The sequence below is a fragment of the Botrimarina sp. genome, assembly GCF_040219535.1.
Taxonomy (GTDB): domain Bacteria; phylum Planctomycetota; class Planctomycetia; order Pirellulales; family Lacipirellulaceae; genus Botrimarina.
Window position 1 is genome coordinate 56,268 of sequence record NZ_JAVJSH010000029.1, and the last position, 115,343, is coordinate 171,610.

Below are 115,343 nucleotides of genomic sequence, written 5' to 3' on the forward strand. Positions count from 1 at the left end.
AGGGCTTCAACCTCCGACGACTCCTTGATCACACCGAGCCCGTCGCGGAGCCACCCCACCACCGCCCCGCCGGTGAAGATGCTCCCTTCCAGCGCGTACTCTGTCTTATCGGCGATGCGGCACGCGATGGTCGTCAGCAAGCGGTTGCGAGACGGGCAAGCCTCCTCCCCCGTGTTCATCAACGCGAAGCAACCGGTGCCGTAGGTGTTCTTTACGAGCCCCGGCGCGAAGCAAGCCTGGCCGAACAAGGCCGCTTGCTGGTCGCCCGCCATCCCCGCGATGGGGAGGCCGCGGAGTGGCGAGTCGATAGCGACTTCGCCGCACACGCCGCTCGACGGGACGATCTCGGGCAGCACCTCACGCGGCACGCCGAAGCACTCGAGCAGCTCCTCGTCCCACTGCCCAGAATGGATGTCCATCAGGAGCGTGCGCGACGCGTTCGTGGCGTCGGTCACGTGGCGCCGGCCGCCGGTGAGTCGGTAGACCAGCCAGGCGTCGATCGTGCCGGCGGCGAGCCGCCCCGCCGCGGCCGACTCGCGCGCGTCGGCCGTGTTGTCGAGGAGCCACGCGAGCTTCGTCCCGGCGAAGTACGGATCGAAGATCAGGCCGGTCTTTTCGGTCAGCCAGCCCTCGCGGCCCTCCGCCCGGAGGCGGTCGCACTCGCGGGCCGTCCGCCGGTCTTGCCAAACAATCGCCCGGCCCACCGGCTCGCCAGACGCCCGATCCCAGAGGACAACGGTCTCGCGCTGGTTGGCGATCCCGATTGCGGTGATATCGCGCCCCGCGTCGGCGGCGCTGGCCAGCGCCTCTTCGGCGACGGCGAGCTGGGTCCGCCAGATCTCGTCGGCGTCGTGCTCGACCCAGCCGGAACGTGGGTAGTGTTGCTTAAACTCCCGTTGGGCAACGTCAGCGACCTCGCCTTGCTCGTCGAACACGATCGCGCGCGAGGAGGTCGTGCCTTGGTCGAGCGCCAATAGATGAGGCATCGCCTTTGCCTGTTGATCCAGCAAAACAACGGCAGCAGAAGTGCCTCCCTATTCGAGCAACCGGCCCAGATGGGAGCAACCGGCCGACCCCGAGGCGGCCCTTGCGGCGCCGCCCGGCTGGCGGCAAGTCACTCGACGACCGGCGAGAAATCCAGTTCGCCGTCGAAGGCGGGCGCGGCCTGCCGTGTTTCGCGCGGCGGCGTCGCCGGGACCGGCTCGGCCGGCGCGTCGGCCGAACCGAAGGCAGGACCGCGCGGCTTCGGCAAGCCGGCCCCGCCCGCCCGGCTTGAGAGGATGAGCTCGTCGGCCAGATCGGTTCGCCCGGAGCTGCCCGGCTCGATCATCTCGCTCTCGACGACCGGCATCGGCCGCGCAGTGCTGATCGGTGGGTTCCGGCACGCGACGTTGCAGCCCGCGCACCGCGAGCACGGATGGCTGGCGCGCCAGAACAGGATCTCGTCGAGGCAGCTCCTCGCGCCGACGAAGATCCGGTCGCCGGGTTGCAGCTGGTAATTGGTCGTCGTGTTGCCCATCTGGACGATCGCGCGGTAGCAGACCGGCAGCGTCACGCGGCAATCGCACGGGTCGGTGGGGCGGGCCAGAAGGATCTCGCACGGGTCGGCGTTGTCAGCAAGGCCCCCGGCGCTGACGATCGCGTCGAGCACCGTCTCCGAACCGGTGAGGGGGTAGGAGCCTGGCGCGTTGACCTCGCCGAGCACATAGAATTTGTGCACCGGCTCGAGAAGCCTGACGTTGATTGCGATGCCGTCACAGCCCTGGGGCAATTGGCCGAGTTCGGCGGCGGCGGGTGGCTGGTCGTCGTTGAACCGCTGGCACGCGTCGCGTTGCCGCAGCAGTTGCAGGGCGATCTGCTGCTCGATCAGCGACTCGGCCTGCTCGAGCGTCCGACCGGCCACCACGATGCGCCCGTATGCTCCCAGGTCGAGGGTGCCATCGGCTAGCACCGCTTGGTCGGTTGGCAGCCGGAGGTCGCGCTCAACGTTCAGCGGCTCGAGCAGCACCACGTCGCCCGGTTGCAACGCGTGGGCGGGGAGAACGGTCTTCGCGTTCTCGCGCGGAATCCCCCGGGGGATACGCGACGCCTCGAGCACCTGCTTCGACTCGGTCGTCAGCCGTTCGCCGGATGGGTAGAGCGACAGACCGAGCGAGCTGCACCCGGTGCAAGCAAGCGTAACGAGGGTGACGCAGCTCAACCCCCGATCGATCCGTCCGATCATCTTGCTCACCTTTTAGGAGGAATCCCTTCCTTTGAGCCGATCGGCCAGCAGCGTCGGTAGCGAGCAACCCAAAACGCGGGGCTGTCGCGGGCCGCGCTACCCTCAGGGTCCGGCGAGCTTGCTAGCACTGCCGCCGCTGCCGTCATTCGATTCCATCCCCGGCGCCGACGGCGGCGCCAGCTAGTATCACACGCTGCCCTTCCCGAAGGAGAAATCTCGCGACCTCCTCGCGAAACGTCTCGATCGTTTGGGGCCGCACGACAGGGTTCTCGACCGTGCCGGTCACCGCCACGACCAACGTCCGATCTCGCAGCAACTCGGTAACACTCAGCACGGCTGAAGCCGGCAAGAGCACACGGATCGCGTTCTCTTGCGCCAGCTGGGCGAAGTTGTTGGCGATGTCGCGGTAGTCTCCTGTCGCAACCAACGCCGTCAGGTCCAGCCGGCCGCTCGTGAGATAGACGTTTCCGTCCGCCCTGACCAGAGCGTTGTCGGCGCCGAGCCAGAACTCGTCGACGACAACCACGCCACGGCGGACGGCGCCGCGCGCGCGGCCGACGTCGAACTGCTCGGTCGCGAGCGAAACAGGCCCCAACAGCCGAGACACCCCGACCATCCCTGGGATCGCGGCGCCGCGCGTGTCGCTGAGCTCGAGGTCGTACCGACCGGCCAAGTCGGCGACCCCACGCACCGACTTGCCCCCGAGGGCCAGCCGCCCCGAGACCTCCCCGCTGGCGAGGGGGCTGGGTTGCCCGAGATCGCTCGTCAGGCGGAAAAAGTCCACCCGCCGCACGTCCCACTCGCTAGCCACGTCGAAGCCGCCCCGCCGCCCGGACGCTACCGACAGGTCGCCTTTCACTTGGCCACCGACCACCGACGAGCTGATCGTCGGCAAGCGGACGTCCCACCGCAGCGACGCGGGTTCGAGATTCGCGAAAAACGCGCTGTGGCCGTCGCCGACGCGGACGCCGTACGCCGCCAACCCGGTTCCGGTCATCGCGCCGCGCGCCCGCAAAGCCGTCCAGTCGCCGCTGACGCTGGCTGTCCCCGAGACCTTGCCGGCGAGACTCTCGGCCGGCTCGCCGATGAACCACAAGCCCCGGGCGAGGGCGATGCGCGTCGCGCTCAGGCGCAGGTCGACCCGCGGGTCGAGCCGCCCGCGCGCACCGGTCAGGTTTACCCGGCCATTCAGCCGGAAAGACCCGCCCGAGTAATCGCCTGTCAACGACCGCACGACCAGGTCGCCGTTCCGCGCCGTCGCTTCGATGGCGACGCCCCGCGCCAGCAACTCTCTGCCGTACCGCACGTTCGCCAGGTCGATCAGGATGCTCGCCTCGGCGCCGGACCACCCGCCGGCCGCCTCGGGGTTCGGGTTCAACGACAATCGGCCGCTGGCCTCGCCGGTGAGCCCAGCGTCGCGGCCGATCGTCGACCGGAGCAGCGGCGCGAGGGACACGCCGTCCAGTTCGAGGCGGGCCGGCGTCAGCCTTCGTTGAAGATCGGACCAACGGTCGCCGGCCTGCGGCGTCGCGATGGTTCGTACGTCGACCGAGCCGCCGAAGACCTCGCCGCTCGCTTGCAACGAAAGAGAGTCGTCGGTGGACGCGACCTCCACGCTAAAGTCGCCGACGAGCGCCTCCCCAAGGCGGATGTCCGAGGCGCTCAGCTTGGCGGTCCCGCGGTGGGCGCTGGGGGCGGAGAGCTTGGCGATCGGCACACGCCAGTCGATGTCGCCGGCGAAGGTAGCGGACGCGACCGCTGGGTAGCCCTCGACCACGGCGACGCGCACCTCTGGCCGCACGCCCTCCAGTTCGAGGTCGGCGGTCAGTTCGCCGTTCTCGTCGCGCGGCAGGTTGGCTTGCCCGGAGACCCGCCCGCCGAAGACCGCCGCCGAGAGCGAATTCAGCTCGAAGCGTTCCTCCGTGAGCCGGTAGTCCGAAGTGATTTCTCGCAGCATGAAGCTAGAGGGCAGCTCCTCGGCGTCGCGCTTCGGCGTGAGTGCGAAGCTATCGGGCGTGAAACGCAATCGGTGCTCCAGCATCCCCAGCTCGACGCCCGCCACACGCAACGACGGCGACGCCACCGCCCCGTCGACCTCCCACCGCGAGCCTTCTAGTGTGTCCGCGAATTCGCCCGACGCGCGGACGCGGAAGTCGAGTTTCCCCTGAGCGATGGGCCGGCCGAAGCCGACGTCGCGATCCGTCGCTAGCGCGACAGCCTCGGCCAACGGCAGGTCGTCGCCGACCAGGTCGAGAGAGAACGGCCCCCTGCCGGTAAGGGGAACGTCAACCCGGCCGTTCAGCCGGATGCTCGGTTGCTGACGCCCGGCCGAACCGGCCGCGAGGTCGAGCGCGTCGACGGTCAGCCGCCCGTCGCGGATCGCTAGACCCTTCAACTCCACGTCGGCGGCCGGCAATCCGGCGACCCGCACGCCCCGCCAATCGAGCGCGCCCGACAGGCCGTAGGTCTCGATGTGGCGGATTGCCTCCAGCGGTGCGCGGAAGCTGACGTTGCCCGAGGCCCGCCCCCCCTCGCGCACGAGGCCGACCCGGTCCGACGCGACTTGGGCTGCCAGCTCGACGAACGGCTGGAGCGGCAAATCGCTCACTCTCAGTTGGGCCGTCACATCGCCTCGGGGCGACAGCTCGACCGAGCCCTCCCCCGCGATCGCCCCCGCGGGGACAGCGCCGCTGGTCTGTCCGATCGCGGCGGTGAGCCGGCTGAGCGTCGCTACGCCGTCGCGGTACTCGACTTCGGTCCGAAGATCGCGGATCTCCGTATCGTCGATCGACAGCCGCGGGCTCGTCAGCTCGCCGTCGAACCGATACGCGGCCGCCTCTCTTAGCGCGTTCCAGGGAATCCCGATCTCGAACCGCGCGGTGACCTGTCCCCGGGCGTCGACGCCCGGGTCCAGGCCGATCGAGCGCAGCCTGCTAAGGAGCTTGCCGACATCGACGTCTTCGAAGTCCCAGTCGGTCGTCCAATAGCGGCGCTTGGCATTGTTCTGTTGCTGCGCGTCCTCCGCCTCGTCGGCCGCCACGGCGCCCGGCGCCGCCAACAGGCAACCGACAAAAAGGCCTGCCCGGGCGAGGCTTCTGGTGAGACGATTCGCGGCGGATTCGGCGTGGTGTGGTTGCCCAGACATTGGGGAGGCTACGAAGAAGGGATAGAACGCCAAGCAGGCGCCCCCGGCGAATCGCAAGCGTCATGCCGCCCCGCCGGAATCGACCATGCTCCTGCCACTCGGCGAATAAAAGGCGGTCGCTTCCGCAAGCAGCACGCAAGCCGCTGCCTGGGCTCCCGCGAGTCAGTCCGACGACGCACACGCGCCCCGGGCCGACCGAGGTCCTCGTAATGCCGGAAGAGTCAATCCTAGTCCGCCGCGAGGTTGACTTCAGGAAAACCGCCGGCGCCACATCAGAGTCAGGCCTTCTGCAAGCGACCACGCGAAAGCCTACGGCCACCCAGTTTTGAGGTAGGCGACCGCGTTTGGCGAGTCCGTGGGCGAGAGGCCACGCGGACTCGATCGGTTGCTCGTCGACCGGGTTGTCGGCTTTTTTAAGGCGACTCCGTCTCGCCCAGATGGGATCGCACGCCCGGTTCGCGCGCTGAATGGATGCTAGCGACATCCTGGCACGGGGTGTGCTCTCTTCATCTACCGAATTGACGAACAGCTCGACTCAAACCAAGGAGATAAAGCCATGCGCCGCTTGTTCAGCGCTCTTACCTCGATCTTCCGAGTCTTCTCGCGCGGACGCCGCCGTTCGCACACAACCCACACGCGACGTCGCAGCGTCATCTGATGACCGCCGGACTTGATTGCTCAGACGCGACGGGCCGCTATCCCTCTAGGGACAGCGGCCCGACGTGATTTCTTTTCCCGCATCACGCACGGCGGCTAGCACGGCATGAGGATTCGTCGCCGCTTCGGGCGGTCACGCTTGCTCGAGCGTGAACACCGTCACCTCGGGACGCACGCCGAAGCGGATCCTCCGCTTGTACCCCAGCCCGCGGTTGACGTAGAGATCGCGGCCATCGGCCAAGTGGATGTGGCCCTCACAATACCGCCGGTTTCGCACGGGCAGGACCGGCGCGCCGACGAAAGGAAACTGGCACTGCCCGCCGTGCGTGTGGCCAGCAAGGATCCAACCGCGGAAATCGCCCCAGTCGCTCCGGTCGGCCACGTCCGGGTTGTGCGCCAGATAGACGGCCGGGCGAGACGCCTCGACGCCTAGAAGAGAACTTCCGACTCGGCACTCGTTGCCCCATAGGTCGCCGCAGCCGGCGAACTGCAGCCCGTCGATCTCGACCGAATCGTTGCGCAACAGCCGCACGCCCAGTGAGTCGAGCGTGTCGGCCAGCCGATTTGCGTAACCGATGTTGCCGAACGTCTCGCCGTAGTCGTGGTTGCCCAGAACCGCGACGGTCGGCACGTCGGCGATCGGACCCTCTCGGAGCGTGCGCGCGGTGAGGTCGGCCTGCACGCCCCCCAAGCAGGTCATGAAGTCGCCGGTGATCGCCAAGTAGTCTGGTTGCAGGCTTGCCAATCGGCGGAGAGTCCGGCGGAGATAGTTGTTGTCAACGATCGGTCCCACATGCAGATCGCTGATCTGCACGAGCCGTTTGCCGACCAGGTGCATCGGCAGCCCCTCGAAACGCATCGCGTGGCGCCGGACCGCCACCCAATGCGGCTCGATCCACCACGCGTAGCCGCCTGTCCCGACAGCGGCGGCCGCGCCCGCCCCGACCGCGCAACGCAGCCAGCGCCGCCGGCTCATCTGCGGAACCTGGCGCAGCTGATTGTCGGCTGAGTCGCTAGACATTGCGGGGGACTGGTAGCAAGGAGGCGGGCAGGCATGAGGGGGGGGCGGGAGCTGCTACAAGACGGGGAAGCCGCTAACGGCCTCGCGGGATCGGTCGAGCTTTCCTGCCGGCAGCGTCGATCGGGCCCGCCGCGCGGTCGCGGGGACGGGGCCGAAACCCTAGAATGCGGTCGCGAGTTTGCAAGAAGGTTGTCGCTCAAATAGGCCGAAGTCGGATGCAACACGGTCGTACTTCCCGCACCGTCCCGCCAGGGACGACCGCACGCCGCCGTTCCGCGGCAAGAGCCGCGTGGGTGGCCGTGCTCGCTGGGTTGGTCGTAGGCTGCCCGGCAGAAGTTCCTTACGAGGCGCCAGAAGAAAGCGCGGCAATCGAGGACACCTCTGTTCCCGCCGCTGCCCCGCCGACGCGGGACCCAGCCGCGCAGCGGACCGACGAGTCGCCCGACGGCGCCGATGCCGCGGCGAGCCCCGCCCCCGGGCCCACCGGCGCGGCGCCGTGGCAATCAGCCGACAGCGACGAAGCCCCGCCCGACGAAGCGCGGGACCTGTTCAGCCTGGCCGAAGGGGCGTCGACCGAACCCGAGGGCGAAGAAGCCTCCGCGAGCGCCCCGTCCGACGCTCCCGCCGCCGCCGATGACGACGACGGCTTCGGCGCTTTCCTCGACCGCGAGTACGCCAACCTGCCGACGAGCAACCGCCAGAACGGGCAGCGCAGCAACGCCCCGCCCGCAGACGGCGAACCCGGCTCGCCAGCCCCGTCGCCGACCCCCGACGCTGCCGCTGCGACCGACGCGGCGCCCCGTTCGGCCTACGGGCCGCCGAGCGACTCGCCGGACCCTGAGGAACCAATGGCCCTCGCGGATGGAGGGACCGCCCAAACGCCCGAGGACCAACCGCCAGCGAGCAACGCCGGCTCAAAGCTCCCTTGGGACGAGGGACCGCTCGAGGCCGCCGATCAAGCGACGAGTGAGTCGAAGTTGCCCGACTGGATGACCGCCGACGCACCCCCGGAGCCAACAAACGGCGACCCCACCGACCTCCCTGCCGACGGCGGCCCCGAGGCCGAAGCGACGGCGGGAAGCACGCCTGCGGCCGATGACGCGTCGCTAGCCGAGCTGCCTTCCGGGGCGCCGGAACTTCCGGACGATTTCGGAGAACCCGCGGGAGGGGCGCCTGCCAGCGATTCACCGCCGGCCGAGCCGGACCAAACAGATCTCCCCGGCGCCGCGCCGGCTGAGCCGCGTGTCGCTTCCGCGGGACCGACGCCCGGCGCGCCGCGAGGCTCCTCGACCCAGGCGGCCGAGCCGCTACCGGCCGTCCCGGTGCTGCCGTTCAACACGCGGCACCTGGCGTGGTTGCTCGGGTCGAAACTCGGCCTCATCGAGTTGGCCGCGCTCGATGGGGGAAACCCCGAGGACGTCGCGGCGTGGTCGGCGGATGTCGAGCGTTTGGCGAAAGAACTCGGCGTCGCGCCCCCGGCCGGGGCCCCTTCCGAGGGAGCGGCCGCTGAGCGTGTCGCCGGTCTGATCCAGGCGGCCGGGAAGACGGGCGCCGAATTGGCGCGCGAGCGCGGCGTCGATCACGCGGCGCTGTTCGAGATCGCGGTGAAGAGCAACGCCCTGCTCGCGATAGCGGAGCGGCGCCCGGACCTCGCGGCGCCCGTCGCCGACGCGATCCGCGACGCTGCCGACAGGGCTCGGCTGCCCGGCTATGTGTGGCGCGACGCGGTCCAGGCGCTTGCCGGCCAGCCAACGCCGGAGCAAGCGACCGACGCGGTGATGAAGCTGCACCGCCAGGTGGAGTCGTACCTGCGTTGACGATTCCCAGCACGGATGCGCCCGACCCTCCCCCCGCCGACCCAAAGCGGGTGCTGTTGCGAGCCGCGGCAGCCGCGGTGGTCCTCTGGTTGGCCCAGCCGCCGGTAGGTTGGCAGCCGCTCGCTTGGCTGTCGCTCGCCATCTGGGCCGACTTGGCCGCGTCGCCACGCCGGTGGGGACGCACAGCTTACGCCGCCGTGTGGCTGGCGGGCGTCCTCTACTGGCTGCTCGCCGTGTGGTGGGTCACGCTGCCCCACCCGCTGACGAAGTTCGGCTGGCCCATCTTGGCGATGTATCTCGGGCTCTACACGGCCGCTCCGGTCGTGGTGGCGCGGGCGGCTTATCGCCGCTGGCGAGCGCCCGTCTGGATCGCTCTGCCGATCGCCTGGACCGGATTCGAGCTTGTCCAAGCCAGGTTGTTCACCGGCTTCCTGATGGGCGCTGTCAGCCACTCCCAGTCCGAGCAAGGCTGGCTCAGATCGATAGCGGCCTACACGGGCGCTTACGGTGTGACGTTTTGTGTTGTCATCGTCGGGAGCCTGTTGGCCGCTGCGGTGCGTGCGCGAGGGGCCAAGCAACTCGTCACCCGTTGGGCGGGCGTGCTGGCAGCGGCCGCGTGCGTCGCGGCGGCGGGGTGGGCGGCCCGATCATCCTTGCCGCTGCGCCAAGGCTCCGACGACCCGCCCACCGTCGCGCTCATCCAAGGCGACTCGCGTGCGGTGTGGGACGCCGACCCGGCAGAGAAGAACCGGCGGATTATGGACCGGCAGACTGCATTGACCCTCGAAGCGATCAGCCAAGCCGCCGCGGGCGTCGACTTAGTCGTGTGGCCGGAATCGATGTTCCGCCCCCCGATCGTCACCTACGGAGGAGCGTTCGAGCCCGGCGGGAGCGCCGAGCCAGACGAAATCGCAGCCGTCGCCAACACGCGTGTCTGGCTTCAATCGCTCGCCGAGCGAGCGGGCGGCGCGTGGCTGCTAATGGGGGCCGACCGCTTTGAGCAGGGGGGCGATCGGCCTTCGGTCTACAACAGCGTCGTGCTCGTGGGGCCCGATGGTCGTCTCACGGCCTCGTACGACAAGAACCACCTCGTGCCATTTGGCGAGTACATCCCGCTGGCCAGCGGCTTGCCGGCTCTCTACTACCTGACGCCTATCTCGGGCGGGTTGTCGAGCGGCGATGGCCCGGTTGGGATGACGCTCGAACACGGCGACGGCGAGACTTTCGCTCTGTGCCCAACGATCTGCTACGAAACCGTCGTGCCGCACGTCGTGCGCAGCCACGTAGCGTACCTAACTCGCCAAGAGCAGCGCCCGGACGCGTTGGTCAACGTGACGAACGATGCGTGGTTCTGGGGGTCGAGCGAATTGCCGATGCACCTGGCATGCGGGCAATTCCGTGCGGTAGAGAACGGCCTGCCGATGCTCGTCGCCGCCAACGGCGGACTCTCTGCGGTCGTCGACGCGACCGGCGCTGTCGTGGCCGTAACCGAACCGATGACCGAGGCCGTCATCGTCCACAGCGTGCCGCCGTCGACCCGGCAGCCGACCCTCTACAGCCGGTGGGGCGACTGGTTCGCTGGGGGATGCCTTGGGCTCACGACCTTGGCGGCTGTCGGCGTGCTTGCGAGCCGGCGTGGAGCGACACGGCGCCAGCGCCCCCGGGCCGCGAGCGAAGCCGAACCAACCGCTTAACGCCGGCGCCGCGGATAAAAGTGCGAGTAGTACCCGAAGGTCGTCGTGTGGCCTGTCGCCATCATCTGGTCCGACCCCTGGGGGTTGTAGTCGGGCCGCGCCGAGATCTGCTGCACCCGCTGGTTGAGCTGGTACGTCTGCCGAGACACGTTGTCGTTGAACGCCTGCTGCTCCAGCCGCGGTCGCACCAGCGTGTTGTAGTTGTCGAACGACGCCGCCCCGGTCAGGTTGGTGTCGAACAGCCGCAGGTAGGGGCTCACCGTTGGCGGGCGGGTGATGTTGGTGAACGGCTTGGAATCGCTGATAGCCGTTGGGCCGAAGGTCGAAACGCCACCCGACCGAAACGCGCCCGTCCCGCTAGAAACCGACGTGTTCTGAACCTGGAAGTTTCGGACCCCGTCGCTGGCGGCCTGCGAGCGCGTGGAGTTCAAGTTCTGAGTGATCACGCGGTCGACAGACGGCGGCGCCAGACGCTGCCGCATGTTTTGCAGCATCCGGTCCGACGCGGTCAGCGATGACTGCGGCTGGGCCGAGGCGAACCCGGCGCCCAGGCTCACGAGGAAGGCCATCATCGTCGCGTACGCGATCGTTCGCCGGATAGCCATCACAACTTCCTCCCCGTTCGATCGTCGTATCGACCAAGCCGTACCAACATGCCCCCCCCGCCAGCAGGGGGAGCGCACCGCGGCGGCGGCGCTGGCCGGCAATCCTAGTATACGTCTGCAAACCGCTTGCCGTTCGGACCTATCAGCCTCCTTCGGCCCGGGCACGGCCGCGGCGAGACCCGTAGTCGAGCCGATCACCCGGTCGGCACGACCGGCACGACCGGCGCCCGAGTAAGCGGCCACCGCGGGGATTCATCGCAACGCGGCTTCGCTGGTCGGCCGCACGAGCGTCCGCCCGACATGCCGGCCGCTGAGGATCCGTGCGACCGCGTCAGGCAGCTCGTCGAGCGTGACCGTGTCGACGAGCTCCTGGGGCAGGTCGACCCGCCAGGGACCGGACAGCCGACGCCAGACCTCTAGCCTCGGCTCGCGTGGACACTTCGCCGAATCGACTCCCGCCAGCGTGACTCCACGCAGGATGAAGGGATACACGGTCAACGGCAGTTCGGCGCCGGCCACCAAGCCGCACGCGGCGACCACCCCGCGGTGGCGGATGCTGCGGACCAGGGTCGCCAGCGGCGCGCCGCCGACGGTGTCGACAGCGGCCGCCCACCGTTCGCTCAGCAGCGGCGCGTCGGACTCCCCCTCGAGGACGTCGCGACCGACGACCTCCGCCGCTCCCAGCCCCCGCAGCGTGTCGGCCTGCGCTGGCTTGCCGGTCACCGCGACCACGCGGTACCCCAACTTGGCCAGGATTGCCACCGCGTACACGCCAACCCCGCCCGTCGCCCCGGTTACCAGCACGTCACCCCGGCCGGGTTCGACACACCGCTGCACGGCCATGACGCACTGCGCGGCCGTGAACCCCGCCGTGCCGTACGCCATGGCCTGAGCCGGGGACAAACGGTCCTTGATCGAGACCGGCCAATCGGCCGGGACTCGCACCAACCCGCTGTACCCCCCCCAACGCGCTGCGCCCAGGTCGTAACCGGTAACGAGGACCGGGTCGTCAGGCGCGAAACTTGCAGAATCACTTTCGAGGACCCGACCCGCGCAGTCGATGCCCGGCACGTGCGGGAAACGGTTCACGACGCCGGGATGGCCCTGGCAAGCCAGGGCGTCCTTGTAGTTCAGAGAAGAGCACTCCACCTCGATCAGGACCGATGGTCCATCGACCGGCGGCAGGTCATCGGTGGTGAGTTCCCTGACGCCCCCCCCGTTGGCGGCGTCCGACTTGTCAGTGGCCTTATCGACGACCCACGCGGCGAAGGATTTGCTCACTCTGTCTCGCTCCTGCCGGGACCCGGCCGAGGACGGTTGGTCTTTCGGACCGCTAGCACTGGCCTAGCAGCGTAATTCAAGAAACTGGTCTTCCCTACACGCGTGATGCAACGCAACAACTAAGTCGTGCGGAGCACGCGCTCGCAGCAAGGGCTCCGCCCCTCTTCTCTTGTCTTCCGGAACAAGGCACGTATCGATGGTAAACAAGCATCTCATCCACCAAGCGGAGCATCGGCTCGGCGCCAGCTCGCACCTCTTCTTGCGCCACGTCGAGTGCCGCTTGGAGGACGACGCCCTCTGCCTCACGGGCAAGGTGCCGAGCTTCTACCTGAAGCAGACTGCCCAGAGCCTCGTCCAGTCGGTCGATGGCGTCGAGCGGGTGGTCAACCGGCTCGAGGTCGTCAACCCGTACGGCGTCAGCAGCGAGCCGGCGGCAACCGCAACGGCCTGAGCGCCGAATGCCCGTCGCGCGCGATCTGTCTCTGCGCAGGCCAGGCGCTCGGCCCCGGCGACCGCTTGGGCCGTCGGAGCGCTCACTCCTGCTTCAGCTCGATCGGCAGTTGGTCAATCTTCGCCGCGAGAATGAAGTCGTTTTCTGACAGGCCGCCGATCGCGTGGGTCCAGAGCTCGACCGACACCTTGCGGAAGCTTTCCAGGTGGAGGTCCGGGTGGTGGCCGTCCTCCTCAGCCACTTCGGCGCACCGCCGAAAGAACGCGATGCCCGCCATGAAGTTCTTGACGGTCCACTCCTTCCGGATCCGCTTGCCGTCGTCGGTCAGTCGCCAGCCCTCGAGCCGCGCCAGTTGATCGCGGGCTTGGTCGATCGGGCAGGGATCGACCCCTCCCTCGCAAGGCTTGCACTTCTTCTGGACCAGTTGCTCGGCGCTTTCGGCTGCCATAGGGGCGGCTCCTGATGATCTGAAGGCATGGGTACGCGAGTTTATACGCGAGTTTACAGGACCAACCCCGTCGCCGGTTGTCCCGACCTCCCGACACCGCAGAGATCGTTCTCGTGCGGGAGTCCGAGGACAAGGCGTGATTGAGCAAAGAAAACTGAGCAAATTTGGGTTTTTCGACCCCAACACGGTGACAAATGGGTGGCGCCGAACTCTCCGCTGATTTCAACGCTGTGTCGCAGTAAGTGCTTTTAAGGAATCATCTTGCGGCAACAGGAAACAGTTTCGTCGGCTGCTGGGAGGCCGTTTTGCGAATATTGCGTGGAAGTCAGAAGCGTGCATCTTCGGAGCGACGAGCCACTGAAGCCGCCCTTGCCGACCACGCCCGCCGATGTCGATCGCCAGAACCCACAGAGCGCAGATTTCTGTGCTCGTTGGCCTGAGGCATCAGCTGGATTCCGAGGCGTTCGCCGCCCGGATCAGCCGCGAGGCCGGCTACACGGCCGAAGCGGCGTCTGATACCATGCATTCGGGCGCCCCGGAGATGCACGTCGCGGTGTACGACGTCCGCCTGCTCGACCGGTGTGGCGGCTACCACGCCGAGATGTTCGGCGCCAACACCCTGGTGCTTGTCGACCCAACCGACCCGCGACAGTCCACCGCCGGCTGCGCCTGTTGCCGGAAGTTCTCACGATCCTCCGCTTGGCCGCGGCTGCTGGACACCCTCGCTTCGGTCGCGGGGCGCACACCCGGCTGTGTCGTTTCGCACGACGGGGCCCTGAAGTCCCTCACCCGCCGCGAGATCGATGTGCTCCGCCTGGTGGGGCTCGGCAAGACCGTCAACCAATGCGCCGAGGAACTCGGGGTCGCCAGGAGCACCATCGGCAACCACAAGTACCGCCTGATGCGGAAGCTGGGCGTCTCGACGTCGCTCGAACTGCTCAGGATCGCGGTCCGTAACGGCCTGGTGGACTTCGAGTAGCGAGCGCTTCGGGCGCTGTCGGCCTGGGCTTGCAGCGCGCGTCGGGTTAGCTTGAAGGGAGTCGGTACGGCCGGCTCAGCCGCCCGCCCGCCAGCACCACGGCGCCCGCGAAGTTGACGATGCCCAAATACGTTGTCCGTTACGGATCGATGCGCCACCTGGGCGTGTTCACGTGCCGTGCGCGCGATCGCTACGCTCGCGGGCAGCGGGTCATCGCCCGAACCGGGCGGGGCCAGGAACTGGGGGAAGTGCTCGTCGAAGCCACCGACCACGTGGTCTCCCAGATGGGCGAGGACCACCGCACGGGCCAGATCCTGCGTCTGGAGTCGGCCGAAGACGCCGTCGAAATCCGTCGGCTGCACGCCCAAGAAGAAAGCGAACTGGCCACGTGCGAACGCCGCGTCGGCGAGCTAGGCCTCGACATGCAGCTCGTGCAGGTCGAGCGCCTGTACGGCGGCGAACGGGTGATCATTTACTACCTGGCGGAGCAGCGGGTCGATTTCCGCGAGCTGGTCAAGGTCCTCGCCCGTGACCTGCAGACCCGCGTGGAGATGCGTCAGATCGGCGTGCGCGACGAGGCCAAGCTGCTTGCCGACTACGGCGACTGCGGCAAGCCGGTGTGCTGCAACACCCACCTCAGCGAGATGCCGCCGGTCTCGATGAAGATGGCCAAGCTCCAAAAGGCCACCCTCGACCCCACGAAGATTTCGGGGCGTTGCGGGCGGCTGAAGTGTTGCTTGCGCTACGAGTACGACACCTACAACGAGCTACAGAAGTCGCTGCCCAAGGTCGGCTACGAGGTGCTCACCCGCGACGGCAAGGGGCGGGTCTTGTCGCAAGAGATCCTCACCGGTGAGCTGCTCGTGCAGACGGAGGATAACCGCCGAGTGGTGATCCGGTCGGACGACGTGGTCTCGGTCCTCGGCAAGGCCCCCAAGCCCAAGAAGCCGCCGCGCAGCGCCGACGCCGACGACCAGAAGCCAACCGGCAAGCGACCCAAGGGCCAACCGGGCGACGGCCGGGGCAAGCGTCGGGGACGCGACGAGCCGCCTCGCCGCGACCGCCGCGGCGGCGCCGACGGACGCGCCGCCGACCCCCCGCCCGGGTCGGCGCCCGGCGGCGACGACGCCCCGCCCAGCGGCGAGAGCCCGCCGGCTGCGGGCGAAGAACCCTGAGACAATCTCTGCTGGTCGGTCCCCGAGAAGGCCGCGGGCGGATACACTCTCGTTAGTGTAGCCGCCGGCGGGTGGCTGCTCGCCACGGCCCGCCGTGAACTGGATACCGCCCCGCCCTTCGAGCCCGCCGAGCCGACACGTGAGCGTCATGCTCGATCCGAAGCACCCCCTCGCCGAGTTGCTTCGCCGCGACCGCCGGTACGATTTCGATGCGTACGTCTTCGTTTTCGACGCCCTGCGATACGGCCAAGAAAAGCTGGGCCTGGGGGCGGCGATCGAGACCGACGAGCCGCTCGACCCCGACGTGCCCGAAGACGAGGAAGAGCGTCACGTCACGGGGCCCGAGCTGTGCCGCGCGATCCAGAGCTACGCGATCCGACAGTACGGACTGCTCGCCCGCAGCGTGCTCGCCCACTGGGGCGTGCGGACGACCGGCGACTTCGGCGAGATCGTCTTCAACCTGATCGACATCGGCCAGATGAGGAAGACCGACAACGACCGCCGCGAAGACTTCAACGACGTGTATGATTTCGGGGAAGCGTTCGCCGGACGCGAGGTTTTCTCGGCCACGCACGTCTCGTGTGACGACGCCGACGACGCATGACCGACGCCCCGCCCGTCGCCGCCCCCCCGGCGCCGCCGGCCGCCGGACGTTGGCAGGCGCCGACCGCGCTCGCCGCTTGGGCCCTCTGGAACACCGTACTGGCTTGGATCGCCCTCGCCGGCTGATCGGCCTCCCCGAACACCCGCCGATCGGCGGACACCACCCAAGGAGAAGAGAATGCGCGGCACGCTCGCCCTCCCCCTCGCGGTCGCCCTCGCGGCGACGCCGGTCTCCGGCCAGGCTTCGACCGGCGCCCCGGAGGTCTCGGAACTCGTGTCCGACGCGGTCGGCTACCTGAAAACCTCACAGACCGACGAGGGCGCTTTCAGCCCGCAGCTCGGCCCGGCGATCACCGGGCTAGTGGCGACAGGCCTCCTGCGGCACGGCCGCTCGATGAGCGACCCGCTCGTTTCCGATGCGGTCGACTACGTGCTCGGCTTTGTACAGCCCGACGGCGGCGTCTACTCTCCCGGCTCGACCCACCGCAATTACGAGACCTGCATCGCCGTGCAAATGCTGCGCGAAGCGGCCGAAGCCCCCGGCGCGAAGAGCGACTACAAAGAAGTGCTCGCTGGCGCCGACGCGTTCCTCCGCGGCCTGCAGTGGGACGCCGAAGAGGGGCACGACATCTCGAGCCTCAACTACGGCGGCGCCGGCTACGGCGGCCACAGCCGGCCCGACCTGTCGAACACGTCGTTCCTGATCGACGCGTTGCACTCCCTCGGCGCCGGCCCCGACGACCCGGCGATCCAGAAAGCGCTGGTCTTCGTCAGCCGCACGCAGAACCTCGAGTCGGAACACAACGCGACCCCGTTCGCCGCCAAGGTCAACGACGGCGGCTTCTACTACACGCCCGCCGCGGGCGGCACGAGCCAAGCCGGCGAAACCGCGGGCGGCGGCCTGCGCAGCTACGGCTCGATGACCTACGCGGGGCTCAAGAGCATGATCTACGCCGGCGTGGGGCCGGACGACCCGCGCGTCGAGGCCGCCTACAACTGGATCCGCCGCCACTACACGCTGAACGAGAACCCCGGCATGGGGTCGTCGGGGCTGTACTACTACTACCACACGTTCGCCAAGGCGCTGGACGCCATCGGCGAGCCGGTCATCACCGAGGCCGACGGCAGTCGGCACGACTGGCGCGCCGAGCTCGTGCGCACGCTCGCCGACGCGCAGCAAGAGTCCGGCGCGTGGGTCAACTCGAACGAGCGCTGGCTCGAGTCCGATCCCAACCTTTCGACCGCCTACGCGTTGCTGGCCCTGTCGTATTGCGACGAGGCCGAGCCGGCGCGGGCCCAGTCGCAGCGCTGAGCGGCGAGGGACCCTCTCACGCGGCGTCGAGCGAGGGGCCGATCCCCTCGCCGAAGTAGTACTTCCGCGCCTCGGGGTGTGAGAGGACCTCGCTCGGGCGGCCGTGGCAGAGCACGCGTCCGGCGCGGACGACGTAGCTGCGGTCGGTGATCTCGAGGGTCTCACGGACCTGGTGGTCGGTGATCAGGATCGAGATCCCGGCCTCCCGCAGGTCGCGGACGATCTGCTGGATGCTGTCGATGGTGACCGGGTCGATGCCGGTGAAGGGCTCGTCGAGCAGGATGATCTTCGGATTCGACACCAGGCACCGCGCGATCTCCAGCCGCCGCCGCTCGCCGCCCGACAGGCTCATCGCCTTGCTCCGCTTGAGCTTCGTGATGCCGAATTGCTCGAGCAGCTCGTCGGCGCGGCGGCGCCGCGTGCGGCGGTCCACGCCGAGCATCTCCATCACCGCCAGCAGGTTGTCCTGCACCGACAGCTTGCGGAACACGCTCGACTCCTGCGCCAGATAGCCCATCCCCCCTTCGCTGCTGCGGCGGTGCAGGGGCCACTTTGTGACGTCCTTCTCGGCGAGCGTGACCGCGCCGCCGTCCGGTTCGACCAGGCCGCAGGTCATCCGGAAGCTGGTCGTCTTGCCCGCGCCGTTCGGGCCGAGCAGGCCCACGATCTCGCCCGGGTGGACCTCGAACGACACGCCGTCGACGACGCGTCGGCGGCCGTAACTCTTGACAAGGCCCTCGGCAGCTAGCAATGACATCGCGCGCTTCCTTGCGGCGGGTGGGTTGTGTTTGGCGTGGTGCAGGGTTCGGTGGTTCGCTCCGAGGGCCGACGCCTCCGGCTCCGGTTCTCGGTCGCTCAAACGATCGGATTCCCCCGAAGCCTGAGGCCCGAAGCCCATCCCTCAAGTCTCAAGCCTCATCACCTAACAAGCCGCATGTCCTCGAAGTTGGGCCACACGGGGATCATCCGGTTGGTGAACGGCAAGCTATACCACGCGTGCGGCCAGTAGACCCAGATCGCCTTTCCGACGAGCTGCTTGCTCTCCAGGTAGGGGCCGCCGGGCCGCCCCCCGCCGCCGGGGCCGTTGCCGCCGGCCCAGAGCCGTGCGTCGAGGCTAAAGCCGCTGTTGTCTCCCATGACGAAGAGCTGGCCGTCGCGCACGTCGAAGTCGACGCGCCGCCGCTCGGCAAGCGCGGGCCACAGGTCGGGCTCTTCGGGCAACGCTAGCAGGGCCGGGCCGTAGTCGCGCCGCCCCTGGTCGGCGAACGCGTCGGTCGGGATGTCGGTCGTGAGTGGCGCCGGCTCATCCCACCGCGTGGCGATGTAGTAGCCGTCGCGCGACACCGTCAGCCGATCGACCCGCACCGCCACGCCGCTGGCGCCCACGCCGGCCGGCGCGAGGTCGCCGGGGTCGGACTCGCTGGTGCGGGGCGCGGTGGCCGGGCCGCTCGCGGAACGCTGGTACTCGGCTTCGAGGATCAGGGCGCCGTCGAGCCACAGCCGCAGCTGGTTGTCGACGTTCGCCAGCCGCACCGTGTGCCGGCCGCTGCCGCGGACGCCGCCGACGGCTTCGGCCAAGGTCTGCCGGTCGTCCGACTCGAAAGCCGACCGCCACAGCTCCACCCCGCCCGAGGCGACATCCAGAGTCGCGCCGAAGTGGTCGCCCGCCTCCACGAGGTCGAACGACACGCGTCCATCGCCCGACTCAATCTCGAACTCGGCCTCCAAGATCAGGTCGCCCACCCAGTGCGGGCCGATGCGGCCGATGTCTCGCTCGTCGATCGGCTCGAGGCTCACCCGCTGCAACCGGGCCGCCTGGGCGAGCTTCAGCTGCGTGTTGTACGGCGTGTGGTCGGTGACCAGTTGCGGCTGGGCGAACCGAGCAAGGTCCGGCGCCGCGTCCTCGGTGACCGCTTGCCACACCGGCTCGCCGGGCGGGGTGTGGTAGTAGCGGAGCCACTCGGTCGCTTCGGACGAGGCGTCGATCCGGAACACCGGCCGGTAAACCGTCGCGCCGTGGGAGCCGACCGGATCGCCGAGTTCGGCCCGCCAAGCGTCGCCGCGCCACGGCAAGGGCCAACCCGCGTCGATCAGCTCTTTCGGCTCGTGGTGGGTGTCGTGCACCAGCTGGCTCATCGCCAGCAGCACGTCGGCCGGCTTGCGCGCGATCTGGAACTCCGCGTCCGGCGCGTCGAGGGGGCGCGTCCAGAGGTCGCCGTCGAACACACGCAGCTCTTCGCCCGGCAGCCCCACGACCCGCTTGATGTAGTTGGTCTCCGAGTCGCCGGGGTACTTGAACACGGCCACGTCCCACCGCTGGGGGTCGCCGAACGAGTACGCGTACTTGCTGACCAGCAGCCGGTCGCCGCTGTAGTCGGCTTCCTGTTCGCCCTCGCCCTCTCGGGAGGGAGGCAACTCGCCCATGCCGGTGTCGTCGACCACCATCACGTAGCGGCACTGCGGGCACTGCCCGCCGATGCAACGCAGCCCGTCGAGGTGCAGTTGGGCCTGCCGCGGTGTGATGCGGCCGATCTGGACCTCTTGCTGTAGCTGCGGCAGCGCCGATTCGGTGTCGTCGCTCGAGTTGATCCGGAATCGCGTGCCGCACTGCACGCAGAACACGTCCTTGTGCCGCCCCATCAGCGTGGGCGCCATCGAGCCGGTTGGGATGACGAACATCTCCGCGACGAACGTGCGGATCAAGAACGCCAGCACGAACGCCACGACCAGGGCGTCGACCGTCTCGCGCCCGCCGCGGCGGCTCCGCTGCGCGGGCGATGCTTCCGCGGTCTTTGCCTCGGCGGGCGTCGGCACGCGGTCGGGCTCCGTCGGCGGTACGGGGCGGTTCTTGTTCTTTTTGGCCATCGCGGCGGCGGGCTGGAGGGCGCGGTCGGGAGGGCCGAGCGTAACGGCTACCCGTGGGGCCGGGTAAGGGCGGCTGACTTGCTACGCGGCGGCGAGCTAGTCGTTCGCGGAGTCGTCGCTCCCCGGCTCGATTACCACGCCGACCACGAGCCGCTCCGGCAACCCCGCGGCGTGGCCCCAGTTGCGGCTGTCCACCGAAGCCCTCTGGTTGTCGCCAACCACGAAGTACTCGCCCTCACCGAGGCGCCAAGCCGGGTTGCCCATCGCCCCGTAGTAGACGCGCCGTTCGACGCCCGGGTTCCGCGGCTGGGCCGGATGGCCGTCGACCCAAACGTCGCCCGCCCGCAGCGCGACCCGCTCGCCCGGCAGGCCGACGACTCGCTTCACCAAGAGCCGCCGCGGGTCCTCCGGCGACCGGATGACGACCACGTCCCACCGGCGGGGCGTGGCCCACCGCCGCACGAGCACGCGCTGGCCCTCGACCAGCACCGGCGCCATCGATCCGCCCGACACCACGACCGGCTGCAGCCACCCCAGCGCGACGAACGTCTGCCCGGCCAGCGCCAGCGCGACGGTCAACACGGCGGCGGCAAGAGCGCGGCGGAACATCTCAGAGTAACGGTAACGATCGACGGGCCGTCCAATCCCAATCAAATGACCAATGACCAAGCCCCACCAACGACCAATGGAGCGACGTGGCCGGCCAACATTGGTCATTGGAGGCTTGGGGCCCCCGTGTGCGGTGCTACTCCCCGTACCCCTCCGGGTGGCTTGAGTGCCACCGCCAGGCGCTGGCGACCGTGTCGTTGATGTCGAGCCGCCTGGCGCGCCAACCGAGCAGGCGCTCGGCGCCGGACGGGTCGGCGACCAGCTCCGGCGGGTCCCCCTCGCGTCGCGGGCCCTCGACGACCTTGATCGGTTTGCCGGTCGCCCGCTCGCACGCGGCGATCACCTCGCGCACGCTCGAACCCACGCCGGTTCCGAGGTTGCACTTGATGTTGGTAGGTCCGTCGTCGTCGGCGAGCTTCTCGATCGCCGCGAGGTGCGCGTCGGCCAGGTCGTCGACGTGGACATAGTCCCGGATGCACGACCCGTCGGGCGTCGGGTAGTCGGTCCCGAAGATGGTCACGTGGTCGCGCTTGCCGAGCGCCACGCCGAGCACCAGCGGGATCAGGTGGGTCTCGGGGTCGTGGTCCTCGCCGATCGAGCCGTCCTCCGCCGCGCCGGCCGCGTTGAAGTACCGCAGCGCCGCGTAGCGTAGGCCGTACGCGTGCGCGTAGTCCGCCAGCGCGTGCTCGATCGCCAGCTTCGTGAACCCGTACGGGTTGATCGGCGACTGGGGGTGGTCCTCGGGGATCGGGACCTCGGCCGGCACGCCATAGGTGGCGCACGTGCTGCTGAACACGATGGTGCGCGTCTGGGCCTCGCGCATCGCGTCGAGCAGGCTGAGCGTGCCGACCACGTTGTTGCGGTAGTACTTGGCCGGGTCGGTGACCGACTCGCCCACGTACGCGTACGCGGCGAAGTGCATCACGGCTTCGATGCCGTTCTCCTTGAGCAGCTTGACGACGGCCGGCGTGTCGCCGATCTCGCCCCGCACGAAGCGCTCCTCCGGCGCGGCGGCCCGGTGGCCGTACGCCAGGTTGTCGAGCACCCAAACGTCGTGCCCGCCGGCCACGAGGCGCTTCACCGCGTGCGAACCGACATACCCGGCGCCGCCGGTGACAAGGATCTTCATGGGAGGCTGCGGGCTGTGGGCCTTGGGCTGGAGGGAAGGAGGTTAGCCCGGTCCTCGTGTGGCGGCAACGCTGTGAGTCGTTCAGCTCGACGCGGCGCCTTTTCTGGGTGAGTCCCTTTGTGCTCGTCAGCAGAAGCTGAGCCGCGACCCTCAGGGAGCGACCGGCAGATATCGAAGCAATTCGGTCGCTCCGTAACCGTCGCGGCTCTCCGGTCGACCGTGACGCGCCTTCGCCCTTGGTCCTCGAGCGCCCGTCCTAGATCGCCAAATCGCGCCACACGACTTGTCCGCCGTCGACGCCCCAGTCGGCGTCGAAGTAGCCGGCCGCGCGCACGTCGCGGTCGGACGACGGCCCGAAGGGCTCGAGCGCCCCCGGCCCGAACAGCAGGTAGTCCGGGTACTCCACGCCCGACCAGAAGTAGCGGAGCCGCGTGGTAAGCCGCATGCCCGTCGGTCCAGACCCGCCGATCACTCCGACCGACGCGGTGCGGCTGCCGACGCGCGGCCGGACGGCGAGCACCGCGAGCGCGTCGCCCGACTCGGGGCGCTCGCCGAGCCAAGCCTCGCCCGCCGCGACACGCACGGCTTGCGATCGTCGGACGAAGGCCTCTTGCCGGAGCACGGGCCAAGCGGCGTTTGTTTCGGCGTTGCCGTAGAGGACCACCGAGCGGTCCGCGTCCGCGCCGGGGCCCCGCAGCGACTCCATCAGCAGCGTGTCGGGGGTGACCTCGAGTCGCCCCGCACCCCGGTAGAGGAATTGATGGGCGTCGTAGCGGGCTTTGGCCGCGGCCCAACGCGACGCGTCGTCTTCCCCCAGCGTGCCGTAGGCCAGGATCGGCCGCTCGCGGAACACCGACTTGAAGCCGCCGGTGCGGCTGGGTTCCTTGAACAGCCGGGCGAAGCGGCTCCTGGCCCGCGACACGTCCGGCACCCGCCGCCACGTTCCCTCGCTGTCCTTCGCGAGCGCGTACGCCATCCCTTCGCGGCCGGGCTGGAGCTTCATCGGAGGGCCGCCGTCAAGGCGCAGCGTGACGGGCCCCGACCGGCCAAACGCTTCGAGCGACAGCCGCAGCCGGCCGGCGTTCTCGGTCACCCCGGTCACTTCGCGGCGGGCCAGGTCGCGCTCGATCCGCACGCTGGCGGCCTCGCCTTGCGGACGGGCCGAGAGGACCGTCACCCAGCCGAGCGACGAGCTGGCGCCGACATCCGGCGTGGCGAACTCGATCGTGTCCAGCGCGTCGTAGTCGGGTCGTCGGCGAGCGACGAGCCAGTCGAGCTGGGCGCTGCGCCAGTCCGGCGGTAAGTCACTCGCCGCGGCGGCGTCCGCGGCGCGCTCCCGGTACGCGAAGTCGCGGTGGAACTCGCCCAGCCGCTCGCGTAGCAGCCGGCTCTCGTAGACACCCACGCCCGACTCACCAGTGAACACGAGCGACACGCCGAGCCCCGCGAGGTTCTCGATAACGCGGAGGGGGTCGCTCGATTTCCGCTCTCGGTCGAGCGTCGCAACGACGGCCGGCGCCGCGTCGGCGGCCGTGGCCGAACGGCCCTGGGTCGTGAAGCTGATCCACGGGTCGACCATGCCGACCGACGCGAACAGATCGGGCCGGAGCGTCGCTAAGCGGAGGGCTCCGTGCCCCCCCATGCCGCTGCCCGCCACCGACACACGATTAGCGTCGATCGCCGCGCCGGTCTCTTGCCGACGCCCGACGAAGTCCTCGAGCGCCTCGATCGCGTCCAAACGACTCCAGTCTTCCCAGTCGAAGGCCCAGCGACCCCGGCCGTACGGCGCGACGAGCCAAGCCTCGGGGTGCGCCTGGTAGGCTTCGAGCGCTTCGACGTGGTCGTCCCCTGCGTCGTGCAGCACGAGGACAACCGCGTCGGCCTCGCCGTCACCCGGCGGGAGGACCCGGTATGGCTGGACCGAGCCGTCGATGTCGCTGACGAACGTGTGGGTTTGCGGCGCCGATCGCCCAGTCACCGCTACTTCGAGCGAGGCCGAGGCGATCGTTTCGCCGGCCGAGGAGACCAGCTCGATCGACAAACCCAGCTCCTCGCCGGCGGTGAGCGGCTGGGTCGGAACGGGCGCCGTCACCGTGATCGGCGTCACCAGCAGCGGCTCGATCCGGCGGAGTGGGGTCACGACCGGGTCCGACCCGCCCAGCGACACCCGGACTTGGCAGCCCCCCAGCGCAGCTGTCGATGCGTTCGCCACCGGCACGCTCAGCACGATCGCGGGAGGCTGGCCGGCCGGCTGGGGCGGTCGGGGGCTTTCGTCCGCGTCCGGCGCGACGAGTGTGGGCAACGTGGCTTGCTCGGCGAGCAATGCGACCGGCGTGTCGACCGGAACGAGCCGCGGGCTGGCGGCCGGGTTCGCCAAGTGGGCCAGCAGCCAATTCTTGCCCTCGCGCACCTCCGTCGGCGGGCGGAGCGTGCCGAGGCCGTAGGGGTCGCCCGGCAGCCACTCGCCGTTGAGGCAAACCGCGGCCACGCCCGGCGCCTCGAGCAGCATGACGCCATCGGCGGGCGAATCGAATTCGGCGTAGGCGTACCCGCCTGCCAGGTCGACGCTCCGCCGCCCGTTCTCCTCGCGCCAGACCGCCTCGCCGCCGTCGGCGGCGGCGATCTTGTCGCCCGCCCGGGGCGCCTGCCAGCGGCCGGTAGCGATCGCGACTTCGATCGCGTCGACGTGCAGCGGCCCCCGCCGGTACGCGCCCACACGCGGCGCGACGAGCCACCCGCCCGGCTCGATAGCCTGAGTGATCGTCGGCCGGGGTCGAGCGGTTTGCTCGCCGGTTCGAGCCGCGGGCGTGCCTTCTGAGGTAGCCGGGGCGTTCTCGTTCGCGCCTCGATCGTCGCTGGCTGGTTCGCTGGCCTCGGGCCCGTCGGCAGGTTGCTCGCTTTGCTCGCTAGCGGGCGGCGGAACGGCCTGGTCGCCCGGCGGCTGGTCGGCTTCCACTTGCGCCGGGGCGACGCTAGCCGCCAGCGTCAGGACGCTCAACAGCGCCGGGGCGATCAGCGGCCGTAGGTGTGTCGAGAACAACGGTTTGCTCGGTTCTGACGGTCGGGCGTCGACGGGGAAGCGCGCAATCATACGACCCGCCCAGAGGCATAGCGAATTGCGGCGTGCGCGCACGAAAAAACCGCTGCGGCTTAGCCGGCAGCGGTTTTCGTGAGCGCTTGGGTGTCTGGTGCGACCAGCGTGTCGCCGCGACCGGTCCAGATCAGTCGCGGGGCCGGACCGCGCCGGTCAGGCCGCTGTAGTCGACTCGGTCCTCTTCGTGCCACAGCGGGAAGCCGCGACGCACACGCTCGGCGAGGATCTCAAGCTTCTCGGGAGAGCCGGCGGGCGCAGCGGTCGGGTTGAATTCTTCGTCCTCGTGGCGCGGCACGAAATCTTCGTCGTGGCCGTACTTGAGGATCGCTTCGAAGACGTTTTCGAGGGAAGGGTCGGGCATGGGTTAGGTCCTTGCGGTTGTTCACGCCGCGCGGCGCAATCGTTCGACGCCACTGGCTCTACGCGTTGACCCGACGCAGGCTGGCTTGGTTCGGGTCGGCGTGGATGTCGAAGCGGACGCGTCCTCGGCGGCTTAGGTCGATGCCCGCCGGAGCCCCACACAGGGCGTCGGCGGATAGAACTCAGTAAACAAAGGACACTTCCTTGCGTCGTGGTTGCCCGCTCTACCACAAGCGGGGCCGTTGTCTGTTCCTAGCTTCACGGCGTCGCACAGCGTCCGCAGCATGCGGCCGTGTGGACCAATCCTCTGGATGCTCGCCCTGCCGCGGCACGGGGCCGGGCTGCGTTGGCGAATGGGGGGTGCTATGGGGGAAGGTGCTCTGGCCGCCCCCGCAGCGTCTTGCGTCGAGGTCTTGCGTCGAGGCTCGTCGTTAACGGGCGCACGCCGCTTGGCTCATCTAGTTGCTGACGTCAGCTATCTCAGCGGGGCGGGTCGTAGCTGGGGTGGATCGCGGTGGGTCTGCAGGACGAAGGGGGACGCGTCGCTTTGCTGCCTCCACTCCCCATCGCCGCTGTCTCGTGGCGCTTCTGTCTCGTGGCGCCTCGGCTCCGTGTACGAGCTCTGTGTCACGAATGGTCGTTACGTAGGGTCGAGCCGGTATGCCATCGGCCCCTCGAGCGCGACGACGGCAATCCGTTTACGCCGGTTCGAGGTCGGAGGATTATCGCAGTGAGCGCTTGAAAGTCAACTTTTTTATGGGCGTCAACCCGGGGGGTGGCGCCCTTTTTGGCGGCCGGCTGGCAAGGGGCGCCGGTTGGGCGAGCGGCGCCGCGGCTGCTAGCGAGGTCGCCCCCCGTCGGACGTCCTCGGTCCGCCGCCCGCCGATCAGGGAGCGAGGAGCCGCTCTACGGCGAGCTGCACGCCGCCCGGGGCCGCCGCCAGCCAAGCACACGAAGCCGCTAGCAACCCGACGCCGCCGGCCAGCAGAGCGATCCCCAGCGTGGTTGGCGCAGCGGGATTTCGCTGCATCGCCCGGTTCAGAGAGACCGCCAAGCGGCGCCAACCGGCGAGGTCTTGGCTGGCCGTGTTGGCGACGATCGACACCGTCCTCGTCCAACGCAACGCGTCCAGGTGCAGCTGCACCCCAAGCCCCGGCAAGGAGAGGCTGTCGCCCGCCCAACGCGACGCCGGGTCGAGTTGCGGCGCGGTCGTGGCGAGCGCCGAACGCAGCTGCTCGGCCGTCGTGTTGTAAACCACCAAGCTGGGGCGACCTAGGAGCGCCGTCAGCACGATCGTCAGCCAGTAGAGCGCCAGCAAGAAGACCCACACCCACTCGCCCAGCTCGGCGGTCGCCGCCTCGGGTCGGAACAGCGCCAACGGGCCGACAAACGCCACCCCGGTGAGCCCCAGGCCGAGCACGACCAAGTCGTTGGCGCCGTTCACCACGAGCGGCCGGCCCGAGCGACAGATTCCGCCCAACAGCAACAAGTAGGCCGCGAACGGGACGGCCGCGATCGCAAACGAAAGCGGGTCCATCGTTCACACGCCACGGCTGAGCGGGCGGCTGCTTTCTTCGCCAGTGGCCTGGTCGTCCGATCGACGGCGCTCCGTGGCCAACGCCCGCAGCAACTCGGCTTGTTCCGCCAGCCGCCGGCGCTGTTCGCGCCGCGCCCAAGCCAGCGAGGCCCAAGCGTCGCCGAGTCCGAGCAAGAGGATCAGCCCCGCCAGCAGCACCATCACGCCGGTATAAGTGATCACCCAAGCCGGCTCGCGGGGGGTCAGCGGCCAGAGGGCGAACATCACGCCAACCAGACCTATCGCCGCATTAGCGGTTTGCCGCCGCCACTGGCGGCCGACCGCCAACCGAGAGGGAGCGCCGTCTTGCCGGCTGCGTCCCCAGGCCCGGCGTTGGGCGTCGAGTAGCACGCCCGACAGCGCCATCAAGAAGAACGAGAGCAGTGCGGTAGCGGGCATACGCGTCGGCCGCGGGGCGAAGGGGCTCGCATGAGGTAGACCCTCATCATAGAGCACGCCGCCGGTAGCGTCTCGTGGTCCGCCGCTCGCCGCGGGTCATCGCGGGGAGCGGGACGACCCGGTCGCTGCGGCCGATCTAGCTCACTGAGGCTGGGCCGCCGCGGTGGGCTTCACCTGGATCCGCAAGACCACCAGCCGACGCTGCGGCTCGCCCGGCTGAGCCGCCGCCTGAGCCCGGAGCTTGGCGAGCGCCTCGGGAGTAAGGTTCAGCCGCAGTCGCACCCCGCGGATCGTTCCGGCGGCTTGGGCCGCTCCGGGCGTGGCTGCCGAGGGTGGCGTAGCCGACTGGGCGACGCTCTGCGTGCCGGGCCTGTCTGGGGCGGGCCTGTCTGAAGCGGGCCTGTCTGGAGCGGAGCCCTGATCGGCGCCCACCCGATAGACCTCGCCCGGTTGCTCGTCCGTCAGCTCCTGCAGCATCTCGGCCAGCTCGGCTTCGTTGGCGTCGACATAGAACAGCTGTTCCTCGCCCTCGACGAGCGCCTCGTCGTCCAGGGGCGTCGAGGACGGGTCCACCGGCTCGACGAGACCCTTCTCGCTGACCGCGCGGAGTTCGCCCGGCAGTATCGCCGGACGCGCCGCGAGCCGTTGCTGCAGCCGACGCAGCGTCTGCGGGGTCGCTTCGTAGTTGACCACCTGAACGCCGGTCGCCTGACGCATCGCTTGGAGCGCTTGCTCGTACTGCTGCTGCGCGAGGTACCGCCGGTGTTGCTGCTCGGCAAGGCGCTGTTGCTGGGTGGCTTGCGGGCCACCCTGGGCCACGGCCCCAGCTCCCGACGGGCGATCGGGCCGGCCGTAGAAGCCGATCAACACGGTCGCCGCGATCGCGACGCCGGCCCAAGCCCACTTGCTCATCGATCCGCCGAACGGCAGGCCGAACTCCCCTTCGGGCTCGAGGGGGCGTGGTTCTACTGGCTCGGCCGCCGGGGCAGCTCCGCCGGCGGCCTGCCGCCGCAACGCCTCGGCGAGGACCGCGGAGCGCATGTCGCCGCCGATGGCTGGCTGGGGCGATTGCCGCACCACCTGGCTCACGCCGCGGAGCTCGGCAGCGAGCCGCGCCGCCGATGGCTCTTCAGCGAACAAGCGCTCAACCTCGGCCGCTTCCTCGGCGGTCAGTTCGCCGTCGATATAGGCGCTGATCCACTCGCCCTGCTCGTCGGGCGGGATCTTCGATGCTTTGTGCGAGGCCGGGTTCATAACGGTTTACCTGCTTGGATCGAGCCGCTGGCCGGGCCGGCGGCTCGGAATCGTCCTTGGCTGACAGTTTAGTCGCGGTTGAATCGCCTTGCGTTCCGTCGAATGACGCCAAAATTCCGCCCCAGTCCTTGCGGCTTTGGCGGCAATTGATTAGCAGCCGCCGGAGCCTTCGCCCTCCTCGCCCAGCACGCCCTCCAGCCGTTCCCGCAACTGGGCCCGAGCGCGGAACAGCCGGCTGCGGACGGTGCCGATCGGCGCGTCGATCACTTCGGCGATTTGCTGGTAGTCCATGTCCTCGAATTCGCGGAGCACCAGCACCTGCCGGTGGTCTTCGGCCAACTCTTCGATGGCCGCGTGCAACAACCGCGCCCGCTCGTCGAGGTGCGCGCCGTGGGTCGGCGAATCGCCCTCGGCGACCGGCTCTACTCCGCCGGCCTCTTGGACCACCGAGAGCGAGACCTTCGGCCGTTTCTTGCGGCTCTTGCTCACGGCTTGGTTGAACGCGATCCGGTAGATCCACGTGTAGAAGCGGGCCGACCGCTGGAACGACGACAGCTTCAGGTAGGCCTGGACGAACGCCTCTTGGGCCACGTCCTCGGCCTCCTCGGCCGAGCCGGTCATCCGTGTCAGCGAAGCCCGCAGGCGGTCTTGATACCGCCCTACCAGCTCGCCGTAGGCGGACGTGTCTCCCGACAGGGTGCGGTCGATGAGCCGGTCGTCGGTCGCCTCGCCAGCCGTGTCGCCCGCCGCGGCCGACCGCGGCGAGGCCGGCTCGCGCGCGTCGGAGTCGGCTTCGCCGCGGCCGAGGCCCGAGAACGGCGAGACAGCGGACAGCAGCAAGCTCGACACCGGCGGTTCGTCCTGCGGGGTGGGGTTCTTCGGCTCGCCGTGTTCCGCGTGCTCCGCCTCGCCGGGGCCGGGCGATTCAGGTGGGCCGGGGGGTGCGGGGTCGCGAGCGGCGGGTGGGCGATAGTCAGACAAGCGCGCCCCGGCGACAGGAGGATGGGGCTACCCGAGTACCGACGCGGCCCAACCGCCGCGCGTTCCCACGCCCCAAAGTGTGTTTCCGCGACGGCGGAAGTAACCGTTTATGTGAGAGCAACTTACGGCTTTTTCGGCCAAGCCGTCACCTGGAATCCTTGGACCCCGGCGCCGGTGTGTCAAACTGGCGGGCCTATCGATCGCCACCTCTGCAGGCCGCTCAATCGTTATGGCCCACCCCGAGTCGCTCCGCTGGCTCGCCGAATCGCTCGCCGGGCTCGAAGAGGCCGGCCTCCGCCGCTGGCGGCGGATCGGCTCAGGCTTGCCGCCCGGCGCGGTCGACTTCGGATCGAACGACTACCTCGACTTGGCCGCCGATCCCCGACTGGCCGCCCGCGCCGCGGAGGCGGCACGGCGCTACGGCTGGGGGGCCGGCGCGAGCCCGGTCGTGTCCGGCCGCAGCGAAGCGCATGCCGACCTCGAGGCCTCGATCGCTCGCTTCGAGGGCGCCGAGGCCGCCATCCTGTTCCCGTCGGGCTTCGCGGCCAACGCCGGCGTGGTCCCCGCGCTGGTCGGCGAGGGCGACGCCCTCTACTCCGATGCGAAGAATCACGCCAGCCTGATCGACGGCTGCCGGCTCGCCCGGGCCGAGCGCCGCGTGTACCCACACGCCGACACGCAGCGCCTGGCGGCGATGCTGCGAGCCGACGCGGGCCGTTTCCGCCGGCGGCTGATCGTCACCGACGGGCTGTTCAGCATGGACGGCGACTTCGCCCCCCTCGCTGAGCTTGGCGATCTGGCCCAACGGCACGGGGCGATGTTGCTCGTCGACGAGGCGCACGCCACCGGCGTGTGGGGCGCCCGGGGCCGTGGCTCGGTCGAGCGAGCCGCCGCCGACGCGCCCGAACTGCCCTCCCAGGTCGCTGTGCGGATCGGCACCCTCAGCAAGGCCCTTGGCTGCGCCGGAGGATTCGTCGCCGGCAGCGCCGAGCTGATCGACTGGCTGGCGAATCGGGCGCGGACGTATGTTTTCAGCACCTCGCCGCCGCCGGCCGCCGCGGCGGCGGCGTCCGAAGCGATCCGGATTGCCCAGTCCGAGCCCGAGCAGCGCGGACGTGTGATCGCGTCCGCTGCGTGGCTGCGCGACGAGCTCGCCGCACGAGGCTGGTCGACCGGCCGGTCGGTGAGCCAAATCGTGCCGGTCGTGGTGGGCGAGCCGGACGACACGATGCGGCTAGCCGCTCGCCTCGCCGACGCTGGGCTCTACGTACCGGCGATCCGTCCGCCCACCGTTCCCGTAGGAGAATCGCTGATCCGGGTCAGCGTGTCGGCGCGGCACACCCCGGAGGACCTGCAGCGCCTGGTCGATGCGTTGGGCGATCCGCCCGCCGCGGCGGCCGGCGGCGGGGCCGGTTAGCGCGATTCTAAGTGCTTTGCGAAGCGCTGCTTACGCAGCTCGCTCGGGCGCTGCGATTCGTTGACCGCGCTGATTCGGGTGTTTAGGCTTGGCGGAGGTCCCCTGCTTTGCCCAAGCCTCCCGTGTTTGGCGACTGCCGGGTCGACCGGCCTGGCTGCGTCGCCCCCCGCCGGCGCCAGCCGCCCGCCCACAGCCGGTCCGCCACCAGCGTTCGTGTCACCTTCTAAAGCGACGGTTGTAACGCCTTGATCGTTCCTATCCTGCTTGGCGTGATCACGCTGGCCGCCCTGGTGTTGGCGTTCCTGGCGTCGAAGTACTGGCACTGGGCGCACGTGCTGACGCTCGTTGCGTTTTACTTCGCCACAGTCGGCTTCCTGTTCCTCGCCGCGCAAACGCTCAGCCTGCGGCTCGAGTGGCAACAGAAGTACACGTCGACCAACGAGCAGCTCGAGGAGCAAGTCGAACTCAGCCAAGCGCTCAGCCGGGGCTCCGAGGAGCCGGGCATCGCGAACCGCTTGGCGGCAGCCGGCGTGAATCTGCCCGAGGGCGCCGATGGGGTTCGGGGGATCACCCGGGCACGCCACCTGGTGACGCTCAAGAACCGTGCCCGCGGCCGCGTGTGGCGCGACGCCAGGCCGATCGGCGTCGTCCCCGAGACCCAGATGGTGCAGGTCGACTTCTCGATCCGCCAGCCCGAGCCCTCGCCCGACCAGGCGCCAATCGATGGCGAGCCGGCGGCCCCCGCCGGCCCGCCCCCGGCGCTGGGCATGGAGGTCGGGTCGATCGTCTACGTGTTCGAGCAAGGCCCGCTCCAAGGCGCCGGCGACAACCCGCCGAACCAGTTCCTGGGCGAATTCCGCGTGGACGCCGTCGAAGGCCGCCAAGCCCAGCTCCAGCCGCTCGACCAATTCGAGCTCGACCCGCAGGCGCAGCAGCGCTACCTCAACAGCCAGGGCCCCTGGATCATTTACCAGTCGATGCCAGCCGACGACCGCTCGCTGTTTGCCGGCATGAACGAGGAGCAGCTGCGGGCGTTGCTCCCCGAGTCGACGGTCCAGGAGTACATCCGCGACAACACCCCCTCCACGCCCGACGACCCGCCCGAGCGGCTGGTCGGTGTCGACGCCGATGGCAATCTGCTCCCACCGGATCAGATCGACCAAGCCGCCCGGACCATCTACCGCCGGCAGCTGCGGGACTACGCGTTCTTGCTCGACGACCTGGAAAAAGAACGCGCCCAGCTGGTCGCCCGCGAGCAAGCGATCACCGAGGACCTAGCGAAGCTGGCGATCGCCCAGCAGGGCGCCGAGAAGATCCGGCAGTACCGCACCGCGGAGCGAGACAAGTGGCGGTCCGACTTGGCGGCGGTCGAGCGCGAGCTAGCGGCGATCCAGAAACTGGTCACGCAGCTGCAGCAACAGGCTCAAAACGCCAAGCAGCTTCTCGCTACAACGCTCCAAAGCAACGCCCGCTTGGCCGCGGTCAAGGCGGAGCGGTCCGGCGTGCTCACGCCGGTCGGGCCGGGGGCGCTGGACATCGACGCTCTGTAGCGGCCTTTGGCCGCTGGCTTCAGGCTTCAGGGTTGGCGTAACGCAGCTCCTTCCCGAAGCCCGAGGCCTGAAGCCCCCTGAGAGGTCTGCTCTCGCCCTTCCTTTCGGAGCGCGCCTAGGATAGATGCGTACCAGAGGCCGCCGCTGCCGACACGGCGGGGCCACGATGACGATTCTGCCGGGCGAACGATGGGCCTCTACGATCGCGACTACGGACGGAGCTACGACACCGGCAGCGGGTGGCGCGACGGCGGCTCGCCCGGCGGGCTGACGCTGCCCGCGTCGGCCAACGGCCGGCTGCTGCTGCTGTTGGTGCTCGTGTACGTCGCGCAGTGGGTCTTCGGGCGTTCGTTCACCTCCGCGTTGGTGTTGCCCGCCGATTGGGTCTACGCGCCGTGGCGCGTTTACGGCTTGGTCACCTACGGATTCCTCCACAACCCGAACGACATCACGCACCTGCTGTTCAACGGCTTGGCGCTCTTCTTCTTCGGGCGTTCGATCGAAGCGCGGGTCGGCGGCCGAGAGTACGCCACGTTCTTTGTGGCGGCGGTCGCGTTTGCGGGGCTGGTGTGGAGCCTCGTTGAGCTTGGGGTCGGCTTCGAGCGCGGTCTCGTCCCCGAGTTGCTGGGCGCCTCTGGCGGGATCGCGGCCGTGCTGCTGCTGTTCGCGCTGTGGTACCCGAACGTGCAGGTCTACCTGATGGGGATCTTGCCGGTGCCGGCTTGGCTGATGGCTGTGTTGTTCTTGGGGTTCGACATCCAGAACGCTCTGCAACGCTCGGGGAACGTCGCCTACACGGCCCACCTCGGCGGCGCCCTGTTTGGCTTCCTCTACTTCAAATTCGGCTGGCGGCTCAGCGGCTTCCTGCCCGGGGGCGCCGGCCATAAGGGGACCGACTTCGACTTGAAATCGCTCTTCAAACGCAAGCCGAAGCTCCGTGTGCACCGCGACGACGAGGAGTCGCCCACCACCTCGACCGACGACCGCGTCGACCAGATCCTCCGAAAGATCCAGCAGCAGGGCCAAGCGAGCCTGACCGCCGAAGAACGCCGGTTCCTCGAGCGCGCCAGCCGGCGCTACCAACAGCGGCGCGAGTGACGCCCGCCGCGCCGGTCGTGGCGGATCCGAGGGCGGCATAGGACGGGCCCCCGAGGTCGAGCCGCCGGGGCGGGCCTGTTTCTCGGTTCCGCGGGCGTCCGACGCTCGCCGCCCGTGGGCGAACCGGCGCCGATTCGGTTAGAATCCTTCGCCCTACCTCCCCCAGCTCCCCTTGCCCCCCTGGAGCGCAGCAATGGATTCCCCCCGCGCGGTCGCCGTCACCGGGTCGAGCGGCCTTGTCGGAAGCGCTCTGTGCGACGCGTTCGCTACCGACGGGGTGCGCGTGCTCCGGCTGGTCCGCAGCCGCTCGGCCGCCGACGGGACCGACGCCGTCTTCTGGAAGCCCTCCTCCGGCGAGATCGACGCGGCCGCCTTGGAGGGCGTCGACCTGGTGTTCCACCTGGGCGGGAAGGGCATCGCCGACGACCGCTGGACGCCGGCCGTCAAGGACCTGATCCGCTCGAGCCGCGTCGACAGCACGCGGCTGCTGGCCCAGACGCTCGCCGGCTTGAGCGACAAGCCGCGCACGCTCGTGACCGCCTCGGCGATCGGCTACTACGGCGACCGCGGCGACACGCCGCTCGACGAATCGGCCTCGCCCGGCCGCGGCTTTTTGGCCCGGACCTGCGTCGACTGGGAGGACGCCGGCGCCCCCGCCTGGGAAGCGGGCCTGCGCGTCGTGCAGACGCGGATCGGCATGGTCCTCAGCAAGCGCGGCGGCGCGCTGGCCAAGATGCTCCCCGTTTTCCGCAAGGGGATGGGGGCGGTGCTGGGCAGCGGCGACCAGGTCGTCAGCTGGATCGCGCTGCCCGACCTGATCCGCGTGCTCCGCTTCGTCGGCGACGTCGAGTCGATCAACGGCGCGGTGAACGCGGTCGCGCCCGGAGCGGTCACCAATCGAGAATTCACCAAGAAGCTCGGCGAGAAGCTCGGCAAGCCGACCTTCCTTCCCGCGCCGACCTTCGCGTTAAAAATGGCGATGGGCGAGATGGCCGAGGAGGTGCTGCTGTCGAGCGCCCGAGTCGTGCCGCGGAAGCTCAGCGAGGCGGGGTTCGATTTCGAATGCCCCACGCTCGGCGTGGCCCTCGACAGGGTGCTGGGCCAGGGGGGGTGAGGGCCGAAGGCCCTTTGTGCCGCGCCGGCCGATCGGTATGCTTAAAAGGCTCTCTAACGGCTTATCCGGAATAGCTTTGCGTCGATTGACGCCCGCCCCCCAAGCGACGGCGCCCGCCGCCCCGATCCCTAAATTTTAAGCCCCACCCGCGAACCCTCACGCCCGACGAAGCGATGCACTCACAAGTCGTAGTCCTAGGCGGCGGTCCCGGTGGCTACGCCGCCGCGTTCCTCGCCGCCGACCTCGGCTTGGAGGTCGCCATCGTCGAGGCCGATCCGCGCCTCGGCGGCACCTGCCTGCTGCGGGGCTGCATCCCGAGCAAGGCGCTGCTGCACACCGCGAAGGTCATCTCCGAGGCCCAAGACTTGGCCGAGTGGGGCGTCGAGTTCCAGCCGCCGAAGATCGACGTCGACAAGGTCCGCGGCCGCAAGGACGAGATCATCGCCACCCTGTCCGGCGGCCTCGGCAAGCTGGCCGACGCACGCAAGGTCAAGAAGATCCACGCGCGGGGCGTGTTCGTCGACTCCGGCACGCTGAACCTCGAGCCCGTCGAGGGAGGCGCCTCCACCTTCGGCGACGAGCGGCTCACTTTCGACCACTGCATCCTCGCGACCGGCAGCGTGCCGGCGATGCCGAAGTTCCTGGATATCGGCTCGCCGCGTGTGGTGTCGTCCAACGGCGCGCTGGCGATGCCGGACATCCCGGAGTCGCTGCTGGTCGTGGGCGGGGGCTACATCGGCCTCGAGATGGGCACCGTGTACTCCGAGCTGGGCTCGAAGGTGACCGTCGTCGAGCTGTCCGACGGCCTCCTGCCCGGCGCCGACCGCGACCTCGTCCGCCCCCTCGCCAAGCGGATCAAGGAGCGCTTCGCCGGCGTGCTGCTGAGCCACAAGGTGACCGGCCTGAAGGACGTCGGCGAGAAGGTCGAGGTCTCGATCGAGGGGCCCGAGCTGACCGACACCGTCAAGTTTGACCGCGTGCTCGTGGCGATCGGCCGCTGGCCCGTCTCGAAGGGCTTCGGCCTCGAGAACACGAAGGTCACCGTGAACGAGCGCGGCTTCGTCGAGACCGACGAGCAGCAACGCACCAGCGACCCGAAGATCTTCGCCATCGGCGACGTCGCCGGCGACCCGATGCTCGCCCACAAAGCGGCCGCCGAAGGGCGCGTCGCCGCGGAGGTGATCGCCGGGCAGCCATCCGCTTTCGACGCGCGGGCCATCCCAGCGGTGGTGTTCACCGACCCGGAGATCGCCTGGGCCGGCCTCACCGCCGAGGAGGCCAAGCGCGACGGCATCAAGGTCGACATCGCGACCTACCCGTGGCAGGCGTCCGGCAGGGCCCTGGCGAACGGCCGCACCGACGGGCTCACCAAGTGGCTCGTCGACCCCGAGACCGAGCGGGTGCTGGGCTGCGGCATCGTCGGCTACGGCGCGGGGGAGCTGATCGCCGAGGCGGTCCTCGCCATCGAGATGGGCTGCAACGTGCACGACATCGCCAGCTCGATCCACCCACACCCGACCCTCAGCGAAACGGTCGCTTTCGCCAGCGAGGTGCAACTGGGCACGGCGACCGAGATCTACAAACCCAAACGCAAGTAGAAGAAGTTCACCGCCGAGGCGCGGAGGACGCGAAGCACGCCGAGACAGACGAATCAACCTCCGCGCTCTGCGCGTCTCCGCGGTGAATCGAACCAGGTAGCCGATCTATGGCCAGCGCCGATACGAAGATCCCCGCGTCGCCGATCCCGAACGACGTCGACCCGGCCGAAACGAACGAGTGGCTCGAGTCGCTCGACTACGTGCTGGAGAGCCGCGGCCCCGAGCGTGTGAGCCAGCTGCTCGCCACGCTCGAAGCGACCGCCGTGCGCAACGGCGTCGAGCTGCCGTTCACGGCCACCACGCCGTACGTGAACACGATCCCCCGCACCGAGCAGCCCGCCTACCCGGGCGACCGGGAGCTCGAGCGGCGCATCAAGTCGTACGTGCGCTGGAACGCGATGGCGATGGTCACCCGCGCCAACCGCGACCCGGCCTCCCCCGGCGGGCACATCAGCACGTTCGCCAGCTCGGCCACGCTGTATGAAGTCGCGTTGAACCACTTTATCAAGGGCCGCGGCGAAGACGGCTTCTCCGGCGACCAGGTCTACTACCAAGGCCACGCCGCGCCGGGCATGTACAGCCGCGCGTTCCTCGAGGGGCGGCTCACCGAGCAGAACCTCGTGAACTTCCGCCGCGAGATGGGCGAGGGCGGGGGCCTCTCGAGCTACCCCCACCCGTGGCTGATGCCCAACTTCTGGGAGTTCCCCACGGTGTCGATGGGACTCGCGCCGATCATGTCGATCTATCAGGCGCGGTTTAACGAGTACCTGACCGACCGCGGCATCAAGGACTGCCGCGGCAAGCACGTGTGGGCGTTCATCGGCGACGGCGAGTGCGACGAGCCGGAAACCCTCGGCGCGATCACGCTCGCTTCGCGCGAGCACCTCGAGAACCTGATCTTCGTCATCAACTGCAACCTGCAGCGGCTCGACGGGCCGGTCCGCGGCAACGGCAAGATCATCCAGGAGCTCGAGGGCACGTTCCGCGGTGCGGGCTGGAACGTGATCAAGGTCATCTGGGGCGGCGACTGGGACCCGCTGATCGAGTCGGACCACGACGGCCTGCTCGCGCGGCGGATGATGGAGGTTGTCGACGGCGAGTACCAGAAGTACACCGTGGCCGGCGGCGACTACATCCGCAGCAAGTTCTTCGGCAAGTACCCCGAGCTCGCCGAGCGGGTGAAGAACCTGGCCGACAAGAAGCTCGAGAAGATGAAGCGCGGCGGGCACGACCCCGAGAAGGTCTACGCGGCCTACCACCGCGCGGTCGCCGAGAAGAACGGCAAGCCGACGGTCGTCATCGCCAAGACGATCAAGGGCTACGGCCTCGGCGAGGCCGGCGAGGGTCGGAACATGACCCACAACAACAAGAAGCTCAACGAGGAAGAGCTGCGCGAGTTCCGCACCCGGTTCGGCATCCCGATCTCCGACGAGCGTGTCGCCGAGGCGCCCTTCTACCGGCCGCCGAAGGACAGCCCGGAGATGAAGTACCTCCGCGAACGCCGCGAGCAGCTCGGCGGCTTCGTCCCCTCGCGGCGCGCCTCGCAAGAGAAGCTCGAGGTCCCCACGCTCGCCGAATACAAGAAGACGCTCGACAAGCTCGTCAGCAGCGGGCCCGGCAAAGAGATGTCGACCACGATGGGCTTCGTCCGGTTGCTCGGCGACCTCTTGCGTGACAAGAAGATCGGCAAGCGGATCGTGCCGATCGTGCCCGACGAGTCGCGCACGTTCGGCATGGAGGGCCTCTTCCGGCAGGTCGGCATCTACGCGCACGCGGGCCAGCTGTACGAGCCGGTCGACGCGGACCAGCTCGCCTACTACAAGGAGGCCAAGGACGGCCAACTGCTCGAAGAGGGCATCACCGAAGCGGGCTCGATGAGCAGCTTCAACGCGGCCGGCACCGCGTACAGCTCGCACGGCGTGCCGATGATTCCGATGTACATCTACTACTCGATGTTCGGGTTCCAGCGGATCGGCGACCTCATCTGGGCCGCCGCCGACATGCGCGCGAAGGGCTTCCTGCTCGGCGGCACCGCGGGCCGCACCACCCTCAACGGCGAGGGCCTGCAGCACCAGGACGGCCACTCGCTCGTCAACGCGATCGCGTTCCCGACCGTCCGCGCGTACGACCCGGCTTACAGCTACGAGACCGCGACGATCATCTTCCACGGCCTGCAGAAGATGTACGTGGAGAACGAGACCTGCATCTACTACCTGATGCTGGAAAACGAAAACGTCATGATGCCGGAGATGCCCGAGGGACCGGACGGCGGTCCTTGTGAGAAGACTAAGGAGGGCATCGTCCGCGGCATGTACAAGGTCCGGAGCGTGCAGGCCGAGGATCGGCAACACCACGTGCAGCTGTTCGGCTCCGGCTCGATCTTGCACAGCGTGCTGGAAGCGCAGCAGATCCTCGCCGAGCGGTACGGCGTGTCGTCCGACGCGTGGAGCGTCACCAGCTACAACGAGCTCCGCCGCGACGCTCAGGAGACCGAACGCTGGAACATGCTCAACCCGACCGCCGAGCCGAAAAAGTCCTACTTCCAGCAGCAGATGGAAGGGACCGAGGGGCCGATCATCGCCGCCAGCGACTACATCCGCGCCCTCAGCGAGCAGCTCGTCCCCTGGGCCCCCAACGGCATGTTCTGCCTCGGGACCGACGGCATGGGCCGCAGCGAGAGCCGAGAGAACCTCCGCCGCCACTTCGAGGTCGACGCGGCGAGCGTCACGATCGCCACGCTCTGGCAACTCAGCAAGCAAGGCAAGGTCGACCGCGGCGCCGTCGACCAGGCGATCAACGACCTAGACTACAACCGCGAAAAGGTCTCGCCGCTTTACGCGTAGCAAGACAGGACCAACAGGCCCACGAATCGAGCGAATCGTCTCGAATCTCGTCGGCAATCATTCGCTCTGATCCGATCGATTCGTGGGCTCTTCGTCGGGCGCCACCAGCCAGCCATGCCTACCGAAATTAAGCTCCCCAGCCTCGGCGAGAACATCGAGTCGGGCGACATCCTTGCGATCCTCGTCGCCGAGGGGGACACGGTCTCTGCCGACCAGGACCTCCTCGAGATCGAGACCGACAAGGCCACCGTGCCCGTCCCCAGCCCACAAGCGGGGAAGATCACCAAGGTGCTCGTGTCCGAAGGCGACACCGTGCCGGTCGGCGCGGCGATCTTCGAGATCGAGGCCGAGGAGGGCGCCGCTACGCCGGAGCCGCCCCAACCGGCCGAAGGTGAGCCGAAACAGGATCAGCCCCAGCAAGAGGAGTCCAAGCAAGGGGAGCCCAAGCAGCCCGAGCCGCAGGCGCCCGAGGCCACGCAGCCGGCCGACGAGTACGCCCCCGACGGCGACGCGCCGGCCGAGGACATGGCCGACGGCATCGCGCAGCCCAAGGCCGACGCGGGCCCCACCGCGGCGACCTCCGCCCCGCCGGCGAAGAAGCAGCCCGATCCCCAGCCCGCGGCGAAGTCCGCGCCGGCCAGCCTCCCCGCGACCGACAAGCCGGGCGACGGCTACGCGGCCGCGGCCGCCAGCCCCTCGGTCCGGCGGCTCGCGCGGGAGCTTGGCGTCGACCTCCGCCGGGTTCACGCGTCGGGCTCCGGGGGCCGGGTCACCGAGGAAGACGTGCAGGCTCACGTGCGCCAGTCGCAGGCGCAGCAGCGTGCGGCGGCTGGCCCGTCGAGCGCGCCGGGCCTCGCCAGCAGCGACGAGGGGGGCGCCACGCGCCGCGAGCGGATGTCGCGCATGCGGCAGACCATCGCCAAGAACATGGTCGCCAGCTACACGACGATCCCGCAGCTCACCAACTTCGACGACGTCGACGTCACCGAGCTGGAGGCCATGCGCCAGGCCAGCAAGGAAGACTACGCCGCCCAGGGGCTGAAGCTCACCCAGATGCCGTTCCTCGTCAAGGCGATCGCCGGCGCTCTGAAGATGCACCCGATCGTCAACGCGTCGGTCGACATGGAGGCCGGCGAGGTCATCTACAAGGAGTACGTGAACATCGGCGTCGCCGTGGACACCGACCGCGGCCTCACGGTGCCCGTCATCCGCAACGCCGACCGGCTCAGCATCTCGCAGATCACGCGCGAGATGGACCGCCTCGTCGACCGCGCCCGCGACGGCTCGATCACCATCGAAGAGATGCGGGGCGGCACGTTCACGATCAGCAACATGGGCGCGGTGGGGGGCACGTACTCCACTCCGATCATCAACCCGCCTGAGGTGGCGATCCTGCTGGTCGGCCGCAGCCGCATGCTGCCGACCGTGATTGGGAAGGGCAAGGAAGCGACCATCGAGCCCCGCCTGGTGATGCCGCTGTCGCTCACGTACGACCACCGCGTGGTCGACGGCGCCGACGCGGCCCGCTTCGTCAACGACGTCAAGCGTCTGCTGGCCGCCCCCGGCCGCCTGCTCCTCGCGCCGTGAGGAAAGGAAGGAACACCGACAAACACGGATGAGGGATTGGCGGCCGCTGGCGGGTCGGACAGGCTTTGCTTTGGCGTGGTTACTCGTGATCGGGTACGATCTCGCAATTCCTCTGCGTTAATCGGCGTTCATCCGTGGTTCCCCCGAGGCGGCGATGGGCGAAGCGAGCGCGGTCGATCTGTTCGACGGGTGGCGGGCCACGTTCGAGCCAGCGGGCCAGTGGCTGTCCGTGCGGCTGCACCCGCCGGGCGGCACGGGCCAGTACAAGCTGGCCGAGCTGCTCTGGGACGAGGTCCGCCGCCGCGGAGCGACGCAGGTGCTCGTCGAGATGGACGACGTCGCGTTCCTCGCGTCGGCCGTGATGGGCGAGCTGGTGCGGCTGCACAAGCGGCTCGCGGTCGCCGGCGGCCGGATGCGGCTGTGCGGCCTGCGGGAGCACCCCCGCGAAGCGCTGCACGTCGCGCGGCTCGACGAAGTCATCCCGACCTACGCCACCCGGGGCGAGGCGCTCGCCTGATCGTCGCCCCCCCCACGGTCCTCCCGGCCCAGAGCGTCATGCCCGCGTCGATCCTCGCCAACGAGCACGTGCTGGCCGTGCCCGACTTGGCCCGTTCGGTCGCGTTCTACACCCAAAGACTCGGCTTTGAGGTCGCGTGGTCCGACGCGCCGAAGGACTTCTCCAATGGATGGTGCGCCGTAGCGCGCGACGATTGCGTCGTGCGGCTGGGCCACTGCCCCGACGCGGCGCCGCCGGCCGAGTTGGGCGACCACGGCTACTTCGCGTACTGGCTCGTGGACGACGCGTCCGCCCTCCACGACGCGTGGTCCGCCGCGGGCGTCCCGATGCTCTTCCCGCCCCGCGACGAGCCGTGGGGCCGCCGCGAGTTCGCTATCCGCACTGCCGACGGCCACCGGATCATGATCGGCCAAGCGATCGACCCGCCCGCGGCCTGAGGCGCCGATTACCGCTGATTTCTGGCCCCGGGTTGGTCGATCCGAGGGGGGTGAGCGTATAGAGAGCCAGTCCGCTCCCCCGCCTGCCGCCGCTATGATCCAAGCCGCCGAATTGCAATCGACCGCCCCCAGCGGGCCCGCGCGGCGCCGCGAGCTGGTCGTGATGACCCACGGCATCGCGTCGACCCGGTTCTTCCTCACGCCGCTCGCCACGCGCCTGGTGCGGGCGGGCTACGCCGTGCGGCTGCACGGGTACCCATCGCTGTGGTGGAGCAACCGGGATTTCGGCAGGTCGTTCGCCGCGCTCTTGCGTCGGCTCGGGCCGAAATACGAGAAGGTCCACCTGGTCGTTCACAGCATGGGCGGGATCGTCGCCCGGTGCGCACTGAAGGAGGAGCTGCCGGACAATTTCGGCCGGGTGGTGCAGATCGCCCCGCCGAACCGCGGCTCGCACGTAGCGACCCGCTTGGCGGTGGACAGCCCGTCGGCCGCGTGGAACCACCTGGTCGTCCGGCCGCACCGCTTCGTCGCGCCCACGCTGCAGGAGCTGACCGACCTGCCGGACAGCTTCGTCAATTGCCTCGGTCCACCGCCGCCGGGCGTGGAGATCGGCGTGATCGCGGCGAGCCACGACAACGTGCTCCACCCCGGGCAGACGCACCTCGACGGCCAGGCCGACCACGTGACCGTCAGCGGCTGGCACACCGGGATCCTCTGGAAGCGCGAGACGGCTGACATGGTCGTGCGCTTCCTCCGCGACGGCGGCTTCGGAGACCCTTTGAAGTCCGAACCGGCCTGCGCGCCGACCACTATTCTGCAGCCCGCCGCATCTGGCCGGTCATGAACGTGACCCACTCGCCGCCCTCGCCCTGGGCCTCCGAGCGGGACTCGATGTGGTCGCCGTCGACGAAGCGGTACGAGTCGCGGTAGAGGGTCGTCTCGCCGCCGCCCATCAGGTTCGGCCCGGTGGTGTTGAGCGTCAGCGTCTGGGAGGCCTCGTCGTAGTCGCCCTCGTACACCCACAGGTGGTCGAGCATCGTGTCGACCCACGTGCCGACGTACTTCGACTTGTTCGAGTCGTAGCCGATCGTCTGCAGGCCGGTCACCTTGGTCGGGCCGTCGTGCATCCGCATCCGGTTCACGACCCACCGCTCGCCGAGCGGCTGGGAAGAGACCGTGCCGCGGCTCTCCACCGGCGCGGCGCCGGGCTCCATCACGCACTCGCTCTGGACGACCCACTCGCCGACGAAACGCTGCAGCAGCTCGTGCTCGGGCGCCGGCTCGGCGAAGTCGGGCCCGTGCTGCGCGCGGGCGGCGGCCGCGGCGCACGCAGCGACCAAGAGCAACCCCCATCGATGATAGAACCGACTCATAGCGGCGCTCCGCTTCGGTGCAAGAAAAGCCCCTCGACACGGCCGCTCACTTTAGCACGGAAGCGGCCCGTCGGTGCGGAGCGGGCAACGGGCGCAGCCGCCGAGCGGCCGCGGTGGCCAATTCGCGGATTTCCGCGCCCACGCGACGCGACAATTGGCCGGTTTGCGCGCTGGCCGATCGGCGGCGAAACGCGTCCGACGGCCCTCCCCGGAGCGCGACTTGTAACGGATCGCTAAGTGGTTGCCGCACAAGGTCTTAGTCCCCCTTTGCGACACTTTTAACGTGACACGGCGAAAATGTAAGTGTCGCGTTTGTTTCATAAAAGTGCGGGCAGCCGCTGGCCCGCGCCGGCCCGCGGCCGATCGGCGAAAGGGCGCCGCGCACAACACCCGCCTGCTAGAACAACCAGATCGTCACGAGCGGGTTGTGGCCGCGCTCGATCGCCGCGTCGCGGAGGGCTTTGGCGCGGGGCCCGCCGCAGATGGCCCAGGCCATTTCGATACGCGACGGGTCGAGGAACGGGGCGAGCAGCCCCGGCGTGCGGCCGTCGTAGATGGCGGTCACCCGGCCGAGGTCGGGCCGGTATCGCTTGTCGATGCCCGGCTCTCGCCAGACTTCCAGGCCCATCGCTCCGAGCCGCTGGATGACGGCCTCCATTTCTTCCAGGGCAGCGGGGTCTCGGCCGTAGTACGCCCGACCGCACGACACATCGATCGCGGCGCCGTCGACGTGGCCGATCGGCTCGCGGACCTGGTCGATCATCCACTCGGTACGCTCTGCTCCCTCGAGCTTGTCGGGCGGCCGGGCGGTGAGGGTCGGTCCGAGATAGAGGATCACCCGCACGCCGGGCATCGACCTCCGGATCGCCGCGACGAGGGTCGGGAACTCCCGCGCGATCGGCGCGCCGGCGGCGAGGCAGTTTTGGTAGTCCTCCCAGACATGCGTGTCCCTGCCGGTGGGGACGCTGGTCTGCATGGTCCCGTCTTGGCAGCCGAACCAGCCGTGCAGCACGACCACCCGCGCGCCTTGGGAGGACGCGTTCTCCAGCCGCTCCCATTGGCCCTGGCGCCGGAACACGTCGACGGCGCTACGCTCCGCCAAGCCGTGGTTCAGCCCGAGCGGTTGCTCGATGTCCTTCAACGGCCAGAAGACTCCCAACGGCTGATCGCCGAGGGTGGGCTGGGCGAGCGCGAGCGTCGCGGCGAAGCCAGCGAGAACGGCCCGCCGCACCACGGAGGTAGGCATCACTTTATCGCGGCAGAGTCGAGAGAGCATGCTTCCGATGATCCGCAAAACAGGCTGCCGCGGAGCAGAGGGACGGCGGCGCCGATCGGAGTGGCGGGGGAACTGGTCGAGCAAGCCTCAATCCACCTCGCTCGACTCTTCCCGCTCCGACGGCGTGACCCCGTCGGGTTCGTCGTCGTAGTAAGCGCGGCGCCTCGGCTGCGGGGCCGGGGCAGGCAGCCGGCCGGCCCGCGCCAGCATCGTATAGGCTTCGGCTTGGTAGGCGTTGGTGGTCCACGACGTGTCGGGGTCGATGATCTTGGAGCCGAACAGCACCCGCCCCAACCAAGCGATGAACAACACGACCGCCGAAGCGGCGACGATCTGCATGATGAAGGTCTCGATGCAGCCGCGGGACAGCGCGAGCACCTGCGAGCTGCTCGCGCTCAGCAGGGCGAGCATGAACGGGTTGCCCGGCTTGCGGATCAGCATCTCGTCGAGCAGCCGCAGCACCCAGCCGGTGATCAGGCCGTACAGCAGGTGGATGTGCAGACCGCCGTCGTAGTAACACTGGCCGACGACGTTCACACCCCAGTTGATGTAGCCGGTCTTCTTCCAAACGCCCAGCTGACGCGGCAACACGGCGCCGATGCTCTCGGGCTTCTCGGGCCACACGCTCCGCGGGATCGGGTTGACCAGCACGTAGTAGGGGACAAAGAAGTGCTGCCCGGTCAGGACGCCGCGGTCGGGGTTGTTGACGTAGTGGATCGTCGTGAGGCCGACCTCTACCGAGTCTTGCCCGTCGAGGATGCTCGTGACGTCGGCGTTCTGGATCGCCCGCGGCAGCTTCTCGAGCGCCGCCATCGAGAGCTCGAGCCCGCTCTCGCCGGACCAGTAGAAGCTGTGGCGGATGAGCGAGTAGCCCGCCAGCACGGGCAGAACGACCGCCATGCTGATCGCGACCCAGAGGACCGTCTGCGAGATGCTCTTGTACCGCAGCGTGAGCCAGTACACGCCGATCGGGATGACCATCAGCATGCTCAGCAGGTACCGGCGCGACGTGCCGGCCGCCAGCGACCAGAGCAACGCCAGGACCAACAAGGCGAGCAGGTTCACCAGCCACAACACGTTGCCGCGGCGCTGGTACCACGCCACGAACGCGATGGTCAACGCGATCAGCGGCGACTGCAGCGCGAATTGCCGCACGATCTCCCCGACGAACGGGATCGAGACCTCGGTCATCTGGAAGACCGCGAGCGCCGCCACCAGGGCGGTCAGCAACATCAGCGGCACGCTGGTCATCGGCGGCCACTTTCGCAGCGACTTCCCCGCCAGCTTGCGCGGGCCCTTCAGGTAGCAGTAAGCAAACGCGGCGGCCGTGTAGTACACGACGGCCCCCACATAGAAGAGATAATAGTCTTTCTTCGCCAGCGGCGAGTAGTCGGGAGTGGTCGCCGCGTTCACTCCCGACAGCCCTGTGAACAACAGCGAGCCGAGGAGGAACAGGTTCCAGAAGCTGAGGGCCTCGTGCTTCCGTTTCAGGGTGGGCACGATGATCATCAACGCGAACACAACGACAGCCGCTAGGCTGAACAGCAGCAGCACGCGTTCGTTGGCGTTCACAGCGTCGACTCCCACTTGTGCCCGGCCGCGCCGCCGCGGGCCGCACGCCCCGCGACGCCGCTCGGCGAGGGCGGCGCGGTGGCGGATAGCCGGGCGCGGCAGTTATCCCAAGGCGTGATCAAAGGACGCTTCAGCACGGGGGACGGCGATACACGGGCCCTGTGAGTCCGTTCGGCAACGCCGGCGGGCCGACCACACGAGGCCGCTGGTTTATAGGTTGGTAGTCGGCTGCAACGCGCGCCGGCTTGCCGGAAGATCGCCACGAAGTGCGTCAGGAGAAGCCGGCTGCCGCTTTATACGGGAAGGCCGGGGAGGGAGAATTGCGACATAGAAGAACCGCACTATGCCGCGCTGTGACAAATGGTTGTCACGGCTGCGGGGTCAAGACCCTCGTTCTATCGACCACTCGAGGCGATCACGCCTTGCCGGCTGTTGATTTATCGACGGGCTGCGTCGCCCTCCCCGCAGGGCGTCGGGACGTCGGCCGAGTGCCGACGCGTTGCGAGCTCGGCGAGACCGAAGAAGGCCAAATTGGCGCTTTTCGACAGGCTGCTAGTTCGGCGCGGTCGGCTTACCGACCGGGATCGCCCGCTCCTGGATCGGCTCGAGGATCTGCACCGCCTTGCGGCCCTTGTACGAGCCGCACGACGCGAAGAACTTCGCCCGGTCTTCGACCGACATCACCAGCGGCGCGTGGATGTCTTTCTCGGTGGTGATGATGTCCCCGACCCGCAGGCCGATCAGGTCCGACGTGGAGATCTGCGAACGCGCGAGCTCCACCGACAGCTCCACGATCGACTTGCTCAGCCGCGCGCCGATCTGCTGTATGGACTCGGGCGTCGAGGGCTTCTTGCTATAGCTCACCCAGCTGTTGGCGCTGAGTTTCCCGCCGATCCGCTCGATCGAGTTGAACGGCACGCACAGGTTCATCATGCCCCTGGTCTCGCCGATCGTCAGCTCGAAGCTGATGAGCACGACCACCTCGTTCGGCGGCACGATCTGCACGAGCTGGGGGTTGCTCTCTACCGAGTCGATCACCGGCTCGAGCCGGATCACGTTCTCCCAAGCGCCCTTCAGCTCGGCGAGGAACAGCGAGGTGATCCGCCCCGCTAGGCGCAGTTCGATCTCGGTCAGCGGGCGCCGCGACGGGATCGCGCCGTCGGCCGATCCCCCCAGCAGCCGGTCGATGATCGGGAACAACAGCGACGGGTTGATGTCGAGGATCAACTGGCCCTCGAGCGGCGGCGCGTTGATCAGGTTGAAGCAGGTCGGGTTCTCGAGGCTGAACACGAACTCGCTGTAGGTGAGCTGGTCGACGCTCGTCAGCTTGACCTCGACGATCGTGCGGAGCAGCGCCGAGAGGGCCGCCCCGTAGTTGCGGCTGAACCCCTCGTGCATCGTCTGCAAGGCGCGCATCTGCTCCTTGCCGACTCGCTCGGGCCGCTTGAAGTCGTAGGTGGTGACCTTCTCGGTCGGCCTCGGGAGCGGCGCGATGCTCGGCGCGACGCCCGACCCGCCGAACGACACCGGCCTGGCCGCGGGGGCCGGCGCGGCTTGGGCTCGGGGGCCCGGCGACGCTTTCTCACTCGGCGCAGCGGCGACGGCCCCGCCGGCCGAGCCGAGCAGGCTCTCGATTTCGTCTTGGGAGAGGATGTCGTCGCTCACGGGACGCTGTGCGACAGGGGGCAGGGGCGTGTGGCGAGATGGTAGGCAAACGCGGCCTTGCCGGCACGGTCAATTGCCGCGGCGGTGCTAGCAGAGGGCGCCGGCGGCTGGAGCCCCGCTAGCCTTAACCCTTCCCCACCCCTTCCCCTCTAGCCCCGCACTTGCCCCGTGCCGTGGACCACGTACTTGTAGCTCGTGAGCTCCTCCACGCCGCAGGGGCCGCGGGCGTGGAACTTGTCGGTGCTGATGCCGATCTCGGCGCCGAGGCCGAACTCGCCGCCGTCGTTGAAGCGGGTGCTGGCGTTGACGACGACCGCCGCGCTGTCGACCCCGGCGGCGAAGCGCTCGGCGGCGGACAGGTCGCGGGTGACGATCGCGTCGGTGTGGTGCGACCCGTACGCGTTGATGTGCCGGATCGCCTGGTCGAGCGAGTCGACGACCGCCGCCGAGATGACCGGGCCGAGGAACTCGGCGCGGTGGTCGTCGTCGGTCGCGGGCTTGGCCGCGGGGAGTAGCTCGGCGATGCGGGCGTCGCCGCGGACCTCGACGCCGGCGGCCAGCAACGCCTTGCCGACGCGCGGGACGAGCTCTTCGGCGGCGTCGGCGTGCACCAGCAGCGACTCGGCCGCGTTGCAGACGCCGTACCGTTGGGTCTTGCTGTTGACGGCGATCGCTTCGGCCAGGTCCGGGTCGGCCGACGCGTCGAGGTACACGTGGCAGTTGCCGTCGAAGTGCTTGATGACGGGCATGGTCGCTTCGGCGGCGACCCGGCGGATGAGGCCTTCCCCGCCGCGGGGGATCGCCACGTCGATGCAGTCGTTCATCTTGAGGAACTCGCCGACCGCCGCCCGGTCGGTGGTGGTGACCAGCTGCACGGCGTGCTCCGGCAGCCCGGTGGCGGCGGCCGCCTCGGCGAGCGTGTCGACGATCGCCTGCGAAGAGTGGATCGCCTCCTTGCCGCCGCGGAGGATCACCGCGTTGCCCGCCTTGACGCAGATTCCCGCCGCGTCGGCCGTCACGTTGGGCCTCGACTCGTAGATGAAGAACACCACCCCCAGCGGCACGCGGACCTTGTCGATGCGCAGGCCGTTGGGCCGCACCGTCGAGCCGATCACCGCCCCGATCGGCTCGGGCAACGCGGCCACTTCTTCTAGCCCGGTGGCGATCGCCTCGATCCGCTCGGGCGTCAGGCGCAGGCGGTCGGTTTGGGCGTCGGTCAGCCCGTAGTCCGCGGCGGCCGCCAGGTCGCGCCGGTTGGCTTCGGACAGCCGGTCGCCGCCGGCGCGGAGCGCTGCGGCGGAACGGCGCAGCCAGGCGATCTTGGTCGCCGCGGGCAGCACGGCGAGGGCCGCCGACGCGTGCTTGGCTTGTTCGGCCGTCCGCCGGCAGTAGGTGGTCAGGTCGTGGTCGGTATTGGTCATCGTCGAATCGTCCGAGAAGCGGGGCCGCGAGTGGGCTATTATCGCTGCCGCAACGCATTCCAACGAGCCCCGGCGGCCCGGCCATGGCGACGACCCCCACACTCATTTCGATCCAGATCGGCCAGCCCGAAAGCCGCGAGCCGGTCGCCGGCGACACCAGCGAGCGGCCCTGGCGGACCGCCTTCTACAAGACGCCCGTCGAGGGCCCCGTCCGAGCGGCCCGGCTCGCCCTGGAGGGGGACTCGGTCGCCGACACCCGCGTGCACGGCGGGGCGGACAAGGCGGTCTGCTGCTACTCGGCCGAGCACTTCCCCTACTGGCGAGAGCGGCTGGCCGAGCCGGGCCTCGGCGGAGCGGCATTCGGCGAGAACTTCACGGTGAGCGGCCTCACCGAGGAGCAGGTCCGGCTGGGCGACCGGTGGCGCGTCGGCACGGCCACCTTTGAGGTTTCCCAGCCGCGGCAGCCGTGCTGGAAGCTCGCCCGGCGGTGGCGACGCAAAGAACTCGCCCTGTGGGTGCAGCAGACCGGCTACACGGGCTGGTACCTGAGGGTCGTTGCCGAGGGGCACGTGACCGCCGGCGACGAGATCCAACTAGTCGAGCGGCCCCTGCCAGTTTGGACGATCCACCGTGCGAACGGCGTCATGTACGGCGAGGCCGACGAGCGGGAAGTGGCGGCGCTGGTCGCCGTCGGGCCCCTGGCGGAGAGCTGGAAGCGACAGTTGGGCAAACGCCTGCGCTGAGGCCGCCGCCGTGTTCAGCGATCGGCGGCCGATGCGATCGCGTCCTGCAAGACGCTGGGCACGCCAGGGTCGAACGCCACGAGCAGGACGGTCTGGATCACGCGGCTCGTGCTGAGCAAGCCGTCGACCTCCCGGACGGCGTTCACGATCGCGTCGACCGACAGCTTGGTGATGTCGCCGAGCTGGGCTTCGAGCTTCGGCATTCGGACTGCTTGCTCCGACACCCGTTCCCCGCTTTGCGGCGCCCGCCGGTCGATCAGGCCGTGCCGGGGGCCTCCTGGCCGGGCGAGTCGAGGCTTTCGGCTTGGAGCACGTCGAGCTCCTTCTTGAGCATCCCCAGCAGCGCCTGCATAAACGCGGCGAGCATCGGGCCCACGAGTATGCCGACGGGCCCGAGCAGTTGCAGGCCGCCGAGCACGCTGAGCAGCGCGAGGAGCGGGTGCAGGTTGGACTGCCCGTGCAGCACATACGGCTTGATGAGGTTGTCGATGGACGACACGACGGCCGTGCCGTAGATCGCCATCCCGACAGCGGGCCACAGGTCGCCTTGGGCGAAGTAGACCCACAGCGTGACCGGGATCCAAACGGCCGTGGCGCCGACCAGCGGCACGATCGCTAGCAGCATGGTGAGCACCGTGAGCAGGACGATCGGCGGCTGGAAGCGCAGCTCGGGGGGGATCGCGTCGGGCGTGTCGTAGTGGGCGGCGATCGCCGGTGGGGTCCAGCTGTCGAGCACGAAGTAATAGCCGATCCCCGCCAGCACGCCCTGCACGACCGCCGAGAGGAGCGTGGCGAGGACCACCGCGCGGCTCACGGTGGCGAACTGTTCGAGCAGCTCTCGCTCGTAGTCGTCGTCCAGCGGCGACAGGTTCATTAGCGTGTGGACGATCACCGGCCCGTCGGCGAAGAAGTAGTACAGGGCGAAGATCAGGATCGCCAAGCCGATCACCGAGCCCACGAGCGACTGCACCCCGACCAGCCCGATCCTCACCGCGTAGCGCGCGCTGTAGCGGGCGAGCTCCGAGGGGTCGAACTCGGCGTTGACGTTCTCTTGGTAGAAGTCGCTGAGCGGCTTCAGGCGGAGCCAGATGGCGTCGCTCCACGACTCGGCGACCGAGTCGGCGGCGGGCGCCTCGGCCGGGGGCGGGGTGCGTTCGCCGTCGGTTCGGTCGGCGACCGGGGCGGTGTCGTCGGCCGCCTCGCCCGCTGCGCCGGCCACCACCCCCGGCGGCGCGTCGGGCGGGTCGATCGCGTTGCCGGGCAGGTCCCGCAAGAGCGGCGGGCCGCCGAGCGAAGCGGCTTCTTCCGAATCGTCGTCGGCCAGGGCGATCCGCACCACTCGGGCCGTTTCGACATAGGCCATCCACCCGAGCAACGCGGTCGGCACGACCACCAGCAGCGAGATGATGGTGGTCGTGGCGAGCGCAGAGACCTCCTTCCGCCCCTCGAACTGCTCGAGCGACCAGGCGTGGAGCGGCTTGAAGATCACCGCCAGCACGGCCGCCAGGAACAGCGGCACGAGGAACGACGACATCACCCGGAAGAAGAACACGCCGATCAACGCAACGACCGCCACCAGCACGATCAGCGACACCACACGCGGCAGCCCGGGAAAAGCGGCCGACACGGGCGCGGGCCGCGTTTCGCCGGCCTCGCCGGCCGGCCCGTGCGCCGCTCCGCCTGCTTCGACGGCTTCGGCGTTGAGCGGCGCCCCGTCGGGGACCGATCGCTGCTTTGCGCCGGCTTTGGCGGGGCGTTTGCGGTTGGGCTTGGCGGCCAACGGTGGTCTCCTGCTAAGTTCGGCGGCGGCCAGGGCCGGCCGGTTGTCCCACGATTCGACGAGATTCTGCTTGCGAACGCCAGCCACACCGCCGGGAGCCTCCTCGCCGCGTCGGTGGCTGATCGCCGGGCTCAAGCTGGCGGTGGTCGCGGCGGTCGTGTGGTTCGTGAGCCAAACCGTCCGCGAGGCGTGGCGGGAGCTCGCGCGGCGCGAGCTCGCGCTGTCGCTCGCCCCGGCGCTGGGGGCCGGCGCGATGATCGTGTTGGCTCAGGCGCCGATGGCGTGGTTTTGGCGGCGCACGCTCGTCGCGCTGGGCGAGCCGGCGCCGCTGGGCGGGGCGATCAAGGCGTTCTACCTCAGCCAGATCGGCAAGTACGTTCCGGGCAAGGCGTCGGTCGTGCTGATACGCACCGAGCGGCTCCTCGACGCGGTGCGTCGCGACGACCACGACGCCTTCGAGGCGGCGTGCGGCCGCACGGTCGCGGCGGCCGTCTTCTACGAGACGCTGACGCACATCGCGGTCGGGTCGTTGATCGCCGCGGCGCTGACGGTCGCCACGGTCGAGGGCGACCCGAACACCCGGCTGGGCCTGATGGCGTTGTCGCTCGCCCTGGCGGTGGCTTGTCTCACGCCGACGCTGCCGCCGGTGTTCTCCCGCTTGCTTAAGAAAGTCGCCAAGGCGCCCAGCAGCGAGGTGGCCCGCGAGCGGCGGCGGTTGACCTACGGGTTGTCGGCCCTCGGCGCGGTCTGCGCGGCTGTCTCGTGGGGGCTGATCGGCGTGGTGGTTTGGCTTTCGGCGGTGTCGGTGGGGGCGGCCGGGTGGGGGGATTTTTCTCGATGGCCGCTGTGGGTGCTCGCCGCGGCGCTGCCGACGGTGGCCGGGTTTGTCTCGTTGCTGCCGGCGGGCCTGGTCGTCCGCGAGGCGCTGTCGCTGGTGATCCTTGCGCCGGCGTTGGGCGAGGCCGACGCGTTGGCGGTAACGATCGCGGTGCGTTTGGTCTGGGTAGTCACCGAGCTCTGCGTGTGTGGTAGCCTGTTAGCTAGCGGGGCCATCGGAGCGGCCCGCCGCGTGCGAAGCCCCAGCCGGAAGTGGCCTTGAGCGAAACGATGACCCTGCGCCAGCGACCCGGCGGCCGGCCGATCTCGGTCGTCGTGCCGGTGTACAACGAGCACGCCACGCTCGCGGAGCTGTACCGCCGCCTCGCCGAGACGGCCGACGAACACCGTTATTCGCTGCAGGTAGTCTTCGTCGACGACGGCTCGACCGATGGCTCCTGGCAGGTGATCAAAGGCCTGGTGGAGCGGCACGCGGGCACGGTCGAAGGGGTCCGTTTCCGCCGGAATTTCGGCAAGGCCGACGCGCTCAGCGCGGGCTTCTCGGCGGCCACGGCTCCGGTCATCGTGACGATCGACGCCGACCTCCAAGACGACCCCCACGAGTTGCCGAACCTGATCGCGAAGCTCGACGGCGGGCCCGAGGGCGCCTTCGACGTGGTCAGCGGCTGGAAGGTCGACCGCCAGGACCCATGGCACAAGCGCTGGCCCTCCCTGGTCTTCAACGCGCTGGTCAGCCGCCTGACAGGCGTGCGGCTGCACGACCACAATTGTGGCCTAAAGGCCTACCGCCGCGAGGCGCTCGAGGAGGTCCGGCTGTACGGCGAGCTGCACCGCTTCATCCCCGTGCTCGCGGCGGCCAGGGGCTACCGCGCCACCGAGGCCCCCGTCCGCCACTTCCCGCGCGAGCACGGCGTGTCGAAGTACGGCGTGAGCCGGATCGTCAAGGGATTGCTCGACCTGATCACCGTCAAGTTCCTGACGGGCTACGGCGAACGCCCGCAGCACGTGCTCGGCGGGCTGGGGTTGCTCGGCTTCGCGTTGGGCGCGGGGGGGCTGGTTTATTTGGCCGTGAGGTGGGTCGTGAGCCGGGCCGTTCCCGGCCTGGAGCCGGTCCACCTCCACGAAACGGCGGCCCTGTTCTATTCTCTTGCGTTGTGCACCGTGGGCTCGCAGTTCCTCGTCGTCGGCTTGTTGGGCGCGATGATCGCTTCGCTCCAGCAACGCCACGCGGCCGGCTACTCGATCGCCGAGCGCGCGGTCGCCACGCCCCCCAGCGGCGACCCGTCGCCCGCGAGCGGCGGCGCCGCCGCGTCCCGCAACGCATCGTGACGCCGCCCCACCGCCACCGCCCACCGACGACTCCTCCGCCATGGCGCCCGCTACCGTCCCCGTGACCAGTCCAGCCTTGGCGCGGCGCTGGGCCATCTACACGGCCTTGATCGCCGTGTCGCTGGGTCAAGCGGCCGGGAAGATCTTGGCCGTCGACTCGGTCGACCTCACCCGGCTGGAGCGGTACCGCATCGAAGCGGCGATGCGCCGCGAAGCGGACCGGCTCGAGGAGGCCGGCGTGGAGGACACCGAGCGCGACGCCCGCATGGCCGCGCGTCGCGAGCGACTCGAGGAGGAGATGCGCCTCGGCCGGCCGTTCTTGAGCGCGAACGACCGCAGCCGTTGGCTGGCGATCCGAGCGATCGCCGAGAACGGCGTGTTCTACATCGACCCGCTGCTCGAGGAGCCGACGTGGGACACGATCGACATGGTCAAGCACGCCGGACCCGACGGCGAGCCGCGCCTGTACAGCAGCAAGCCGCCGCTGTTGATGGTGTTGATCGCGGGCCCGTACTGGGTGCTGATGCAGCTCACCGGCTCGACGCTCGGCGAGTCGCCGTACCTGATCGGCCGGACGCTGCTGCTGTTGCTGAACGTGGGGTCGCTCGCGGTGATGCTGACCAGCGTCGCTTGCCTGGTCGAGCGCTTCGGGCGCCGCGACACGGACCGGGTGTTCGCGATGACCGCCATCTGCTTCGCCACGCAGCTGTCGAGCTTCGCCGCGGTGCTCAACAACCACCTCTTTGCCGCGGCGGCGACGGCCCTGGCGACCGAGCTGTGGCTCGGCGTCATCGACATCCCCAAGCCCACTCTCCGCCGCTGCTTCGCGACGGGCGTGGTCACGGCGTTCGCCGTCACGTGCGAGTTGCCGGCGCTCGCATTGGCCGCTTGGATCACGCTCTCGCTGCTGCTGCACCGGCCCAAGAGCACGCTCAAGGGGTTCTTGCCCGGTGCGCTGCTCGTGGCGGTCGCGCTGTTCGGCACGAACTACCTGGCGCACGACAGCCTGCGCCCGCCCTATGCGCACCGCAGCGAAACGGACCCGGCGGACAACTGGTACGACTACGAGTACACGGTCGGCGGCAAGACGCGGGACAGCTACTGGAGGGACCGCCAGGGGATCGACGTCGGCGAGCCCTCCAAGGCCCGCTACGCGCTGCACGCGCTGGTGGGCCACCACGGCGTGTTCTCGCTGACGCCGGTTTGGATCGTCAGCGTTTTTGGGCTCGTGCGGATGGCCTTCGCGCGACGCGGCGCGACGCGGGAATTCGCGTGGGGGGTGCTGCTCGTCTCGGCGGCTTGCCTGGCGTTCTATCTGGGGCTGCGGCCGCAGGACGACCGCAACTACGGCGGGATGACCACCGGCTTCCGCTGGCTCTACTGGCTCGCGCCGTTGTGGGCGGCCGCGTTGCCGGCTGCGATCCGCCGGCTGAAGCGGACCCACATCGGGATGGCCTTCGCCGTGGCGTGCCTCGCCTGGTCGGCGATGTCGGCGAGCTACCCGACATGGAACCCCTGGACGCATCCCTGGATCTACCAGTGGATGGACTACCTGGGATTCGAGCTGCCCTGACGGCCGGCCCCGCAAGCCGCGGGCGGGGCGCACGAAAAAGCCCCCGCTCGGGTGAGCGGGGGCGTTGAGGGCAAACAACCGTGGGAGCGGCGAGCCAGCACCGGGCGTCAGCCGCCGACCGGCTCGGCGTACGCGGCGCTTTCGCGGGGGGCGCCTTCGTCGGCCATGCTCTCGGCTTCGCCGGCGTCGTCGGCTTCGGATTCGGCCCGCTCGGTCGCGCGTCGCATCGCCTCGTGGTAGTAGGCGACGGCCATCTGCATTTCGGTGCGGGAGAAGTAGGGGTTCCGCACGGTGCTGCGGACAGTGCCGTCGAGCTTTGTGGCGAGCTCGGCCCAGCTCACCTCGCTGTTGGCGTGCCACACCGCGGCCTGCGCGGCGCCGCGTTGCAGGTCGCCGCGGCCGAAGGCCGCCAGGAGCTCGATGACCTCGGGCTTGCCGGACAGGTACTCGTCGGCCGGGACGATGTCGTAAGGCTTGCTCGAGGAGGGGATCCGCTTGCCGTGGTCCAGGCACAGCAGGGGCACGTCGATCTTGGCGGCTTCTTCGGGGGCGACGCTGAACGCGCCGCCGCCGCCGCCGAAGCCGCCGCCGCCGAGGCCACCGCCGCCGAGGCCGCCGCCGCCGCCGACCGCTTGGCCGCCGCCGCCACCGCCGAAGCCACCGCCGCCGCCGCCGAATCCGCCGCCGCCGATCTGCGCGAGCACGGGCACGCCGACGAACGCCTCGGGCATGCGCAGGCGGAGCTCTTGGTCGCTGCGGTTCTCGACGATCAGCCGGCCTTGGCGGTCGTTTCGCGCGACGAACTTCACGTCGACCAGGTCGTCGTCGATGGCGTCGAACAGGTCGAGGGCTTCCTCGGCTTGGGCGTCGGCGTCGGGCGCGGGCCCCGCCGCCTGGGCGCCGGTCCACGCCGAAACGAACAGCAAGCTGGCGGCTAGCAGCAGGTAGAACAGGGCCCGATTGCTCATCGAGAGGGTTTCCGTTTGAAGGGGCGCTTAGCGAGGGATCCGGCCGCACGGCGGCGGGGGGTCGGACCGGCGGGACAAATCAGCGGCGAGGGGCGCAGGCCGACCGCCGCCTTCCAGCGTAACCAGGCCCGGCCGCGTTTTCCAAGCAATCCCGGGCCCGAGGGGCCCGGGCCTGCGGCGAGCCACAGCCACGCTCCCTCAGAGCTCCACCGGCAACTCGACCCCGTCGAGGAAGCTGGCCAGGGAGCGCGAGCGGTAGGGCTGCTGCAGCTTGCGGACGGCCTTGCTCTCGATCTGGCGGACCCGCTCGCGGGTGACGCTGAAGATCTTGCCGACCTCCTCCAGGGTGTAGCTGTACCCGTCGGTGAGGCCGTAGCGGAGCTTGAGGATCTCTCGCTCGCGGTAGGTCAGCTCGCTCATGACCTCGTCTAGCCGGTCCTTGAGCATCTCTTGGTTGGTGTCGTAGAGGGGGTCGTCGTCCCGCTGCTCTTCGAGGAACTCGCCGAAGTAGTTGTCCTCGGTGTCGCCGACGGGCTGGTCGAGCGAGAGCGGCTGCCGCGTCATCTTGAGGATGACCTGGGCGTCCTCGAGGGACATGCCGAGCAGGTCGGCCACCTCCTCGGCCGACGGCTCGCGGCCGTGCTGCTGCACGAAGTCGGCCGACATCGCCCGGACCTTGCTCATCGTGTCGATCATGTGGACCGGCAGGCGGATGGTGCGGCTCTGGTCGGCGATCGCGCGGGTGATCGCCTGGCGGATCCACCACGTGGCGTAGGTGCTGAACTTGTAGCCGCGGGCGTGCTCGAACTTGTCGACGGCCCGCATCAGCCCGGTGTTGCCCTCTTGGATCAGGTCGAGGAAGGACAGGCCCCGGTTGCGGTAGCGCTTCGCGATCGATACCACGAGCCGCAGGTTCGCCGCCGACAGCCGGCGCTTGGCCGCGTCGTAGGCCTCGCGCCGTTCCTTGGTGCGGGCGACCAGGTGGGCGAGCGTCTTGGGGCTCTCGTGGGTGACCCGCATCAGGTAGCGTAGCTCGTGCCGCAGCTCGAGCTCGTGGGTCTCGTCGAGCAGCTTCTCCGGCTCGGCGAGCTGCTCCTTGATGGTCGCCATGCGGTGCCCGATCTCGTGCAGCTGGTCCATCAGCGGCAGCAGCCGCTGGAGGCGGAGGTTCATCTCCTCGACCAGGCGGATCACCTTGTTGCGCCGGCTGATCAGCCGCCGCCACGCGGCGCGGCGCTCGGACGTCTTGCGACGCGAGTCGACCGCGGCGAGGAAGTCGGGCGTGTTCTGTTCGAGCAGCGCGTGGATCGTCTCGAGGTTCGGGCCGAGGCGCCTCAGCAGCCGCTTCTTCTCCACGGTGTTGGTTACCGAGATCTCGATCGTGCGGTCGAGCCGCAGCTCCTTGCGGTGCACCTTCTCGAGCAAGTCTACCGCTCCGCGGAGCAGGTAATCGTTGCAAAGCAGCGAGCGGCGGAAGCGGGTCCGGGTGGCCTCGATCGCCTTGGCCGACGAGATCTCCTCGTCCCGGTTGAGCATCGGGATCTCGCCCATCTGCATCAGGTACATACGCACCGGGTCGTCGACGTGCGACTCCGCCGGGTCGTCCCGGTGCTCGACGGGCGCGGCGGCCGCTCTGGGCGGGGTGGCGCCGGCCTTGGGCTTGAACGTGGGGCCCTTCGCGTCGGAAGGAGGGGAGGCCGGGTTACGCTTCTTTCGCGGGGAGCGTGGCACAGGCTGGCTCGCAGTGAAAAGTGGGGCGTCGGAAGAGTTCCCAGCCGAGGGGTCGTCGGCCGCGGGTTCGCCGGTCGCTTTGAGCAGCCGGCAGACCAAACGGCCGCCGGGCCGGCCGCAGCCGACGCCAAACTCCTTGCTACCAATCACTTACGGCTCCCGCTACAGTTTGGATGTCACGGCCGCGTGTCGTGTAAATCCGACCTTTCGCTTGACGCGTGTGGCGTTTCCGAAACGCTGCTTCCCGCGGCATCCCGTCATGCCAGACCCGCCCCCAGACGCCGACGCCACGTGGCTCCGCTTGTTCCTGGGGATGGCCGCCGATGGAGTCGTCGCGCCTCGCAGCTTGATTGCCTCGGAGCTGGGCGACCTGACGCTCGAGCTGTCCGCCGACCGGCCGGCCGTGGCCCTGAGCAAGCTCCGCACGCTCGGTCGCGCCCTAGGGCCGACCCTCTACGTGCAGCCCGACACGCAGCTGCGTCTGGTAACAGGCGAGCTGTCGCCGGCCCAGGCGGCGCGTGAGTTCTGCCGCGCCCAGGTGGCGGGTGGCAACGATGGCGTGCGGATCGGCGTCGTGCGTGGCGAGGGAGTGCTCGATCGGCTGGAGGAGTTTCTCGCGGCCGGCTGCGACCTGGACGGCGAGCGCTCGCTGCGCGACGCGGGGCGCCAGCCGGCCGCCGCGTGGGCGCAGGCCGGCGCGGGCGTCGTCGACGCGGCGTTCGGGGCGGGCGCCTCGGTCGTCGTGAGCCGGCGCCCCGTCCGCACTTCTCACGAACCGGGCACGACTCCTGTTGAGGTGGTGTTCGTCACGGAGCACCGCGTGCAGGCGCCCTGGTCCGCTTTCGAAGCGCTATGGCCGCGCGCGTCGACCGGGCAGGGCGAAGCGGTCGACGCAGAGCTTGCGGCGTCGATCGGGCTCGGGGTGCGCGTCGAGTTGATCGATACCGGCGGCGAGCGGCAGCTGTGCGTGGCCGGCGTGAGCGAGCCAGGCGTCCGCGCAGCGGCCCGGCGGATCGAGTTGCTCGCCACGCCGGGCGCGTTGTCGGCGCCATTGGAGAGCGGTGTGGCGCCCGTGATCCGGCGGGAGCGACTGCGCACGCCGACAAGCCTACTGGAGTTTTTCGTCGACACCCGGGGCGCCGCGGAGTGGGCCGAGGCGTAAAACTAGGTCAGTCCCAGACACCCGCCTACCGCGCCCTGTGCCCATGATTATGCCGAGCGACGCGGTCGAAACTCGCGTGGATGGCGCCGTTGCGACGGTGCTGCTCAACCGCCCCGATTCGGGCAACGCGCTCGCACGCTCGATGATGGCGGAGCTCAGCCAGGCGCTGTCGGACTTGCACCTGGAGAAACGCGTGCGGGCGATCGTGCTGACCGGGGCGGGGGAATCGTTTTGTGTTGGCCGCGACCTGGCGGAGCTCGCCGGGGGCGACGACCCGGTCGCGGACATGGCCCGCTGGGGCGACGAGGCGGCCGAGTACCGCGACCTGCTGGTGTCGATGCTCGAGTTGCCCAAACCGATCATCGCGGCGGTAAACGGCCCCGCGTTGGCCGGCGGTGGGGGACTGGTGCTCGGCTGCGACATCACCGTGGGGTGCCACACGGCGAGCTTCGGCTTTCCCGAGCCGCGCCGCGGCACGATCGCGGGGGTTGCTGCGCCGCTGCTCGCCCACCGGATCGGCGCCGGCGTGGCCGCGCGGCTGCTGATGTCTGCCACGCCGATCGAGGCGGCCGAGGCGCACCGCGTCGGTGTTTACCACGAGCTCGTGCCGGCCGATGTGCTCTGGGCCCGCGCGTTCGACCTGGGGAAGGAATGCGCGGCCGCCGCGCCGCAAGCGGTCAGCCTCACGAAGCGGCTGCTCTACGAGACGGTCGGCGAGCAGCTCGGCGTGCAGCTCTCCAGCGGCGCGATCGCCAGCGCCACGGCGCGGACGACCGAGTCGGCGCGCGAGGGGCTCACCGCCGAGCAAGAAGGCCGCTCGCCGGAGTGGCCGTGACGGCCGGGCCGGCGGCGGTCAGCCGGCCGAGCGCCTCTGCCTGAGATAGCGGGCCCGCCAGGCGTCGACCGCCACGCCCAGCACCGCGCCCGTCGCGTCGGCGAGCCAGTCGGCGAGGTCGCAGACCCTGCCGAAAATCGGCTGCGACAGCTCGTCGATCGCCGCCAGGGTGAGGACCATTAGCAGCACCGCCGCCACGCCGAGTGGGCTCATGCGCCAGCCGGCGAGCCGCAGGTTGACCGTGGTCAGCAGGGCGAGCCCGAAGTACGCGGCGGCGTGGATCGGCTTGTCGTAGAGCATGAACTGCCCGTCGACCGCCTGCCGCGGCAGGTGGGTCCCGATGAACAGAGCGGCCACGTAAACCGCCAAAGCGATGCGCCACAGTGCGACGCGCCTGCCAGAAACAGCCCGGGCAGGGTCCTTCGTTCTTGCGGGATCGCTCACAGCGGGCGCCGGTGTGGGGCTCGGTGGTGGGGGCAGTTTCTCGGCGGACGCTCAACAACTAAGTTGGCTGGGCCGTCTTGGCGGGGCCGCCCCCGGTGGGGCGGATCATCGTACGTGATTCAGTGTGCGTGGGTTCCTTACTTTCTGACGCGGGCCGCGGGCGGATGCTGATACCTCAACCCGAAGACGTCGCGATGATGCGCCTCGCGCTGGGCGAGGCGCGCGCGGCGGCCTCCGACGGTGAGGTGCCCGTCGGCGCGGTGATCACCTGCGGCGACCAGGTCGTCGCCGCCGCGCACAACCAGAGAGAAGCGCTCCGCGACCCGACGGCCCACGCCGAGATGATCGCTATCACGCAAGCCGCCGAGTCGCTGGGCGGTTGGCGCCTGGAGAACTGCACGCTCTACGTGACCCTGGAGCCCTGCCCGATGTGCGCCGGCGCCATCGTGCAAGCGCGGGCGCCCCGGGTGGTGTACGGGGCGAGGGACCCGAAGGCCGGCGCGGTGGAGAGCCTCTATTCCCTGCTCAGCGACACGCGGCTCAACCACCGCTGCCAGGTTCTGGGGGGCGTGCTGGAGGAGGAGTGCGGCGGCGTGCTGCGCGAGTTCTTCCGCAGCCGGCGGGGCTGAGTCCGCGGCGGTCGGCTTCTCAGGAGACCGGGCCGAAGATCGTGCTCGCGAAGAAGCTCCGCTTGCCGATGTTCGGCGGGCCCTCGGTGAAGTTGTTCTGCGGCGCCGTGTCGCCGAGGCCGCCGGCATTGACCTGGATGTTGCTGATCTCGTTCTCCACCGCGCCGACGACGGCGCCGGCCGTGCCCGACGTTTCGTCGAGGTCGGTGAACGGGGCCGGCTGCGTCTGCACGACGCGGTACGCGCCGGGCACGACGTTCGTGAACGCGTAGTCGCCATTGGAGTCGGTCGTCGTGACCGCGATCAGCGTGTCCGCCGAGTTGAAGAGGCTGAGGACCACGCCGGCGATGCCCGGGTCGCTCGGGTCCTGGACGTTGTCGCCGTCGACGTCGAGGAACACGCGGCCGCTGATCGTGCCGAGGGGGACCGCCGCGGAGGTTTGCGCGGCAGCGGTGTTGTTCGCGACAATCGTTTCCGACTCGTTGCCGGCGACCGTGGCGGTGTTTGTGAGAGTGCCGGTGAACGAGGCGTCGATCGTCGCGACGATGGTGATCGACGCGTCCGCGCCGCTGGCGAGCGAGCCGAGGTTGTAGGTGAGCTGCGTGCCGCCGGCCACGCTCGCCGTGGCGGCGGGCGACGTGGACCCGGCCGGCGCGAACGTCGCGCCGCTCGGCAGCAGATCGGTCACCGTGACGCCGGTCGCGGCCGAGGGGCCGTTGTTCGTGACCTGGAGCGTGTAGGTCACCGTGTCGCCGGGGGCGAGCGTGGCGCCGGCGTCGTCGTCGGTCTTGGTGATGGCCAGGTCGATCTGCGGGACGACGGTGGTCGCCGCGGTGGCGGTGTTGTTGGTCGTGTTCGCCTCGTCGGTTGCGGCGATCACGGCGGTGTTGGTCAGCGTGCCGGTCGCGGACGGATCGACCGACACGTTAATGGTGACCGTCGCCGACGCGCCGGCCGCGAGCGTGCCGATCGTGCTGGTGACCGTGGGCGACCCGGCCGAGCCGTTCACGCTCTGCCCGCTGACGGTGGTCGCCCCGGACACGTAGGTCACGCCGGTTGGCAGGGTGTCGGCCAGCGTTACGCCGGTGGCCGTCGAGGGGCCGTCGTTGGTGACGACGATCTCGTACTCGAGCGTCGCCCCGGGAACGGCCGACGCCCCGTCGACGCTCTTCGAGACGACGACATCGAACCCGAAGAATCCGAAGTCGATGGTGCGGTTGGTCAGCGGGTCGGTGTCGCCATCGTCGGTCGGCTCGGCGCCCGAGACCAGCGTCACCGGCAGCGAAACGACCGAGCCGTCGCCCGCGGCGAACCCGCGGTCCTGGTTGTTGTCCTCGTCCGAGTTGGGGTCGGGCGGGAGGCCGCCGACGTCGTTGCCGGTGCTGGTGGCGAGGCCTTCTAGCGGCCCCGACGCACCGAAGTTCGACGCGTCGACGCGCACGATGTAGTCGCCCGGCAGCAGCCCCGCGAAGAGGTACAGGCCGTTGGCGTCGGTCGTTGTGGTATCGACCGCGACCTCGTCGAGGTGGTCGCCGTCATTGTCGGTGTCCTCGAACAGCGTCAGGGCCACGCCCGCCACGCCGGACTCGCCCGCGTCGAACAGGCCGTCGTTGTCGGCGTCGAGGAACACGCGGTCGCCGAGCGACAGCTCGTCGAGCACCGTGAAGTTGGCCGTCTGGGTGGTGAAGCCGACCACGCCGAGAACCTCCACCTCCGCGTCGAGGCCGTTCTCGCCCGGGTCGGTGAAGTCGAGCTCGAGCTGCAACGCCGTGAGCGACGAGAAGTCTGCGCCCGACCCGGCGGTCGTGGAGAAGTCGGCGAAGGCGACGCTGACCGCCTCGGCGGCGTCGCCGTCGATCGTGCCGTCGGTGTCGACGGGCGTGCCGAGTCCGTCGACGTCGGTCAGCTCGATCGTGGCCTCCGACACGTTCCCCGCGCCGGAGAACGCCCTCAAAATTAGCGTCCCGTCGACCTGGTCGGCGGCCAGGTTCAGCGCGAACGCGCTGTTGACCCCCGACTGGAGCAGGTCGAGCGACAGGCCGGTGTGGCTGACGGCGGCGCCGTCGTTGTCGTCGCCGTCCCAGGTGGCGACCAGCCGGCCGTTCACGCCCGAATCGCTGGCGAGGCTGAGCACCATCGCGGCGCCGTTGTTGAAGCCCGATCGGCCGCGCACGTCGCCCAGGCCATCGGTCACCTCGACGAACAGGTCCTGCTCCCCACCGGCGATCGAGCCGGCGTCGACGGTCCCCGAGTTGCTCACCGCGCCGGGGTCGCCCATGCCGCGTGTCGCGGTGACATCCTGCACGGCGGTGAAGTCGTCCACCGTGATGTTGGTCGTGCCCATCGCCTGGGCGGGCGTGAAGGTGATGGCCGACGAGACGCTCCCGCCCGACGCGGCCTGCGTGCCGGCGGTGGGGTTGATGCGTACGAAGTACGTGCCGGCGACCAGGTTGTCGAACGAGTAGGCGCCGGCCGCGTCGGTCGTGGTCACTGCTTGCGACGCGTCGCCCGCGTCGAACAGGCCATCGCCGTCGTCGAGGAATAACTCGAGCTGCTGGCTCACGGCGGCGGTGTCGCCGGCGCCATCGCCGTCGAGGTCGTTCAGCACCGCCCCGGCGATCTGGCCCAGGTCGGTCGCCAGCACGCGGCGGTGTTCCAGCGCCTCGCAGGCCCGCAGACGGCGGCGAGTAGAACTTCCCCTTCGGCGTCGCATCGTCGGCGTCCTTGCTTAGCTAGCAGCCGCCACGCGCCAGCGCAGACGCTCAGCGGCATCGATTGACCCTGCCGGTGGTATCGGCTGTAGCGGCTGGGCCGTTGAGGGCAATCGCCGTTGATCGGAGGCCGATGGGGCGGCCGCGGGTCGCGCTAATACTGGTACTCGGCGCCGAAGTTCAGGCCGTGCGCCCAGAGGCTCGTCTCTTCGACGTCGAGCCGCGGGTGGGAAAACGGGCCGGCCGTGGTCAGCACGCCCGAGGCCAAGCGGCCGTCGACCGAGAAGTCGATCTGGTCCCCCGGCCGCACCACGTTTGCCCAATAGAGGAGGCTGTAGCCCGCGCTGAGGCTCAGCTGCGGCGTGACGCGGTACGAGACCCGCGCCGACAGTTCTGGCAGCACCGAGAAGCGGTCTTGTTCGTAGACCCCGATGTTGCTGGCTTGCGCGAGCAAGCCGCCGGGCGTTGTGACGCCTACGCCGGCGCCGCCAACGGTGTTCGACCCCGCGATGGCGACGCGCTGGCGCGTGCCGCCGACGGCGATCTTGCTCACCAGCTCGACTCCCCAGCGGGTCGCCTGCCACTCGTAGATGAAGCCCAGGTCGACGCCGTGGAAGTCGTTCTCGGTGTCGAACCGCTCGTTCACGCCGACCGTCGCGGTGGTCGCCAGGTCGATCAGCTGCTCGTTGAAGCTGAGCCGCTCCTCCAGTTCGATCCAGCGGTAGCCGGCGATAAAGTCGATGCGCGAGATCGCGGTGGGCCGTCCGGTCCGCGGGTTCAAGAACCCGCCGTCGGCCTGGCAACTCGGGCAGCCGCACGCGTCGCCCACGCCGCCGATCTCTCGGCAGCAGATGCCGGTGCGTAGCCGCAGCCCGGCCGACTGCAGCTCGCTACGCGACGCGATCGCCAGCGAGCCGCCCACCTGCGACGGGAAAGAGACCAGCTGCGCGTCGTCCGACGGGAGCTGCACGACCCCGCCGAACACCGGCGCGACGTTGTAGAACGGGCGGCCGAGGATCGACGCGCCGGTCGGGTTGCTCCGGCGGAAGTCGTCGCCCTGGTTCTCGAAGAGCATCCAGTCCCCCTCGACCGCGACGTCGCGCCGGTCGTCGAGCCACGCGCCGGCCGACAGCCGGAGGCCGTTGCGCGCGTCGTCGAGCAGCTCGCCGCCATAAACGACCGACGTGCCGGGCTGACCGAGGATCGGCGCGGCGCCTTGGTCGTTGGTGGTCGCCAGCGGCGGCGTGTCCATGCCGTCGAACCACCAGAGCAGGTAGTCCGCGCGGCCGTAGAGGCCGCGTTTCGACGCGGGGGAGCAGCTCGGGCCACACCAGCCGCCGGCTCTGCCGCAGTTCATGCAGCCGACCGGCGGCCTGACGCCGCACTCGGCGCAGACCGATGGCTTAGCCAGTGGAGCCGTACGCCGCGCGCGGCAGCGCGGGCAATCGTGGGCAGGTTCGCCGGCGTAGCCGTCGACGTAGTAGTCGTCGTCCGTCGCGTAGCCCGGTTCGACTAGGGCTCCGTCGCCCACGTAAGCCCCGGGAGGCACGTTTTCTGGCACGGTTGGTTCGCCGCGGAGGGGTTCGCCATTGCTGGGGAGGTCGGCCGGAGTCGGTGCGAGCCGGGTGTCATCATCGATCAACGCATCCAGATCGATCGGATTGGCTGGCCCCGGCGCGACCTCTTCGGCCGCCTGCGTGGCCGTGACCGGATAGGTGCGATCGGAGGGCAGAGGGCGCTGGCTGGCGGGCTCTGGCAACCGTTTGAGCGCGCGGGGCGGCACGAACTGGGCCGGAGAGACCGTCTGAAGCTCGCGGGGGCCCGCGTCGGCTAGCGGCAGCTCGATCTGCGACGCGAGCAGCGTCCGCCCAGTGTCGTGGCGGATCCGCACGCGCTGGCCGACGTGGCGGGCCAGGTCGATCCCCGGCGTGGGCTCGACCAGCCGCTGGACGCGGCCGTACTGGTCGGCCAGCGCGAACGGCGGCGCGCCGTCAGACGCCGTGGGATTGCGGATGAGGATCGCCATCGGGCTGCCGTCCTCGCCCTGACGCTGGGCTTCGCCGGTGGCCGCGACGAGTGTCGACAGCGTGAGCGCGAGGGCCACTTGGGAGCGGGTTGGCATGGCGAAAGCTAGAGCCGTTAAGTTAGCGGGGCGATCCCGGGGCGCAGAGGCTTTGCCGCATCGGCGGCTTCCCGGCGGCTTTTAGCAATGCGAACTTGAGCCCAACAAGGCCAGAAAGGGGTAAAAAGGCCGCTGCGACACGCGGCATTCCGCCGCGTCGGCGTTGCCACCCCTGCCAGGGTGGGGAATAGTGTGCTGTAAAATCGGTCTGATTCCGGCGCGGTGGTTCGTCCTCCCGCCGCTGAGCGGGCCGCCCCGGACCGAGAAACAAGTTCCCGTGATGTGGCCCCGTTCCGAAGACACCGAAGAGCTGCTAGCGGGTGTCCGCCGGGGGGAGGACCACGCGCGCGACAAGCTGTTCGACCGTCATCGCAACGCCGTTCGGCGGATGATCGACCTGCGGATGGACCGCGTGCTTGAGCGGCGCGTCGACGCGAGCGACATCGTGCAAGACGTGCTGATCGAAGCCAACCGCCGGCTGACGGACTACTTGGCTAACCCGGTCATGCCTTTCCATCTCTGGCTGCGCCAGATGGCCAAAGACCGGCTGATCGACGCGCACCGCCGCCACCGGGTGGCCGCGCGGCGGAGCATGGACCGCGAACAGCCGCTAGCCGCGGCGCCCCGCGACAATCAATCGACGGTCGACCTGGCCGGCCAGATCTCCGACGACCAGATGACGCCCGCCGCCGCCGCCACGTGGCGCGAGCTGCAACGCCGCTTCCAAGAGGCCTGCGGCCGCCTGGACCCGCAGGACCAAGAGATCATCATGATGCGGCATTTCGAGAAGCTCTCCAACTCGGAAGTGGCCCAGGCGCTGGAGCTGTCGCCGCAGGCGGCCAGCATGAGGCACCTGCGGGCGATGCGGCGGTTGCGGGTTCACCTGGCCGACGAAGAGCAGCACCTCGACGGCGGCGACTGACGCGCGGGCAGTGAAAGCGCCGCCGGGCCTGCGGTACCCGTAGCGCCGAGAGCGCCGCCGCTCTTGGCCCCTGAGAGCCTTTTCACCTTCGGTCGTCCGTTCCGATGGCAGCCACCGCCGAACCCGAGGAGCGCCTGGCCGAGTTGCTCGACGACCTGACGCTCGCCGCCGCGGCAGGCGACACGGGGCGACTCGACGCGGCGATCCAGGATCACCCGACTCTCGAAGCAGACCTGCGCGACCTCTGGGGCGCCCTGATGGTGACCAACGCGGTCGCGTCGCAAGAGACCACCGCGGCCTACTCGCCCGACCAGACGGCGCCGCCGAGGCCCGGCCCGGCCCAGGAGCTGGACCTCCCCTACCAGCTCGGCGACTACCTGCTGACCGAGGAGATCGGCAGGGGCGGGATGGGGATTGTCTACCACGCCCACCAGGAGAGCCTGGGCCGTCCCGCCGCGGTGAAGCTCATCTTGCGTGGCGCGCTCGCGTCGGAGGCCGACCAGCGCCGCTTCCGCAGCGAGGCCGAGGCGGTGGCCCGGCTAGAGCACCCGTGCATCGTGCCGATCTACGAGGTCGGCGAGCACTTGGGTCAGCTGTTCTTCAGCATGCCGTACATCGAGGGGCAGACGCTCGCCCAACGGCTCGAGCAGGGGCCCCTGCCCGACCGCGAAGCGGCGCGAATCGTGCGCGACGTCGCGCGGGCGATCGACTACGCCCACCGCCGCGGCATCGTGCACCGCGACCTGAAGCCCGCGAACATCCTCATCGACAGCGAGGGCCGCGTCCACGTGACCGACTTCGGTCTCGCCAAGCGTTTGGGCGACGAGGCCTCTCCGGCTGCGCGGTCGTTGACGGCCAGCGGCGCCATCCTCGGCACGCCGGCCTACATGGCGCCGGAGCAAGCCGCCGGGTCGCGGGGCGAAGTGGGCACGCTGAGCGACGTGTACAGCCTCGGCGCGATCCTCTACGCGTTGGTGACCGGCCGGCCGCCGTTTCAGGGCCCCTCTGCGGTCGACACCGTGCTGCTGCTGCTGGAGCAAGAGCCGGTCCCGCCCCGGCTGCTGAACCGGCGTGTCGACCGCGACCTCGAGATGATCGTGCTGCGTTGCTTGCAGAAGCCCAGCGAGCTGCGCTACGCGTCGGCCGAGGCCGTGGCCGACGACCTGCGCGCCTTCCTGCAGAGCGAGCCGATCGCCGCCCGCAGCGGCCAGTTCTCGCAGGTGCTCGCGCGGGTTTTCCGAGAGACCCACCACGCGAACGTGCTGGAGAACTGGGGCCTCCTCTGGATGTGGCACGCGCTGGTGTTGCTCGTGATCTGCGGCGTGACGAACTGGTTCCAGGTCATGCAGCCCGTGTGGCCCATCATGACGACGACCACGCCGTACGTGCTCCTCTGGGGAGGGGCGCTCGCCGTGTGGGCGCCGATCTTCTGGCGGCTGCGTCACCGCGGCGGCCCGGTCACGCTCATCGAGCGACAGATCGCCCACCTGTGGGGCGGCAGTGTGGCGGCCGTGATGCTGTTGTTCTGGGTCGAGCACCTCCTCGCCCTGCCGGTGCTGACGCTCTCGCCGGTGCTCGGGTTGATCAACGCGATGGTCTTCGTGGTGAAGGCCGGGCTGCTGGCCGGCGCGTTCTATGTGCACGCGTCGGCGCTATTCGCCACGGCGATCTTGATGGCGGCCTTGCAGTCCGCGGGGTTCCCCTACGGCCTGTCGTTCTACGGGGTGGTCTCGGCGCTGACGTTCTTCCTGCCGGGCCTCAAGTACTGGCGGCAGAGCCGCCGCCCGGCCCAGTAGACCGGGCGGCCGCCGCCGGTTGGCGGTCTCCCGACGATTCTCAGAGCGGCGCCGGGCGTCTAGGATCGGGGGTCGCAACTCCCTGACGCCGCACCCAGAACCCGCCCCGATCCCGATGCGATTGCTCTCCCTCGCTGCGCGTAGCCTCTGCTTCTTGCTGGCTCTGGCGGCTGTCGCCGAGGCTCAAAGCGTCTTTGCCACGAGCTTTTTCTCACCCGCCGACGGCGACCCCGACCCGACACTGTCGGGCGTGCTGAGGATCGACCTGGCGACCGGCGAAGCGGCGACCTTCATCCCCGAGTCGGCCGAGGGCTTGGTGTCGCCGACGGACGTTGTCCTCTCGACGGACCAGAGCACGCTCTACGTGTCGTCGCAGGACGGCCGCATCTGGCGGTTCGACGCGGCGACCGGCGCGCCGCTGCCGTCGCTCGTCGCGGGGCAGCCGGCGGGGGTGTTCGCCGCGTTGCCGACCGCCGGCTTGGGCGACGGGTTCAACTCGCTCCTGCTGCGTGGCACGAACCAGCTCGTCGCAGCGACGGCCTTCGGCTCCGTCGTCCCCTTCAACCTCTCGACCGGCGCCCAGGGGACCGACCTCGCTTCGGGGCTGGCCTTCCCGTCGGGCGTGGCCCATGCGCCGACCGGCGAGCTTATCGTCGCGGTCGGCGACCCCTTCGGCGGCCCCGGCGCGCTCGTCGAGATCGACGGCCCGAACGTCACGACGCTGGTCGATTTCACAGCCACGCCGGGCGTCCGCGGCGGCGGGTCTCCGGCCGTGCTCCGCCCGGCGGGGGACTACAACCGCGGAGGGGTTGTCGACGAATCCGACTACCAGGTTTGGCTCGACACCTACGGGCTCGACGCCGGCCTGGCCGACGGCAACAACGACGGCGTCACCGACGCGGCGGACTACACGATCTGGCGTGACAACCTTGGCGCGGAGTCGCGGATCCTGGTCGCCGACCTCAACGGCAACCAGATCGTCGGGTTCGACCTCGACGGGTCCGACGGCGCCCAGATATCCGTGATCCCGCCGGCGATCCCCGACCCCTTGCCGCCGACGGCCAACCCGGTCGCGCCGAGCAACTCGCCCTCGGAGATCCTCCTCACCGACGACGGCACGCTGCTGGTGAGCACGCTCGGCCTGACGCGGCGTCCGGACAACCGCGCGGCGCTGCTCGAGTTCGACCTCGAGGGAAACCTGCTCCGAACGATCGCCGGCGACCTGCCGCCGCTGAGCGGCATCGCGTTCGCGCCGGACGCGGTGAGCGCGGGTGTCCCCGAGCCTGCCGGCGCGTTGCTGGCCGGGCTCGCCGCGGCCTCCGTATTGCGCCGTAGGAGCCGATGACCGACTCGGGGCAGCGGCGACCTCGCACAGCGGCGGCCGGCTTCACGCTCGTGGAATTGCTGGTCGTTGTGGCGATTGTGGGCGCGCTGGTCGCGCTGTTGCTGCCGGCCGTGCAGTCGGCTCGTGAGACGGCGCGGCGGACCGATTGCGTGAACCGCTTGCGGCAGTTGGGCCTGGCGATGCAGAACCACCTGGCCGCACGCCGCACGCTGCCGGCCGGCGCGGTCGCTAAGGAAAACCCAGCCGCGCCGACGACGCCCCACACGTTCTACCGCTGGAGCGCGCTGGCCGCGGTGACGCCCTACCTGGAGTCCGCCGCGGAGTACGACGCGCTGGACCTCGATCAGCCGCTGTACGGCGTGAACTTCGACGTGACCGAGGCCAACCGGGCCGGCGTGCGGCAGGTGATCCGAGAGTTCCTCTGCCCCAGCGACCAGGAGCGTCGTGTGCACGAGGCCTTCGGCCCGACCAACTACGCGGTCAACACGGGGACCGGGCTGGGAGACCCGGAGTCCCTGTTCGACGACGGGTCCCCGTTCGCGGCCGACGGCCCATTCGGCGTCAACACGGCGACCCGCCCCGCGCAGATCGCCGACGGGCTGTCGAAGACCACGATGGCGAGCGAGAGCACCCTGGGCGTGCCGACCGGCTCGCCGCCGCACGACCCGCGGCTGGAATACAAGCTGGTGTTGCTGCCCCTCTCCGACGCACGCTGCGGCGCGCCGGCGTCGTGGAACGTGGCCGACCCCCGTGGGTTCTCCTGGGCCAACGGCGAGTACCGCTGCGCCCTCTACAACCACTACTACCCGCCCAATCCGCCGGAGCCGGACTGCCTGGCCGCGGTGCTCGGCGGCCCGCGGGAGTCGATCTTCACGGCGTTCGGTTGGCGGGCGGCCCGCAGCCCGCACCCCGGCGGCGTTAACGCGCTCGCGTGCGACTCGTCGATCCGGTTCGTGGCCGACGCGGTGTCGCCGGCCTTGTGGCGAGCGGCGGCGACGATCGCCGGCGGCGAGGCCGACGCGTTGTGAGCTACCCTTCCCCAATCCATCCACCCACCCGCCCCTCAGCCGCCGCCCAAGAAACTGGCCCGATGAGCAGCTCGATGTATTCTCTCCGCCCCTTCGGTTTGGTGGCCGCGCTGGCGTCGGCCCCAGCGCTCGGCCAGCCCCTCGCGCAGGCGATCGCGCCGGCCGCGGCGGCCGAGCGGCTCGGCGCGGTCCGGCAGCAAGAAGAGTCGGTCCGCCAGGCGCCCCTAATGTCGCGCCCGAACCGCGCCGGCCACTTCTACGGGAACAACGTGCGGCGGCTGCGGCACGGCACGATCTGCGTGAATTGCCAGCGGTCGGACCGGCCGCTGGCGCGGTTTTTCTACTTGCCGGATTAGCCGGTTTGCCAGGCAGTTCGCGGCGTGCTCCGAGGGCATATGCTCTCGGTCCCGGGTTCGCTGCGCGAGATCGGTTCGTAGCCACCGGGAGCCGGAGCCGGGGGCTCGGGTCCTCCGCCAACCCCGCTAAAGGTCTTCCATGCCGGTGACGTTGGTCACCAGGGCGCGGAGCTTGCGGCGCAGCACCGCGTAGCTGAAGAAGCGCTTGCCGAGCTGGAAGTTGTGCTCGACCATCGCTTCGCGGTAGTTGGGGTCGTCGATGACCGACCGCACCTTGGCGACGACTTCTTTGGTCATGAACCCGTTCATCGTGGTCACGTCGAAGCCCTTGGGTTCGATGTCGGACACGAAGATCGAGTACCGGTTCACCAGCACCGGCTTGCGGTAGTAGAAGGCCTCGATCAACGCGTTGCCGAACCCTTCGTACAGGCTCGGGTAGGTGATGAAGTCGGCGTGCGCGTAAGCGTCCGCTAGCAGGTAAACCTTCTCCCCGTCGGCGTTAATGCCCCGCTCGTCGCCGATGCGGTCCGGCACGTAGCGGAGGTCGACGCCCTTCTGCTCGGCGGACTCCCTCAGCATGCCGAGGTAGTCGTGGCCCTCGTCGCCGGATTCGTGCGACACGACCAGCTTGCACCGCGGGTTGCCCAGGGACTGGATCAGCGTGATCGCGTGCTCGATCCCCTTGCGCGGCACGACACGGGTCGGCTGCAAGAAGAAGATGTCGTCCGGCTCCAGGCCGATCGCCTCGCGGAAGTCGGCGTTGTAGTCGTCGATCGCGGCCGGGGGACTCTCGAAGTCGAGCACGTTGGGAATCAGCACGCTCGAGGCGCCGCGTCGGTGCGACAGCGCGCGCTGGGCCTCGCTGTTGATGGTCACGTGCTGGATGTTGGGCACCGTGCAGGGGAAGGCCATCCGGAGGATGTCGCCCACGGCGTTGACAGCGAAGCGGTCGCGCTCCCAGTAGAAATCGTGGTGGTGCGCGATCGTCGGGAAGTTGGTCTCCGCGCAGAACATCGCGATCGCCACGCCCAGCGGGATGTTCATCGGGATGCAGCTGGCGTTCTGGACGCAGAGGATCTCGATGTCGAAGCGGCGCACGAAGTCGTAGATCGAGCGCTTCAGGTGCTCGGCGATGGCGAAGATCCGCCGCGTCACCTCGGGGTCGCGCGTGGTGGTGCCGAAGACCCGCTCGTTGATCCACTGGATGTCCGAGTGGCCGAAGTACGCGTGCGGCGCCAGCAGGCTCACGCCGGGGTCGGTGTCGAGCTTGCCGGCGAACCAGTAGCTGACGTGGTTGTTCTGCCACAAGACCCGCGCCCACTTGGCCGCCTCGAGCGACACCCCGTCGGTGCCTGCGAAGCGGGTGCCGACGAACCCAATCCGGTGGCTTGCCTTCTCGGCGGCGGACATCGGCGACAGCTCGGGGGGCGGGGGGCTTCGGGCGGGGAGGGGCCGCGGGCCGCAACCGAGCAGGCCAGCTAGCGGGGTCGGCGCCGGGGGCGGTCCGCCTGGAGCCCCCTGCGCTGTTTGCCTACGATGCGCCGAGAACCCAATCCCGGCAAGCGGCAAGGCCGCGAGAATCCGACACGGGGCCGCGTTGACCCGAGGCATCGGCCCGCGGCGGCGGGCGTCAGGTTTCGGACGACCCCAACAAACCGAGCACCTGACGCAACTCGGTCACCACCGCGTCGGGCCGCACGTCCGACAGATTGGGGTCGTCGCGGCGCCAGCGGAGGCTCCGCGCGTCGCCGGCGAAAAGCGCCGTCCGGAATCCGACGCGTTGAGCCGGCCACACGTCGTTGCGGAGGTCGTTGCCGACGTAGAGGGCCTCGGATGGTTCGATGTCGCGGCCCGACAACACCGCGGCGGCCATCTCGAAGAGCGCTTCGCCCGGCTTGGCTTGGCCGTGCTGGTACGACCAGAAGCACAAGGCCGGGTCGAAGCCCCACCCGCTGAGGAACCGCCCCGTGAGCGGCTTGAACGCGAGCTGGGTGAAGAACTGCGCGTTGCTCACCACGCCCAGCGGCACGCCGGCTACGCGGAGCGAGTCGAGCGTCTCGGCCAAGTGGGGCATCGGCCAGATCGGGTTGACGCGGCATTCGTATTCAACCGCGAGGCGCTCCGCTTGGCCGTCGGTCAGCTGGTAGGAGGTCTGCTCGGCGACGACCCGACGCCAAATGTCGCGGATATCGACCTCTGGGAAAGCCGCGTCGGAGGTCTCGTGCTCCGCGCGTATTGTCGCTATCAGCGATTCGAAGAGCCTCTGGCCCAAACCCCCCTCGCCGGGCAGTTCGCTCAGGCTGACCCCTAGGGCCGATGCGAGCGCGGCTTCGGCGGCGTCGCCGTGGGGGGACTCGCCGGCCAGAGTGATGTCGCCCGACCGGCTCACGAGCAGGGTGCCGTACACGTCGAACAACACCGCCCGGACGCCCTCGAGCGTCGGCAGTCGCGGCGTCTCGCCGGTCGGCTCGGGGTCCATCGGGGCGCTGAGCCTGGCGATCTGATCGGTGGCCACCGCGAGCGTCATCGACGCCTGGTCGAGCGACTCGTTGCGGACGGGCCACTGGCGCCGCGGGTCGGCGAAGTGGGCGTAGATCATCGAGGGCGAGACGCTCTGCCCTGGGCCGGCGTCGGCGGGCGAGCCCGCGACGGCCCGGTAGACGTCGGCCAGCCGGCGACCGAGCGAGAGCGGAGAGTAGCGGTCGCGAACGACCGCCGCGTTGTGGGCGATGTCGTGCTGCAGCGCGCTGAAGTCGCTGTCGAGGATCTGCGACAGCAGCGGGTTGCCTTCGCGGACGCGCTCCGTGATCCGCAGCCGGTCGGACGACGCGGCGGCCTCGACGATCTCTACCTGCTCGCCCACCGGCAGCCGCGCGAAATCCTCGCGCTGCTTGAACGCCAGGGTGATGTCGTCGTACATGCCGTTGAAACGGACGCCGGCCTCCTTGAACTCGCTGGTGATGTCGGGCAGGTCCCGACCCACCAGCGGCCGCCCGGCCAGCCACGCCTCGAGGAAGACCATCCCGAATCCCTCGGCGATGCTGGTGGTCAGCAACGCGTCGGCCGCCGCGAGCATGTCGGTGAACGCGCAGCCGTGACCGCCCGACTCGACCGGACCCCCGGTGTCGAACGAGCAGGGCAATTGCAGCTTCTCGGCCAGCAACCGCCAGCGATCGAACGAGGTTCGCTCCATCGGGTTCAGCGGCGCCAGGGTGACGGCGAAGTGGGCGCCCTCCGGCGCGAGGGTCGACAAGAGCAGCATCTCGCCGAGGTTCTTCCGTCGGATGCCGCGCACCGGGTACACGAGCAGCTTGGTCTCCGCCGGCAGGCCGAGGGCCGGGAGCACCCGCACCCGGGCGGCCTCGCGGCTGGGCAGCTCCCCGAAATCGGCCGCCGGGTTTGGCAGCACGTGCAGCCGCGACTCCTCGAAGCCGGCCGATCGCAGCACGCCGGCGTCGCGTTCGGTGAGCGTGCCGTAGTGGATCGCGGCGCCCTGGGGATACAGCTCCCCGCCCAACCGCGCCGGGTCGTTCAGTCGCAGCGCCTGTTGGAGGTGGCGGTAGTTCTCCGGCCGGTTGTCTTCCGCGAAATCGTGCACCTGCAACAGCATCCGCCAGCCTTGGCCCGCGAGTCCTGCGAGCGCGCCCGGCAGCGACGCGTTCTTGCCGAGCGAATGGTTGTGCGTGTGCAGGAGGGTGTCGCCCGGCGTGCAACCGCACTCGGCTAGCCGTCGCGCTAGGGTTTCGGCGAGCGCGGCGGGCGCCGCGGCTGCGCCGGGGGGGTCGTACGACAACGCCGGCTCGGTTACCAGTTCGACGGGGAAATCCCCCAGGGGCCCATCGGGAAAGCCCTCTCGCTGGCCGTCGTGCAACACGACGACGCGAGTCGGCCGGTCGGCTTCCGCGACGGTCGACAACGCGGCCAGGTGGTTCGCGATTACCGAGGTAACCCCGCCGCGGTTCAGGTGGTGATGGAGGATGGCTAGCTGCATAGGCGGGGATTCTAGCACGCTTCGTGCAGAGCGGCTTTCCCCTGGGTCGCTGGGCGCCGTCGGGCTGGGGACCTTCGCAGCGCACGAAAAAAGGCGCCGGCCTTGCGACCGACGCCTCTGGGCGGGGGGGTTGCTAGGCTGAGCGGGCGGTCAGACGACGTGCGTCGGCAGGCTCGCGCCGTCCAGGTGGATCGGGTCCCAGTCGCGGGACAGCGGGTCGTGGTAGTAGGCGTCGCGCTCGGCGGCGTCGCGCCAGTCGACCGGCCAGCGCCAGTCGAAGCGCTCGATGTAGTCTGACGGGTAACGACCATTGAGCCCCGGCTCACGCGGCTCGTCTGCTTCGGCTTCGCGTTCGAAGCGGTACCGGGGCTCGCCGCGGAAGCGGTAGGGCCGATACGACGAGGCCGGGTGGTAAGGGCGGTAGCCCCACCGACGCGTCCGTTGGCGGTCGCCGTAGAGGGCGGATTCGCAGGCCCAGCGGGCCAGGACCTGACGCACGACAGCGAGCGACTGGCCGCCGGTCGATTGGCCGACCACCCACTTGGCCTCGCGCCAACGAGCCTCGCTGTGAGCGAGCTCGAGCAACTCGTGGCCGGCGTTGGTCAGGCGCACGCACGGCACGCCGCCCGTGGCGCGGTCGACTTCCTTCACGAGTCCCGCGTCGATCAGCAGCCGCACGTGGTAGCGGACGGTCTCTTCGGCTTCGCCGGTCACCCCGGGCCGGAGGGCGGTCACGGCACAGTCGGGGCCGTGCCCCTCGATGTCGGCCAGCAAGCGCCGGCAGAGGTCCAAGTCGCGTTTCATCGGGCGCCTTCCTTTGCGTCGGATAGTACGGACCGCGGAGCGGGGGCTTGAGGCCGCGGTCGGAGTTGGACGGTGGAGGGGCATCATGCTCCGAAACCCGGCGTGCCGACAACGCCGGTTCTTGCCCACGCGTGCTCAACGCTAGCGGCCGCCGAGGAGCGGGTCCCCGGCGGCCGCTAAGCTGACAGCACGCCCCGTCGCCCAGAAGGCGGGGCGCCGTGAGGGCCTTCGCTCGGTGTGGGCGTGGCCTACAGCGCGAAGCCTTCGCCCAACTCGGCGGCGAGCCGCTTGCGCGCCACGTGCAAGCGGCGCTTGATGGTGCCGACCGGCGCGGCGAACGCGTCGGACATCTCCACGAGCGACTGGCCGCGCACGTAGAACGCCACGAGCGTGCTGCGGTCCATCTCGCCGAGGCGGCCCAGGCCCTCGCGGACCTGCTCGGCCCGCTCCGCGGCGAGCGCGGCGTCGACCGGCGAGCGGTCGTCGACGCAGGTCGCTTCGAGCGTGGCCGGTTCGGCGTCGACGCTGCGCCGGCGGCGGACCTGCCGGTTGATCGCCATCCGCACGGTGATCGACTTCAGCCATGCGCCGAAGGCGCGCGGTTCGGACAGCTGGTGCAGCCGGTCCATCGCACGGATGAGGACCTCCTGCGACAGCTCGAGCGCCTCGGCGTGGTTGCCGAGCCGCCGCAGCGCGACGGCCTGGACCATGCCCTCGAAGCGCTCGGCCAATTCGCCGAACGCCTCGCGGTCGCCGTCTTGCGCGGCGGCGACGAGGTCCTCGGTCTCCCATTCGGCGAGGGGGAAGGGGGTGTGAAGCTCGAGCGGCGGCGCGAAGTCGGCCGGGTCGATCCGCCGGGCGGGCAGCGGGGCAGCGAGCGCGGTCATTGCGTTCTCTCTCTATCTCAGCCGCGTCGTCGACGCGGACAGATCCGGTGAGTGCGAGCGGCCCGGGCGGCGGACCGATCACGGACAGCGAGCACGCGACCACGCGGGCGGCGGCTCCGGCGGCGAGGCCAAGCCGGCAGCACAGCGCGCGGGTCGCGGGTTCGCGACACAGCTCACGCGTGAGGACTAGATTCGCGGGGGTCGGTTCCTACGGCTTTGCGGGAACCGACCGCCGGGCGCCTCACACGGCGTCAGAGGGCGGCCAACGGGCGATTAGCGAACCGATTACTCGGCTGCCGATCGCGCGACGCGTCTGCCACCGGGCGACAGCAAATCATCGCCGGTTGGAGCGCGCGGTGCATGCCTAGTCGGTCGACTAGCCACGCAAAGCCTTGGCCTACTACGCCGGGATACTGCACGCGCGATACGCAGCGCCAGCGTAGGCGCGATGAATCGGCGGCCGTAATCACCGTGACGATCCCCTTGGCGCCGGCGGCAATCGCGGCGGTGAAGGTCGTGGCGATCTTGATGGTCGTCGTCTTCATCATGGCCTCCGCTGCGCCGGGGGCGCGGCTGGGAGAGAACGGTGGGTAAGGTCCGGGCTGGATGGGGTTCGGCCGGACCGACAGGGGGTGCATCGGCGATCCGCAGCGGACCGCTGACGCGATTCTGCAAGCTTTTCACGCCGGGGGCGGCGGGTCAAGCGAAAACGCTTGTGCCGCCGCGTGTTAAGGCAACAGCGTCTCCGCTGCCGCAATAACCGTCGGCGACGGCCCAGAGACACGCCCAGCTGGGAGAGGTTCGCGAAGATTGGCGAAGTTTTCTCGAATCGCGTGCCGGCTCCTACTTCCTACTAGCCCCGGAAGTCGGCGTGGCAGTCGACACAGGAACGGCTGACCTCGGTCATGGCACGAGTCGCGGCCCCGCGGTCTTCGGCTTCCGCCGCGGCGGCGAGGGCGGTGGACGCCTGTCGCAGGCGGCGGGCGAACCGCTGGTAGCCGGGGTCGGCGTGGTCGGCGGCCTCGGGGCGGAGGATCGCCTGCGCCAGCAGGGCCAGCAGCTGGGCCTCGTGGCGGACTTCGTCGGCGCCCCGCCGGAAGGCCGCGTCGTCCGCCATGAGGGGCGTGAGCCTGCCGCGCTCGGCGGCCTCCATCCTCCGCATGAGCGTGTTGCGGCTCGCTAGCAGCGACCAGTCGACCGGACCGCGGCCCGGCGCCGGAACAGCCGGGCGGCTGCCTCGGATGAGGTCCGCCATGTTTCGCTGGCGGGCCGACGCAGCCTCGTGTGCCGAGTCGGTGGCGGCGCCGGCTTGAGCTGCGGCCTCGGCGAAGAGCTCTCGGAGCCCAGCCGCCGCGTCGCGCCAGCGAGGGCTTCCGCCGTGCTCATCGACCACCGCGAAGAGGGTGGCGAGCATCGAAAGCGCGTCGACCGCGTCGCGGTACCCGCCCGCTTTGAAGCGGGTTGCGGAGCGGGTGGCGTCGCCGAGGGCGGCCGCTTGGCGCTTGATCTCGGTCTCGAGCACGTCGGTTGCGACGATACCCGCCCAGTCGACGGCCTCGGCCTCGCCGCCAGAGGGGGCGGCGGGCGGCTGCGTCAGGGCGGCTGCCGCTTCGGGCCGCTCGCCAACGAGGGCGTCGAACGCATCGCCGAAGAACGCGGCCCGGTCGTCGTCGGTGAACTCGGGCGCCCGCGCGCGCGGCTGGGCCCCTGCGGAAGGGGAGGACAGAGTCAAGCAAGCGGAGATGGCAAGCAGCAAACGCATAGTCGTTCCAGAGAGGTCTCTACCGGAGGAGGATCGAAAAGCTTATTCGGTCTGCTTTCCGAGGGCGGATTTCCACGGCTCAGGGAGTGGATTCGCGTAAGGATCCGACAGCGCCGGCCGAGGTCGGCTCACTGGCGCGGGCGATGGCTCGTGGTAGGTTATTGGTTCGCCTGAACCTAACCCCGCTCCGCCCGTTCTACGATGTCCGATCTCCAAGAGAAGGTCCAACAGGCCGTCGCCGACGACAAGCTGACTCCGTCGGCCGCTCAGAATCTGAACGCGTGGCTGACCGAGCCACGCTACTCGGATTACGCGCCGCTCGTGGCCGAGGCGGTCGAGTCGGGCGACTGGCAAACGCTGGACGATGTGTTTTGGACGATCATCCCGTTCGGCACCGGCGGTCGCCGGGGGAAGATGCACCCGTTCGGGTCCAACGCGATCAACGACCGCACGATCGGCGAGTCGGCTCAGGGCCTGGCGTCGTACGTCAAGGAGACGCTCGGCGACGACGCCGAGCTGTCCTGCGCGATCTGCCGCGACACGCGGCACAACGGCGAGCGTTTCGCAAAGCTCTGCGCGGAGATCATGGTCGCCGCCGGCTTCAGGGTGTGGTTCTTGCGCGGCTACCGCAGTACCCCCGAGCTGTCGTTCGCGGTGCGTTACAAGAAAGCGAGCTGTGGCATCATGGTCACCGCGAGCCACAACCCGCCGAGCGACAACGCGGTCAAGGTCTACTGGTCGACCGGCGGGCAGGTGCTGCCGCCGCACGACCGGGGGATCATCCAAAACGTGATGACGTGTGGCGAAATCAAGCGGGCCGATTTCGATCAAGCGGTGGCGGAGGGCAAGATCGTCTACTGCGAACAGGAGGTCGACGCGGCCTTCATCGACGCGGTCGTGGCCCAGTCGACGCCCGGGCCGCGCGACTTGAAGGTGATCTACTCGCCGATGCACGGCGTCGGGACGACGGCGGTCGTGCCGGCGCTCGAGCGGGACGGCTTCGCGGGCGTTGAGGTTTTCGGCCCCCACGCCGAGCCAGACGGCGACTTCCCGAACGTGCCCGGCCACGTGAGCAACCCGGAGCGGCCGGTGGTGTTCGACGCGATGATCGAGCGCGCGAAAGAGATCGGCGCCGATCTGGTGGTGGCCAGCGACCCCGACTGCGACCGCATCGGCCTCGCCGCGCCGTTGGAGCCCGGCGGCGACGAGTGGTCGACGCTCACCGGCAATCAAATCGGCGCCCTGCTGACCGACCACCTGCTCGAGGCCCGCCAGGGGTCGCTCTCAGCGGAGCACTTCAACGTGATCACGCTGGTCACAACCCAGCTCGCCCGGAGGATCGGCGACTCCTACGGCGTGCGCACCATCACGGACCTGCTGGTCGGCTTCAAATGGATCGCCGGCGCGATCGACGAGAACGGGCCGGAGCGGTTCGTGTTCGGGACCGAAGAGTCGCACGGTTACCTCGCCGGCACGCACGTCCGCGACAAGGACGGCGCCGTCGCGGCGATGCTCGCTTGCGAGCTAGCGGCGAAGCTCAAGGCCGAAGGCAAGACGCTCCACCAGAAGCTCGACGACCTGTTCTGGCAGCACGGCCTGCACGCCGAGCGCACCGTGAACGTGCAGATGCCTGGATCCGACGGCATGGCGAGAATGGTCGAGGTGATGGAGAAGTTCCGCACGCAGCCGCCGATCGACCTCAACGGTTTCGGCGTCGCCCAGCTGCGGGATTACAAGGCGAACGTCGTCCAGCCTGTCGCAGAGCCGGGCGAGACCAAGCCGCTGGATGGCCCGACCGGCGACTTGGTGATCCTCGACCTGACAGAGTGTGGCAACTACGTCGCGTGCCGCCCCAGCGGGACCGAACCCAAGATCAAGTTCTACATGTTCGGGTACACGCCCGCGGAGCAGCTCCACGACCTCGACGAAGCGAAGGCCGAGCTGGAGAAGCAGCTCGACGCGATGGAGGAGGACCTGCGTAAGTTCGCCGGGGTTTGACGGCCCGCGATCACGCGAATCGACGTGAATTTCGCATTAGGCTCCCGCTCTGATGACGCGGGATCGGTCGCCTCGGGATGAATAGGCAGCGCTCCTGGTGGAACATTGCCCTGGCGCCTACGCCTCCAAGAGATGGATAGCCTCGCTGCTCAAGCGAGTATTGGAATCTTAAGGCCGTGGGCGTCCAGGCCAGACCCTGCCCCCCAGCTAATTCGCTCAGGCGTCGACCACGCGGAGCCTGATGATGCAGCCCGCGCCGATCGCTCCCGAGCCAGCCACGGCCCACCAGGCGGGCGTCGGCAGGCGGGCGAAGGTGAGCGACATCGCGACCATGAGGACCAGCGTGGCAAGCGCCTTCGCCTTGACGCCCGGCCGGACGGCCCTGTGGTTTCGCCAATGGAGTAGCATGGGCCCGAACCACCTGGAAGCAAGCAGCCTTTGGTGGAGCCGCTTGGAGCTGCGGCACAGCGAGTAGCTCGTCAGGAGCAAGAAGCCGGTGCACGGCAGGCCGGGAAGAACGGCGCCCAGCACCGCCAGGCTGAACCACACCGCCGCCAGCGTCAGGTGCATCGCGCGGCGCCAGCCGGTCGCCTCCTCGGGCTCCGGCACGCAGGAGCCAACTGCCCCACCCGCAGAAATCCCGCCGAGCGGCGCCTCGCTCGCACCCGCCGGGTCTCCGGTCGGCTGCCGACGCGTGGAAGGGCCCCGATCGATCCGCCGGGCTCCGCGGCTTGACGCGGTTCGCTCCGCGGCGAAGTCGCCGGCTAACAGCCGCTGTGCATGCTCCAGTTCCGAGAGCATGTCCGGCTCCCCGCGCACGTTCCCGGGGCTGAGCGGGGCTTCTCGGGTGGGTGAGGCCATAGCGGCGCTCTCGGAGCGGGGAAACGCTTTGGGTGTCTTTAACGCTAGGTCAATCGGTCTGACCCCTAGCCAGCGCCGCATCCGTTCGGGCGGATCTACCGTCGTGCCGGCAAGGCTAGTGGCAAGGATGGGGTGGATTGGGCAGGCATTTGAAGCCGATACTTGACCATGTTGACTAGTTTTGTAATATATTGACGTCGTCGTCGTTCTGCTCCCCTCAAAATGCTTCGTCCCATGTCAGCAGCCCGCCCGTTGCCGATCGCCCCCCCTCCAGCCGCCCCCGCCCCCGCACCCGGAGAGGCGCCGTCGGACGCCTTCCTGGCCGACCTGGCCGCCGAGAGTCAGCGCCTGGAGACCGCCACCCCCGACGAGATCGTCGCTTGGGCGCACGATCGGTACGCGCCGGGGCTGGCGATGGGCACGGCGTTCGGTCCCGAGGGGTGCTTGGTGTTGTCGATGCTGCCCCGCCTCGCCCCGACGACCTACGTTTTCAACCTCGATACCGGGTACCAATTTCAGCAGACGCTCGACCTGCGCGACCGCATCGCCGAGAAGTACGGCGTCGAGGTAGACATGCTCCAGCCGGAGCTCTCCGTCCCCGAGTACGAGGCCCTGCACGGAGGGCCGCTCTACCGCGACAACCCCGACCAGTGCTGCCACGACCGCAAGATCAAGGTCCTCGAGCGGGCGGCGATCGGCCGAACCGCGTGGATGAGCGGCATCCGCCGGGACCAGTCGCCCGTCCGTGCGAAGCAGCCCATCGTCGCTTGGGATCGGAAGTTCCACCTGGTGAAGATCAGCCCTCTGGCGAACGCATCGGGCAAGGAGGTTTGGTCGCGGATCATCAAGGAGGGAGTCCCCTACAACCCGCTGCACGACGAGGGTTACCCGAGCGTCGGCTGCTGGCCGTGCACGCAGAAGGCCGACGCCGGCGGCGACGAACGGGCCGGGCGTTGGGCGGGCAAAGCCAAGACCGAGTGCGGCCTGCACACCGACGGCAGCGGAATCTAGGGATTGCGGAACTGGGATCGCGGATTGCGGATTTCTGCGCCGCGCGCCGTATCCCCCGCACGCGTCCCTTGCGTTCCGCGATCCGAAATCCGCATTCCGAGTTCCTCCGATGCTCTGCGCCAAGACCGAATACGCGTGCGTCGCGCTGGCGCGGCTCGCGGCCGAGCACGCCGCGGGGGCGCCGCTGCAGGGCCGGCGACTGGCTGCCGAGGAGGGGATTCCCGAAGGCTTCCTCGTGCAGATCTTGCAGGAGTTGAAGCGGCTCGGCCTCGTCGTGAGCACGCGTGGCGCGTCGGGCGGCTACCGCTTGGCGCGCGACCCGGAGGAGGTCTCCCTCGGCGAGGTGCTCGACCTGCTCGAGGGCCCGCCGGCGAGCCAGGGCGCGGTGGCGCAGCCATCGCCGCTGGGCGAGGCCGTGGCCGAGGCGACCCGCACCGCGGCGCAGGCCGAGCGCCGGCGCCTCCGCGGCGTCTCGCTCGCGAGCCTCGTCGAGCAAGCCGGATCGGCCCACGGCATGTACTACATCTGAGGCGCCGCGGCGCGGTAGGCTAGGCGGCCCCGCCCGCCCGCCCGAATCCCGGAGCGCCCCGCCTTGGCTATCGCCGATCGCGTCCCCTCCCTGCCCGGCCGACTCGGCGCCGTCTACGGCGAGAAGGCGGAAGCCGTGCTCGCGGCGCTCGACGCGGAGTTCGCCGATCTGCTCGACGAGCCCTCGCTCGCTGCCGCAGACGCCCGCTGGAACGAGCGCGACGTCGTGCTGATCACCTACGCCGACCAGGTGCGCGACCCCACGAGCGGCGACACGCCCCTCGCGGCGTTGCGGCGGTGGCTGCTCGATAACGGCTTAGACGAGCCGGTTAGCACGGTCCACCTGCTGCCCTTCTGCCCGTACTCGTCGGACGATGGGTTTAGCGTGATCGACTACTTACAGGTCGATCCCGCTTCGGGAACGTGGGACGACATCGCCGAGCTGGGCGAGTCGTTCGACCTGATGTTCGACCTGGTGCTGAACCACGCTTCGGCCCAGAGCGAGTGGTTCGCCGCGTACCGCCGCGGCGAGGCGCCCTACGACCGCTTCTTCGTCGAAGCCGACCCCACGCTCGATTACTCCGCGGTCGTCCGCCCGCGCAGCCTCCCGCTGCTCACGCCCGTCGACACGTCGCGGGGCGAGCGGCACGTGTGGACGACGTTCTCCGCCGATCAGGTCGACCTCAACTACGAGTCGCCCGAGCTCGTCGCCCGCATGCTGCGGGTCCTGGTGGAGTACGCGCGTCGGGGGGCGCGGATCGTGCGGCTCGACGCGATCGCGTTCCTCTGGAAGCGGATCGGCACGCCGTCGATCCACCTGCCCCAGACCCACGAGCTGGTGAAGGTCATGCGCGACGTGCTGGCGGCCTTCGCGCCGCAGACGCTCGTGCTGACCGAGACCAACGTGCCTCACAAGGAGAACGTCTCTTACTTCGGCCAGGTCGACGCGGCCACCGGCGAGGCGGACGAGGCCCACATGGTCTACCAGTTCAGCCTGCCGCCGCTCTTGCTCGAGGCCTTCCTCTCCGGCGACGCCACGGCCCTGCGCGACTGGCTAGCGAACCTCGACCCGCCCCCGCCGGGGTGCACGTTCTTCAATTTCACCGCGTCGCACGACGGGGTCGGCGTGCGGCCGCTGGAGGGGCTCGTTTCGGACGATCGCTTCGCGGCGATGGTCCAAGCGGTTGATCGCCGCGGGGCGATCGTCAACACCCGCCGCAAGCCGGACGGGACCGACACCCCGTACGAGCTGTGCGTCGCCTACTTCAGCGCGATGGCGCCGGAAGAGCCGGACGAGGAGCTCCACGTCCGCCGCTTTCTGTCCTCGCAAGCGGTGATGCTCGCCCTGCGCGGCATGCCGGCGGTGTACTTCCACAGCCTGGTCGGCACGCCGAACGACTTGGCCGGAGTGACGCAGAGCGGCGGCATAGCGCGGCGGATCAACCGCCACAAGTACGACCGGGCCGAGCTCGACGAGGCCCTCGCCGAAGGGACCCCCCAGCGCCGTGTGCTGGAAGGCTACAAGGGCCTCCTCGCCAAACGCGTCGCCGAGCCCGCGTTCCACCCCGACGCGGCGCAACACGTTGTGGACTCGGAGAACGACGCCGTGCTGGCCTTCGCCCGCACGAGCCTTGATGGAAAGCGGCGTGTGCTAGTCGCTTGCAACGTGTCCAGCGAACCTCAACCCCTCCGTTTGCCGCCAAAGTTACCGATGACCGAAGCCATCACCGGCCAAGCGATCGACTCAGTCGATCGAGTGCGATTGCAGCCGGGTCAAGCCGTTTGGCTCACCCCACGCTAGCCATCCCCGTTCATCTGCGTTTATCTGTGGTTGAGAGACCGCCGGCTCCCGCCGCCGGCTGAGCCCAGCGGCTCGCCAGTCCGCCTTCCGCCTTCCGCGGTTCCGAAAGTGCCCGACTTCGCCCAACGCGGACCGATCACGACCCTGCACGACTTCGGCACGACCGACGCGTCGCGGCTCGAGGTGCTCCTGCGTGAGGCGGTCGTCCAGCGGCCTATCGGGCTGGTGTTGCCGATCACCGCGGCCGACATGCGGGCCGCGCCCTTCGGGCAGATGGTCGCCGAACTGGCGAGGGCCGACTACCTTCACACGATCGTCGTGGTGCTCAACCGCGCCGGCAGCCCGGACGACTACGCCGACGCGCGGCGCAAGATCGAGCCGCTCGGTGGGCGGGCGCGGCTGCTCTGGACCGACGGGCCGCGCGGCGCGGCCGCGACCGACGAGCTGGCCGAGGCCGGCTTCCACGTGACCGCTCCGGGCAAGGGCAGGGCGGTCTGGTTTGGGTTCGGGTTCTTGCTCGCCGACCCGAGCGTCGAGGCGTTCGTCCTCCAGGACGGCGACATCGAAAACTACAACAACGACATGCTGGTGCGCCTCGCGCTGCCGATGGCCCACCCCGGCATGGACTTCCATTTCTGCAAGGCCTACTACGCGCGTTGCACCGACCGGATGCACGGCCGCGTGGTGCGGCTGCTCGTCGTCCCGCTGCTGAGGGCGTTGATCTCGGTGATGGGCAACGACCCTTACCTGGTCTTCTTGCGGAGCTTCCGCTACCCGCTCGCGGGGGAGTTCGCCGTGACCGCGCAGCTCGCGCGGAGCAACCGGATCCCGTGCGACTGGGGCCTCGAGGTGGGCACGCTCGCCGAGGTGTTCCGCAACACTTCGCCGAAGCGGGTCGCGCAGGTCGACATCGCGCGGCTGTACGACCACAAGCACCAGCCGCTCTCGCTCGACGACAAGTCGAAAGGGCTGATGAAGATGGCGCGCGACATCCTCGCCAACATCTTCCGCACGCTCTGCAGCCGCGGGATGGTGTTCGCGCGGGGGCACTTCATCACGCTGCAGACGGCCTACCTCCGCCTGGCGCAGGACGCGATCCGCCAATACCACGCGGATTCTTTGATGAACGGGCTAGAATACGACCGCCACAGCGAAGAACAGGCGGTCGAGGGTTTCGCCAACCTGATAACCGCCACCGGCGACGCGGTGCACGACGACCCGACCGGGCAGCCTGCGCTGCCGACTTGGACCCGCGTCGTCACGGCGATGCCGCACATTCCCGGCCGGCTGCGGAGCATCGCCCGGGACGACGCCGCCGAGTACGGCGGCTGAACGGTGCGGCGCGACGCGCAAACCGGCGGCGATCCGGGCGCCGCCCGCCAGCGGCACGGCACGCCCCCGCGGGGTACCATGACGGGGCCACGCGCCGGCCCACGCGGCGCTCCCCGGTAGTGCCAACACGATCAACCGATCCAACCCGACTCCTACCCGTTGGTCCGAGCTATGCAAACCACCCGATTCTCGCTTTTCTGGCTCTTCGCTCTGTCGCTGTGTCTTGCGGTCGCTCCGAGCGGGGCCGGCCTGGCTGCGGACGAGCCCAAGTCCGACCAAGCCGCCGAATCGTCGTCCGACAAGGCCGACGAGGAGGGCGCCAACGAGCAAGCGTCCGATGAAGAGCAAGCCGCTAAGGAGGGCGCCAACAAGAAGCGATCCGACGAGAAGCGATCCGAAGAGATGAGCCCGGCCGCGCGGCGCGCGGCGGAGCGCTCGCGTAAGCGGGAGGAGGAGGCCAAGAAGGTCCGCTACGCGTGGTTCGAGATCGACGGGGTCTTCCCCGAGTCGCCCGGCGGTTCGGGTCCGTTCGGCGAACTGTCGACCGACCTCCGCAAGACGGTCGCGCGGATCGACGAAGCCGGCGAAGACGACAAGATCCAAGGACTCGTCGTCGAGGTCGGCGCGCCCCAACTCGGATCGGGCCAGCAGCACGAGGTGCGGCAGGCCATCAAGCGCTTCCGGGAGAAAGGCAAGCGCGCGGTCGCGCTCCTCGAGACCGCCGAGTCGGCCGGCTACCTCATCGCCTGCGCCTGCGACGAGATCGTCATGCCCGAGTCGGGCTACCTGGTCGTGCCGGGGGTGCGGGCGCAGCCGCTGTTCTTCAAGGGGATGCTCGCCAAGCTCGGCCTCAGAGCGGACTTCGTCCACGTCGGTGAGGCGAAGGGCGCGGCCGAGCCGTTCACGCGGCGCGACTGGAGCGAGCCGGTCGAGGAGAACATGACGGCGTTGATCGACGACCTCTACGAGCACATGGTGGACACGATCACCATGGAACGGCCGATGACCCGCGCGGCGGTCGTCAAGGCGATCGACCGCGGCCTGCTCACCGCTAGCCAAGCGGAGGAGGTGGGCCTCGTCGACCGCTTGGCGTACGGCAGCTCGCTGCGCGGCGACCTGGAGGAGCAGATCGGCGCCGACTCGTTGGTGTTCGTCGTCAACTACGGCAAGAAGAAGGTCGACACCGATTTCAGCGGCCCGGCCGGGTTCTTCAAGCTCATGGGGATCATGGCCGGGGCGAAGAAGCCGTCCGAGAGTTCGAGCGACGCGCTCGCGCTCGTCTACGCGGTCGGCCCGATCATGACCGGCGAGAGCGAGGTTGACCCGTTCGGTTCGAGCGATTCGGTCGGCTCGACGACGATCGTCAACGCGCTCCGCGAAGCGGCCGACGACGACGACATCAAGGCGATCGTGCTCCGTGTCGACAGCCCCGGCGGGTCGGCGGTCGCCAGCGACCTGATCTGGCGCCAGGTGAGGCAGATCGAGAAGCCGGTCGTCGCCAGCATGGGCAACGTGGCCGCGAGCGGCGGCTACTACATCAGCATGGGCTGCGACTACGTCTACGCCGAACCGACGACGGTCACCGGCTCGATCGGTGTGGTCGGAGGCAAGGTCGCTATCAACGGGTTGCTCGACAAGATCGGGATCACCACCGACCTCGTCGCCCGGGGCGAGAACAGCGGCATGTTCAGCCTGCTGGACAAGTTCAGCGACACGGAGCGCGAGCGGCTCGTGGGCCTGATGGAGGAGACCTACGACCAGTTCACCGCCAAGGCGGCCGAGGGGCGGGGGCTTTCGCAGGAGCGCGTCAAGGAGCTCGGCGGCGGCAAGGTCTACACGGGGCGTCAGGCGAAGCGGCTCGGCCTGGTCGACGACCTGGGCGACCTGCACGACGCGATGACCAAGGCCAAGGAGCTGGCGGGCATCGACCCCGACAAGAAGCTCCGCCTCGAGACCTACCCCGAGGCGGTCGACTTCTTCGAGTCGCTGTTCGGCACAAACGACGAGCAGCGCGAGGTGACGGTGCGGATCGAAACGGCCCTGCTCCCCGAACTGGAGCAGATCACGGCGCGGACCGCGTGGTTCCGCAAGCTGTTCGCCCGCGAGCCGATCGGGTTGGTGATGCCTTTCGATTTGCGGCTGGAATAACGCCGTTGGATAGGCGCTGCGAACGGTCGGCGTCGTCGGCTTCCGCCACGGCGCCCGGCTCCCCCGCGCCGGCAACCTGCCCGAATCGCCGTGAACAGCGGTGTCGAGTTGGCGCGCGGCGAGTCGGGCCTGCTCGTCGCGCTGTTGGTCGCCATCCTCTCTTGGCCGCTCTGCCTGATCGCTTGGCTGGTCGTCCGGCCATCGCGGCCGAATTGAACCGGCCCGCAGTTCCCGCAGCGCGGCCTCGATCGGATCCTCTCCCCCGCCCCTCGTCCCTCCGCCACAGCCCGTTGACCCTCTTCGCCGGAGCCTCCTAAACTACCGGGCTGCCTTCCCCGCCCCCCGCCCGCTAGATATGAGAGTGCTCCCGTGCCCGGCACGTGTGTTATCGGTCTTCACTGGGGCGACGAGGCCAAGGGCAAGATCGTCGATCTGTTGACGCCTCGGCACGACTTCGTGGTCCGCTACCAGGGCGGGGCGAACGCGGGGCACACGGTCGTCGTCGGCAAGGAGGTCTACAAGCTCTCGCTGCTGCCCAGCGGCGTGCTCACCGAGGGGGTGACGAGCGTCATCGCCGGTGGGGTGGTCATCAATCCGGCCAAGGCGATCGAGGAGCTCGACGAGCTCGCCTCGCGCGGCGTCGACGGCCTCGAGAAGAACCTGAAGATCAGCGACAGGGCGCACGTGATCTTCCCCTGGCACGTGGCCGAAGACCGCGCGCTCGACAGCAACACGTCCGACGGCGAGAACATCGGCACCACCCAACGTGGCATCGGCCCCTGCTACCGCGACAAGGTGGCCCGGTCGCACGCGATCCGCGTGGGCGACCTGTACCGCGACGACCTGCGGCAGACGATCCAGCACGTGGTGGCCGCCAAGCGGCCCGTGATCGCCGCGATGGGGGGCGCCGACGCGGCCGAGTCGCTCGACCCCGAGGCCATCTACAACGAGTACACGGCCTACGCGGAGCGCCTCCGCCCGCACGTGGCCGACACGACCGAGATGCTCCTCTCGGCCGCCGAGGCGGGCAAGATGATCCTCCTGGAAGGCGCGCAGGGCGCGCTGCTGGACGTGGACCACGGCACGTTCCCCTTCGTGACCAGCAGCAATTCCAGCGGCGTGGGTGTCTGCAACGGGACCGGCCTGCCCGCGAAGTACGTGAACTTCACGATCGGCGTCGTCAAGGCGTACACGACCCGCGTCGGCGGCGGACCGTTCCCGACCGAACAAGACAACGCCGACGGCCAACGGCTCCGCGACCAAGGCAACGAGTACGGAACGGTCACCCGCCGCCCCCGCCGCTGCGGGTGGCTCGACGCGGTCGCGACGCGCTACACGGCCCGCCTCGGCGGCGTCGACGCCGTGGCGGTCATGCTGCTCGACGTGCTCAGCGGGTTTGAAGAGCTCAAGATCTGCACCGCCTACGAGATCGACGGGGAGCGGACGAACGTGTTCCCGAGTCACGTCGACGACCTGCGCCGGGTCAAGCCGGTCTACGAGTCGCTCCCCGGCTGGCGCGAAGACGTGACCGGCGTCCGCGCGCTCGAAGACCTCCCGGCCAACGCCCGAGGCTACCTGGACCGCATCGCCGAACTCGTCGGCCGCCCCGTGTGCCTGGTGTCGGTGGGGCCGGGCCGCGACCAGACGATCCTGACCGGCGCCGCCGAACAGCTTGCCGTTTGACGCGTCCTCTCGCGGCGAGGACGGTCGGTCTGGGCCTTCTGCGCTGCGGCGGCGACCGGCCTGGGCTAACCTAGGGGCGCCGCCTGGCCCGACAGCCGACTCCTCCAACGACGCCCCCCCCCGCGATGCCCGCCGATGCGACCGCCGACCTGCCCGCCGGCTTGGCGGAGCTGCCGCTCGAGCGCTGGCCGCGGCACATCGCGATCATCATGGACGGCAACGGCCGCTGGGCGGAGCGTCAGGGCCTGCAGCGGGTCGCCGGGCACGACCGCGGCGGGCGCGTCGTCCGGGCGATCACCCGCGAGTGTGCGCGGCTGCGGCCCATCCAGCAGCTCACGCTCTACTGCTTGTCGAGCGAGAACTGGAAGCGTCCGGCCGCCGAGCTGGAGTTCTTGATGGAGCTGCTGCACCAATACTTGGTCAGCGAACGCCCGATCATGATGGAAGACCACGTTCGAGTGCGTATGATCGGCCGCCGCGAGGGGATCCCACCGCACGTTCTCTCCGAGCTCGATCAGACCGAACAACTCAGTTCAACCAACGACGGCTTGCTGCTGAACCTGGCGATCAACTACGGCGGCCGCGGCGAACTGACCGACGCCGCCCGTGCGCTGGCGCGCGACGCGGCCGCGGGGCGTATCGACCCCGCCGAGATCGACGAGCAAGCCATCGCCGAGCGACTCTACACGGCGGGAGAGGCGGACCCCGACTTGCTCATCCGCACCGCGGGCGAGATGCGTGTCAGCAACTTCCTGCTCTGGCAGATAAGCTACGCCGAGATCTGGGTTACCGACCGCGCCTGGCCGGATTTCGACGAATCCACGCTGCACTCGGCGATCCGCGACTACGCGGGCCGCCAGCGGCGGTTCGGCGGCCTCGACAGCTAGCCCCGACCCTCGTTCCCTCGAGCCGACCCCGCCTCGACGTGCTCCACTGGCGACTGATCCTTGGCGTGCTCTTTGTCACGGTGATCGCCGTTCTGGCGTACTTCGATTTCGGCTCGAAGCACCCTGGTTTGGTGATGGCGCCACTGGCGATCGGGGCGACGTGGCTGGCCGCTGGCGAGCTGGTCCGGTTGTTCGAGCAGGACTCCCAGATCCCCGCGCCGTCCCGGTACCTCGTCGTGCCCGGCGCCGTGGCGACCGTCATCGCGAGCTGCGCGCCGATGGCGTGGTCCGTCGCCGAACGGGCGCCGATGGCGATCACCAGCGGCGTGGTCGGCCGTGTCGGTTGGGTGGCGATCGGTCTGGCTGCCTCGAGCCTCGTGGCGCTCTGCGCCGAGATGCTCCGCTACCGCACGCCCGGCTCGGCCACCACGCGGCTCGCCCTGGCGATCTTCGCGATCGCTTATGCGGGCGGCCTGATGGGCTTTGTGGTTCAGTTGCGGTTGCTACGCGGCGGGCCCTGGGGCGAGGACGGCCGGTGGGGGATGTTGGCGCTGGTGTCTCTTATCCTGGTCGTGAAGGCGAGCGACAGCGGCGCCTACGTCGTCGGCCGGTTGATCGGGCGGACCAAGATGGCGCCCGTGCTCAGCCCCGGAAAAACCTGGGAAGGCGCTGCGGGTGGGTTTGTGTTCGCTACGATCGCGACGCTGATCACCTTCGGCCCACTGGCGGCCGCGCTAGGTTGCGAAATCGATCGCAATTTCCCCTCTTGGTTCGTGGGGTGCTTGCTCTACGCGCTGTTGGTCGGCGCCGCTGGTGTGGCGGGCGATCTCGCCGTGTCGCTCCTGAAGCGTGACGCGTACACGAAGCATTCCAGCACGTGGATGCCGGGTTTCGGGGGCGTGCTGGACCTCTTGGATTCGATTCTCTTCGCCGCGCCGGTGGCGTTCCTGCTCTGGATCGGCCGGCTGGTAGGCCCGTGAGCGGCGCCGGCGAGAACCGGACGAGAAAAGCGCTGCAATCGCTACAAGCCGAAGAATGGCAACGGGTTGCGCCGCCCCCGCTTCGCGCCGCTGGGCAGGCCGCTGCGGGGTTGGGTATAGTTAGGGCGGCGCCACTCCACAGGTCGTCGGCAAGGTTCGTCGGGGTGGCTTTCGAGACCGACCGCTCAGGACGACACACACCGCGGATGATCGAAGCCACAATCCCTGTTGGCGGGCCGGAAGAGACCGTCTTGTTGTTCGGCGTCGGCGACGAGCACCTCAAGCGGGTCCGGCGCCACAACCCGGCACGGATCGCCACACGCAACGGCCGCATCCACCTGTCGGGCGAGGAGGCCGCTGTCAAACAGGCGACGGCGATCTTCGAGCGGCTCAAAGCCGCCGTCGGGCGTGAGGGGCCGCTCACGGGCGCCCGCGTCGAGGAGATCCTCGCCGAGGTGACGGGAGAGCGGCCGGCGCCGCCGAACGTCGAGGTCGTTATCCAGCAGCCGGGGATCACGATCCGGCCACGCACCGAGGGCCAAGCCAGTTACCTGCGGGCCATCCAGGAACACGATGTCGTTTTCTGCGTCGGCCCGGCCGGCACGGGGAAAACCTATTTGGCCGTCGCGGCGGCCGTCGAGGCGCTGCGGAACAAGCAGCTCCGTAAGATCGTGCTGGTGCGGCCGGCCGTCGAGGCGGGCGAGAGCCTCGGCTATCTGCCCGGCGACTTGCACGCCAAGATCAACCCCTACCTCCGCCCGCTGCTCGACGCCCTGGGCGAGATGATGGACTACGACCAGCTGAAACGCTACACGAGCGAAGACATCATCGAGGTCGCCCCGCTGGCGTACATGCGGGGCCGCACGCTCAACAACGCGTTCATCATCATGGACGAGGGACAGAACACGACGGTCCCCCAGATGAAGATGTTCCTGACCCGCATGGGGGCGAACTCGAAGGTCGTCGTCACCGGCGACGCCACCCAGGTCGACCTGCCGCCCCACACACGCAGCGGCCTGGCCGACGCCGTGGAGCGGCTCGACGGCATCGAGGGCCTCGCCTGCATCCGACTGACGGGACGCGACATCGTCCGACACCGGCTGGTGAGTCTCATCGTGGACGCTTACGAGAAGGGGGCCAAACGGTGACCCGACCGAGCGCGTGGCGACCCCCCGCGAGGGGCCCCGCCGCCGCCGGCTCCACCCGATCATGGCCGCCCCCCAAACAACCCGAACCCGCAGCCAGCGGGTAGCGACCGTTGAGCTGCCGCCCGGCAGGCTAGAGAGCCTGCTCGGTCAGCTCCGCCGCGGCGCGGTGGTGCTGCGCCTGGCGATGGCGGCCCTGGCGTGCCTGGCGCTGGTGATCATCACGCGCGGTTGGGACCCCCCGCCCGACTTCGCGCCGGGCGACGTCCCCTCGCGCGACCTCACGGCCCAGGTGGAGTTCAGCCGGCTCGACGAGCGGGCGACCCGCGAGGCCCGCGACCGGGCCCGCCGCATTGCCGAGGCCGTCTACGACAACGACCCGGCGCTGCTCACGCAACTGGCCGCGCAGGTGAAGAACGAGGTGGCGCGGCTCGCCGGTGCGGTCGAGCCCGACGAGGAGGACCTCGCTATCTGGGCGAGGTACGCGCCGCCCCGAGCCGAGGGCACGCCCGAACCTTCCGAGGACGAGCGGCTCAAGGACCTCGAAGAGTTCCGCGCCGCGTTGGCCGACGACGACGCGCGCGTCTCGTTCAGCAAGGCGCTCGACGAGACCCTGGCGCCGCTGGAGCAGCGTGGGCTGCTCGCGGCGCAGCCGACCGACGCCAACGCCCAGACGATCATTGTCCGGCGGAGCGGCCGTGAGGGCTTCGAACAGGTCGTGCCCGTGCGCGAGGCGCTCATCGGCAACGCACGCAACGACCTGGACCAATCGCTCAGGCGGCTGATGCCGAGCCTCGACCTGGCGCGGCACGCGTTCGCTAGGATCAACCCCGAGCTGCCGATCACGCTGACCCTCGACGAAGCGGCCACGCGCGAGCAGGCCAACCGCGAAGCGGCGGAGGTCGAGCCAGTCTACGAGAGGTTCCAGCCCGGCGACCGCCTCGCCGTGGCGGGCGAGCCGCTCGGCGAAACGCAGCTCGACCTGCTCCAGCGCGACTACGAGGAGTTCCTCGCGCAGCGGTCCGTCCCGGAAGTGCTGCTGCGCGGCCTTAGCGTGTTCTGGCTCGACGCGGTCATGCTGGCGCTGTGTGGCATCGGTCTGTACCGAGCGAACCCGGAAGCCATCTTCGAGCTGCCGCGCTACACCGTGCTGCTCGCGACGCTCTTGGTCGCCGTGGGCGCCATGGTGGCGGTGTCGGGCTCGGTGTGGCGGCTCGAGTTGATCCCGCTGCTCTTGCTCGGGATGACCCTGGCGATCGCCTACCGCCATCAGTCGGCGGTCTTGCTGACCGCCACGGCAGGCTTGTCGGTGGCGATCGCGTCGGGGTGGTCGCTCGGTGAGACCGCCGTTGCGGTGGCGCCGAGCATCGCCGCCATCTCGCTCCTCGACTCGGTCCGCCACCGCAGCAAGCTGCTGATGGTCGGTTTCGGCGCGGCGGTCGCCGCGATCCTCACGACGCTCGCCGTCGGCGCGTTGCAGGGCCAGCCGGCCTGGCCGATGATCCGCTTGGCGGTCGCGACGGGGCTTTGGTGCGTGGTGGCCGGCGCGTTGTTGACGGTTTCGCTGCAGCTGGTCGAGTGGGCCTTCCGCGTGCAGACCGATTGGTCGCTGATCGAACTGGGCGACCCCGCGCACCCCCTCCTGCAGGAGCTGGTGCGCCGCGCGCCGGGCACTTACAACCACTCGATCACCGTCGCTTCGATCGCCGAGGCGGCCGCCGAGTCGATCGGGGCGCGGGGTTTGCTGGTGCGGGTGGGCGCCTACTTCCACGACATCGGCAAGATGCTCAAGCCGGGCTACTTCATCGAGAACCAGGGGCAGAGCGGCAACCAGCACGACGCGCTCGTGCCCGCGATGAGCACCCTGGTGATCATCGCGCACGTCAAGGACGGCGCCGACCTCGCCCGGCAGAACCACCTGCCGCAGTGCATCATCGACTTCATCGAGCAGCACCACGGCACGACGCTCGTCGAGTACTTCTACCGACAAGCCCAGAAGAAGAGCGCCGAGCAGGACGCCAAGGTCGACGAGAGCCGGTTCCGCTACCCCGGGCCGAAGCCGCAGACCCGCGAGGCCGCGGTGCTGATGCTGGCCGACGCGGTCGAGAGCGCCAGCCGCGCGCTGGTCGAACCGACGCCTTCGCGCATCGAGAACCTCGTCGAAGACCTCACCCGGAAGCGCCTCGACGACGGCCAACTCGACGAGTGTGGGATCACGCTCCAAGAGGTCCACACCGTCGGCGAGAGCCTCATCAAGTCGCTCACGGCCGTCTACCACGGGCGCGTGAAGTACCCCGACCAGGAGACCGCTTGAGGGAGGCTGCAGGCTCTAGGCCGAAGGCGGTAGGGAGCCTTCCTCCCCGGACCACGCCTGTGACGCTGCAGACCCGCGATCCCATGGAAGTTGAGATAGCCAATCAGCAACCCACGCTCGCGGTTGACGAGGACCGCCTGCGGGGGGTGTGTGTCGCGATCGCCGCCGACGCGGGTTACCGAGAGGGGACGATCAGCGTCGCCGTGGTCGACGACCCAACGATGCACGAACTCAACCGGCGCCACCTCGCGCACGACTACCCGACCGACGTGCTGAGCTTCCCCCTGACCGACAGCCCGCCCCGCTTGGAGGGCGAGGTCGTCGTCAGCGCCGACACGGCGGCCGCCAACGCCGCCGAGTACGGCTGGCCCGCGGGGGACGAGCTGTTGCTGTACGTCGTGCACGGCGTGTTGCACCTTGTGGGCCACCGCGACAAGGCCGACGAAGAGACCGCGGCGATGCGCGCCGCGGAAGCCCACTACCTCCGCCGCTGCGGCGTCGAGCCCCCTCCGGTCGGGGAGGCCGCCTCGTCGTGAGCCAGTCCGCCCTCTTCTGGACCGCCGCCGGGTCGCTCGTAGCGACCTGCCTGACCGCGATCGGCGCCCGAGCGCTGCGCTGCTTCTCGCGCACGGACCTTCAAGAGATCTGCGACCGGCGCGACCGGCTCGACCGGTTCGGCGAGATCCTCCGGGGGCACGAGACGACCGCCCTGGGCGTCGACCTGATCGGGTCGTTCGCCGTGGGGCTCTTCTCGGTGTCCGCCTACGCGTGGAGCGTGGAGCGCTACAACGCGCAGGCGGCGCTCGCGCTGGCCGCGATCGGCGTGGGCTTCGTGCTGGCGATCCTCCGGGTCGCCACGAGCTGGGCGTTCACGCGCGTCTACGCGGAGCCGTTCCTCTACCACACGTGGCCGCTCTGGCGGCTGGTCGGCGCGATCGCCGAGCCGCTGCGGGCCGCCACCCGGCTGATCGACGCCGTGCTCCACCGGCTCGCCGGCCGCGAGGCCGCGCCGCTCGACGAGGAGTCCATCGGCGAAGAGATCCGCACGATCGTCACCGAGGGACACCGCGAGGGTCTCCTCGAAGAGGACGCGCGCGAGATGATCGAGGGGGTGATCGAGCTGGGCGACGCCGACGTGTCGCAGATCATGACCCCGCGGACCGACATGCACATGCTGCAGGTCGACCTCGCTTGGGAAGAGCTCCTCGCCGACGTGATCCGCATGGGGCACACCCGGATCCCCGTCTACGACGCGTCGCGCGACGACCTGGTCGGCGTCCTCTACGTGAAAGACCTGATCCCCGAGCTAGCCAAGGCCGACGTGTCCGAGCGCCTGACCGTCCGCGAGCTGGTCCGCAAACCGATCTTCGTGCCCGAGACCAAGGCCGTCGACGACCTCCTGGCGATGTTCCAACAGGAGCGGACCCACATCGCCCTGGTGCTCGACGAGTACGGCGGCCTGGCCGGCCTGGTGACCATCGAGGACGTGCTCGAGGAGATCGTCGGCGAGATCGTCGACGAGTACGACGAGGAACTCGAAGACGAGATCCGCGTCACCGGCGACGGGGTCTGCGAGGCCCTCGGCCGCGCCCACGTCGACGAGATCAACGAGCGGCTGGGCTCCAACCTGCCGGAAGACGGCGACTTCGACACGATCGGCGGCTACGTGTTCACCGCCCTGGGCCGCGTGCCCGAGCACGGAGAGCAGGTGCTGCACAACGGCTCGGTCCGGGTCACCGTGCTGGAGGTCAGCAAGCGACGCATCGAACGGGTCCGCGTCGAGCGCTTCCAGGCGCCCGCCGCCGAGAGCGCCTGAGGGCCGCCCGTTTCTCTTGACGCGCCCCGTGCCGGGCGCCTACGGTCCGCGGCCCGTCCTTCCGCTGCGCGCCCGATCCGGCTGGAAACGCCATGCAACGCCCGATCCTGCTAGCACTAACCGCGACGCTCGCCGTCGCGGCGTGCCGCTCCGACTCCTCCGCGGTCGAGTTCCCTTCGCTCGCCGGGCTGTTCGGCGGCGGCGAGCAGCAGCCCCGAAAGGGGGGAGGCCGCGACTGGTGGCGCCGGCACAAGTCGAAGGCCGAGTTCGTGCCGGGCGAAGGCTACCGCGTGCCCGGCTACGAGGGCTTCTACGACGGGTCCGGCGTGCCGATCGACGCGCCGATCGACCAACAAGCCATCCGGCTCAGCCGGGTCGAGGCCCCCTCCGGCGGCCTGCTGCCCGGGCTCGACCCCAAGAAAGCCGCCGAGCGCGTCCGCGAAGCGGCCGGCTACGGCCCCGACGAGGCGGTCGCCCGCCGGCTGCTGGAAGAGGGCGTGGCGCTCTTCCAGGAGGGCAAGCGCTCCGCGGCCGCCGATCGCTTCGACGACGCCGCCGCCCGCTGGCCCGGAACCGACGTCGCCGCCAAGGCGATGTTCAACCGGGCCGAAGCGCTCTACTTCGACAACAACTTCAAGGACGCGGCCGACGCGTACGTCGAGCTGCTCGACAAGCACCCCAGCACGCCGAAGCTCGACGCCGCGGTGGAGCGCATGTGGACGATCGCCCAATTCTGGGAACGGACGCACTTCACCGACTCCTGGCGCCCGCCGTTCGACTACCAGCCGCTCACCGACAAGCGCCCCACGTTCGACACGATCGGCCACTCGCTGCGGCTCTACGAGGCCATCCGCCTGAACGACCCGACCGGCCCCCGGGCCGACGACGCCATCATGGCGACCGCCGGCGTGCACTTCCGCCGCCACCAGTACGTCGACGCCGATTACCACTACCGCCTGCTCCGCGAGGAGTACCCACGCAGCGAGCACCAGTTCGAGGCCCACCTGCTCGGCCTCCAGTCGCTGCTGCAGAAGTACCACGGGCCGGATTACGACGGCTCGCCGCTGGAGGAAGCCAAGAAACTCGAAGAGCAGACGCGGCTCAACTTCGCCGGCCGGCTTTCGGACGAGGACCGCCAGCGCCTGACCGAGGTCCGCGCGCAGATCGCCGCGGCGGTCGAAGAACGCGGCCTGCGGATGGCCGACTACTACGAGGGGGCGGGCCACGTGGGCGCGGCCCGCTACTACCTGACCCAGCTGCAACGCAAGCACGCGGGCAGCCCGGTCGCGGAGCGCGCCGCCGAGCGGTTGGCCGCGCTGGAGGGCCAGCCGGCCGAACCCGACGTGCCGCTAGAGTGGCTGGTCAACCTGCTGCCAGAGAACAAGAAGTTCGAGTCGATCAACTCGATCCAAGAACTAGAAGCCGGCGCCCCCGAGCCGACGACCGCCCCGCCCGGCGGCGGCACACTGGTCGCCGACGAGTCGGCCGGCGACGACACCCAGACCCGCTGACCCGACGGCCGCCGACCCCGGTGAACCCGCTCCGCCTACTCGCCGCCCTCGCGCTCTCGGCCGCCGCGGGCTGCGCCGGATACCGCGCGGGGGCGTCGTCGCTGTACGCGCCGGACGTGGCCACGGTCTACGTGCCGATGGTCGAGTCGGAGAGCTTCCGCCGCGACCTGGGGGAGCGCCTCACCGAGGCGCTCGTCAAAGAGATCGAGCTGAAGACCCCGTACAAGGTCGTCTCGACGCCCAACGCCGACAGCATCCTCGAGGTGCGCCTGGTGCGTGAACGGCGCACCGTCCAGGCCGAAGACCAGTTCGACAACCCGCGGGTCTTCTCGATGCTGCTCAACGCCGAGGCCACGTGGCTCAACCGCCGCCGCCTGCCGCTCGGCCCCACACGGTCCGTCCCCGTGCCCGCCGACCTGACCGGCGCGGTCGGGTTCAGCCAGACCGTGCCGTTGATTCCCGAATCGGGCCAGACGATCGCGTCGCAACAACAACTGGCGATCGCCCGGTTGGCGGAGCAGATCGTCGGGGCGATGGAAGAGCCGTGGTGAGCGATGGGCGCCGGCCGCACCGCGGTTGCCCGCGAAAGCCGCTGGCGACTCGCTCCCTGCCCGCAGGCGCCCGGTTCTGCTCGAATCGTCGGGCATGAAGCCGAACGGGCTACCGCTGTTGATGGGCGTGGTGAACGTCACGCCCGATTCCTTCTCGGATGGCGGCCGGTTCGTTGATCCGGACCGCGCTGTCGCGCACGCGGTGTCGCTCGCACAGGCCGGCGCGGCGATCCTCGACATCGGCGGCGAGAGCACCCGCCCCGGCGCCGAGCCGGTCGACGAGGCCGAGGAGCTGCGCCGCGTGCTGCCCGTCATCGAGCGGCTGGCCGGGCATACGCAAGCGGCGATCTCGATCGACACGAGCAAAGCGAACGTCGCTCGCCGGGCGCTCGCCGCCGGGGCGTCGATCGTGAACGACGTCACCGCCGCGACGGGCGACCCGGCGATGCTCGGCGTCGTGGCCGAAACGGGCTGCGAGGTCTGCCTGATGCACCTGCGCGGCACGCCCCGCACCATGCAAGACGATCCGCGCTACGGCGATGTGGTCGCCGAGGTGAAGCAGTTCCTGTCCGACCGCCGCGACGCGGCCGAGGCCGCCGGCGTGCCCCGCTCGAAGATCTGGCTCGACCCGGGCGTGGGCTTCGGCAAGACCTTCGAGCACAACCTCGAGTTGCTCCGCCGGATTGCCGATTTCCGCGACCTCGGTTGCCGCGTGCTAGTGGGCCACTCGCGCAAGCGCTTCCTCGGCCAGATCCTCGGCGACCCCGACGCCGACCGCACCGCGGCCACGGCGGGCGCCGCCGTGTGGCTCGCTTCGCAAGGGGTCGACGCGATCCGCGTGCACGACGTGCGCCCCGTCGCCGACGCGATCCGCGCCTACCAAGCGATCGCCCAAGGACCTTGAGCCGCACGCGCTAGCGTCGGGCGAACCGGCCAACGGGTCCGCCCCTGAATGACGCCCCCGCCACCCCGGCGTCACGTCGGGTCAGGCGCCGAGCAAAGCGTCAACCGCCGCGCCGAGGTCCGCCTGCCGCATCAGCGACTCGCCGACGAGCATCGCGTCGATCCCCGCCGCGCGGAGCCGCTCGGCGTCGGCGTGCGTTCTCACGCCCGACTCGCCAACGAAGACCACCTCGGCGGGGACCTCGGCCCGCAGCCGGATGCAGTGCTCCAGGTCGACCGTCATCGTGTGCAGGTCGCGGTTGTTCACGCCGACGAGCCGTGGCTCGCACGCGAGCACCGCGGGCAGGTTCGCCGGGTCGTACAGCTCGACCAGCGCCGTCATGCCGAGTTCGACGATCGAATCGTACAGCCGCCGCAGCTCGCGGGGCGTCAGGCACTCGGCGATCAGCAGCACCGCGTCGGCCCCCGCTGCGCGGGCTTCGACGACTTGGTGCTCGTCGATGACGAAGTCTTTCCGCAGCACCGGCAGGTCGACCGCTTCGCGGATCGCCCGCAGGTAGTCGAGCGAGCCTTGGAAGTGCGGCCCGTCGGTCAAGCAGCTCAGGCAGCTCGCGCCGTGCTGGGCGTAGGTCCGGGCGATCGCGACCGGGTCGAAGTCCGCGCGGATCAGCCCGGCGGAGGGACTCGCCTTCTTCACTTCGGCGATCAGCTTGATCGGTCCGCCATCGACGGCCGGCCGCTTAGCCGCAAGCGGCGCCAGGAAGCTCCGCACCGGCGGCGCGTCGGCCAACGCAGCGCGCAGCTCCTCCACCGGCCGCTCTTCGCGAGCCCGTGCGACCTCTTGCCGCTTCCCAGCGACGATCTTATCGAGGATCGTAGGCATAACCGCCTCAGCCTAGCCGAACCCAACGCGCCCCACGAGCGCCCCCAATCCGCAATCCGAATTCCCCAATCCGCAATCCCATGTCCCCTCCCGCCCGCAACCCGGACCAGCCCGCCACCCGCACCGAGCGCGACACGATGGGCGAGATGCAGGTGCCCGTCGACGCGTTATACGGCGCGTCGACCGCGCGGGCCGTGGAGAACTTCCCGATCGCCGGCCGCCCGCTGCCGCCGGCCGTGATCCACGCGTTCGGCCACCTGAAGGCGGCCTGCGCGCAGGCGAACAAGGACCTCGGGAAGCTCGACGCGCGTCTGGCCGACGCGATCATCGCCGCCGCCGACGAGGTCGCACGTGGCCTGCACGACAACCAGTTCCCGGTCGACGTGTACCAGACCGGCAGCGGCACGAGCACGAACATGAACGCCAACGAGGTGATCGCCTCGCTGGCGAACGAGAAGCTCGGCCTCGGCGCGACCACCAAGGCCGACGGCGGCGTGCACCCCAACGACCACGTGAACATGGGGCAGTCGTCGAACGACACGTTTCCCACGGCGATGTGTATCGCTGCAGGTCTTGCAACCCAGAAGCAACTTCAAGAGGCGCTAGGGCTTCATCTGCTACCAGCGCTTCAGTCTCTAGCCGGCAAGTGGGATCAGATAATTAAGGTCGGCCGAACTCACTTGATGGACGCAACCCCGATCAGGGTGGGTCAGGCCTTTAGCGGCTATGCCTGGCAAATTGAGAAGGCTGCTGAGGCCGCATCGTGGGCCTCGTCAGCGGTTACTTCTAATATGCCAATCGGGGGCACTGCAGTTGGCACTGGGATCAACGCTCACCCGGATTTCGCGGCGAAAGTATGCACCGCGTTGGAGCAAAGCCTGGGTTTGCACTTCGAAGAAGCTGAGAATCACCCCGAAGCTCAGGCAGCGAAAGACTCGTTTGTTGATGCTCACGGGCGACTGAAAACAATTGCCGTTTCCCTCTCGAAAATCGCCAACGACATCCGCCACCTCGGCAGCGGGCCGCGGTGCGGGATCGGCGAGTTGGTCCTGCCGGCGATCCAGCCGGGCAGCTCGATTATGCCGGGGAAGGTGAATCCGGTGATCTGCGAGAGCGTGATGCAGGTCTGTTGCCGAGTGGTCGGGAACGACGCGACCGTCACCATGGCCGGCATGGGCGGGGTCGGGTCGATCTTCGAGCTGAACGTGGCGATGCCGGTCATGATCGACGCGTTCCTCGAGTCAGTCACGCTGCTAGCGAATGTCTGCAACGTGTTCGTCGACAAGCTGCTGGTCGGCTTGGAGGTGAACGAGGAGCGCTGCGCCGAGCTGCTCGACGCGTCGCTGATGACGATTACCGCCCTCGCGCCGGAGATCGGCTACGAGAAGTGCGCGGCCCTCGCCAAGCAGGCGCACAAGGAGGGCAAGACCATCAAGCAGCTCGTCGGCGAACAGAACCTGATGCCCCCCGAGCGGCTCGAGGAGCTGATGAACTACGACAGCATGACGCGGCCAGAAGCCAGCTAGCTGGCCGAAGGACCAATGACCAAGCCCCAGTGGCCAATGGGATCGGTCTTGCCAAAACGGCACTTATTGGTCATTGGGATTCGGTCGTTGGTCATTTCCCACGTCCCAGGGGCCGCATGGACGCGCGCCGGCTACTCGCCCTGTTGCTAGCAACACTCGCCGCGGCGTGTTCCGCGGACGAGGGGGCGATCCGTCTGCCCGCGTGGGTCGAGCCGGCGCCAGCCATCGCGCTGGCGGCAGGCCAGACCGACGCCCCCGCGCCGGCCCCGCCGCGGGCGCAGTCGGGCGGTCCGCTCGACATCGGCGACCTGCTAGGGGGCCCCATGTTGGCGCCCCCACGGGCTGAGTCGGCGGATGAGGCCTCCGACCAGCACGTCCCGGCCGAGCTGCCGACGGCCCAAAGAGAGCCTCGGCCACTCCGTGCGCCGGAGCCGGCGCCGATTTCCTCCGTGCACGCTACGCGGCAATTGGAGCACGCGGCCAGCTCGGCCACGACCAGCCACGCGCTGTCGCGGCTGATCACCCGCTACCACGAAACGCGCGAACGCCTGATCGACGCGGGGCAAGACCCGCTGGTCGAGCGCGCCGACTCGGTCGCCACCTGGGCCTACTACGCCCGCGGCCGCATGAAAGCCGCCGCCGGAAAGCACGAAGCCGCGACGGCCGACTTCCGCGCCGCGCTCACGGTCGACCGCACGAACGAAGCGGCGCGGCAAGACCTGGCGATCACGCTCGCCGAGGAGGGCCGGCTCGACGAGGCGCTCGCCGAACTCGACGCGGCCCTCGAGGCCTCGCCCGAATCAATCACCGCGCGGCGGAACCGCGCGACGGTGCTCCTCCGCATGCGGCGTCCCGACGAGGCGCTCGCCGACTGCGACGCGGTCCTCGCCGCGGTCGGCCCCGAAAGCCCGGGCCGCGCCGACGCGCTCCGCCTGCGCGGCGTCGCGTTGCACGCGGCCGGCCGGCTACGCGAAGCGGCCGCCGACCTGAACGAGTCGATCCGCCGCGACCCGCACGACGCCGAAGCGTACGTGGCGCGCGGCCACGTGTTCGCCGAGGGGGGCTTCTTCCGCCAAGCGATCACCGACTACCGCGCCGCGCTCTCGGTCGACGCGATGTGCGTGTCGGCCTATCGCTCGCTCGCGTGGGTCCTCTCGACCTGCCCGGACGAGAACCTCCGCGGGCCGAAGACCGCCGTCGAAGCGGCTTACCGCGCCCGCCGCTTGGTGGGGAGCGAAGACTACCTGGTCCTCGACGCCAGCGCGGCCGCGCACGCGTCCGCCGGCGACTTCGAAGAAGCCGCCGCCTTCCAGCGCCGCGCCCTCAAGGCGGCCGGCGACCCCCCGCCGGCCGACGCGGTCGCGCGGCTGCATCGGTACGAGCGGCGGACCGCGTTCGTGGCGCCGCCCGTTCGGTAGCACGCGGGTCGGCGCTTCCCGGTCCGGGGGCTTCCGCGCTCGGCGGCTCCCATTGCTCGTGGCTCGGCTCGCTTGTGGCTCGGCTCGTCCGTGGCTCGGCTCGTACGTGGATCGATCGGCGGCGGCGCGGCGTTCTCGGCAAGCTGGGAAGCCCTTGCCGGAAATGCCGGTTTCTTTGATTGATTTGATTCGGCCGGTCGTAGCGATTGTCCGATGCAAGGGGTGGCGCCCGGCGTTTGCCGGGGCTTCGCCCCATCGTCGAGACACTTGGTCGCTAGGAACGCGTCGCCATGCTCAGGGATTACCTCCAGCCCGCTCTGAAAAGCTGCGCGCTCGCCTTGGGCGTGTCGGCATCGACCGCCCTCGGACAAGGCGCCGTGTACGTCGGCGACCTCGGCTCGATCGATCGGGCCGTGCTGCAACAGGCGGCGAGCCCGGTGCAAGCGAAGTACCCGCCGGGCCTCGGCGCGCCGCCCGCCGCGCCGGCCCGCCAAGCCGCGAAGCCGTCCGGCGACGACTCGTCGTTCCTGTCGAAGCTGAAGCCGTCGTGGCTGTTCGGCGACAAAGAAGACTCCGCTCCGCCGGCCGACCCGTTCGCCGCGGCCGCCAGCCAAGCGCGTCGCAACGTCGCGCGGGCCGGGGCCCAGCCGATCGCCGTGTCGGCGCCGGCAGCCGACCGGGGCGTCACGCCGGCGGCCTACAACGCGAACCGCTCGGGCGGCCCCGCGATGCGTGAGCCGACCCAGCGGAGCGGCGGCCTGCTGTCCGGCTTGTGGTCGGGCGGTTCGAAGCAAGCCCAGCCCGCGCCCAGCCGCAGCGGCTCCTACTCTCAATGGAGCCGACACTCGGGCGGGCAACCCGCCGCCGAAGCCACAGCCGACGCGTCGCGTGCGATCCGCAGCAAGCTCCGGCCCGGCAGCCGATCGGCCGAAACCTCGGGCCCGCCGGCGTCGATCGCCGCGAGCCGCCCGACGCCCTCGGCGCCGCAGCGAGCGGTGGCCCAGCACGCCAATCCGCGGGCGACGGGCCCGTCGGCTATCGTACCGATCCGAACCCCCGCGCCGGCCCGTCTGAACGAGCCCGCCGGCGGCGTCGTGATGATCAGCGACGACGACTCCTCCTCGAGCAAGGTCGCGTCGAGCAAAGCCCCACCGAGCAAAGCCCCGTCGAGCAAAGCCCAGTCGAGCGAAGCCCCGTCGAGCGAGTCGGCCTCGGACACACCCTCCCTGATCGCCGCCCATCCCGCCGCCGCCCCGGCGAAGCCGTCCGCCCCCACCCGGCAAGACAACCCCTTCGTGAAGTCGGTGAGCGAGCCGATGCCGCTCGTGCAGGCGACCGATGAGGCCGCTCCGAACAAGTTGGCCGCGAAGCCGAGCATCATCGCCGCCGTCGAGCCGCTGACAAAGGTCGTCACCACCGATCCAGAACTCGAAGAGCTGCCCCCCTACCCGACCGCGCCGCAGGCGGACGCGGGCGAGGTCGTGCGGCTGCCCGAGTTGTCCGACACCAGCGCCGACGCGGTCGCCGAATCCAAGCCCGAAGCGCCCGAATCGCCCGAAGCGCCCGCCGCCGAGGAAGACCTGGCCATCGCCGTGGCGGTCGGACCGGCCGCGCCGCCGGTGGCGGCCGAGCGCGCCATCGCCGGCCGGTCCTCCTTCGGCCCCGCGCCGCGTCCGCAAGAGTCTACCCGCTTCGCCCACGGGCCCTCGGGTGACCTGGCGCCGCTGGTCGAAGAGGCCCGCTCGACGGAGCCCACGGAGCGCTCCCGCACGCTGCTGACCGAGGCCCACCAGATCGCGTCGGCTGCCGCGACGCTCGACGACTACTCGGCGGTCATCAAGCGGTGCCGCTACGTGCTCGCCATCGACGACTCGCCGCTCGCCAAGCAGTACGCCAACTCGCTCGCCGGTTGGGCGCTGACCAAGCGCGGCGACCTGTTCGACGAGGAAGGCCGCTACGACGAGTCGCAGTCCGACTACCACGAAGCCCTCCGCTGCGACCCCGAGTGCTGGCGGGCCGAGCACAGCCTCGGGGTAGCCGCCGCCCGCGAGGGAGACCTCGCCACCGCCCGTGTGCGGTTCGACCGCACGCTCGACCTGAATCCCGAGTACGCCAAGGCCTACTCCAACCGCGCCGCCCTGGCGGTTCAAGAAGGCGACTTCCTCAGCGCCCTGGCGGACTACGGCCGCGCCATCGAGGTGGATCCCGACCTGGCGGTCGCCCACAACGGCCGCGGCCGTGTGTGCCACATGCTGGGCCGCCTCGACGAGGGGCTGCGCCACCTCGACGCGGCCGAGTTGCTCTCTCCGGACGACGCGATGGTCGCCACGGGCCGCGCCGACCTGCTGGTCGACCTGGGCAACTACGGGCAAGCCCTCGCCGCTTACAAGCGGGCGATCGAGATCGATTCCCAGGCGCCGTCTGCTTACCGCAACCTGGCCTGGATGCTCGCCACCTGCCCGGTCGAGTCGTTCCGCGACGGCGAAGCCGCCGTGCGATTCGCCGAGCAGGCGGAGCAGCTCAGCTCGGGCCTGGACGACCTGCTGCTCGACACCAAGGCGGCGGCTCTCGCCGCGGCGGGCCGCTACGACGAAGCCGCCGAAACGCTCCGCAAGGCGATCGACCTCGCCCCCGAGACCGACGCCGGCGCCTACCGCGAACGCCTCGCCCTGTACGAGCAAGGCGAGTCCTTCATCAGCCAGCCCGCCGCGATCCGTCAGGCGAGCTACCAGGGGGGCGCCGTTCGCTGATCGCCGCAGGCAACCAGCCACCATCACCGCTACGAAACGATCGACGAGGCGCCGGCCGCCTGCTCAGCGGCCGGACGACGAAGGGGGGGGAAGCGAAGGCCCGGCCGTTTCACGACGGCCGGGCCTTTCGTTTTTTCAGGCTGGAGGCGTGAGGCGTGAGGCGTGAGGCACAAGAGCGCGCCCGACCGCTTTCCTCACTCTTTTTCGGTCTCCGTCGTCTGTTCCTCGTCGCTCTGCTCCTCCTTCTCCTCCATCGCCTTGTCGATCTCTTCGCGGGGCAGGTAGTCCATGTCCCAGTGAGAGACCTGGCGCTGCTTCGCCTCTTCGGTGAACACGTGCTGCTTGTCGTCGCTGCGGGCGTCGTCGTCCGGTTTGTTTTCTGGGTCTTCAGCCATGGGAAGCGCCCCGTGTTGAGGTTGGAATAAATCGCATTGCCGAGTGGTGCAACCGACAGACCAGTCGGCAATACTCCTCGGCTGGCGGTCGAACGGATACGGTGGCAGGAATCGAGCGAGCGGTCGGATCGACCAGCGCTCCGCCCCGTGCGGTCATTCGCCTGCCAATTGGATCGCCGATGAACCTACACGCCCGCAGATCCCCCGCCCTGTTAACTCTTCTGTGCGCGATCGCCGCAGCGACGGCTTGCGATGCACAGTTGCCCCAACCGAAGGGTTTCCAACCGCAGGGTTTCCAGCCAACCGTTCTCCAACCGCCCGCCGCCTTGAGCGCAGCCGGGCCGGCCGGCGTGGGCCAGCAGGGGGGCGCGGCGGGCGCCGATTTCGACGCGTTGATCGAGCTGGTTACTTCGACCGTCGCGCCCGACACCTGGGCCGAGAACGGCGGCGGGGAGGCCGAGATCCGGCCCTTTCCGACCGGCGTCTGGCTCGACCCGGCCGGCGTGGTGATCTCCGCTAATAACGATTCGGCGGAGCGACCGTCCGGTAGCCGGGCAGGCCGGTTCGCGGACCCGTCACCCGCAGCGAGCGGCGACTCCGACGCGCGGCGGCCCGCGGCGATGCGGTGTGTGTCGTTGCCGAGGCTCGAAGCCGAGATCGCCCGCCGTATCGAGGCCGGCGAGCCCCTGGACGAGGCGATGCTCACTCTCGCTGGGCTGCAACGGGCCGAGTGGTTGTGCCTGCTCCCCGCCGGGGCCGACGGCCGGGCGGGCGATGTGGTCATCGCCGGACCGGCTGGCGACTGGCGGGTCGACCCGGACCGCCGGCTGGTGTCGACCGAAACGGGCCGCGCCGTGGTGCGGCTGGACGACCTGCTCACGCTGCTGCGTCGCGAAGCGAGCCGCCCCGGCCGGCCGCTCGGCTGCGCGATCACGCCCCGGCAGGAGGCCCTCGCGGCCGCGCAAGCCGAACTCGACAAGACCGCCGGCGCGCCGATTCCCGCGCGGGGCCGCGACGCGTGGCTGGAGAACCTCCGCCGCAGCGTCGGCCAGCAGGACGTCGACGTCTGGGGAGTCGACCCGGCGACCAACGCCGCGCGGGTGCTCGTCGAGGCCGACCGGCACATGAAGCAGATCGGCCTCGGCGAGGCGCCGTCCATCGACGCCGTGCCGAGCTACCTCGACCGCGTGGCCGAGCGGGTCCGCGACGGCCAGCCCGCGCCGCCGATGAGCGTGCTGCGGTGGTGGTTCGCCGCCGGCTACGACGCCATCCACCGCGACGCCGACGCGACGTCGTTCCGGCTCGTTGGCTCGGGCGTGCGTGTGCTGAGCGAGAACGAGCTGCTCACCCTCCGCGGCGAGCGCGTCCACACCGGCGAGTCGGACGAACCGACCGAGGGCTTCGCCGACGACTTCACGAAACACTTCGACGAGCTCTGCGCGGTTTACGCCGTCTACAGCGAGCTTCGGAACGTCTTCGACTTGGCGGTCCTCGCCGCGCTCGTTCAGAGCGAATCGCTGGTCGAGCGATCGGGCTGGCGGCCGAAGCTCTTCTTCGAAGCCGACGCGTTGCCGACGCCCAGGCTACGGCACGCGCGGCGCGTCGACACGATGGCCACGCTCCGGGTCGTCGGCCGCCGCAACCTGCTAGCGGCCGTCAGCGGCGGCGCGTGGCTCGAGCCCTCGGCGATCGCTCGGTCGGACAAGGGGCTCACCGCCGACGCTCCGCCCGCGCCGGCGGTCAACCACGGCGGCTGGTGGTGGGACGCGCCGTGAGCCGCCGCTACGGCCGGACCCGCGCGTACAGCCGGCAGTCTTGCGGCGCTTCGCCCAACTGCGGCATCACGTGCATCCGGCGTGTGATCCCTTCCAGCGCGAAGCCCGCCTTCTCGAGCACGCGGGCCGACGCCTCGTGGTCAACGTGGCAGTACGCCTGCACACGCCACACGCCGTCGGTGGCGAGCGCCGCGTCGGCGACGGCCGTCGCCGCTTCAGTCATCAGCCCCCGGCCCCAGAGCTCCCGCGCGATGACGTAGCCCATCTCGACCCGCGTGCCGCGGCGGACCAGGCCGATCGTGCCCCACGCGGTCGGATCGCCGGTCGGGCAGATCGCCCAGACTTGCTGGTGCGGATCGAGAGAATCGCGGGTGACCTCCTCCAAGAAGGCCTCGGTCTCTGCTGCCGAGCCGTTCGTCCGCCAGCTCATGTAGCGGGTCGCGTCGGGGTCGCCGGCTACCCGGCGAAAAAGGTCCCCGGCATCGGACTTAGCGACCGGCCGGAGCGCGAGCCGCCGGGGTGTGAGGTTCTTTGGGAACACGGCGATCCGCCTTGCGAGGGTTGTACCAGTCGTGGGACCTGCCTCGCGCCGCGTTGGTTCGCTTTGTTGCAGCGGCGCCGCGTGCAAGTAGCGTGAGAGCTTGGCGGCCCCGCCTGGGCGGGCCGCGCTCGTCGCGTTCTGGGCAGGTGGTGTATGCGTAGGCTTGGCTTGGTGGTGATTGCGGCGGTCGCGGTCGGCGGGCCGACCGACGCCCATGCCGATTGCTTCGGCTGCGGCGACCACTACGAGACCGCCGTCCGCCCGGCGGAGATCGCCTACCTCGAGAACCGGCTGGTCCGCCTGGACCATATGGGCCGCGTCCGCCGGATCCGCGCCGAGATCGAGTACTCCGAAGCGGTCGTCGAGTCGCTCCGGCGGCGGTTGCGTGACTACAGCCGAGTGAATGTTTTCGTCGTTGGCAATGCGCTGGACCTGTCCGAAGAGCGGGTCGAGCTTGCGCTGCGGCGCGAAGAGATCCTCGTGCGGGAGCTGCGCGAGCAGCTCGTGCTCGAGCAACGCGCGTACTACGCGCACAAGCGGGCCCACGCCGCGGCCGCTCAGCAGTCGATAGCGGCAGGGACCCAAGCGGCCGCGGTCCGCCCCGCGGCGGGCGAGCCGACGATCGTGATCATCAACCACTGATCAGCCGTCGGCGTCGCGCGCTTCGTCGGCGTCGCGTTCCAAGAGCTCGCTCAGGTGCAGCGCGACGCAATCGGCCAGCACCGGCGGGTTGTAGCCCCCCTCGAGGACGCTCACCAAGCGCCCCCCGGCGTGGGCGGCCGCCACGTCGAGCACCGACTGCGTGAGCGCCGCGAAGTCCTCGGTCTCCCAGCCGAGCGAGCCAATCGGGTCGGTGCGGTGCGCGTCGAAGCCCGCGCTCACCAGCACCAGCTGCGGCCGCAGCCGATCGGCGAAGTCCTCCAGCTCCCGCGCGAACCAACTCAAGCAGCGGTCGCGCGACACGCCCATCTCGACCGGCAGGTTGCGCGTCGACCCGAGCCCGTCGCCCGACCCGGTCTCGTCCTCACCGCCGGTGCCCGGGTAGAAGGGCCAGCGGTGGATCGACAGGAAGCCGACCCGCGGATCGGTCCAGAAGGCGGCCTGCGTGCCGTTGCCGTGGTGCACGTCCCAGTCGACGACGAGCACCCGGTCGAGCCCCAGCTCCTCGACCGCGACGCTCGCCGCGATCGCCACGTTGCCCAGCAAGCAGAACCCCATCGCCCCCTCACGCAGGGCGTGGTGGCCGGGCGGTCGCACGGCGCAGAAGGCCCGCCGGGCTTCGCCGCGGACGACCCGCTCGACCGCGTCGCACGCGGCGCCGGCGGCCAGCGCCGCCACGTCGACCGACATCGGGCTCACCACCGTGTCGACCTCCGCACGCCCCCCGCCCCGCGCGGCGAGCGCCCGCACGGCCTCCAGGTAGTCGGCGTCGTGCAGGCGCAGCAGGCGCTCGTCCGACGCCGGCCGCCACTCCGGCCGCGTGCACGCGGCCGCGAGGCCCGACCGCTCGAGCCGGCCGATCACCTGCTCGATCCGCGCGGGGCACTCCGGGTGGCCGCCGGTCTCGTGGCGACGGAAATGCGGGTCGTAATAAAAAAGAGTCATATCGGCGGCTCGAAACGGGGGCGTCCGCCGGGAAAGTTGACACTTTCAGAAGCCCGTTGCTAGTGTGAGGCTGGACCCAGACGGGGGGCGTCGCCCGCCGCGGGACCTCATTCCGAGGGGGCGCCGCGCCGGCGGCAGTCGGCTCTCCTCTATCGACCTACGGAACCAATCGCGATGCCCGCGAAGTCAATCCCAGCGAAGCTCCTTCTCGCCCCGGCCGCGATCGCGCTGGTGGCGGCGCTCGCCGCGACCGCTCCGGCGCAGCGTGCTTATCAGCAGGACGAGATCGACAAGTCGCTGCGGACCGGCGGCCTAGCGGCCAAGCGCTACGCGCAGCAGCCCGGCAGCGACCCGGCCGAAGAGCAGCGGTTCCGTGATTACTTCCAGAAGTACTACTTCCCGGCGATGACCCAATCGTCGCCCGAGGCGCTCGAGGACCTCGGCGAGATGCGGTACCGGCTCTTCCGCGACTTCATCTCGTCGGCCAGCGGCGCCAAGCGGCAGTTCCTCCTCCGCGCGGCGTTGCAGTTCGCCGCCAAGGTTTACCAAGCGAATTACCACCCCGCGGTCCGGTACAACGGGCTGCTGATCCTCGGCATGCTCGACGAGCAGCCCGCGTCCGGCGACAACCCGGCCAAGCCAATGGCGCAGGCCAACCAGGCGCTGTGCCAGATCGCCAAGCGCGCGACGGCCGACGGGCGCCGGCCGCGGTACGAGTTGGCCGGAGCGCTCGTGGGCCTCCAGCGGCACGCCCGCAGCGTGCGGCAGCTGCCGCGGGACCGGATGGTGGACACCGCAAAAACGCTGCACAGCGTGCTCACCGCCGAGGACCTGCCCGGCCAGTACGAGCCGGGAGTGAAGGCCGAGCTGTTCATCCAAGCGGCCACCGCCCTGGCGAACTTACAAGTCGCCGGCGGCGGTGGTGTGTTCCCGAAGGCGATCGCCCAGCGCGCGGCCGACGAGCAGCTGAGCCTCGAGGCGCGGGCCGAGATCGCCTCGCAGCTGAGCCGCATCCCGATGCAAGAGGGGCAGTTCGACGGCGCGTCGATCGGCCAGGCGGTCCGCGACCTGGCGGTCGCCATCGTGCGGCGAGAAGCCGACTACGCGAACCGGTTCGAAGAGATGAACAGCTTCGGCATGGGCCGCGGCATGCCCGCCAGCCGCGACGCGTTCAGCAAGCGGCTCGAGGTCGACGAGCAGGGCGAGGTCACCCTTCGGCTGGGCGGGCTGATCGACCTGCTCGTCGAGATCAAGGCGGCCGCCGAGGCGGCGCAGCCGGTCGCCCCCGAAGCCGAGCGAGCGGGTCTCACCGAGATCGCCGCCGCGGTGACCGACGCGATCCGCGTCGCGGCGGACGAGGGGTCGGTCTCGCTCGACGTGACCGACGCGATCAAGCGGATGGCCTCGAGGGTCGAAGCGGTCGCGGCCGAAGCCGACGCGGCCCGCGCGGCCGCCGAAGCAGCCGCCGCCGAAGCAGCCGAAGCCGCAGCCGCCGCAGCCGCCGAAACGCCCCCTTCCGACGCTCCAGGCGCGGAAGCTCCAGCCGAGGAAGCTCCCTCCCCGGCCGCGCCCCCGGCAGCGGACGACGCCCCGGCTGCCGCCGAGCCGGCCCCGCCGGCAGCCCAACCTCCAGCAGCCCAACCGCCGGCGGAAGCGCAGTGAGCCAGCGGAACGGTCCGCTCAATCAGGGTGGACCCTGGCCAGTTTGCCCGCCGCGGAGGTCTTATGCCGCCGCCGTGCGTTGCTGGCCGGAAGTCGTCGCGCCGGCCCGCAGCGAGTACACGCCCGCGGCGGCCGCCGCGGCGAACGTCACAGCGGTCCACGCCAGGTCCCCCACCAGCATGCGGCGGAGGAACGGAACCGCCGCCGCGTAGCACTCCGCGAGCCCGGCGGGCGTGGCCGGGTAAAGCGAGCTTGAAGCCCACACGGCGAGATTCGTCGTGATGAAGAACAGCGCCGACGGCGCGGCCGCGAGCGTCGCCAACCGCGCGGCGCCAGCCACGTGGCTCCCCGCGGGCCGCCGCAGCAGCCGGCCCATCAGCGCCGGCGCGGCCATCGCCGCGTACACGGCGATCGGAACCGCCCACCCGTCGTACGGGGCGAGGGCCAGATCGGTGATCGCCATCGCGACCAGCGGCACGGCGACCGCCGCGGCCAGCGGCAGCGTGCAGCCGGCCAAGAGCGAGATCGCCGCCAGCGGCGTCACACACCAATCGGGTTGCCCCCAACGGCCCGCCACGCCGATCGTGACAAACAAGGCGAACACGGCCGCCTGGGCGACCCGGTCGTTTTTCAAGCGTGAGAGCTGCATAGCGTGACGAATGAGGCTTCCGGCCTGGCTTGGCGTGGGGTCGCTCCCCGACGCTCGTAGCGTAGAACCCTACTCGTAAGGCGCCAGCCTCCACAAGACGCGGTCCCCCGGCGCCAGCCGCACGGCTCCCGCCCCGAGCTCGCCGTACGCGCCGTTGACCTCGAACTGCCAGTTCAGCCCCTCGGGACCGTCGCTGGGCGTGCCGTCGAGCGAGTCGAGGAACGCCATCGCCCCCTCGCCCCGCCAGCGGCTAGGGAAGGCCGCACGGGTCGCGTCGGCGACCGTCATGCCGGGCCGGAAAACCGCCGACGCGGAACGTTCTGGCTCGCCCGGTCGGCGGACCGCCACCGTCACCCGGCCCCCGGCGGCCGGACCGTCGGGCGGAGCCGGGTCGGCCCGCTGGCTCGACCGGTCGCCGTCGGCCAGGCGGACCAGCACAACCGCTAGCAGCACCACAACGAGCGCCGCGGCCACCCTCCCCCACCGCCGCGGTGGGGGCCGGGTCGCATCCGGTGCTACGGTTGGAGAAGGCGGCATCGGCTCCCTGGCGGTACGATAGCGGCCGGCGGCTGGCTGAACGGCCCGCGGGCGGCGAGCGTACCACAGGCGGGGCGCGTCGCTGCGTCGTTTCTAAAGCACCACCTTCCCGGAGCAAGAGGATGTCGGCGACCCGGCTCGATTGGACCGACACCCCCGGCGGCGGGGGGCGCGTCGCCGTGCTGACGCTCGACCTGCCCGGCAAGTCGGCCAACCTGCTCGGCTCGGCGGTGCTCGACGAACTCGAGTCCCGTCTGGACGAAGTCGACGCCGCCCCGGGCGTAGCCGGCCTCGTGATCACCAGCGCGAAGCCCGGCGTGTTCATCGCCGGGGCGGACCTCACCGAGTTCGCCGCGGGCCTCGACCGCCCGAAGGAAGACATCCTCGCCACGTGCGAGCGAGGCCAGCGGCTGTTCGGCCGCCTCGCCTCGTGCGGCTACGCGACCGTCGCCGCGATCGACGGCGTGTGCGTGGGCGGCGGGCTCGAGCTCGCCGTGTGGTGCGACCGCCGCGTCGCGACCGACTCGCCGAAGACCCAGCTCGCCTTCCCCGAGGTGAAGCTCGGCCTGCTGCCCGGCTGGGGCGGCACTGCCCGCACGCCGCGGATGATCGGCCTGGCGAACGCCGTCGAGCTGGTCACCGGCGGAGAGAGTGTGTCCGCGCGGGAAGCGACCCGGCTCGGCTTGGTAGACGACTTGGTGAGTTCGAAAGGGGAAAGCGGAAAGGGGAAGGCGGAAGACTTGCTCTCTGCGGCGCTACGGATCGTCGCCGCCGATAGCCATTCCGGCGACTTCCGACAGGATCGCGAGCGCTGGTCCGGGCCGATCGAGCAATCAGAGACCGAGTTGGCCTTCCTCGGCGCGACAGCCGCGGCCGTCATCCAGCAGAAGACCGGCGGACATTACCCTGCGCCGATGGCCGCGCTGGAGCTGATGCTCGAGGCCTCGCAGGTCGACCTCGCCGCCGCGCTCGAGGCCGAACGCGAAGCGTTCGCGCCGCTGTTCGGCTCGCCGGTCAACCGCGCGCTGCTCAATGTCTTCTTCCTCACCGATCGCGCAAAGAAGGCCACGCCTGAGCCCCGCGGCGTGAGCCCGGGGAGCGAACCACGAGCGATCGAAACGGCCGCCGTCGTCGGCGCCGGCATCATGGGCCAAGGCATCGCCGCCGCCAGCGTCAAGCGCGGCGTGCGGGTGCTGCTCTCCGACAGCCGCGCCGACGCGCTCGCCCGCGG

At 69.8% G+C, this 115,343-nt stretch carries 96 protein-coding genes (2 of these 96 cut by a window edge); 54 read left to right on the top strand and 42 right to left on the bottom strand.

The genetic code is table 11. From position 1 onward, the window contains the following. The 4 genes from glpK to RIC11_RS16465 all read right to left on the bottom strand — a co-directional run. Positions 1 to 986, bottom strand: partial view of a glycerol kinase GlpK gene (gene glpK / locus RIC11_RS16450; RefSeq protein WP_350213246.1) — the 5' portion only. 517 nt of this gene lie to the left of the window's left edge; 986 of the gene's 1,503 nt are visible here — the first part of the coding sequence; the start codon lies at positions 984 to 986; its stop codon lies beyond the left edge, outside the window. Positions 987 to 1,114: 128 nt separating this feature from the next. After that, positions 1,115 to 2,224, bottom strand: a complete 1,110-nt coding sequence (locus tag RIC11_RS16455) for a polysaccharide biosynthesis/export family protein (protein ID WP_350213248.1) — start codon at positions 2,222 to 2,224, stop codon at positions 1,115 to 1,117. Positions 2,225 to 2,366: 142 nt separating this feature from the next. Further along, positions 2,367 to 5,369: an AsmA-like C-terminal region-containing protein gene (locus RIC11_RS16460; protein ID WP_350213250.1), complete on the bottom strand. Its 3,003-nt coding sequence runs from the start codon at positions 5,367 to 5,369 to the stop codon at positions 2,367 to 2,369. A gap of 790 nt (positions 5,370 to 6,159) precedes the next feature. Continuing rightward, positions 6,160 to 7,047, bottom strand: a complete 888-nt coding sequence (locus RIC11_RS16465; protein ID WP_350213252.1) for a metallophosphoesterase — start codon at positions 7,045 to 7,047, stop codon at positions 6,160 to 6,162. A gap of 293 nt (positions 7,048 to 7,340) precedes the next feature. Here RIC11_RS16465 and RIC11_RS16470 point away from each other — a divergent pair, with 293 nt between their 5' ends. Continuing rightward, positions 7,341 to 8,864 carry a hypothetical protein gene (locus tag RIC11_RS16470; protein ID WP_350213254.1) on the top strand — a complete coding sequence of 508 codons (1,524 nt, stop codon included), beginning with the start codon at positions 7,341 to 7,343 and terminating at the stop codon, positions 8,862 to 8,864. After that, positions 8,861 to 10,558: an apolipoprotein N-acyltransferase gene (gene lnt, locus RIC11_RS16475; RefSeq protein WP_350213256.1), complete on the top strand. Its 1,698-nt coding sequence runs from the start codon at positions 8,861 to 8,863 to the stop codon at positions 10,556 to 10,558. Before RIC11_RS16470 ends, lnt begins: the two co-directional genes overlap by 4 nt. Here lnt and RIC11_RS16480 read toward each other — a convergent pair. Both RIC11_RS16480 and RIC11_RS16485 read right to left on the bottom strand, forming a co-directional pair. Further along, a complete protein-coding gene (locus tag RIC11_RS16480; protein ID WP_350213258.1) occupies positions 10,555 to 11,163 on the bottom strand; it encodes a hypothetical protein in 609 nt (202 codons plus the stop codon). The genes lnt and RIC11_RS16480 overlap by 4 nt on opposite strands. A 252-nt stretch (positions 11,164 to 11,415) precedes the next feature. Continuing rightward, on the bottom strand, positions 11,416 to 12,444 hold the full coding sequence (locus RIC11_RS16485) for a YhdH/YhfP family quinone oxidoreductase (RefSeq protein ID WP_350213260.1): 1,029 nt from the start codon (positions 12,442 to 12,444) through the stop codon (positions 11,416 to 11,418). Between the two features lie 196 nt (positions 12,445 to 12,640). On the opposite strand from RIC11_RS16485, the gene RIC11_RS16490 reads away from it, so the two are divergent. Continuing rightward, positions 12,641 to 12,895, top strand: coding sequence for a BON domain-containing protein (locus RIC11_RS16490; protein WP_350213262.1), 255 nt, complete (start codon positions 12,641 to 12,643; stop codon positions 12,893 to 12,895). Positions 12,896 to 12,977: 82 nt separating this feature from the next. Here RIC11_RS16490 and RIC11_RS16495 read toward each other — a convergent pair whose 3' ends face one another. Beyond that, positions 12,978 to 13,343 (bottom strand): 4a-hydroxytetrahydrobiopterin dehydratase, encoded by a 366-nt coding sequence (locus RIC11_RS16495; RefSeq protein WP_350213264.1) that lies wholly within the window; start codon positions 13,341 to 13,343, stop codon positions 12,978 to 12,980. A 388-nt stretch (positions 13,344 to 13,731) separates the two neighbouring features. Here RIC11_RS16495 and RIC11_RS16500 point away from each other — a divergent pair, with 388 nt between their 5' ends. From RIC11_RS16500 to RIC11_RS16520, 5 genes are all read left to right on the top strand, one after another. Next, positions 13,732 to 14,322: a response regulator transcription factor gene (locus tag RIC11_RS16500; protein WP_350213266.1), complete on the top strand. Its 591-nt coding sequence runs from the start codon at positions 13,732 to 13,734 to the stop codon at positions 14,320 to 14,322. A 119-nt stretch (positions 14,323 to 14,441) separates the two neighbouring features. Further along, positions 14,442 to 15,497: a PSP1 domain-containing protein gene (locus tag RIC11_RS16505; RefSeq protein ID WP_350213268.1), complete on the top strand. Its 1,056-nt coding sequence runs from the start codon at positions 14,442 to 14,444 to the stop codon at positions 15,495 to 15,497. A 148-nt stretch (positions 15,498 to 15,645) separates the two neighbouring features. After that, complete coding sequence (locus RIC11_RS16510) at positions 15,646 to 16,101, top strand: Minf_1886 family protein (RefSeq protein WP_350213269.1); 456 nt, start codon at positions 15,646 to 15,648, stop codon at positions 16,099 to 16,101. Continuing rightward, positions 16,098 to 16,226, top strand: a complete 129-nt coding sequence (locus tag RIC11_RS16515) for a hypothetical protein (protein WP_350213271.1) — start codon at positions 16,098 to 16,100, stop codon at positions 16,224 to 16,226. The genes RIC11_RS16510 and RIC11_RS16515 overlap by 4 nt, the downstream gene beginning before the upstream one ends. A gap of 52 nt (positions 16,227 to 16,278) precedes the next feature. Then, entirely contained in the window at positions 16,279 to 17,412 is a 1,134-nt protein-coding gene (locus RIC11_RS16520) for a prenyltransferase/squalene oxidase repeat-containing protein (protein WP_350213273.1), read from the top strand. A gap of 16 nt (positions 17,413 to 17,428) precedes the next feature. On the opposite strand, the gene lptB is transcribed toward RIC11_RS16520, so the two are convergent. The 10 genes from lptB to RIC11_RS16570 form a co-directional block, all read right to left on the bottom strand. Next, entirely contained in the window at positions 17,429 to 18,169 is a 741-nt protein-coding gene (gene lptB / locus RIC11_RS16525; RefSeq protein ID WP_350213275.1) for an LPS export ABC transporter ATP-binding protein, read from the bottom strand. 161 nt (positions 18,170 to 18,330) lie between these two features. Next, positions 18,331 to 20,277, bottom strand: a complete 1,947-nt coding sequence (gene lepB, locus RIC11_RS16530) for a signal peptidase I (protein ID WP_350213277.1) — start codon at positions 20,275 to 20,277, stop codon at positions 18,331 to 18,333. A gap of 96 nt (positions 20,278 to 20,373) precedes the next feature. Beyond that, positions 20,374 to 20,886 carry a signal peptidase I gene (gene lepB / locus RIC11_RS16535; RefSeq protein ID WP_350213279.1) on the bottom strand — a complete coding sequence of 171 codons (513 nt, stop codon included), beginning with the start codon at positions 20,884 to 20,886 and terminating at the stop codon, positions 20,374 to 20,376. A gap of 136 nt (positions 20,887 to 21,022) precedes the next feature. Further along, a complete protein-coding gene (gene galE / locus RIC11_RS16540) occupies positions 21,023 to 22,015 on the bottom strand; it encodes a UDP-glucose 4-epimerase GalE (protein WP_350213281.1) in 993 nt (330 codons plus the stop codon). A 256-nt stretch (positions 22,016 to 22,271) separates the two neighbouring features. Further along, positions 22,272 to 25,055, bottom strand: a complete 2,784-nt coding sequence (locus RIC11_RS16545; protein ID WP_350213283.1) for an alpha/beta hydrolase-fold protein — start codon at positions 25,053 to 25,055, stop codon at positions 22,272 to 22,274. A 181-nt stretch (positions 25,056 to 25,236) separates the two neighbouring features. Next, positions 25,237 to 25,470, bottom strand: coding sequence for a hypothetical protein (locus RIC11_RS16550; protein ID WP_350213284.1), 234 nt, complete (start codon positions 25,468 to 25,470; stop codon positions 25,237 to 25,239). A gap of 885 nt (positions 25,471 to 26,355) precedes the next feature. Beyond that, positions 26,356 to 27,006, bottom strand: coding sequence for a hypothetical protein (locus tag RIC11_RS16555; protein WP_350213286.1), 651 nt, complete (start codon positions 27,004 to 27,006; stop codon positions 26,356 to 26,358). A 3-nt stretch (positions 27,007 to 27,009) separates the two neighbouring features. Continuing rightward, positions 27,010 to 27,444 carry a hypothetical protein gene (locus RIC11_RS16560; RefSeq protein ID WP_350213288.1) on the bottom strand — a complete coding sequence of 145 codons (435 nt, stop codon included), beginning with the start codon at positions 27,442 to 27,444 and terminating at the stop codon, positions 27,010 to 27,012. A 141-nt stretch (positions 27,445 to 27,585) separates the two neighbouring features. Beyond that, positions 27,586 to 28,698, bottom strand: coding sequence for an anti-sigma factor family protein (locus RIC11_RS16565; RefSeq protein ID WP_350213290.1), 1,113 nt, complete (start codon positions 28,696 to 28,698; stop codon positions 27,586 to 27,588). A 150-nt stretch (positions 28,699 to 28,848) separates the two neighbouring features. Continuing rightward, positions 28,849 to 29,547 (bottom strand): sigma-70 family RNA polymerase sigma factor, encoded by a 699-nt coding sequence (locus tag RIC11_RS16570; protein WP_350213291.1) that lies wholly within the window; start codon positions 29,545 to 29,547, stop codon positions 28,849 to 28,851. Positions 29,548 to 29,908: 361 nt separating this feature from the next. On the opposite strand from RIC11_RS16570, the gene RIC11_RS16575 reads away from it, so the two are divergent. The 10 genes from RIC11_RS16575 to RIC11_RS16620 all read left to right on the top strand — a co-directional run bounded on the left by RIC11_RS16575 (position 29,909) and on the right by RIC11_RS16620 (position 42,684). Then, positions 29,909 to 31,096, top strand: a complete 1,188-nt coding sequence (locus tag RIC11_RS16575; protein ID WP_350213293.1) for an aminotransferase class I/II-fold pyridoxal phosphate-dependent enzyme — start codon at positions 29,909 to 29,911, stop codon at positions 31,094 to 31,096. Between the two features lie 245 nt (positions 31,097 to 31,341). Beyond that, complete coding sequence (locus tag RIC11_RS16580; protein ID WP_350213295.1) at positions 31,342 to 32,646, top strand: hypothetical protein; 1,305 nt, start codon at positions 31,342 to 31,344, stop codon at positions 32,644 to 32,646. Between the two features lie 189 nt (positions 32,647 to 32,835). Then, positions 32,836 to 33,744, top strand: a complete 909-nt coding sequence (locus RIC11_RS16585; protein ID WP_350213297.1) for a rhomboid family intramembrane serine protease — start codon at positions 32,836 to 32,838, stop codon at positions 33,742 to 33,744. A 193-nt stretch (positions 33,745 to 33,937) separates the two neighbouring features. Beyond that, complete coding sequence (locus RIC11_RS16590) at positions 33,938 to 34,858, top strand: TIGR01777 family oxidoreductase (RefSeq protein ID WP_350213298.1); 921 nt, start codon at positions 33,938 to 33,940, stop codon at positions 34,856 to 34,858. Between the two features lie 173 nt (positions 34,859 to 35,031). Next, on the top strand, positions 35,032 to 36,456 hold the full coding sequence (lpdA, locus tag RIC11_RS16595; protein WP_350213300.1) for a dihydrolipoyl dehydrogenase: 1,425 nt from the start codon (positions 35,032 to 35,034) through the stop codon (positions 36,454 to 36,456). Between the two features lie 107 nt (positions 36,457 to 36,563). Continuing rightward, positions 36,564 to 39,299, top strand: coding sequence for a pyruvate dehydrogenase (acetyl-transferring), homodimeric type (aceE, locus tag RIC11_RS16600; protein WP_350213302.1), 2,736 nt, complete (start codon positions 36,564 to 36,566; stop codon positions 39,297 to 39,299). A gap of 114 nt (positions 39,300 to 39,413) precedes the next feature. Next, the gene (locus RIC11_RS16605) at positions 39,414 to 40,886 is read left to right on the top strand and encodes a 2-oxo acid dehydrogenase subunit E2 (RefSeq protein ID WP_350213304.1); all 1,473 of its coding nucleotides are present in this window, start codon (positions 39,414 to 39,416) and stop codon (positions 40,884 to 40,886) included. Positions 40,887 to 41,040: 154 nt separating this feature from the next. Continuing rightward, positions 41,041 to 41,403: an STAS domain-containing protein gene (locus RIC11_RS16610; protein WP_350213306.1), complete on the top strand. Its 363-nt coding sequence runs from the start codon at positions 41,041 to 41,043 to the stop codon at positions 41,401 to 41,403. Positions 41,404 to 41,441: 38 nt separating this feature from the next. Next, a complete protein-coding gene (locus RIC11_RS16615; RefSeq protein ID WP_350213308.1) occupies positions 41,442 to 41,840 on the top strand; it encodes a VOC family protein in 399 nt (132 codons plus the stop codon). 94 nt (positions 41,841 to 41,934) lie between these two features. Beyond that, positions 41,935 to 42,684 carry a lipase family alpha/beta hydrolase gene (locus RIC11_RS16620; protein WP_350213310.1) on the top strand — a complete coding sequence of 250 codons (750 nt, stop codon included), beginning with the start codon at positions 41,935 to 41,937 and terminating at the stop codon, positions 42,682 to 42,684. On the opposite strand, the gene RIC11_RS16625 is transcribed toward RIC11_RS16620, so the two are convergent. From RIC11_RS16625 to RIC11_RS16645, 5 genes are all read right to left on the bottom strand, one after another. Further along, the gene (locus RIC11_RS16625) at positions 42,650 to 43,213 is read right to left on the bottom strand and encodes a DUF1579 domain-containing protein (RefSeq protein ID WP_350213312.1); all 564 of its coding nucleotides are present in this window, start codon (positions 43,211 to 43,213) and stop codon (positions 42,650 to 42,652) included. The genes RIC11_RS16620 and RIC11_RS16625 overlap by 35 nt on opposite strands. Before the next feature lie 397 nt (positions 43,214 to 43,610). Continuing rightward, positions 43,611 to 44,459 carry a hypothetical protein gene (locus tag RIC11_RS16630; protein WP_350213314.1) on the bottom strand — a complete coding sequence of 283 codons (849 nt, stop codon included), beginning with the start codon at positions 44,457 to 44,459 and terminating at the stop codon, positions 43,611 to 43,613. Positions 44,460 to 44,576: 117 nt separating this feature from the next. Beyond that, on the bottom strand, positions 44,577 to 46,061 hold the full coding sequence (locus tag RIC11_RS16635) for a hypothetical protein (protein ID WP_350213316.1): 1,485 nt from the start codon (positions 46,059 to 46,061) through the stop codon (positions 44,577 to 44,579). Positions 46,062 to 46,613: 552 nt separating this feature from the next. After that, entirely contained in the window at positions 46,614 to 47,726 is a 1,113-nt protein-coding gene (gene fliM, locus RIC11_RS16640) for a flagellar motor switch protein FliM (protein WP_350213318.1), read from the bottom strand. A gap of 149 nt (positions 47,727 to 47,875) precedes the next feature. After that, complete coding sequence (locus tag RIC11_RS16645; RefSeq protein WP_350213320.1) at positions 47,876 to 49,147, bottom strand: glutamate-5-semialdehyde dehydrogenase; 1,272 nt, start codon at positions 49,145 to 49,147, stop codon at positions 47,876 to 47,878. A gap of 83 nt (positions 49,148 to 49,230) precedes the next feature. On the opposite strand from RIC11_RS16645, the gene RIC11_RS16650 reads away from it, so the two are divergent. Next, positions 49,231 to 49,890 (top strand): MOSC domain-containing protein, encoded by a 660-nt coding sequence (locus RIC11_RS16650; RefSeq protein WP_350213322.1) that lies wholly within the window; start codon positions 49,231 to 49,233, stop codon positions 49,888 to 49,890. Positions 49,891 to 49,904: 14 nt separating this feature from the next. Here the strand turns inward: RIC11_RS16650 and RIC11_RS16655 are convergent, their stop codons facing one another. Further along, positions 49,905 to 50,093, bottom strand: a complete 189-nt coding sequence (locus RIC11_RS16655; protein ID WP_350213323.1) for a hypothetical protein — start codon at positions 50,091 to 50,093, stop codon at positions 49,905 to 49,907. Between the two features lie 53 nt (positions 50,094 to 50,146). Next, positions 50,147 to 51,670: an AI-2E family transporter gene (locus tag RIC11_RS16660; RefSeq protein ID WP_350213325.1), complete on the bottom strand. Its 1,524-nt coding sequence runs from the start codon at positions 51,668 to 51,670 to the stop codon at positions 50,147 to 50,149. A 70-nt stretch (positions 51,671 to 51,740) separates the two neighbouring features. Between RIC11_RS16660 and RIC11_RS16665 the strand changes: the two genes are divergently transcribed. The 3 genes from RIC11_RS16665 to RIC11_RS16675 are packed head-to-tail and all read left to right on the top strand — an operon-like array spanning position 51,741 to position 55,409. Further along, a complete protein-coding gene (locus RIC11_RS16665; protein WP_350213327.1) occupies positions 51,741 to 52,769 on the top strand; it encodes a lysylphosphatidylglycerol synthase domain-containing protein in 1,029 nt (342 codons plus the stop codon). After that, on the top strand, positions 52,766 to 53,836 hold the full coding sequence (locus tag RIC11_RS16670) for a glycosyltransferase family 2 protein (RefSeq protein ID WP_350213329.1): 1,071 nt from the start codon (positions 52,766 to 52,768) through the stop codon (positions 53,834 to 53,836). Before RIC11_RS16665 ends, RIC11_RS16670 begins: the two co-directional genes overlap by 4 nt. Positions 53,837 to 53,876: 40 nt before the next feature. Further along, on the top strand, positions 53,877 to 55,409 hold the full coding sequence (locus RIC11_RS16675; protein ID WP_350213331.1) for a hypothetical protein: 1,533 nt from the start codon (positions 53,877 to 53,879) through the stop codon (positions 55,407 to 55,409). Positions 55,410 to 55,516: 107 nt separating this feature from the next. Here the strand turns inward: RIC11_RS16675 and RIC11_RS16680 are convergent, their stop codons facing one another. After that, a complete protein-coding gene (locus RIC11_RS16680; protein WP_350213333.1) occupies positions 55,517 to 56,377 on the bottom strand; it encodes a hypothetical protein in 861 nt (286 codons plus the stop codon). Positions 56,378 to 56,575: 198 nt separating this feature from the next. Further along, positions 56,576 to 58,108 carry an RNA polymerase sigma factor RpoD/SigA gene (locus RIC11_RS16685; RefSeq protein WP_350213335.1) on the bottom strand — a complete coding sequence of 511 codons (1,533 nt, stop codon included), beginning with the start codon at positions 58,106 to 58,108 and terminating at the stop codon, positions 56,576 to 56,578. A 259-nt stretch (positions 58,109 to 58,367) separates the two neighbouring features. Here RIC11_RS16685 and RIC11_RS16690 point away from each other — a divergent pair, with 259 nt between their 5' ends. Both RIC11_RS16690 and RIC11_RS16695 read left to right on the top strand, forming a co-directional pair. Next, positions 58,368 to 59,270: an acyclic terpene utilization AtuA family protein gene (locus RIC11_RS16690; protein WP_350213337.1), complete on the top strand. Its 903-nt coding sequence runs from the start codon at positions 58,368 to 58,370 to the stop codon at positions 59,268 to 59,270. Positions 59,271 to 59,313: 43 nt separating this feature from the next. Continuing rightward, positions 59,314 to 60,105 carry an enoyl-CoA hydratase/isomerase family protein gene (locus RIC11_RS16695; protein WP_350213339.1) on the top strand — a complete coding sequence of 264 codons (792 nt, stop codon included), beginning with the start codon at positions 59,314 to 59,316 and terminating at the stop codon, positions 60,103 to 60,105. A gap of 18 nt (positions 60,106 to 60,123) precedes the next feature. On the opposite strand, the gene RIC11_RS16700 is transcribed toward RIC11_RS16695, so the two are convergent. Beyond that, a complete protein-coding gene (locus RIC11_RS16700) occupies positions 60,124 to 60,462 on the bottom strand; it encodes a VanZ family protein (RefSeq protein ID WP_350213341.1) in 339 nt (112 codons plus the stop codon). Positions 60,463 to 60,743: 281 nt separating this feature from the next. Between RIC11_RS16700 and tadA the strand changes: the two genes are divergently transcribed. After that, the gene (gene tadA / locus RIC11_RS16705) at positions 60,744 to 61,178 is read left to right on the top strand and encodes a tRNA adenosine(34) deaminase TadA (protein ID WP_502879397.1); all 435 of its coding nucleotides are present in this window, start codon (positions 60,744 to 60,746) and stop codon (positions 61,176 to 61,178) included. A 19-nt stretch (positions 61,179 to 61,197) separates the two neighbouring features. Here tadA and RIC11_RS16710 read toward each other — a convergent pair whose 3' ends face one another. Continuing rightward, a complete protein-coding gene (locus tag RIC11_RS16710) occupies positions 61,198 to 63,891 on the bottom strand; it encodes an SdrD B-like domain-containing protein (RefSeq protein WP_350213343.1) in 2,694 nt (897 codons plus the stop codon). Positions 63,892 to 64,043: 152 nt separating this feature from the next. Next, a complete protein-coding gene (locus RIC11_RS16715; RefSeq protein ID WP_350213345.1) occupies positions 64,044 to 66,011 on the bottom strand; it encodes a BBP7 family outer membrane beta-barrel protein in 1,968 nt (655 codons plus the stop codon). Between the two features lie 280 nt (positions 66,012 to 66,291). On the opposite strand from RIC11_RS16715, the gene RIC11_RS16720 reads away from it, so the two are divergent. The 5 genes from RIC11_RS16720 to RIC11_RS16740 all read left to right on the top strand — a co-directional run bounded on the left by RIC11_RS16720 (position 66,292) and on the right by RIC11_RS16740 (position 71,458). After that, positions 66,292 to 66,933 (top strand): sigma-70 family RNA polymerase sigma factor, encoded by a 642-nt coding sequence (locus RIC11_RS16720; RefSeq protein ID WP_350213347.1) that lies wholly within the window; start codon positions 66,292 to 66,294, stop codon positions 66,931 to 66,933. Between the two features lie 104 nt (positions 66,934 to 67,037). Next, positions 67,038 to 68,729 carry a serine/threonine-protein kinase gene (locus RIC11_RS16725; protein WP_350213349.1) on the top strand — a complete coding sequence of 564 codons (1,692 nt, stop codon included), beginning with the start codon at positions 67,038 to 67,040 and terminating at the stop codon, positions 68,727 to 68,729. Between the two features lie 115 nt (positions 68,730 to 68,844). Then, positions 68,845 to 70,074, top strand: a complete 1,230-nt coding sequence (locus RIC11_RS16730) for an NHL repeat-containing protein (RefSeq protein ID WP_350213351.1) — start codon at positions 68,845 to 68,847, stop codon at positions 70,072 to 70,074. Beyond that, positions 70,071 to 71,102, top strand: coding sequence for a DUF1559 family PulG-like putative transporter (locus tag RIC11_RS16735; protein ID WP_350213353.1), 1,032 nt, complete (start codon positions 70,071 to 70,073; stop codon positions 71,100 to 71,102). Before RIC11_RS16730 ends, RIC11_RS16735 begins: the two co-directional genes overlap by 4 nt. Before the next feature lie 62 nt (positions 71,103 to 71,164). Continuing rightward, positions 71,165 to 71,458 (top strand): hypothetical protein, encoded by a 294-nt coding sequence (locus RIC11_RS16740; RefSeq protein ID WP_350213355.1) that lies wholly within the window; start codon positions 71,165 to 71,167, stop codon positions 71,456 to 71,458. Between the two features lie 126 nt (positions 71,459 to 71,584). Here the strand turns inward: RIC11_RS16740 and RIC11_RS16745 are convergent, their stop codons facing one another. The 6 genes from RIC11_RS16745 to RIC11_RS16770 all read right to left on the bottom strand — a co-directional run bounded on the left by RIC11_RS16745 (position 71,585) and on the right by RIC11_RS16770 (position 78,902). Then, a complete protein-coding gene (locus RIC11_RS16745) occupies positions 71,585 to 72,868 on the bottom strand; it encodes a glycosyltransferase (protein WP_350213357.1) in 1,284 nt (427 codons plus the stop codon). A gap of 220 nt (positions 72,869 to 73,088) precedes the next feature. Then, entirely contained in the window at positions 73,089 to 75,449 is a 2,361-nt protein-coding gene (locus RIC11_RS16750) for an HAD family hydrolase (RefSeq protein WP_350213359.1), read from the bottom strand. A gap of 150 nt (positions 75,450 to 75,599) precedes the next feature. Beyond that, positions 75,600 to 76,253, bottom strand: a complete 654-nt coding sequence (locus tag RIC11_RS16755; RefSeq protein WP_350213361.1) for a DUF2513 domain-containing protein — start codon at positions 76,251 to 76,253, stop codon at positions 75,600 to 75,602. 248 nt (positions 76,254 to 76,501) lie between these two features. After that, on the bottom strand, positions 76,502 to 77,140 hold the full coding sequence (locus RIC11_RS16760; protein ID WP_350213363.1) for an RNA polymerase sigma factor: 639 nt from the start codon (positions 77,138 to 77,140) through the stop codon (positions 76,502 to 76,504). A 251-nt stretch (positions 77,141 to 77,391) separates the two neighbouring features. Beyond that, the gene (locus RIC11_RS16765) at positions 77,392 to 77,685 is read right to left on the bottom strand and encodes a hypothetical protein (RefSeq protein ID WP_350213365.1); all 294 of its coding nucleotides are present in this window, start codon (positions 77,683 to 77,685) and stop codon (positions 77,392 to 77,394) included. Positions 77,686 to 77,993: 308 nt separating this feature from the next. Further along, entirely contained in the window at positions 77,994 to 78,902 is a 909-nt protein-coding gene (locus RIC11_RS16770) for a cytochrome c (RefSeq protein WP_350213367.1), read from the bottom strand. A 201-nt stretch (positions 78,903 to 79,103) separates the two neighbouring features. Between RIC11_RS16770 and RIC11_RS16775 the strand changes: the two genes are divergently transcribed. Further along, positions 79,104 to 80,900 carry a phospho-sugar mutase gene (locus tag RIC11_RS16775; protein ID WP_350213369.1) on the top strand — a complete coding sequence of 599 codons (1,797 nt, stop codon included), beginning with the start codon at positions 79,104 to 79,106 and terminating at the stop codon, positions 80,898 to 80,900. A 216-nt stretch (positions 80,901 to 81,116) separates the two neighbouring features. Here the strand turns inward: RIC11_RS16775 and RIC11_RS16780 are convergent, their stop codons facing one another. Continuing rightward, the gene (locus RIC11_RS16780) at positions 81,117 to 81,509 is read right to left on the bottom strand and encodes a YbaN family protein (protein ID WP_350213371.1); all 393 of its coding nucleotides are present in this window, start codon (positions 81,507 to 81,509) and stop codon (positions 81,117 to 81,119) included. A 486-nt stretch (positions 81,510 to 81,995) separates the two neighbouring features. Here RIC11_RS16780 and RIC11_RS16785 point away from each other — a divergent pair, with 486 nt between their 5' ends. From RIC11_RS16785 to folP, 16 genes are all read left to right on the top strand, one after another. Then, entirely contained in the window at positions 81,996 to 82,772 is a 777-nt protein-coding gene (locus tag RIC11_RS16785) for a phosphoadenylyl-sulfate reductase (protein ID WP_350213373.1), read from the top strand. 109 nt (positions 82,773 to 82,881) lie between these two features. Next, entirely contained in the window at positions 82,882 to 83,301 is a 420-nt protein-coding gene (locus RIC11_RS16790; protein WP_350213375.1) for an RrF2 family transcriptional regulator, read from the top strand. A gap of 63 nt (positions 83,302 to 83,364) precedes the next feature. After that, the gene (locus tag RIC11_RS16795; RefSeq protein ID WP_350213377.1) at positions 83,365 to 85,101 is read left to right on the top strand and encodes an alpha-amylase family glycosyl hydrolase; all 1,737 of its coding nucleotides are present in this window, start codon (positions 83,365 to 83,367) and stop codon (positions 85,099 to 85,101) included. Between the two features lie 108 nt (positions 85,102 to 85,209). Next, a complete protein-coding gene (locus RIC11_RS16800) occupies positions 85,210 to 86,433 on the top strand; it encodes a glycosyltransferase family protein (protein ID WP_350213379.1) in 1,224 nt (407 codons plus the stop codon). A 171-nt stretch (positions 86,434 to 86,604) separates the two neighbouring features. Further along, positions 86,605 to 88,581: a signal peptide peptidase SppA gene (gene sppA, locus RIC11_RS16805; protein WP_350213381.1), complete on the top strand. Its 1,977-nt coding sequence runs from the start codon at positions 86,605 to 86,607 to the stop codon at positions 88,579 to 88,581. Between the two features lie 90 nt (positions 88,582 to 88,671). After that, a complete protein-coding gene (locus RIC11_RS16810) occupies positions 88,672 to 88,797 on the top strand; it encodes a hypothetical protein (RefSeq protein WP_350213383.1) in 126 nt (41 codons plus the stop codon). Positions 88,798 to 88,950: 153 nt separating this feature from the next. Continuing rightward, the gene (locus RIC11_RS16815; RefSeq protein WP_350213385.1) at positions 88,951 to 90,264 is read left to right on the top strand and encodes an adenylosuccinate synthase; all 1,314 of its coding nucleotides are present in this window, start codon (positions 88,951 to 88,953) and stop codon (positions 90,262 to 90,264) included. Positions 90,265 to 90,389: 125 nt separating this feature from the next. Beyond that, positions 90,390 to 91,151 carry a polyprenyl diphosphate synthase gene (gene uppS / locus RIC11_RS16820; protein ID WP_350213387.1) on the top strand — a complete coding sequence of 254 codons (762 nt, stop codon included), beginning with the start codon at positions 90,390 to 90,392 and terminating at the stop codon, positions 91,149 to 91,151. Between the two features lie 38 nt (positions 91,152 to 91,189). Beyond that, positions 91,190 to 92,131, top strand: a complete 942-nt coding sequence (locus tag RIC11_RS16825; RefSeq protein ID WP_350213389.1) for a phosphatidate cytidylyltransferase — start codon at positions 91,190 to 91,192, stop codon at positions 92,129 to 92,131. A gap of 206 nt (positions 92,132 to 92,337) precedes the next feature. Then, a complete protein-coding gene (locus RIC11_RS16830) occupies positions 92,338 to 93,279 on the top strand; it encodes a PhoH family protein (protein WP_350213391.1) in 942 nt (313 codons plus the stop codon). A gap of 13 nt (positions 93,280 to 93,292) precedes the next feature. Further along, positions 93,293 to 95,590, top strand: coding sequence for an HD family phosphohydrolase (locus RIC11_RS16835; protein WP_350213393.1), 2,298 nt, complete (start codon positions 93,293 to 93,295; stop codon positions 95,588 to 95,590). An 83-nt stretch (positions 95,591 to 95,673) separates the two neighbouring features. After that, positions 95,674 to 96,126, top strand: a complete 453-nt coding sequence (gene ybeY, locus RIC11_RS16840; RefSeq protein ID WP_350213395.1) for an rRNA maturation RNase YbeY — start codon at positions 95,674 to 95,676, stop codon at positions 96,124 to 96,126. Next, positions 96,123 to 97,406 carry a hemolysin family protein gene (locus RIC11_RS16845; RefSeq protein WP_350213397.1) on the top strand — a complete coding sequence of 428 codons (1,284 nt, stop codon included), beginning with the start codon at positions 96,123 to 96,125 and terminating at the stop codon, positions 97,404 to 97,406. The genes ybeY and RIC11_RS16845 overlap by 4 nt, the downstream gene beginning before the upstream one ends. 92 nt (positions 97,407 to 97,498) lie before the next feature. Then, complete coding sequence (locus RIC11_RS16850; RefSeq protein WP_350213399.1) at positions 97,499 to 98,917, top strand: tetratricopeptide repeat protein; 1,419 nt, start codon at positions 97,499 to 97,501, stop codon at positions 98,915 to 98,917. 20 nt (positions 98,918 to 98,937) lie between these two features. After that, positions 98,938 to 99,468: an LPS assembly lipoprotein LptE gene (gene lptE / locus RIC11_RS16855; RefSeq protein WP_350213401.1), complete on the top strand. Its 531-nt coding sequence runs from the start codon at positions 98,938 to 98,940 to the stop codon at positions 99,466 to 99,468. Between the two features lie 94 nt (positions 99,469 to 99,562). After that, on the top strand, positions 99,563 to 100,372 hold the full coding sequence (gene folP / locus RIC11_RS16860; protein ID WP_350213403.1) for a dihydropteroate synthase: 810 nt from the start codon (positions 99,563 to 99,565) through the stop codon (positions 100,370 to 100,372). A gap of 81 nt (positions 100,373 to 100,453) precedes the next feature. Here the strand turns inward: folP and trpC are convergent, their stop codons facing one another. Then, the gene (trpC, locus tag RIC11_RS16865) at positions 100,454 to 101,254 is read right to left on the bottom strand and encodes an indole-3-glycerol phosphate synthase TrpC (RefSeq protein ID WP_350213405.1); all 801 of its coding nucleotides are present in this window, start codon (positions 101,252 to 101,254) and stop codon (positions 100,454 to 100,456) included. Positions 101,255 to 101,334: 80 nt separating this feature from the next. Here trpC and RIC11_RS16870 point away from each other — a divergent pair, with 80 nt between their 5' ends. From RIC11_RS16870 to RIC11_RS16880, 3 genes are all read left to right on the top strand, one after another. After that, complete coding sequence (locus tag RIC11_RS16870) at positions 101,335 to 102,780, top strand: class II fumarate hydratase (protein ID WP_350213407.1); 1,446 nt, start codon at positions 101,335 to 101,337, stop codon at positions 102,778 to 102,780. A 116-nt stretch (positions 102,781 to 102,896) separates the two neighbouring features. Then, positions 102,897 to 104,198 carry a tetratricopeptide repeat protein gene (locus tag RIC11_RS16875; protein ID WP_350213409.1) on the top strand — a complete coding sequence of 434 codons (1,302 nt, stop codon included), beginning with the start codon at positions 102,897 to 102,899 and terminating at the stop codon, positions 104,196 to 104,198. Positions 104,199 to 104,488: 290 nt separating this feature from the next. Next, complete coding sequence (locus RIC11_RS16880; protein ID WP_350213411.1) at positions 104,489 to 106,948, top strand: tetratricopeptide repeat protein; 2,460 nt, start codon at positions 104,489 to 104,491, stop codon at positions 106,946 to 106,948. 194 nt (positions 106,949 to 107,142) lie between these two features. Here RIC11_RS16880 and RIC11_RS16885 read toward each other — a convergent pair whose 3' ends face one another. Then, positions 107,143 to 107,343, bottom strand: coding sequence for a hypothetical protein (locus tag RIC11_RS16885; protein ID WP_350213413.1), 201 nt, complete (start codon positions 107,341 to 107,343; stop codon positions 107,143 to 107,145). 326 nt (positions 107,344 to 107,669) lie between these two features. On the opposite strand from RIC11_RS16885, the gene RIC11_RS16890 reads away from it, so the two are divergent. After that, positions 107,670 to 109,118, top strand: a complete 1,449-nt coding sequence (locus RIC11_RS16890; protein WP_350213415.1) for a DUF1598 domain-containing protein — start codon at positions 107,670 to 107,672, stop codon at positions 109,116 to 109,118. A gap of 7 nt (positions 109,119 to 109,125) precedes the next feature. Here RIC11_RS16890 and RIC11_RS16895 read toward each other — a convergent pair whose 3' ends face one another. Continuing rightward, a complete protein-coding gene (locus RIC11_RS16895) occupies positions 109,126 to 109,659 on the bottom strand; it encodes a GNAT family N-acetyltransferase (RefSeq protein WP_350213417.1) in 534 nt (177 codons plus the stop codon). 153 nt (positions 109,660 to 109,812) lie between these two features. Between RIC11_RS16895 and RIC11_RS16900 the strand changes: the two genes are divergently transcribed. Next, a complete protein-coding gene (locus tag RIC11_RS16900) occupies positions 109,813 to 110,301 on the top strand; it encodes a hypothetical protein (RefSeq protein ID WP_350213419.1) in 489 nt (162 codons plus the stop codon). On the opposite strand, the gene RIC11_RS16905 is transcribed toward RIC11_RS16900, so the two are convergent. After that, entirely contained in the window at positions 110,302 to 111,264 is a 963-nt protein-coding gene (locus tag RIC11_RS16905; RefSeq protein WP_350213421.1) for a histone deacetylase family protein, read from the bottom strand. Positions 111,265 to 111,438: 174 nt separating this feature from the next. Between RIC11_RS16905 and RIC11_RS16910 the strand changes: the two genes are divergently transcribed. Next, entirely contained in the window at positions 111,439 to 112,926 is a 1,488-nt protein-coding gene (locus RIC11_RS16910) for a hypothetical protein (protein WP_350213423.1), read from the top strand. A 61-nt stretch (positions 112,927 to 112,987) separates the two neighbouring features. Here RIC11_RS16910 and RIC11_RS16915 read toward each other — a convergent pair whose 3' ends face one another. Then, positions 112,988 to 113,560: a DUF6580 family putative transport protein gene (locus RIC11_RS16915; RefSeq protein ID WP_350213425.1), complete on the bottom strand. Its 573-nt coding sequence runs from the start codon at positions 113,558 to 113,560 to the stop codon at positions 112,988 to 112,990. Between the two features lie 84 nt (positions 113,561 to 113,644). Beyond that, the gene (locus tag RIC11_RS16920; protein ID WP_350213427.1) at positions 113,645 to 114,049 is read right to left on the bottom strand and encodes a DUF4430 domain-containing protein; all 405 of its coding nucleotides are present in this window, start codon (positions 114,047 to 114,049) and stop codon (positions 113,645 to 113,647) included. Positions 114,050 to 114,234: 185 nt separating this feature from the next. Here RIC11_RS16920 and RIC11_RS16925 point away from each other — a divergent pair, with 185 nt between their 5' ends. Beyond that, positions 114,235 to 115,343, top strand: the 5' portion of a protein-coding gene (locus RIC11_RS16925; RefSeq protein WP_350213429.1) for a 3-hydroxyacyl-CoA dehydrogenase NAD-binding domain-containing protein. Its footprint extends 1,072 nt past the window's final position; the window shows 1,109 of its 2,181 coding nt (coding positions 1-1,109); it begins with the start codon at positions 114,235 to 114,237; its stop codon lies beyond the right edge, outside the window.

What these genes read in the sequence shown, in the direction of transcription:
- RIC11_RS16455 (WP_350213248.1), bottom strand. Translation starts at nt 2,224, where the DNA reads ATGATCGGACGGATCGATCGGGGGTTGAGCTGCGTCACCCTCGTTACG.
- RIC11_RS16460 (WP_350213250.1), bottom strand. Translation starts at nt 5,369, where the DNA reads ATGTCTGGGCAACCACACCACGCCGAATCCGCCGCGAATCGTCTCACC.
- RIC11_RS16465 (WP_350213252.1), bottom strand. Translation starts at nt 7,047, where the DNA reads ATGTCTAGCGACTCAGCCGACAATCAGCTGCGCCAGGTTCCGCAGATG.
- RIC11_RS16480 (WP_350213258.1), bottom strand. Translation starts at nt 11,163, where the DNA reads ATGGCTATCCGGCGAACGATCGCGTACGCGACGATGATGGCCTTCCTC.
- RIC11_RS16490 (WP_350213262.1), top strand. Translation starts at nt 12,641, where the DNA reads ATGGTAAACAAGCATCTCATCCACCAAGCGGAGCATCGGCTCGGCGCC.
- RIC11_RS16495 (WP_350213264.1), bottom strand. Translation starts at nt 13,343, where the DNA reads ATGGCAGCCGAAAGCGCCGAGCAACTGGTCCAGAAGAAGTGCAAGCCT.
- RIC11_RS16500 (WP_350213266.1), top strand. Translation starts at nt 13,732, where the DNA reads ATGTCGATCGCCAGAACCCACAGAGCGCAGATTTCTGTGCTCGTTGGC.
- RIC11_RS16505 (WP_350213268.1), top strand. Translation starts at nt 14,442, where the DNA reads ATGCCCAAATACGTTGTCCGTTACGGATCGATGCGCCACCTGGGCGTG.
- RIC11_RS16510 (WP_350213269.1), top strand. Translation starts at nt 15,646, where the DNA reads ATGCTCGATCCGAAGCACCCCCTCGCCGAGTTGCTTCGCCGCGACCGC.
- RIC11_RS16515 (WP_350213271.1), top strand. Translation starts at nt 16,098, where the DNA reads ATGACCGACGCCCCGCCCGTCGCCGCCCCCCCGGCGCCGCCGGCCGCC.
- RIC11_RS16520 (WP_350213273.1), top strand. Translation starts at nt 16,279, where the DNA reads ATGCGCGGCACGCTCGCCCTCCCCCTCGCGGTCGCCCTCGCGGCGACG.
- lptB (WP_350213275.1), bottom strand. Translation starts at nt 18,169, where the DNA reads ATGTCATTGCTAGCTGCCGAGGGCCTTGTCAAGAGTTACGGCCGCCGA.
- lepB (WP_350213277.1), bottom strand. Translation starts at nt 20,277, where the DNA reads ATGGCCAAAAAGAACAAGAACCGCCCCGTACCGCCGACGGAGCCCGAC.
- lepB (WP_350213279.1), bottom strand. Translation starts at nt 20,886, where the DNA reads ATGTTCCGCCGCGCTCTTGCCGCCGCCGTGTTGACCGTCGCGCTGGCG.
- galE (WP_350213281.1), bottom strand. Translation starts at nt 22,015, where the DNA reads ATGAAGATCCTTGTCACCGGCGGCGCCGGGTATGTCGGTTCGCACGCG.
- RIC11_RS16550 (WP_350213284.1), bottom strand. Translation starts at nt 25,470, where the DNA reads ATGCCCGACCCTTCCCTCGAAAACGTCTTCGAAGCGATCCTCAAGTAC.
- RIC11_RS16555 (WP_350213286.1), bottom strand. Translation starts at nt 27,006, where the DNA reads ATGGACCCGCTTTCGTTTGCGATCGCGGCCGTCCCGTTCGCGGCCTAC.
- RIC11_RS16560 (WP_350213288.1), bottom strand. Translation starts at nt 27,444, where the DNA reads ATGCCCGCTACCGCACTGCTCTCGTTCTTCTTGATGGCGCTGTCGGGC.
- RIC11_RS16565 (WP_350213290.1), bottom strand. Translation starts at nt 28,698, where the DNA reads ATGAACCCGGCCTCGCACAAAGCATCGAAGATCCCGCCCGACGAGCAG.
- RIC11_RS16575 (WP_350213293.1), top strand. Translation starts at nt 29,909, where the DNA reads ATGGCCCACCCCGAGTCGCTCCGCTGGCTCGCCGAATCGCTCGCCGGG.
- RIC11_RS16585 (WP_350213297.1), top strand. Translation starts at nt 32,836, where the DNA reads ATGGGCCTCTACGATCGCGACTACGGACGGAGCTACGACACCGGCAGC.
- RIC11_RS16590 (WP_350213298.1), top strand. Translation starts at nt 33,938, where the DNA reads ATGGATTCCCCCCGCGCGGTCGCCGTCACCGGGTCGAGCGGCCTTGTC.
- lpdA (WP_350213300.1), top strand. Translation starts at nt 35,032, where the DNA reads ATGCACTCACAAGTCGTAGTCCTAGGCGGCGGTCCCGGTGGCTACGCC.
- aceE (WP_350213302.1), top strand. Translation starts at nt 36,564, where the DNA reads ATGGCCAGCGCCGATACGAAGATCCCCGCGTCGCCGATCCCGAACGAC.
- RIC11_RS16605 (WP_350213304.1), top strand. Translation starts at nt 39,414, where the DNA reads ATGCCTACCGAAATTAAGCTCCCCAGCCTCGGCGAGAACATCGAGTCG.
- RIC11_RS16610 (WP_350213306.1), top strand. Translation starts at nt 41,041, where the DNA reads ATGGGCGAAGCGAGCGCGGTCGATCTGTTCGACGGGTGGCGGGCCACG.
- RIC11_RS16615 (WP_350213308.1), top strand. Translation starts at nt 41,442, where the DNA reads ATGCCCGCGTCGATCCTCGCCAACGAGCACGTGCTGGCCGTGCCCGAC.
- RIC11_RS16620 (WP_350213310.1), top strand. Translation starts at nt 41,935, where the DNA reads ATGATCCAAGCCGCCGAATTGCAATCGACCGCCCCCAGCGGGCCCGCG.
- RIC11_RS16625 (WP_350213312.1), bottom strand. Translation starts at nt 43,213, where the DNA reads ATGAGTCGGTTCTATCATCGATGGGGGTTGCTCTTGGTCGCTGCGTGC.
- RIC11_RS16630 (WP_350213314.1), bottom strand. Translation starts at nt 44,459, where the DNA reads ATGCCTACCTCCGTGGTGCGGCGGGCCGTTCTCGCTGGCTTCGCCGCG.
- RIC11_RS16645 (WP_350213320.1), bottom strand. Translation starts at nt 49,147, where the DNA reads ATGACCAATACCGACCACGACCTGACCACCTACTGCCGGCGGACGGCC.
- RIC11_RS16650 (WP_350213322.1), top strand. Translation starts at nt 49,231, where the DNA reads ATGGCGACGACCCCCACACTCATTTCGATCCAGATCGGCCAGCCCGAA.
- RIC11_RS16655 (WP_350213323.1), bottom strand. Translation starts at nt 50,093, where the DNA reads ATGCCGAAGCTCGAAGCCCAGCTCGGCGACATCACCAAGCTGTCGGTC.
- RIC11_RS16675 (WP_350213331.1), top strand. Translation starts at nt 53,877, where the DNA reads ATGGCGCCCGCTACCGTCCCCGTGACCAGTCCAGCCTTGGCGCGGCGC.
- RIC11_RS16680 (WP_350213333.1), bottom strand. Translation starts at nt 56,377, where the DNA reads ATGAGCAATCGGGCCCTGTTCTACCTGCTGCTAGCCGCCAGCTTGCTG.
- RIC11_RS16690 (WP_350213337.1), top strand. Translation starts at nt 58,368, where the DNA reads ATGCCAGACCCGCCCCCAGACGCCGACGCCACGTGGCTCCGCTTGTTC.
- RIC11_RS16695 (WP_350213339.1), top strand. Translation starts at nt 59,314, where the DNA reads ATGATTATGCCGAGCGACGCGGTCGAAACTCGCGTGGATGGCGCCGTT.
- tadA (WP_502879397.1), top strand. Translation starts at nt 60,744, where the DNA reads ATGATGCGCCTCGCGCTGGGCGAGGCGCGCGCGGCGGCCTCCGACGGT.
- RIC11_RS16710 (WP_350213343.1), bottom strand. Translation starts at nt 63,891, where the DNA reads ATGCGACGCCGAAGGGGAAGTTCTACTCGCCGCCGTCTGCGGGCCTGC.
- RIC11_RS16715 (WP_350213345.1), bottom strand. Translation starts at nt 66,011, where the DNA reads ATGCCAACCCGCTCCCAAGTGGCCCTCGCGCTCACGCTGTCGACACTC.
- RIC11_RS16720 (WP_350213347.1), top strand. Translation starts at nt 66,292, where the DNA reads ATGTGGCCCCGTTCCGAAGACACCGAAGAGCTGCTAGCGGGTGTCCGC.
- RIC11_RS16725 (WP_350213349.1), top strand. Translation starts at nt 67,038, where the DNA reads ATGGCAGCCACCGCCGAACCCGAGGAGCGCCTGGCCGAGTTGCTCGAC.
- RIC11_RS16730 (WP_350213351.1), top strand. Translation starts at nt 68,845, where the DNA reads ATGCGATTGCTCTCCCTCGCTGCGCGTAGCCTCTGCTTCTTGCTGGCT.
- RIC11_RS16735 (WP_350213353.1), top strand. Translation starts at nt 70,071, where the DNA reads ATGACCGACTCGGGGCAGCGGCGACCTCGCACAGCGGCGGCCGGCTTC.
- RIC11_RS16740 (WP_350213355.1), top strand. Translation starts at nt 71,165, where the DNA reads ATGAGCAGCTCGATGTATTCTCTCCGCCCCTTCGGTTTGGTGGCCGCG.
- RIC11_RS16745 (WP_350213357.1), bottom strand. Translation starts at nt 72,868, where the DNA reads ATGTCCGCCGCCGAGAAGGCAAGCCACCGGATTGGGTTCGTCGGCACC.
- RIC11_RS16750 (WP_350213359.1), bottom strand. Translation starts at nt 75,449, where the DNA reads ATGCAGCTAGCCATCCTCCATCACCACCTGAACCGCGGCGGGGTTACC.
- RIC11_RS16755 (WP_350213361.1), bottom strand. Translation starts at nt 76,253, where the DNA reads ATGAAACGCGACTTGGACCTCTGCCGGCGCTTGCTGGCCGACATCGAG.
- RIC11_RS16760 (WP_350213363.1), bottom strand. Translation starts at nt 77,140, where the DNA reads ATGACCGCGCTCGCTGCCCCGCTGCCCGCCCGGCGGATCGACCCGGCC.
- RIC11_RS16765 (WP_350213365.1), bottom strand. Translation starts at nt 77,685, where the DNA reads ATGAAGACGACGACCATCAAGATCGCCACGACCTTCACCGCCGCGATT.
- RIC11_RS16770 (WP_350213367.1), bottom strand. Translation starts at nt 78,902, where the DNA reads ATGCGTTTGCTGCTTGCCATCTCCGCTTGCTTGACTCTGTCCTCCCCT.
- RIC11_RS16775 (WP_350213369.1), top strand. Translation starts at nt 79,104, where the DNA reads ATGTCCGATCTCCAAGAGAAGGTCCAACAGGCCGTCGCCGACGACAAG.
- RIC11_RS16785 (WP_350213373.1), top strand. Translation starts at nt 81,996, where the DNA reads ATGTCAGCAGCCCGCCCGTTGCCGATCGCCCCCCCTCCAGCCGCCCCC.
- RIC11_RS16790 (WP_350213375.1), top strand. Translation starts at nt 82,882, where the DNA reads ATGCTCTGCGCCAAGACCGAATACGCGTGCGTCGCGCTGGCGCGGCTC.
- sppA (WP_350213381.1), top strand. Translation starts at nt 86,605, where the DNA reads ATGCAAACCACCCGATTCTCGCTTTTCTGGCTCTTCGCTCTGTCGCTG.
- uppS (WP_350213387.1), top strand. Translation starts at nt 90,390, where the DNA reads ATGCCCGCCGATGCGACCGCCGACCTGCCCGCCGGCTTGGCGGAGCTG.
- RIC11_RS16830 (WP_350213391.1), top strand. Translation starts at nt 92,338, where the DNA reads ATGATCGAAGCCACAATCCCTGTTGGCGGGCCGGAAGAGACCGTCTTG.
- ybeY (WP_350213395.1), top strand. Translation starts at nt 95,674, where the DNA reads ATGGAAGTTGAGATAGCCAATCAGCAACCCACGCTCGCGGTTGACGAG.
- RIC11_RS16850 (WP_350213399.1), top strand. Translation starts at nt 97,499, where the DNA reads ATGCAACGCCCGATCCTGCTAGCACTAACCGCGACGCTCGCCGTCGCG.
- folP (WP_350213403.1), top strand. Translation starts at nt 99,563, where the DNA reads ATGAAGCCGAACGGGCTACCGCTGTTGATGGGCGTGGTGAACGTCACG.
- trpC (WP_350213405.1), bottom strand. Translation starts at nt 101,254, where the DNA reads ATGCCTACGATCCTCGATAAGATCGTCGCTGGGAAGCGGCAAGAGGTC.
- RIC11_RS16870 (WP_350213407.1), top strand. Translation starts at nt 101,335, where the DNA reads ATGTCCCCTCCCGCCCGCAACCCGGACCAGCCCGCCACCCGCACCGAG.
- RIC11_RS16875 (WP_350213409.1), top strand. Translation starts at nt 102,897, where the DNA reads ATGGACGCGCGCCGGCTACTCGCCCTGTTGCTAGCAACACTCGCCGCG.
- RIC11_RS16880 (WP_350213411.1), top strand. Translation starts at nt 104,489, where the DNA reads ATGCTCAGGGATTACCTCCAGCCCGCTCTGAAAAGCTGCGCGCTCGCC.
- RIC11_RS16885 (WP_350213413.1), bottom strand. Translation starts at nt 107,343, where the DNA reads ATGGCTGAAGACCCAGAAAACAAACCGGACGACGACGCCCGCAGCGAC.
- RIC11_RS16900 (WP_350213419.1), top strand. Translation starts at nt 109,813, where the DNA reads ATGCGTAGGCTTGGCTTGGTGGTGATTGCGGCGGTCGCGGTCGGCGGG.
- RIC11_RS16905 (WP_350213421.1), bottom strand. Translation starts at nt 111,264, where the DNA reads ATGACTCTTTTTTATTACGACCCGCATTTCCGTCGCCACGAGACCGGC.
- RIC11_RS16910 (WP_350213423.1), top strand. Translation starts at nt 111,439, where the DNA reads ATGCCCGCGAAGTCAATCCCAGCGAAGCTCCTTCTCGCCCCGGCCGCG.